This window comes from Bradyrhizobium sp. 149 (assembly GCF_023073915.1).
In the GTDB taxonomy this organism is placed as follows: domain Bacteria; phylum Pseudomonadota; class Alphaproteobacteria; order Rhizobiales; family Xanthobacteraceae; genus Bradyrhizobium.
The window spans coordinates 304,976-414,579 of record NZ_JADPKK010000020.1 but is presented as its reverse complement, the minus strand read 5'-3'; the positions used below and the strand labels follow the sequence as shown (position 1 = coordinate 414,579).

Genomic DNA, 109,604 nt, shown 5'->3' with positions numbered 1-109,604 from the left:
CAGGCTCTCCAATAAACCCTCCTCCGATCCGAAGAGCTGGTAAGCATTCAAGCCATAGTCGTTGAGTTCCCGAAGAACCCTTGCGCGCTCGGTGCTGGCGATTTCGAATTTGTAGATAATGTCCTGTTGAAACTCCTTCTTGGGATCAAACGGACGGCAGACGTTACTGTGTTCATAAAAATACGGTCCTGAATCGTTCCACATAGTGCAGATAGTGTACTGTGACCTCTGCGCGAAGTGGCGTTTCGGGCCTGATACGTATGGCCCACACACGCGGATCGCTGGTAAGTCACTTCCCCCAACTTTCATCCCACTCTTGTCGCGCTCGCGATAAGCAAAAATCGCGACACGGTCGGTGGATGTGTACGAGCGGAAAGCAAAGAACGCAGCAATGAACGGGGACATGCTCCAATCAAGCAGGGGCGATGGAAATCCGTGGTGGCGCAGGTGAGCCATATATGCGTAGTGCGGGAGCGACCCCATCGAGAAGCGAAGAGAAAATCTCTCATATTGCGTGCACGAATCTTCGATGACGGCGAAGTTGATTTCCTCGTCCTCAGTCCATCGTCGTCCCGAGTAGGCTTCGATTTCCGGTTTTACCCGAAGAATTAACCCGTAATGGTGAGCGACCAGGTCACTGTGACGGGATCGATCTAGTGTCGTATCCAAGGTCCATTCACTAGAGGCGTGACCTCTGAACAGAACTGATCCGTTCTCTTCACGCGCCTTCTCGGTCAGAGTCTTAGCTTGCGCTTTGAATCCTTCCCACGAAAGTTCATTTTCGCTCACGGGATGCTCCGGCATTCGGCGCTCTAGCCAACGTCAGCCGCAGGGCAAGCGCAAAGGACTGTTCCCCACGGCGCGATGACCTGCGCGATTGTTGCTCAGTTATGGTTAGGAGAAGCTGATTGACTGAAAGCTCGCGCCCAGATGCGCGAAAACGTGCTGGTTAGAAATGCGCACCCCATCACAAAGCTTACGATTGATCCTCCCAGGGTGACGTATTCCCAAAGCCATCCGGGCATACCAAATCGAGTAAATGATATCTTCAGACGTATGTCGTCCGACGCCTCAGCAAGCTCGGGTTCGTGTTCATTTATACTGACGCCTGTTTGATCGATCGAGGCAATCTTTTGTCGAGCGGCTTTGTCGAACCTGGGGCTGTCAGCGATTTCGTGCTTCACGCTCAGAATGGCGACGACTTCGGAAAGACCGGGATCTATGGTGGGGGCCCAGATAAGCTTCGTCGGCAAGCGTGCGCCCTTAGCGAGTAACTTAGCTTCCGACTTTCCATGAACGTTTAGCGCGAGATTGATGGGCCACGCTAAACGATCGATGGGCAACACCCTATCGGGCTTTGGCTTCTCTGCGATAGATTTTAGGCGCTCCTCCTGAGAAAGTCTTACAGTGACCTGAGCCGCCGAGCCATTTGCAATCCTTTCTGTATATTCGATCGCCAAATTGGTTCTTATGATCTTTAACGTCGGGTCCGGCTCGGCGGACGCTAGTTTGAGTGTGTGCACATCCGCAGGCTCGCTTTCCGAGTCGTTTATCTCGGACGAAGCATCAATCTTGCGAATAATCGTTTCCTTCAGTGGGTCCACAATCCAAAGGATGAGCAACACTGCGCTGGTGACTAGCGAGAACGCGGCTGCCAATTTTTCGATGGTTCTTAGGCCCATCTCTTGCGTCCCGGCGCATAAAAGGCTTGGTGATAAAGAAATAACAACCAAGGATAGCATGAGCCGAGAGTTACGGCAATCGCACGAGAATGTCCTCGCAAGCCTCTGCAAAGGCATTCCCGTCACCGGCCAGCGGCCGGTCGCTCGCAGCTGCGAAGCCGCTGATCGACGCAAGCGTAAAGACGGCGTTACGGGGTGTCTGCTTCTCGCGACTAGTGATCCACCGTTTGCCTCAGCGCCATCCCAGCGCCGGCGCGACGTGCGTGAGGATCGCCTCGATTGCGTGCGCGCAGTAATCCACGCCCAGCTGGTTCGGGATCGTCAGCAGCAGCGTATCGGCCTCCGCGATGGCCTGGTCCTGTCGGAGCTGCTCGATCAGCACATCCGGCTCGGCGGCATAGGAGCGGCCGAAGATCGCCCGGGTGCGCGGATCGATGAAGCCGATCTGGTCCTCGCCTCCGCGGTCGCCGCCAAAATAGGAGCGGTCGCGATCGTCGATCAGCGCGAAGATGCTGCGGCTGACGGACACGCGGGGCTCGCGGCGGTGGCCGGCCTCCTTCCACGCGGCACGATAGCTGCGGATCTGCGCGGCCTGCTGCACATGGAAGGCTTCGCCGGTCTCGTCATTCTTGAGCGTCGAGCTCTGCAGATGCATGCCGTGCTTGGCGGCCCAGACCGCCGTCGCGTTGGAGCCGGCGCCCCACCAGATCCGTTCGCGCAGGCCTTCCGAATGCGGCTCGAGCCGCAACAGCCCCGGCGGATTCGGGAACATCGGCTGCGGATTGGGTTCTGCAAACCCTTCGCCGCGCAAGACGTCGAGAAAGACCTCGGCATGCCGCCGGCCCATGTCGGCGTCGCTCTCGCCGTCGGCCGGTTGGTAGCCGAAATAGCGCCAGCCATCGATCACCTGCTCGGGCGAGCCACGGCTGATGCCGAGCTGCAGCCGCCCGCCCGCGATGAGATCGGCGGCACTAGCGTCCTCCGCCATGTAGAGCGGGTTCTCGTAGCGCATGTCGATCACGGCCGTGCCGATCTCGATCTTGCTGGTCCTGGCGCCGACGGCGGCGAGCAGCGGAAAGGGTGAAGCAAGCTGCCGCGCGAAATGATGCACGCGGAAATAGGCGCCATCCGCGCCGAGCTGTTCTGCCGCGACCGCAAGCTCGATGGATTGCAGCAGCGTATCCGCCGCCGAGCGGGTCTGCGATTGCGGCGAGGGCGTCCAGTGCCCGAAGGAGAGGAATCCGATTTTTTTCATTCAGGCAACATATGGCCGATCGGAAGCGTTTGCGAGACGCCGACCGAGGGAGAGATGGCGACAGGCGTGGACCCGTAAGCGCCTCCCGGAGGAAGCAGCCACCGGCCTGGACTGCTCGTGGAGTTTTCAGATTTCGCAGCGGCTCAAATTCAAAGCCTTGAGCAAGCCGCCGAAAGCCTTGAGCCGACACGGCTCGGTCGCGCTGGCGGCCTTTGCGCGCTGAACATCGGCGGTCCGCTTGGCAACGATTGGCTTTGGCTTCGGCTTGCGAGGTTTGGCGGCCGCGATCGTCTTCGGATCGGGCCGATGACGGACGATCGGTTCCGGCGCGGGCGAGCGGACATGGATGTCTGGCGGAGCACCGGGGTTTTCGACTGAAGCTGCCCCTGTCGGCATCGCGCTGCTCGCAGCGGCAACCGCAAAGCGATCGGTCTTGGCCGACGCGTCATACGAAGCAGAGATGTTTGCGCTCTGCTCGGCAGGCGGCTGAACGGTCGCAACGACGCGACGCGGCGGCGCGCTCAGTTCCATTGCAGACAGCACTCCGACGCTGAAGAGGATCAGGAGGCCCAACAACGCCATTCTCAGCATAGGACGCCTCCGGCCTAGGTCAGTGTCGCTCAAACTTCTCCGCAGCAATGAGGCGGCTTGTCGGCAGCTGCGCGAAGCGCGAGCAATCATTTGCCGACAGGGTTAACGTCGTTGATGTTCCTGCAGGTGCCGTAAACGCTCGCGCTCACGTGTGGGCAGACCGGCATCAGGTCACACAAGTCGGTCTGCGAAGCCTCAGCTGAACATCACGAGAGCGATCGTCATGTCTGCTATTTGGGGAAAGCCTGACGCCCCCTGACCGATTGGCCAACAGCAGCTTCTGATCCGTGGTTCGCGGGTGTCCCAACCTATGGAGCGCTCTTCAAACGGATGATGGTCAACACTGTATGGGCAATCGGCTTCATCTTCGTCGTGATATTTCTGGGGCTTACCGGTGAATACGCTGTAGTCGTTATCTGCGGTTTTTCTGTTGTGAACGGCGTGATGTCGTTTCTTTTTTTACGCCAGCGCCTGCGAATGCGTGATTGAGAGTAGCTCAAACGCATGCCGTCCCGCCGAATGCTACTTGGTGAAGAACCAGATCACCGGTGCGGCCGTTAAAAACAAGATGATCAGGATAAGCGCTAGGCGGCCCAACTTGGCCAACGCGCCAACTTCAGAGAACTTGCGGTTTGGCATCTTGTCGAGCCATCGCCGAAAGCGCGCCAAGTATGGCCCAGTTCCACTCAGATCCAACCATTCCAGCATTCTGAAAGACTGCCTGTGCCCCGTCTAGGAAGCATTAATACGACCAACAGGGCACATGCGTGGGTTTAGGAAAGGTCCGCTAGTGGGCCCGTTCGAGACGTGCCAGCCCGAGCTGACCACGTCCGCTTATCCGGTTAACCCTGAAGTCATCGCCTCACGGCCAAACCGACGCAATTGGCCCCTTGCTGAACCGCAAAGGCGAACTGGCCATGTCCGGTTTCGCGAGCGGAACGGACACCACGTACTTTGCGGCTATCGGGTTATGACTACGCCCCGTAGCGCGCATCCGCCGTCGCATTGATGCCGGCTGTGTTGACGAAGCCGTGACGCCTCAGGCGTAGGCGACCCAGCCACGGAAAGTGAAGCCGGCATAGAACACAGTCGGATCGGAGAAGCCGGCCTGCCGCAAAATTGCTTCGTCCTGCGCGGGGGTGAGAATTTCCAGATGGTTGGTGACGGCGTTCCGCGCGGCCGCCGCCTGATCCGGCTCGACGCCGGACGCGGCGAGGTACGCGGAGTACCGCGAGAGCCACAGCGGGCGTTCCTCTTCGCCATTCGGCGCGCTCAAATGCGCGACCACGAAAGGCGCGCGCGGCTTGAGCCGGCGGCGGATCTCCGAGGCGATACGGCGTCGCTCGGCGACATCGACGAAGTGCAGCGTCAACAGGCAGGTGGCGCCGTCGAACGGGCCTTCCGGAGCATCGTCGATGTAGCCTTGATGAAGGCGCGCGCGCGGCGCGAACGATCCCAGGGTTTGCCTCGCAAGACCCAGCATGGCCGCGGACGGGTCGACGCCGTCGAACCTCCAGCCCTGATGCGCTTGCGCGAAAGCCTTCAGCTCTAGGCCGCCGCCGGCTCCAAGGACGAGGATCCGTGCATCGTCACGCGCGCGCTCGGCCAGGAGGATCGCCGCCATGGACAGCATGGCATTATAGCCAGGCACGAACCGCGGCGGTCCTTCGGTGTATCTCGCCACCGCTTGCGGATCGGAAAACATGTTCTGAACGTCGGCCATGATGTCGTCCTTGCTGAATGGGCCGATCACGCCCCATGCGCGCTCATGCCCTGAAGCTTCCGGGAGCCGACGCGCTTGCGCAGATCGTCGCCCAGCATCGCCAGCGTCACCTCGCCAAAGCGCGACAGCAGCAGCGCCTGCGCATCGCCGAACGCCTGATCGAGCGCGGCATTGACGGCCTGCTCGACCAGGCAGCCCGGCGCCTCGGTCCTGTTTCCCATGGCCAGAAGCGACGGACTGCCGAGCGCGGCGTAGACGTCGCGCAGCGTCACCTTCGAAAGGTCGCAAGCCAGGGTCCAGCCGCCGCCGTGGCCCTTTTCGGAGCCGACGTAACCGAGGTCCCGAAGGCCCGCCATGATGCGCCGGATCACCACCGGGTTCGTAGCCATGGCCCTTGCCAGGGTCTCGGACGTGAACGGACCCGGCTGCTGCGCCATGTGCAGCAGGACGTGGAGCACGCCGGACAATCGACTGTCTCGTTTCATGTAACTTTATATGTTACATGATCGCATTCAAGTCAACCGATTTCGGCGCGAACCTTCCGATCTCACGCTTCGACCGGAAGCGAACTGCACGCCGGCAGGTCTGTGCAGAATCTCGTCGCAAAGCTCAGGCGGCTGACGACGATGCGAAACGGAACGTTCTATGGATGGCGCGTTGTCGCCGCGGCCTTTGGTCTCGCCGTTCTCGGCCTGGGGTTCGGCTTCTATGGGCCGCCGATCTTCCTGAGTGCCGTTCGCGAAGCTCACGGATGGTCGCTGGCCCTGGTATCGACGGCCGTCACCGTGCACTTCCTGGTGGGGTCGATCGTGACAGCCAATCTGCCGACGCTCTATCGGCGCTTCGGCATTCCGGCTGTGACGAAGGCCGGCGCGCTGTCGCTCGCCGTCGGCGTCCTTGGATGGGCAATAGCAGCGACGCCGTGGCAATTGTTCGGTGCGACGCTGTTGAGTGGTGCAGGCTGGGTGACGATGGGCGTGGCCGCGGTCAACGCCATCGTGTCGCCCTGGTTCGTCCGCCGTCGTCCCGCGGCACTCGCTATCGCCTATAACGGCGCAAATGTCGGGGGGATCATCTTTTCGCCGCTCTGGGCGGCGGCCATTGCGGTGCTTGGGTTTGCCGTTGCGGCAGCAGCCATCGGCCTGATCTTGATCGTGGTCGTATGGCTACTTGCGAGCACCGTGCTGTCGCGCACGCCGGAGCAGACCGGATCGATGCCGGACGGCGCCCTCGCCGCGGAGACTGTGTCGGCGAAGGCCGCACGACCGCTGCCGGGATCGTTACTCTGGCGCGACCGCAAATTCCTGACGCTAGCGGCCGGCATGAGCCTCGGGCTGTTTGCACAGATCGGCCTGACCGCCCACCTCTTCTCGCTGCTGCTGCCTGCGCTCGGCGCGCAATGGACCGGGCCGGTGGTGGGATTGATCGGCCTCATGGCGATCGCCGGCCGGACGCTGCTGGGCTGGCTCATGCCTGGAAGCATCGACCGTCGGCTGGTGGCCTGCGCCAGCTACGCCGTTCAAATCACCGGCTCGATCATCTTCATCGCCGCGGCTGGAACGAACGTTCCGCTGCTGATCCTCGGTGTTGTCCTGTTCGGCCTCGGGTTCGGCAACGGGACGTTCCTCCCGCCGCTGATTGCGCAGGTCGAATTCGCTCCGGAAGAGGTACCGCGTGTGGTCGCGCTGATCGTTGCGATGTCGCAAGGCGCCTATTCATTTGCGCCGGCGGTCTTTGGTTTGATCCGCGAATGGCTTCCGGCCGGCACGGGCGCCACGCCCGGCTTTTATGTTGCCGCAGCGCTGGTGCAGGGACTGGCGATCTGCGCATTTTGGGCGGGGCGCCAATCGCGCCGCCGAGCCGATGCGGCCTGATCAACCGCGCGATGGCCAATGCGTCCGATCATGCCATCCTGCGCCTGTTTTGCCCGACGGCGCAACGCCCTTCGGCAAACGCCTAAGCCATTGATCCCGCTCATGCCGGCTACTGTGCATGGGGTTGTTTTCGAGGTTTTTGTTTTGGATGGCACCAAAGCGTCAGGCGGAACCTGATCGCATCCCGATTGTGGCTACTTCATCACCCGCAGGCCCTTGGTCGTGAACCGCTGCGTCTTGTCGCCGGGACGAACCGGTCGCCGCGTGCCGGCGGCCTTGCCGGTGCCGGGTGGCTGGTGTGCGGGCACGAGTTGGTCGGGGCGGGAGCCGATCAGATCGGCGCGACCCATCTCTTTCAGCGCTTCGCGCAGCACCGGCCAATTGTCGGGGTCGTGATAGCGCAAAAACGCCTTGTGCAGCCGGCGCTGGCGCAGGCCCTTGATGGCCTCGACCTTGTCGCTGCCGCCGCGGCGCACGCCGCGCAGCGGGTTGACGCCGGTGTGGTACATCGCGGTGGCGGTCGCCATCGGCGAGGGCAGGAAGGTCTGTACCTGATCGGCGCGATAGCGGTTCTTCTTGAGCCAGAGCGCGAGGTTCATCATGTCCTCGTCGGTCGTGCCCGGATGCGCCGCGATGAAATACGGGATCAGATAGTATTTTTTGCCGGCCTGTTCGGCGGCGGCATCAAACATCCGCTTGAACTGGTTGTAGGCGCCGATGCCGGGCTTCATCATCTTGTCGAGCGGGCCGCGCTCGGTATGCTCGGGCGCGATCTTCAGATAGCCGCCGACGTGATGGGTGACGAGCTCCTTGATGTATTCGGGGCTCTCGACCGCGAGGTCGTAGCGCACGCCGGAGGCCACCATCACCTTCTTGATGCCCTTGGTCTCGCGCACCTTGCGATAGAGCCGGATCAGATCGTCATGCGAGGTGTTGAGGTTCGGACAGATCTCGGGGAAGACGCAGGACGGCCGCCGGCACGCCGCCTCGACCTTCGGGTCCTTGCACGCCATCCGGTACATGTTGGCGGTGGGACCGCCGATGTCGGAGATCACGCCGGTGAAGCCGGGCGTCTTGTCGCGGATCTTCTCGATCTCGCGCAGGATCGAGCCTTCCGAGCGGTTCTGGATGATGCGGCCCTCGTGCTCGGTGATCGAGCAGAAGGTGCAGCCGCCAAAGCAGCCGCGCATGATCGTCACCGAGAACTTGATCATGTCCCAGGCAGGAATTTTGGCGTCGCCATAGGACGGATGCGGCGCGCGCGCATACGGCAGATCGTAGACCGCATCCATCTCGTCGCTGGTCAGCGGGATCGGCGGCGGGTTGAGCCAGAGATCGCGATCGCCATGACGCTGCACCAGCGGCCGCGCATTGCCGGGATTGCTCTCCCGGTGCAGCACGCGTGAGGCGCGCGCATAGGCTTCCTTGTCCTGCTCGACCTGCTCCAGCGCCGGCAGCCGGATCACCGTCAGGCCTTTCGTCCGCGAAGCGCCCTCGTCGGCGGAGTCGAGATCGTCGGCGTGCAGCTCGACATAGTCGTCGGGCACGCGGCGGAACAGCGCGACACCCCTGATGTCGTCGAGCTCGCGCGGCGCCTCGCCGGCGGCAAGACGATTGGCCACCTCGACGACGGCGCGTTCGGCATTGCCGTAAAGCAAGAGGTCGGCCTTGGCGTCAGCCAGCACCGAGCGGCGCACCTTGTCGGACCAGTAGTCGTAATGCGCGATCCGGCGCAGCGAGGCCTCGATGCCGCCGAGCACGACGGGGACGCCCTTGAACGCCTCGCGGCAACGCTGTGCGTAGACGACGGTGCAGCGGTCCGGCCGCTTGCCGCCTTCGCCGCCCGCGGTATAGGCATCGTCATGGCGCAGCCGGCGGTCCGCCGTGTAGCGGTTCACCATGGAGTCCATGTTGCCGCCCGTGACGCCGAAGAACACTTTTGGCTTGCCGAGCGCCTTGAACGGCTCGGCCGAATGCCAGTCCGGCTGGGAGATGATGCCGACGCGAAAACCCTGCGCCTCCAGCAGGCGGCCGATGATGGCCATGCCAAAACTGGGATGGTCGACATAGGCATCGCCCGTCACCAGCACGATGTCGCAGGCGTCCCAGCCGAGCGCATCCATCTCGGCGCGGCTCATCGGGAGGAACGGCGCCGGCTTGCGCGGGCGCGCCTGCGCCATCAGGGGCTTTTCGGCGGCGATGATCTGGATGTCCATGGCGCTTACGCATAGGGCTCCGGGACGGCGAATACAACCGACCGGCACGTGAAAGATCTAGTTCCCGGCCTCGGCGGGTACGCGATCAGGTGTGATGCTGTCCACAGACCCGCCGGCTGCGCCGCTTCATCCTCTCCCCAGTTTGGAGGAGAGATGCATGTTTCTGGTCGATGCGCTGCTGATCCTGGCGATGCTGTTTTTCTGTTCCTGCCGATCACCGATCGCAGGACGGTAAGGTTGCGGCTCTGCATGCTCTGCGCGCTGCTGGCGCTGTTCTCGGTTTCCGTCACCCGCACCCACGTCGCACCGGTGCGGCTCGCGGGCATAAGCTCGATCCATTAAGCGCGCCGAAGCTGATCCACCATCTCGCGGCAGCTGATTCCTGGTGTCGGGGCGATCCGGCAACGCTAGTTCCGCGTTGACGCGCTGGATCACGCGCAGGAACCAACTGCCTTCGCGAGCATTCTGATGCAGGGTTGCGCCGGGCCCGGCCGGCGCGCGCTCGCGTCCGGGGCCTGACATTGCCTCGATGTTCGCCTGTGGCGGATGGGGGAGCCGTGAGTACAGTTATAGAGAAGTTGCTGCTCCGAAAGCAGAAGCTGGTTGAGCAGCTCGAGAAGGCGCCGTCGACCGAGGACCGCGACAAAATCGAGCACGAGCTCGAACAGATCAACACCGCATTGGATTTCCTGGACAGGCCCGGCACGAAAGGCGCGCGGTAGTAGCAGCGCTCACTCCATCTTCAACGCTTTTGCGTAAACCACGCCCGAATTGGTGACGTGCGTGGTCATCAGGCTTGCGAAGGCCGCGAACTCGCCGCCGGCGAACAGATCGAGCAGCTTGCGATGCTCGTCGAAGGACGTGCGGGTGCGCACGTCGATCGGCGAAGTCAAATTGGTGCGCAGTGCGGCGACGCGGCCCGAGACGAGCTGATAGGATTCGGCGAGATAGCGGTTGCCGCAATGGCTGAACAGCGCCTCGTGAAAGGCGGCGTCGGCGCGGCCATAGGCGATGTTATCCCTCGCCGTTATCGCCGGCTCCATCGCCGCGATCGCCTCGCTCATCGTCGTGATCGCACCGTCGCGATCATGGTGGAAGGCGAGCTCGGCGGCCTTGGGTTCGAGCGCGATCCTGAACGTGCAGAGCGCTGTGATGTCTTCCGCGCTTGGTGTAAAGACGAAACTGCCGACCTGCGGGCGGATCACGACGAGCCCCTGCGCCTGCAACTGGCCCATCGCCTCACGCACCGGCGTGCGGCTGACGCCGAAGGAGTTGGCCACCATCTCCTCGGAGATGGCGGCGCCGAGCGCGAACTCGCCGTCGATGATGGCCTGGCGCAGCCGCTGCATCACGCGCTGCGACAGCGATTTCGGTGGATCGAGCTTCAGCGATCGCATCGGCTCTCTCAGATCACCTTGCCGGGGTTGAGCAGATGATCGGGATCCAGCGCGGCCTTCAGCGTTCGCATCAGCGCGATCTCGGCCTCGCTGCGGGCATGACCCAGCCACTTCTTCTTCAGCGTGCCGATGCCATGCTCGGCGGAGACGCTGCCGCCCATCTCGCGCACGAGACCGTAGATGATCGTGTCCATCTCCTCCTTCGGCTGCTGCTCGACGGCAAGGCCGCTCACCCAGGAGACGAGATGCAGATTGCCGTCGCCGATATGGCCGTAATAGACGCTCTCGCATCCCTCGATGCCATCAGCGAGTGCGGCCTTGCAGCGCGTCGCGAACTCGTCCATCCGCGCCACGGCGAGGCCGATGTCGTACGAGATGTGCGGGCCCAGCACCTGGCCGAACTCGGCGCAGATGTCGCGCACGCGCCAGAAGCTTTGGGTCTGCGCCAGCGATTGCGCCACGGCGGCGTCGGCGAGCAGCCCGCGCTCCATCAGCTCTTCGAGCCAGCTCTGGAAGCGCGGTGCATCGAGGCTCTCGTCGGTGCCCTGGGCTTCGACCAGCACGTAGAGGCCGTGGCCGGCGGCGACCGGCGGCTTGACGCCGGCGCGTGTCGTGATCACGGCCCAATAGTCCGGCCACATCACCTCGAACGCCGATAGCAGCGGACCGAGCCCGCTGCGTGCGGCGCCGAGCAGCGCGATCACAGCGGCATAATCCTCGAGTGCGCAGAGCGCGGCCATGGTCGATCGCGGTTTTGGAAAAAGCCGGAGCACCACGCGGGTGATGATGCCGAGCGTGCCTTCCGAGCCGATGAACAGATGTTTCAGATCATAGCCGGCATTGTTCTTCATCAGCTTGTTGAGACTGGTGATGATGGTGCCGTCGGGCAGCACGACTTCGAGCCCGAGCACCAGCTCGCGTGTCATGCCGTAGCGGATCACGCGGTTGCCGCCGGCATTGGTCGAGAGGTTGCCGCCGATAGCGCAGGAGCCGCGTGAGCCGAGGTCGAGCGGAAAGAAGAAGCCGGCTTCGTCGGCGGCCTTCTGGATGGTCTCCAGCGGCGTGCCTGATTTCACCGTCATCGTCATCGACGCATGATCGATCTCCTCGATGCCGCTCATGCGCTCCAGCGAGATCGCAACCCAGCCCGCTTCAGGCGATGCGCCGCGGCACAGTCCGGTCAATCCGCCCTGCGGCACGAACGGCAGAAGGGCCTGCCGGCAGGTCAGAATCGCGTCCGCAACGCCTTGCGCGTCGACCGGGCGGATCACCGCGCGCGGCGTTTGCGGCAGGCTCGCGCTCCAGTCGTTGCAATTGCGTGCGGGCACGTCGGTGCCAACAAGAACGGCAGCCGCGCCGAGCCTGTCGCGCAAGGCGCCGAGCATCTGGTCGGGATGTTCATCGGGGGTCACCATGTCCATGCGAGACCTCCTCAAGATCGACCGTCCTGTCCTGTGGCGTGACGGCGGAAAGCATTTGCGTCTTTGTTGTATGTAAGGTACAAGACGAAAAGTAAAGCAAAAACAAGGCTTGGCCGAGCCCCTCAGGTCTTCCGAGAATCAGAGGCTTGGTCCGAGGCTGCAGCAATGGGTGGTGTGATGACGGAGGCAATTCGCGGGTTCTGGGTGGCGTCGGCAACGCCGCTTGCGCCCGATGGCAGCGTGGATTCCGCCAAGCTCGCCGGCCACGCCAAGCAGCTCTTCAGCAAGGGCGTCGACGGTGTCGTGCTGTTCGGCACCACCGGCGAGGGCACCTCGTTCAATGTCACCGAGCGCGTCGCCACCATCGAAGCCGTGCTCAAGGCCGGCGTCGCCGCGGAACGAATTGGAATCGGCGGCGGCTTCCCGGCCATCAGCGACGGCATCGCGCTGACGCGCGCCGTGCTCGGTCTTGGCCTGCGCCACGTGCTGTACTTGCCGCCTTACTTCGACCGCAGCGTCACGCCCGAAGGCATCGAGGATGCGTTTGCAGCGATCCTCGACGGCGTCGCCGACGATCGCCTGCGTGCCTACCTCTATCATATCCCGCAGATCTCGGGTGTTGCGATCCCGACCAGCGCCGCCGCGAACCTGCGCAAGCGCTACGGCAAGATGGTCGCTGGACTGAAAGACTCCAGCGGCGACTTCAAGCAGTTCCAGGCATTCCGTGCCGCCGCCCCCGAACTCGCCATCACCGTCGGCAACGAGGTTGACATCACCCGCGCGATCGCCGCCGGCGGCGCCGGCACCATCTGCGGCATGGCCAACATCGCGCCGGAGCTGGTCAAGGCAATGATCGACGGCAAGGATGTCGAAGCGCGCATGCAGGCCGCCGTCGACATCGTGGTGAAATCCCCATCCTTCCTCACGACGCTGAAAGCCATCCTCGCGGCGCAGACGGCCGATGCAAGCTGGCTGCGCGTGCGGCCGCCGCTCCGGGCCTTGTCCGACGGTACCGCGCTCAAGCGCAAGCTCGACGAGCTGACGGTTCCCGCTATCGCGTGAGATCGCGCAAAACCGCGGCGCGTTGCCGCGAATTCGCGCGCTGCGTGTCGCGCCGAGTGCAAAATCAATCGACGATTGCCGAATAGCGCGATCGGAGCCTAGAACCATTCAACACTAGAGCGATTCAAGTCCGCTTGCGGTTCTCTTCACGCACAGCGGCTGTTAGACGCGCGAGCTTCAATGCTGTGTCTGACCAGGAAGTGAATCGAACGTGCGTGTCTATCTGGATGGCCAGCGCATCAGCGGCCGTCGAACTCATGCCGGCAAGAGCCGTGCAGGTCTTCTCATTGGAGCAGCCGTGCTGCTCGCCGAGTGTCCCTCCAGCACCACGAGCGCGCAGGCGCAATCGGCACTGCCGCCGGTGACGGTGGAAGCGCCGGCGCAGCGGCCGAAAACGGCCCGGGCATCGGAATCGTCTCAACGCCGGACGCAAGCGGGCGTGCGTCAGCGCAGCCGCAATGCCACCCCCGCGGCTCCGACCCTATCGGAACGCGCCGCGGCCGATGCCGCCGCGCAACAAGCCGCAAAGCTCGGCTACCGCGCGATGCCGAGCGCGACGACGCTGCGCAGCGGCGCCTCTCCGCTCGACACCTCGCAGGCCGTCAATGTCGTGCCCGCGCAGGTGCTGAAGGACCAACTGCCGCGCAACATCGACGACGCGCTGATCAACGTCTCCGGCATCACCCAGACCAATACGCTCGCCGGCAGTCAGGACGCAGTCATCCGCCGCGGCTTCGGCGACAACCGCGACGGGTCGATCATGCGCAACGGCATGCCGCTGGTGCAGGGTCGCAGCTTCAATCCCGCAGTCGAAAGCGTCGAGGTGCTGAAGGGGCCGGCCTCGCTGCTCTACGGGATCATGGATCCCGGCGGCATCGTCAACACCATCAGCAAGCGGCCGGAGCTCTACCAGCACGGCTCGGTCACGCTGCTTGGCTCGACCTATGCGAACAGCCGCAGCGGCGCCGACGGCACGCTCGACATCACCGGTCCGATCGGCGACCAAGGCCTTGCCTATCGCTTCGTCGGTTATGGTGTCAGTGAGGACTATTGGCGCAATTTCGGCCGCCACAGGGAAATGCTGGTGAACCCGTCGCTGGCTTGGTACGGCGACACCACGACGCTCCAGCTCACCTACGAGCACCGCGAATTCATCTACCCGTTCGACCGCGGCACTGCCTTCGTCAAGGGCGCTCCGCTGGCGATCCCGAAGACGCGCCGGCTCGACGAGCCCTTCAATAACATGTGGGGCACCTCCGACCTGGTGCAGGCCTCGGTCGAGCAGAAGCTCGACGACAATTGGAAGGTCACGGCAGCCTACAGCTACAACACCGAGACGTTCAGTGCCAACCAGCTTCGCATCACCGGCGTCAACGCCACGACCGGCGTCGAGACCCGCAGCAATGACGGCACCCGCAACTCGCTGAGCAACGCCAGCTACGGCACCTCCTATCTGCAGGGTGACGTCTGGGTCGGCGGCTTCCGCAACGAGATCTTGTTCGGAGGCGAGGCGCTCTATCGCACGATCGACCGCCACGATTTGATCAGGCAGGCGACGGCGAGCTTCAATTTCTACAACCCGGTCTACGGGCTGGTCGTGCCGGGCACGACCGTTTCGCCAGTGGACAGCGAGCAGACCGACAAGCTCGGCACCCGCGGTTTCTTCGCCCAGGACACATTCCATCTGACCAACTGGCTGTCGGTGGTCGGGGGCGTACGCTGGATGGAATACGAACAGCTCGCGGGAAAAGGCCGGCTCAACTTCATCACAAACACCAATTTGGCGGGCGAGAAGGTGCTGCCGCTCGGCGGCGTCGTCTTCAAGCTGAACGATCAGCTCTCCTATTATGTGAGCTATACGCAGTCGCTGAAGCCGACCTCGGTCATCGCGGCGTTCACCACCGGCTTTGTCGTCGACTCCACCATCGCGCCCGAAGAAGGAACGCAATGGGAGACCGGTCTGAAGTTCGATGTCAACAAGCGGCTGTCGGGCACCCTGGCCGTCTACGACATCCAGAAGAAGAATGTGCTGGTGCTGGATGACATCGGCGGTGGCAAGTCGGCGGCGCGGGCCTCCGGCGCGGCCCGGTCGCGCGGCGTCGAATTGGACGTGACCGGCAAACTGACCGATCAATGGAGCCTGATCGGAAGTTATGGGTATACCGATGCCCGGCTGATCAACGATCCCGTTGTCGGCAACGCCAAGCTGCTGAACGCCGCCATGAACACGGCTTCGCTCTATCTCGTCTACGATTTCGGCGACGCACTCCCCGGCCGTCTGCGGCTCGGCGGCGGCGCGCACTACGTCGGTGACCGACCGGGCGACGCCGCCAACACGTTCTTCATGCCGGCCTATACCGTCGCCGACATCTTTGCGACCTTCGACACTAAAGTCGACAATTCGCCGGTGACCTATCAGCTCAACGTCAAGAACCTGTTCGACAAGGTCTATTATACGTCCACCACCGGAAACGCTTTAAACGTCGCGATCGGCGACGCGCGACGCTTTTCCTTGTCGGCAACGGTGAAGTTCTAGCCATGGCGCGCGGCGCGAGGAAGCCGAGTTGCAGGTCGTCCGCACCAAAAAGGCTGGCGCCGATGCGGGAGTCCTGGCGCACGTTCAAGGCCGCTCTGCTTCAGGTCCATTCCATCGCGGGCCTCGTGCTCGCGTTGCTGCTTGCTCTGATCGCATTGACCGGTGCGATCATGAGTTTTGAGGACGAGATCGTCGATCATCTCAACGCCGGCATTATGCAGATCGCGCCGCGAACGACGCCGGCACTGATGCCGGACGAAGTGGTCGCACGCCTGAAGGCGGCGCAGGACGTCGGCAAGGTCTCTGCCGTCACGCTGTCGAGCGATCCGTCCGCGGCGGTGCGCCTCCGCTTCGCTCGCGACGAGCAGGGCGCGCGAGCGTCCTCGCTCTATGTCGATCCCTATGACGCGCGCATGCTGAGCTCGCCGCGCGGCGAGGAGTTTTTCGCGACCGTGCGCCGGCTGCACCGCTGGCTGCTCATTCCCGGCGACGCCAAGGGCTTGGGACGCCAGATCACCGGCGTGGCCGCGCTCGGCCTGATCGTCATGCTGGTCTCGGGCCTCGTGCTGCGCTGGCCGCGGCGTGCAGGCAGCGTGAAGATGTGGTTGAAGCCGAATCTCGGGCTCAGTGGTCGCGGGCTGTACCGGTCGCTGCATGCGGTGATCGGCACCTGGGTCCTGCCGGTCTATCTGGTGATGACGCTGACGGGACTCTGGTACTCGTTCGACTGGTACAAGGACACTGCCGTCTGGCTGCTGTCGCGTCCGCAGGCCGCTACGGCGAAGATGCAGCCGAAAGCGCTACGCGCGCCGGGCCGTGCCGAGCAGGCCCAGCCGATCGGATTCGATCATGCATGGACGACGTTCCAGCGCGAGGAGGGCAGCCGTTTTTCCAAAGCCTTGCTGACCCTGCCGACCGGCCCGGGCACGGCGATACGGATCCGGTCGTGGGGGAAGGATTCCACGCTCGATACCACGCGCGACGAATTCCGTATCGACGCCGTTACCGGTCAGTTGATTTCTGCGGAACGCTACGCCGACAAGACGTTCGGCGAGAAGATCATCGCGAATTTGCTCGACATCCACCGTGGTGCGTTTCTGGGCTGGCCCGGCAAGCTGGCGTTCATGATTGCCGCCGCACTGATGCCGCTGTTCTCGGTCACCGGCATTTTGCTTTATCTGTCGCGCCGAAAGCTGCGGCGGCCGCTGCAGTCGCCGCTCGGGCAGCTTGTTCCGGGTGAGTGAGCTGCTGCCGAAAGGCTAGCCAAGACTTCGACAATCGTTCAAAAGCTCATGGCCGTTTTCGTAAGGTTCGTGCCATGAAGCTCCCGACCGTCACCCCCGCCGATATCCGCCGCGCGCTGCTGTTGCGCGAGGAGATCGCGCTGCTCGATCTCAGGCACGAGGCTGGATTCGCGACGGGACATCCGCTGTTCGCCGCCAATATGGCCGCCGACCGGATTGCGATCGAAGCCGAGGTCAGGCTGCCGCGCAAAAATGTGCCGATCGTGCTCTATGATGACGGCGAGGGACTGGTCGCGGCAGGTGCCGAGCGGCTCGCCGCGCTCGGCTATACCAACGTCCGCGCGCTCGATGGCGGGCTGAAGGCCTGGCGCGACGCGGGCTATCAGGTGTTCGAGGACGTCAACTCCTACTCCAAGGCCTTTGGCGAGCTGGTCGAATCGCGCCGGCACACGCCCTCGTTCAGTGCCGACGAGGTGGCAAAACTCATCGCGGACAAAGCCAACATCGCCATCCTCGACGTCCGTCGCTTCGACGAATATGCCACCATGAACATTCCGGGCTCGGTCAGCGTGCCCGGCGCGGAGCTGGTGCTGCGGGCGGGGCAGGCGGCACCGGATGCCGACACCACCATCATCGTCAATTGCGCCGGCCGCACCCGCTCCATCATCGGCACCCAATCGCTGATCAATGCCGGCGTGCCCAACAAGGTCCGGGCGCTGCGCAACGGCACCATCGGCTGGACGCTGGCACGGCACACGCTCGACCACGGTGCCGACCGGCGCGGTGCGATCGGGCCGTTCGAAGGCGGTCCGGCCAATGCGCGCGACGTCGCCTATCGCGCCGGTGTCCGCCATATCGGCGTGAGCGAGATGGCTGCGCTTCTCGCGCAGACCGATCGCACGCTCTATCGCTTCGACGTGCGCGACGCCGAGGAATATGCAGCCGGCCATCTCCCGGGCTTCCGCCACTATCCTGGCGGCCAGCTCGTCCAGGAAACCGATATGGCAGCGCCAGTGCGCGGCGCGCGCATTGTGCTGACCGACGACAACAGCGTCCGCGCCGACATGACGGCGTCCTGGCTGGCGCAGATGGGCTGGGAGGTCTATGTGCGCGAAGGCGGCTATGATTGCGCGCTCGACATCGGGCCGCCGCGCGTCCTGCCCAAGTCCGACCCGGCCCACCGCTACCGCCGCCCCTATGAGGGCACCGGCGTCGCCGAAGGCGCGATGCAGGCCTATCTCGACTGGGAATACGGCCTCGTCGAGCAATTGCGTCTTGACGGAACGCACGGGTTTTACGTCATCTGACGACCGCCCCGCCATCTTCTCCCCGTATCCGAACCCTATTGTGCCGCGCATCCCCCGCGGTCTATGAGCTGCGGCAAAGCTGTGACCACGGAGATTTCATGCCAGCCCCAGGCCAAAGCGCTGAGCGGAACGCGAAGGCGCTGCTGCTCGAAGGCGTCAACGACAGCGCCGTGGACCTGTTCGGAGCTGCGGGTTTCACCAATGTCGAACGGCTGACCAAGGCACTCGACGGCGAGGACCTGCGGCGCGCACTCAAGGGCGTGTCGCTGCTCGGCATCCGCTCGCGCACCCAGATCACCGATGAGGTGCTGAAGGCGGCCGACCAGCTTCTCGCCGTCGGCTGCTTCAGCGTCGGCACCAACCAGGTCGATCTGCTGGCGGCGCGCAAGCGCGGCATTCCGGTGTTCAACGCGCCGTTCTCCAACACGCGCAGCGTTGCCGAACTCGTGATCGGCGAGATCGTGATGCTGCTGCGGCGCATCTTCCCGCGCTCGGTATCGGCCCATGAGGGCGGCTGGGACAAGTCGGCGACCGGCAGCCGCGAGGTGCGCGGCCGCACCCTCGGCATCATCGGCTACGGCAATATCGGCTCGCAGCTCTCGACGCTGGCCGAAGCGATCGGCATGCGCGTGATCTATTTCGATCGCACCGACAAGCTGCGCCACGGCAACACCGAGCCGGTCGAGAAGCTGGAAGAGCTGCTGGCGCAGAGCGACGTCGTCAGCCTGCACGTGCCGGAGACGCCGGAGACCGCCGGGATGATCGGCGAGAAGGAGCTGCGGGCGATGAAGCCGGGCTCCCTCCTGATCAACAACAGCCGCGGCACCGTCGTCGATCTCGATGCGCTGGCGGGCGCCTTGCGCGACGGCCATCTTGCGGGTGCCGCCATCGACGTGTTTCCGGTCGAACCTTCCTCGAACTCCGATCGCTTCAAGAGCCCGGTGCAGGGCCTCGGCAATGTCATCCTAACCCCGCATATCGGCGGCTCGACCGAGGAGGCGCAGGAGCGCATCGGCGGCGAAGTGGCGCGCAAGCTCGTCGATTTTTTCATCACGGGATCGACCACGGGGGCGGTGAATTTTCCGGAGGTCCAGCTGCATCTGCGCCCCTCCGGCGCGCGCTTCGGCCACGTCCATCGCAACGTGCCGGGCATGCTGCGCCGGCTCAACGAGGTCTTCCTCCAGCGCGATATCAACATCGCCGCGCAATATCTGGAGACCTCCGGCGATCTCGGTTACGTCGTGCTCGACGCCGACCTCGGCGGTCAGGATTCAGGCGCGCTGCTGGAGCAGATCCGCAGCCTCGAGGGCACCGTCGGCGCGCGGCTGGTGTTCGAGCACTAGAGCTGTTGTTGACGGCCGGCCGGAGGTCGCCTTGAATGCGGCCTCCTGACGGATCGAACCACGACAGAAAAACCAGGGGGAACGATGGCGCAAATCCATGCGAAGCTGTGTGCGTTGCTGGTGGGCGCAGCGGGCGCGCTGGGCGTGAACTCCGCTTCTGCGGCGACGCTGGCCGAGGACGCGGATACCGTATGCAAGAGCCTCGTCGGCGGCGCTGACGCGGTGAAGATCGATTCGGCGACGTTGCTGGCGCCGTCGCCACTGGCCGTCGCCGAACGCGGCCCGACGCCGTCGGGGCGCGTCACGCCCGCCAATCCCGGCTTCTGCAAGGTGCTCGGCCATATCGATCCCACCGATCCCAAGGCGCCGCCGATCAAGTTTCAGGTCAATTTGCCCGTCGAATGGAACGGCCGCTCGCTGCAATATGGCGGCGGTGGATTCAACGGCGTGCTGATCACGGGCCTGGCGCTGCCGCCGGCCCATCCCTTCGACAAGCCGTCGCCGCTGGCGCGCGGCTTCGTCACCTACGGCACCGATTCCGGTCATGAGTCCAAGCCCGGCGAGCCGCCGCAATTGTTCGCGCTCAACGACGAAGCCTTCGAGAATTTCGCCCATCGCGCCTACAAGAAGGTGCGCGATGCCGCCGTCGCGCTGATGCAGCGCGCCTACGGCAAGACGCCGGAAAAGATGTACTTCATGGGCTCGTCCGAAGGCGGACGCGAAGGCCTCACCATGGCGCAGCGCTATCCCGACGATTTCGACGGCATCTTTGCGCGCGTGCCCGTCATCAACTGGGTTGGCTTGCAGCATGCCGGCACGCGCTCGGGTCTTGTGACCATGGGTGACGGCTGGATCAATCCGGCGCAGGTGAAGCTCGTGGGCGATGCGGTGCGGGCCGCTTGCGACAAGGCCGACGGCTCCGATGACGCGCTGGTGCAGGATCCCGTTTCCTGCAAGGCGGCGTTCAAGGCGGAGACGCTGCGTTGCGCGAGCGGCAAGTCCGGCGATCAGTGCCTCACGGACGCCCAGATCAAGGCGATCGACACGCTGCATGCGACCTACAAATTCCCGTTCCCGCTCGCCAACGGTCTCGACGATTATCCGGGCTGGGGCGTGTCGGGTGAAGACACACCGGCGGTTGGCCCGACCGGCGGCTGGGTCGCGTGGTGGCTCGGCACGGCGCCGCCCGCGCAGCCGCCTGCGCCCAATAACGGCATCGCCTGGATCTACGGCGCCGGGGGAATCCAATATGTGTTCGCGCGCGATCCCAAGCTCGACGTGACGACGTACAAGCCCGAAGAGCACAAGGCACGGTTGCTCGAGGTCTCCGGCTTGATGGACTCCACCGATCCCGACCTCAGCCGCTTCCGCGCCCGCGGCGGTCGGCTGATCATACTCGAACATATGGCGGACTACGCCCAGAGCCCCTATGCCGGCATCCGCTATTTCGAGAACGTCGAACGCAAGCTCGGCAAGACCGAGACGGCCGAATTCGCGCGGCTCTACACCGCGCCCGGCGTCGACCATGTCGGCTCCGGCGCGCCGGCCAATGTCGACATGCTGAGCGCACTGGTCGACTGGGTCGAAAAGGGCAAGGCGCCCGGCGACCTCGAAGTCGCCGAGCAGAAGGTCGAGGCGCCGTCGTTTGCGACGCTTCGCGCGCTGCCGCTGTGCCGGTGGCCAGCGTGGCCGCACTACAAGGCGGGACCGCTGACGGAGGCGTCGAGCTTCATGTGCGCGCCGTAGCGGGCGCGCCACGTCGGAGGAGCGTCACCTGGTGGCCATCGCCTGCGCGCCGCCGAGCAGCTGCGCGTTAAGCCGGCCGCCGGAGAACAGCATGTCGTCAAGCGCCTCGTCGATATCGGCGGAGATGACGGAGTTGCCGCCGTCCCGCGCGATGCTTCCTTGCGCCAGCCGCCGCATCAACTCCTTGATGAAGGCGCAACTCGTGCCCTCGCTGCGCCGGGCAGCCTCTGCGATGACCGCCTCGTCGAGCGGCAGTCCCTTGCCGTAGAGCCGGACCAGCTTGCCGCGACCGGCCTCATTGGGGAGAGGCACTTCGATGGCCTGGTCGATGCGGCCGGGGCGACCCGCGAGGGCGCCTTCGAGGTCCTCCGGCCGGTTGGTGGTCAGGACGAACAAGATGTCCGCGTCCTCCTTCAGCCCATCCATCTCGTTGAGCAGCTTGTTCAGCATGGATTCCTCGCATGGCCCCATGTCATCGCGGTCACGGGCGATGAGATCGACGTCCTCGATCACCACCATCGACGGCTGGAGCAGCCGTGCCAGGCTCATATAGGCGCCGAGAAGACCGATCTGCTCGGCCGTGATGATCAGCGTCGTATGTCCGGGCAAATGCGTTGCGAGATAGCGGATCGTGTGGGTCTTGCCGGTGCCCGGCGGCCCGTACAGCAAGATGCCTTTGCGTGTCGACTGACCCAGCCGGCGCAATTGGTCTCGGGTGTTGACGAAGGTCAGCACATTGCGATCGAGCAGCCGCAGGGTTTGCTCCGGCAGGATCACCTCGTCGCGCGCGACCTGCGGCAAGCGATGCACGGTGATGCCGCGCGAGCGGCCGCGATAATCGGAATCGGCATCGAGCGACAGGATCTTGCCGCGATAGGTCCGCGCAGCCTGTACGGCCTCTTCCAATTCAATGAAGCATTGCTGGACGAGAGCCGCACCTGCGGAACCTGATGGCACCAGGATCTCGATCCGAATTCCGGGCTCGCGACTGTATTCGCGGTGTCCGCAGAGCAAGACCGCATAGCGCAGATGATCCTGCTCACACAGCCATAGTCCGTTATCCAGACACTTGACCGGGCTCTTCTCGCCTATGTCGACGTCGGAATATTGCAGCGGGGCAATCGCGATCGCATAGCGGCCCTCCTTGAGGAGTCGTGAAATCGACAGCGTTTCGTAGCGCTGCTCCTCGTTCAGCCCGATCAACCGGATGGCCTTGCCGAAGAGGCGGTCGACCGCTGCCTGGAGATCGACCCGCATGTGGCCGGGAAATTGGCGGATCGTGGTCACGAGCTTGCTGCGCGCGGTGCTGGCAAGGTGCCAATCGAGAACGTCGCAAGCAAAGTCGAAATCTTCCTCTTGTTCGTTCGAAGGCCCATCCGCCGCACGCATGCATTCGCTGCACAGCCACACCGTGCGGTTGCCGATACGAACGTCGGTCTGTCCCTCAGGCTTGCCACAGAGTTCGCAAGGAGTCTTGATCGCCTCAAGGGTGACCTGCAGCCGGTGGCCGGCCAGGCCGATGGATTGTTGGGCAGATTTGAAAAGCGCTTCGGCGACGGATTGCGGGTAAGGCCCGCAAACCGCCTTTTCCTTCTGCTCGATCTGAGTGATCAGCGCGGTCGCTTCACGGTCTGATTTGCCGAAGACCTGACGAAGCAGATCCATCACGAATTGGTCCGGCGTATCGTCGTCATTATGGATTACGAGCTGGGTCGGCTGGTTCTCGCCACGCATACTGTTCATCACGAAAGGTCTCCGGGACAATCTATGATTGAATAGAACGGATAGGGAACATAAAATTGAGTGGCCGTCAAGCGTGGCGGCCGCGACAAATTGCGATTGCTGGGCGAGTCCTAATGCGCCGGCTCGCCGGCGGCCTTCACGCGGCGCGTCACCATAGCTTCGCCCTTTGACATTCCGATCCGCCCCAGCTAGTTATTTCGCATGCGAAATAAACCGGCCGGCGCGGGGCATCATCGGCTGATCTACCTGTTGAGCGTTGCGCAGCGGCGCTTGCAGCGCTGGATGGCGGCGCGGCCTTCGAGCGAGGTCTCGCCGGCGCAGGCAGGACTCCTGTTCATTCTCGGCAAGCAGGATGGGGTGCTGATGGGCGAGGCGGGCACAGCGCTCGATCTCGGACCGGCCGGCATTTCCGGCCTCGTCGATCGCACGGCAGCTGCAAAACTGATCGAGCGGCGGGCCGATCGCGAAGACGGGCGCGCCTGGCGCGTCTGGCTGACGCCGAAGGGCCGTGCAGCGCTCGCGCAGGCGAAGGCCAACGCGGCGCAGGTCAACGCGGCGTTGACGGACGGATTCACCAGCGCGGAGATCGATATCGTCGCACGCTGGCTGACGAGCATTCAGGACAAGTTTCCAAGAGAATCTTCAAGAGAACTTTCGACAGAGCTTTCAAAATATCCAGATCAACAGAGGAGAGACCCATGACCGAGCACGTCCGGATCAAGAACGACGGCGGAATCCTCACGCTCACGCTGGCGCGCCCCGACAAGAAGAACGCGCTGACGGATGCGATGTACGGCAAGCTCGCCGACACCATCGAATCGGCCGAGTTCGATCCGTCGGCCCGCGTGATCCTGATCCGCGGCGACGGCGACATGTTCACCGCCGGCAACGACGTCGGCGAATTCGCCGCGGTCGCAGCGGGCAAGTCGGACGGCAGCCGCAATGTCGTGCGCTTCATCCAGTCGCTGGCGCGCTGCACCCGGCCCATGGTTGCCGCGGTGCAGGGCCGCGCCGTCGGCGTCGGCACCACGATGCTGCTGCATTGCGACCTCGTCGTGCTCGCCGACAACGCGCAATTGTCGACGCCCTTCGTCAGCCTGGCACTGGTGCCGGAAGCAGCCTCCAGCCTGCTGATGCCGGCGCGCATCGGCTATGCGCGAGCCTACGAGATGTTCGCCCTGGGCGAGACGGTGCCGGCCAAATCCGCGCTGGAATGGGGTCTCGCCAACCGCGTGGTGCCGCTCGACAAGCTCGATGCCGAAGCGCTTGCGCTGGCGCAGCGTCTTGCCCGTCAGCCGGCCGGCGCGCTCACCGCCACCAAGAGGCTGATGCGCAATGGCGAGGCGCTGGTCGCGCAGATGAATGCCGAGGGCGAGCAGTTCGGACTGCGTCTGCGCACCGCCGAGGCGCGCGAGGCCTTCACCGCTTTCGCCGAGCGCCGTCCGCCGGATTTCACCAGGGTTGCATGATGTCCGCGCTTGCACCTGGGTTGTTGGCCCGTGAACTCGCCGCAATTCGACTTAAACCTTAACGAAACATTGGCATGTCGCGGGGCAAGGTGGCGCTCGAAAGAGCAGGCCCGACCCAGGCCCCGAGACCATGACAATGTTTAAGAAATCGGTAAGTTCGCTCCTCCTGACCTTGATGGCCCTGCTGGCCGCGGGTGCGCTGGCCTCTACGGCGATCCAGATGGTCGGGGCGTTCGGCCGCTACAGCGACAGTCTGGAGACCGCGCGGCTTGCCGCCGCCGACAAGGCGATCTTCCATGGCGTGCTGGCGCTGCGCAACAATCGCGGCGATGCGCAGAGCGCGATCCTCGGCGAGGACGATCCGCGAGCGAAACTCGAGGCGGCGGAGAAGGCCGAGCAGGGCGGCTATGACGCCATCGGCGCTGCGCTCGCGACCGTCGATTTCGCCCGCCGCGACGAACTCGCGAGCACGCTGAAGCAGGGCTGGAGCAACGCCGCGCCCCAGTTTCAGCTGTTCTACGACGAGGCCAAGCGTCCGCGCGCCGAGCGCAAGATCGAGCGGACCAATTCCTGGTACGATGCCGTCACCAAAGTCATCGACACGGCGAACCTCGCCTCCATTGCGGTGTCGAACCGCGCCTGGACGGACGATCCCTACATCGCACGCATGATCCAGGTCCGCCGCTTCGCCTGGCAGGTGCGCGACCGTTATGGGATCCATTGCTCCTCGCTTCGCTCGAACATCAACAGCAGCAAGCCGCTCGACGACGCGCAGAAGCGGTCAGTGGCGCAATGGGATGGCACGATCGTCTCCGGCTGGGCGGGCATGGCCGATTTGCTGGCTGCGCCCGACGTGGCGCCAGAGCTGGTGACGGCAGCGACGGACGCGAAGGCCAAGACCGACGGTGCGCTCAAGCGGATCGGCGACCTCACCAAGAATTTCGACGGCAGCGGCAAGCCCGCGATGCCCGCCTCGGAATGGAACACGCTGTGTCAGTCACCCTTCGCGTCCATCGTCGCGGTGGCGAACAAGGCGCTCGACCAGTCGATCGCGCGGGCGGAGACGGTGCAGGCCAAGGCGCTCACCAATCTCGTCGTGCAGTCCCTTGCATTCCTGCTCGCGCTGGCCGTGACGCTGACTGGCGTGTACGTGGTGCGCAACCGCCTCATGCGCCCGGTGCGCGCCATTCTGGATGCCATCGCCAAGATCAGCGCCCGCGACTACGCGACGCCCGTTCCGCAATCCAGATATCTCGACGAATTCGGCACCATGGCGGCCGCGCTCGAAAGCCTGCGCGAGAGCGCGGCGACCGCGGAACGCCTGGGTAAGGACCGCGAATCGCAGCAGGCGCTCCAGCTCGCCCGCTCCGGCACCGTCGATGCGGCTTGCCGCAGCTTCGACGACACCGTGCAAGCCGTCATTCACAGCGTTGCCGCGTCGACGAAGGAGCTCGATGCCACCGCGACCGACGTGCGCTCGCTGGTTTCGGAATCGAGCAGCCAGACCGCGGCGGTCGCCTCCTCCGCCGAGCAGGCCACCAACAATCTCGAGACAATCGCGGCCGCGACCGAGGAACTCTCCGCGTCCGTCGGTGAGATCTCCGCGCAGGTGCAGGCCAGCGCCCGCGACGCCCGCGAAGCCGTGTCGCAGGTCGCGCAGACCAATGCGACGGTCGAGATCCTCGATCAGACCGCAGGCCGCATCGGTGAGGTCGTGAAGATGATTCACGCCATCGCCGGCCAGACCAATCTGCTAGCGCTGAACGCCACAATCGAGGCGGCGCGGGCCGGGGAGGCGGGCCGCGGCTTTGCCGTCGTCGCCGGCGAGGTCAAGAGCCTTGCGGCGCAGACCGCAAACGCAACGGAAGAGATCTCGCGACAGGTCGCGGAGATCCAGGGCGCGACGGGTCAGGCCGTTGCCGCCATCCGCTCGATCGGCGGCGCCATCAGCGGCATCGACGAGAAGATGACCGCGATTGCCGCGGCCGTCGAGGAGCAGCGCGCCGCGACCACCGAGATCTCGCGGAACTTCCAGCAGGCCGCGCAAGGCACCCGCGAGGTGACCGATACCATCGGCGGCGTCGCCAGACTCAACCAGCAGACTGGCAGCGCCGGCACGGTGCTGACCGAATCGGTCAAGAAAATGTCGACCGACGCAGATCGTCTCCGCGTCGCGGTCGAGGGCTTCTTGGGCGCGGTGAAGACCGCATAGCTTCGACAATCCTCCATCTCCACGTCGCGCAATCAGCATTGCCGCCGATGCGCGCGGCAGGTACATCTATGCCGCTGCGCGGGCGCCGCGGCAGATGCAAGAGATGTCAGGGATGGAGAGTTCGATGCCGGTCACGCCACACCACAAGGCCCAGCGCCCTTATCGCGGCGTGTTCCCGGTCGCACCCACCGTTTTCGACGAGCGCGGCGAGCTCGACCTCGAGGGCCAGCGCCGCTGCATCGATTTCATGATCGATGCCGGCTCGAACGGTCTGTGCATTCTCGCCAATTTTTCCGAGCAGTTCGTGCTCACGGATGCCGAGCGCGAGACCGTGATGCATGCGGTGCTGGAGCATGTCGCGGGCCGCGTTCCCGTGATCGTCACCACCACGCATTTCAGCTCGGCCGTCTGCGCCGCGCGCAGCCAGCAGGCCGAGGCGGCGGGTGCCGCCATGGTGATGGTGATGCCGCCCTATCACGGTGCAACCTTCCGCGTGCCCGAGAAAGGCGTCGTCGAGTTCTTCAAGGTGCTGTCGGGCGCGATCAAGATTCCGATCATGATCCAGGATGCGCCCGTCGCCGGCACGCCGCTGTCGGTCGAGTTGCTTGCCCGACTGGCGCGCGACTTCGCCAACATCCGCTATTTCAAGATCGAGGTGCCGGGCGCCGCGTCGAAGCTGCGCAGCCTGATCGAGGCCGGTGGCAGCGATATCGAGGGGCCCTGGGACGGCGAGGAGGCGATCACGTTGCTCGCCGATCTCGATGCCGGCGCCACCGGCGCGATGACCGGCGGCGGCTATCCCGACGGCATCCGCCAGATCGTCGATCCCTATTTCGCCGGCAAGCGCGAAGAGGCGAAAGCCGCCTACGAACGCTGGCTGCCGCTGATCAACTACGAAAACCGCCAATGCGGTCTGATCGCCTGCAAGGCGATGATGCAGGCCGGCGGCGTGATCAAGTCGGACACGGTGCGGCATCCGCTCCAGCCGTTACATCCGGCGACGCGGGCAGGGCTGCTGGAGTTGGCGAAGGAGCGGGATGCAATGGCATTGCGGTGGGGGAAGTAGCCTCCGCCGTCGTCCCGGACAAGCGCGCCCTAGCCTGATCCCGCCAGCTTCCATCGGGCTGAAGGCGTCGAATTAACGCGGTTCGGGCGGTTTCCCGCAACCCGTCGTTGACATATTGTACGCTCGCCAACCAGGCCCGCGGAGCATCTCAAGACATCGCGCAACAACTCTTCATTACGCCGCTATTCCGAGCCAGGCTGGAGTGAGCCGACGAAACAGGGAGGCAGTGCCATGACGATGAGGCCGGATCCCACCTTTCACGCATCGCCCAGGCTTGCGATGGAAGCACCCGCGGAGAACTTTGCCTACACGTTGCTGCTCAGTCCGGACTTCTCGAAACCGGATGCTCTCGCGGTCATCGACGTCAAGCCGGGATCGCCGACCTACAGCCAAATCGTCCACACCGTGACGATGCCCAACAAGGGCGATGAGTTTCATCACTTCGGCTGGAATGCCTGCTCCTCCGCCTTGTCGCCGCTCGCCGGACATGCCTTCATCGAGCGGCGCTATCTCATCATCCCCGGGATACGATCGTCGCGGATCTACATCATCGATACCAAGCCGGATCCGACCAAGGCCAAAATCCACAAGATCATCGAGCCTGAGGAAGTCTTCAAAAAGACCGGCTACTCGCGGCCGCATACCATCCATTGCGGGCCGGACGGCATCTATGTGAGCACGTTGGGCGGCGGCGGCAAGGACGGCACCAACGGACCTCCAGGCGTCTTCATCATGGATTGCGAGACGTTCGAGGTCCTTGGACGGTGGGAGATCGACCGCGGTCCGCAGACGCTGCACTATGATTTCTGGTGGAACCTGCCGCGCGACTACATGGTGACGAGTGAATGGGCGTTGCCGCCGCAGTTCGAGAACGGGATCGTTCCGGAAGATCTGCTGGCGAACAAATATGGACATCGCCTCCACTTCTGGGATCTCCGCGCCCGTCGTAACGTGCAGACCATCGACCTCGGCGCCAATCATCAGATGGCGCTGGAGGTGCGGCCGGCGCACGATCCGGTTCGCGAATACGGCTTCGTGGGCGTTGTTGTCGACACCACGAATCTCGAAGCCTCGATCTGGACCTGGTGGCGCGAAGGCGGAAAATTCCACGTGGAGAAGACGGCGACGATCCCGCCCGAACCCGCGCCAAAGGAGAAGCTGCCGCCGCTGCTCCAGGGCTTTGGCGCGGTGCCGCCGCTGGTGACCGACATCGACCTGTCGATGGATGACCGGTTTCTCTATGTCTCATGCTGGGGCACAGGTGAAATGCGCCAGTACGACGTGAGCGATCCGCGAAAGCCGAAGCTTGCGGGCTCGGTTCACGTCGGCGGCATCGCGCGCCGCACCCCCCATCCGAACGGCAAGGCGTTTGCGGCCGGCCCACAGATGGTCGAGATCAGCCGCGACGGCAGGCGCGTGTACTGGACCAATTCGCTCTATTCCACCTGGGATGACCAGTTCTATCCCGATGGCGTTCCGGGTGTGGAAGTCATGGCCAATGTCGGTCCCAACGGCGGCCTCGAGCTCGACAAGAACTACTTCGTGAGCTTCCCCGACGGATATCGTGCGCACCAGATCAGGCTGGAGGGCGGCGATTGTTCGACGGACTCGTTTTGTTACCCGTCGGCCTAGATTGGGCACACGCGAGCCTCGGCTGGCTGTGGGTCGCTCTCGTTGCGAGCGGCCTCTATCACGGGGTCAATCCGGGAATGGGCTGGCCGCTCGCCGTTTCGGCCGGGCTCATGGACAAGAGCCCGCGCGCGCTCTTTCGCGCGTTGTGGGCGCTGGCGGCCGGGCATCTCCTGGCAACACTTCTCGTGCTGCTGCCATTCGCGTTCCTGCTCGTGCTGGCCGAGTGGCAGCGTCCGATCCAGCTCGGCGCTAGCCTTCTTGTCATTGGCTTCGGCGTCTATCGGCTGGTCGAGCGGCGCCATCCGCGCACGCTGGCACGAATTCCGCCAACGCAATTGGCGCTCTGGTCATTTGCCGTCGCCATTGCCCACGGCGCCGCCTTGATGCTTGTGCCGATCTATCTCGGGCTCTGCCAGGCCTTCGAACTCGATGCCGGCCACGAGGCCGCTGGCGCGCTGATCAAGGCAAGTCTCGGGATGGCGGTGCTGGTGTCTTTGGTGCACGTTGCCGCCATGGTCAGCGCCGGCGGATGTCTGGCTTGGCTGGTCTACCGCCATCTGGGATTGAAATTCGTCTCTCGAAGCTGGTTCAATCTGGATGTCATCTGGGCGACCAGCCTCGTTCTGGTCGGCGTTGTGGCGCTCGCCTTCAATCTCGCGAGCTGGCACTGACGCTTGACTGCGTCAAAGCCCACTCGCCGATGATGCGGAAGCGAGCCTTGGCGTCATCCTGCCTGAACAGCGTGACGCGATCGATCGCCAGCGCATCAAGCCCGAGCGCAGCAAACCTTGCCCGCAGCATCTCCAAGATCGGCCCGCGCCGCTCCGCGTCCAGCCGGCCCGTCAGCGTCATGTGGAAGCGGAATTCCTCCATCACGTAAGGGTAGCCCCAGCGGTCGAGATAGTCGCGTTGCCGTTCGCTCAGCTTCTCCGGCTTGCGCCGCGCACGGTCTTCCGCGCTCAGCGGCGCGCGGAAGGAATCGAAGTCGCGCGTGCAATCGGCGGCGAGCTCTTGAAGGGCACCGACCGGCTCAGCCGGAATGATCGCGATGAAGCCGCTGATGGCATCGACGACCGGGCGGATCACCGGGATCGTCCGCGCCTTGCCTGCGAATGCCACGCAGGCCGCCAAAAGCTCCGCTTCGGTCTTGCCCGGTGCGAGCGCCATCGGCGCCTTCAGCGTGGCGTGAAAGCCGTATTTGCGGGGATCGGCGGTGACGTCGCGCCAGTCCGGCGCGAGGCGCGAGGCGTCGGCGGGAAACGGCAGCTCGTTGCCGCTAGAGGCATCGTAACCGAGCAGCTCCGCGCCGAAGCGGGAGAGAGCGCTGTCGCTGCCTGCGGCAAAATAGATCGCATAGCGGGGGGAGCCTGTCATCGTCCGAGCATAGCGGGTTTATGCCGCGACGACAGCTTCGCGCGGGGTAGCTGCCATTCCAAGCAACCGTGTCGCGTCGGTGAGATGCACGAGCTTGCCGCCTGATATCACGGCGATCAACCGCGGCCGCAGCGGCACGCTGTCGTCGACCAGCAGAATGTCCGCGCGCCGTCCTTCCGCGAGCACGCCGCGATCGGCAAGGCCGGTCGCGCGGGCGGGCGCGGCGGAGACCAGGTTCCAGGCTTCGGTCAGCGGCAGCACGCCATCGGCGGCGAGGCGGAACGCGGCGAGCAGCTGCGCGGGATAGTAATAGTCCGATGCCAGCACGGAGCAGAGCCCCTTGGCGATCATGTCGGATGCTTTGGTCCAGCCGGTGTGGCTGCCGCCGCGCACGACGTTCGGCGCGCCGTAGACGATGGCGTCACCGTGGCTTGCCGCCTCCCGCGCCGTCTCCTCGTTGACCGGAAACTCCGCGATCGCCACGCCCATGGCGCGAAAGCCCTGGCGCATCGCCGGCGTCGCATCGTCATGCGAGAGCATCCGCACCTCGGCGGCGCGGGCAGTCGCGGCCAGCCGCGACACGGAAGCTGGCACATCCGCAGCGCGGGACATGATATGTCCGACCAGCCCGTCGAACGCCTCGCTCGACAGGCCGGTGCGCTCCACCATGCGGTTGCGCTTGCGGGGCTTGGCCATGTCCCCAACCGTGCCGTCCATGTGGTCGTTGAAGGCGAACAGGTCGACGCGGCCCTCGCTGAGCCACCGGGTAATCTCGGCTTCGGCGTCGAGATTGTAGGTCTCGTGGCGCAGGTGAAAGCGGGTATCGGCCGCGAATTGCGGGCGCTGCCGTTCGATCGCCTCCATCAGGCCGCGGGCATTGTCGGCATTGCGCAAGCCCGGCTCCCACGAACAGGTCGTGGCGTGAAAGACCGTGGTGATGCCGTTGCTGATGGCCTGGCGATCGCTGTCGGCGAGCGCGACGTCGATCGGAAAGTCGACCCCGGCGCGCGGCATCATCTGCCGCTCGAAGGCATCGCCGTGCAGGTCGACGATGCCAGGCAGCACCAGCAGGTCGCGCGCGTCGAGCGCAAGCCGCGCCCGGCCACGAGACGCATCGACCTCGACGATGTCCTGTCCGGACAGGGCGAGCGAAGTCTCGACCAGATCGGAGCCGATCAGGGTCCGGCCGCCCTCAAGGAAAATGTCTGTCACGCGACCGCGCTTCGTTTGCTGCCAAGAGGACTGTTGAGAGAACTTGCCCGTGCTTCGTATGTCGAGAGAAAATCTTCAATCCCGAGCTTGCGGAAATCGGGCAATGCTGCTCGCAATTTGTCGTGATCCCAATCCCACCAGGCGAGGCTGGCGAGCCGTCCGGCGATTTCTTCCGAAAAGCGGCGGCGCACGATGCGCGCCGGATTGCCGGCGACGATGGTGTAGGCCGGCACGTCCTTGGTGACGATGGCGCCGGCGGCGATCACCGCGCCGGTGCCGATGTTGCGGCCCGGCAGCACGACCGCGCCATGGCCGATCCAGACGTCATGGCCGATCTGGACGTGATGCTGGCGCCGCCAGTCGAAGAATTCCGTGTCGTCGCCTTCGCCTTCGAAGTAGGCGCTCGAACGATAGGTGAAGTGCGCCTGCGTGGCGCGGTGCATCGGGTGATTGCCCGGGTTGATCCGCGTCATCGCCGCGATCGAGCAGAATTTTCCGATGGTGGTGTAGGTGATCTGGGCGTCGTTCACGACATAGGAGTAATCGCCCATCGTCACGTCGTGCAGGATCGTGCGTGCGCCGACCTCGGTGTAGGCGCCGAGTTTGGTCTCGTGCAGCTTGGCCGAGGGATCGACGGTCGGCTGGACCGAAAGAGCTTTGGCGGCCATGTTGCATCCGAACGGGGGGCGGGCGTTTCTCTTCGAGCGGCTTGATGACACTGTCATGACGACGCGATGACAGGGGATGAAGTTTGTAGGATCGCCGCACCGCAACGCGCATGTCACACAAGTGTCAAGCGCCGGCGTTAGCGGTGGGTCCCAGCTACTCTGGAGCCCTGCATGCTGGTGGTTGAAGGTCTGACGTGTCGCTTCGGCGTGAAAGCCGCGGTGGACGACGCTTCGTTTCAAGTTTCTCCCGGCGGCTTCGCCGGTGTGATTGGACGGTCCGGCGCCGGCAAGTCGACCCTGCTGCGGACCATCAACCGCCTCGCGACCCCTTCGCAGGGCCGCATTCTGTTCGACGGCGTCGACGTCACGGCGCTGCGCGGCAAGGAGCTGCGGCAGTGGCGGGCGCGCTCCGCGATGATCTTCCAGCAATTCAACCTGGTCGGCAGGCTCGACGTGCTCACCAATGTGCTGATGGGACGGCTCGCCACGATGCCGACCTGGCGCTCGCTGTCGCAGACCTGGCCCGAGCAGGACAAGGCGCTGGCGATGTCCGCGCTCGAGCAGTTCGACATCGCTTCGCTCGCGGCCCAGCGTGCCGATCAGCTCTCCGGCGGCCAGCAGCAGCGCGTGGCGATCGCCCGCGCGCTGGTGCAGCAGCCCGACATCATCCTCGCCGACGAGCCGATCGCCTCGCTCGATCCTCGCAACACCAAGATCGTGATGGATGCGCTACTGCGCATCAACAAGCATTTCGGCATCACCGTGCTCTGCAATCTGCATTCGCTCGACCTGGCGCGCAGTTATTGCGACCGCCTGATCGGCATGGCGCAGGGTCGCGTGGTGTTCGACGGCGCGCCGGCTGAGTTGACCGACCACGTTGCGCGCGAGCTGTACGATCTCGAAGCCGCCGAAATCATGGGCGGCATGCCTGCACGCGTGCCAGCGGGCATTCCGGCACTTGGAACGGCGGCCGCCGCCTGAGCTGCGCCGTATCAATAGTCACCCGTTTTGCGTCAACCGACCTCAACCGATGAAGAGAGTATCATGATCACTCGTAGATTGATTCTTGCCGGCGCCGCCGCGCTCGCGTTCACGAATTCAGCCTCCGCCGAGGACTGGAAAGCCAAATATTCCGAGCTGACCTTCGCGGTCATTCCGGCGGAAAACGCCTCGGGCGTTACCGAGCGCTGGGCGCCGTTCATGAGCTACCTCTCCAAGGAATTGGGCGTGAAGGTCACGCTGCGCATCGCCAACGACTACGCGGCTGTGATCGAAGGCCAGCGTGCCGGCAACATTCATATCGCGAGCTATGGCTCGGCGTCGTTCGCCCGCGCCCGCCTGACCGGCGTCAAGACCGACGCCTTCGCCAACGACATCAACGCGGACGGCTCGACCGGCTACTACTCGGTGTTCTTCGTCAAGGCGAACAGCCCGTACAAGAGCGTCGATCAGCTCAAGGGCAAGAACCTCGGCCTGGTCGACCCGAACTCGACCTCCGGCAACAACGTGCCGCGCTTCGAGCTCGACAAGATGGGCATCACGGACGCCGACACCTATTTCAGCAAGGTCGTCTTCACCGGCAGCCATGAGAACGCGATCCTGGCGCTGGCGCAGGGCACGGTCGACGTCGCCGCCAACCAGTGGACCAGCGACGACGATTCGACGCTGGCGCAGATGCTCACAAAGGGCATGCTGAAGAATGCGGACGGCTCGGCGATGAAGAAGGACGATTTCCGCATCATCCACAAGTCGGCGCCGATTATCAACGGCCCCTATGCCTACAATTCTGATCTGCCGGAAGAGGCCAAGACCGCGATCGCGAAGGCGTTCTTCGACGCGCCGGCCAAGGACAAGGCGGCTTTCGATCGTCTCCAGGACGGCCAGAAGAAGGGTTTTCATCCCGCGACCACCAAGGATTGGGATGGCACGATCGAGCTGATCAAGTTCGTCGATGCACTGCGTAAGAAGAAGGCGTCCTGAATTTTGGGACGATGCACTGGAGCCGGGTCGATGGACCCGGCTCTTTCTCTTTTGAGCGAACATTCGCCCTGATCAGATGACCATCGCGGTTTCGATCCTCCCCGAGCAGCAGCTCGCCGTGCTCAACGCCGCCTATCGCCAGGCGGTCGCGCGCAGGCGATTGCGGCTCCTGTTCGGATTCGTGGTCTTCGCCGCTGCACTGCTTCTCGCCGCGGTTGGCGCGGAAGTGAATTTGCCGACGCTGTTCGCCCATTTCGGCAACTTCGTGAGCTATTTCGACCGCATCCTCACACTCGACGACGGCCAGCGGGTCTGGACCGATGTCGGCGAGTGGCTGTGGGGCTGGCACAAATGGCTGAGGATGCTGGGCGAGACCGTGCTGATCTCCTATGTCGGCACGCTGATCGGGGCGACTTTTGCGTTTGGCCTCAACTTCTTCGCGGCTGAAAACACCTCGCCTGCGCCCTGGCTGCGCTTCCTGGTCCGGCGCCTGCTCGAATTCGCCCGCACCGTGCCCGGCATCGTGTTTGCGCTGATCTTCGTGATCGCCTTCGGGCTCGGACCGATGGCGGGCGTGCTGGCGATTGCGATTCACTCCACCGGCGCGCTCGGAAAGCTGTTCTCGGAGATCGTCGAAAACGCCGACATGAAGCCGGTCGAAGGCGTCCGCTCGACCGGCGCGAGCTGGCTCTCCTGCATGCGCTTCGCCATCCTGCCGCAGGTCACGGCGGGCTACGCCAGCTATGCGCTGCTGCGTTTCGAGATCAACGTCCGCGAGGCCTCCGTGATGGGCTTTGTCGGTGCCGGCGGCATCGGCCAGGAGCTCGTCGTCGCCATCCGCAAATTCTATTATTCGGACGTCAGCGCGATCCTGCTCACCATCATCGTCACGGTCTTCATCATCGACATCAGCACCGGCTGGCTGCGCGGCCGGCTGTTCGGCAGGGAGGCGCGGACGTGACGAGGCCGCAGGAGATCGACACCGCAGCGCTTCGCGCGCGCTATCCCGGCGTGTTCGACCGGCCGGCCTCGGCGCGGCTTGCGATGCCGGCGATGATCGTCGCCGCCTTCGCGATCGTGGTCTACGGCCTCGTCGATCTCGATTTCTCGCCGGCGCGGCTGTTCGCCGGCCTCAGCCAGCTCGGCTGGATCAGCCTGATGATGATCCCGCCGGATCCCGGCTCGTCGCTGCCGATCTATCTGAAGGCTCTGGGAGAGACCCTGTCGATCGCGGTGCTCGGCACGACGCTGGCCGCGGTGTTCGCGCTGCCGGTCAGTCTTCTTGCCGCGCGTAACGTCGTGCCGTCAAAGCTCCTGCGCTTTCCGGTGCGACGCTTGCTGGATTCGATCCGCGGCGTCGACACGCTGATCTGGGCGCTGGTGTGGATCAACGTGGTCGGGCTCGGCCCGTTCGCCGGCGTGCTCGCCATTGCGGTGTCAGATTTCGGCGCCTTCGGAAAGCTGTTCTCGGAGGCGATCGAGGGCGCCGACCAGAAGCAGGTCGAGGGCATCCGCGCCTCCGGCGGCAGTGCGCTGCACGAGATCCGCTTCGGCCTGCTGCCGCAGGTCCTGCCCGTGATCGCCGGTCAGGTGCTCTATTTCATCGAGTCGAACACGCGCTCGGCGACCATCATCGGCATCGTCGGTGCGGGCGGCATCGGCCTCCAGCTCGCCGAGCAGATTCGCGTGCTGGAATGGCAGAAGGTGTCGTTCCTGATCCTGATGATCCTGGTCGCGGTCGCCGCGATCGATTTCGTCTCGGGAAAACTCCGCTTCGCCATCATCGGCCGGAGGCCAGTGGCGTAGCTCTTCTTCCCTTCTACGACTCCACCAGAAACTCCACCCGCTCCGCCGCAAATCGCGAATGCTTGGTGACCAGCGGCTTGCCGTCGAGGCCGTGGTCGGTCGCGTCGACCACAAGAATTGGCCGTCCCAGCGCCAGATCGAGCCGTGCGGCGTCGCTCGCGTCGACGATGCCGGCGGTGATCCGGGTGGCGCCGCGGCGATAGTCGCGGACGCCGTAATGCTCGAGCAGTTTCGTCATGGAGCGCGTCGCCGCGAATACAGCACCCGCGCCGGGAAATGATTCCGCTGACAGCCAGGTAGTGGAGACGCAGATCGGCGTGCGGTCGGCGAGCCGCATCGCCTCGATCCGTATCAGCGGTGCACCGGTCTTGAGACCGAGTTCCCGCGCCAGTTCGCGGGTCGCGACATCATCGGATGCTTCGATCAAACGGCCATGCGGCTCTCGGCCGTCCGCGCCGACGATCTCGGAGAACCGGGTCCGCGAGCGCAGCGGATAGGCGAGCTTTTGCGCCTCGACATAGGTTCCGCTGCCGCGTTCGGCCCGCACGATGCCGCGCTCCGCAAGCGCGGCCAGCGCGCGCCGCACGGTGTGGCGGTTCACGCGATAGGTTTCGGCGATCTCCATCTCGCCCGGCAGCTTGTCGCCCGCCGCAAAGCGGCCGTCGGCGATGCCGCGCTCGATGCCGTCGGCAACGAGGCGCCACAACGCGACGCCGGAGGAGGCTGTGTCCTGCATGCTCATGTGGCCGGGAAGCTACTCCGGAAATCACGCCTTTGTCACGAAACAGTCATGGCGCTCCCGTATCAAGTTGTCTAGTATCATAGACAACTTGGATTCGGCAAGTTCTGTGGAAAGTTCGGTGGATTTGGTGAAACAGCACAACAATCAGCAAGCCCAGCGCAAGGCCGCAATGGCCGTGCTGGCGCACGCGGAGGCGGGCGAGATCGCCGCTCGCCTCCGCGCTCTCGCCCTGCCGCCGCATCAGGATCTGCGCGCGCCGGAAAACGGCCTCGTCATGCTGCGCGGCCGGGTCGGCGGCGACGGTGCGCCGTTCAACCTCGGCGAAGCCACGGTGTCGCGCGCCGCGGTCAGGCTTGCGAGCGGCGAGGTCGGTTTCGGTTACACGCTCGGTCGCGACGGCGAGAAGGCGCGGCTGATCGCGCTGTGCGACGCGCTGGTGCAGTCCAGCGATTTCGGCGGCGCGGTGGAGCGGGAAATTATCGCGCCGTTGCGTGAGCAGCTTATGGTCAGGCGCAAGCAGGCGGCGGCCGAGACCGCCGCGACGAAGGTTGATTTCTACACCATGGTGCGCGGTGAGGGGTGAGATCATGACCACGATTGCGGAACTGCCGCCGGGGTTCGCCGACAAGATGCTGTCGGCGCAATCGACCTTTCGTTCGGTCATGGACGCGATGGCGCGGCCGGGGTCGGTCCAGCGCATCGTGCCGACATCAGGAGCGCCTCATACGATGGTGCGCGGCACGGCCGCGATCGCGCTGACGCTGTTCGATCACGACACGCCGCTCTGGCTCGATGCGCGCATGTCTGAAAGTTCCGACGTCGTGAAATGGCTGAAATCCCACACCGGCGCGCCGGTGGTGCAGGATTCCTCGATCGCAAGCTTCGCGCTGATCGGCGACGGCGGGGCGCTGCCTTCGCTCGAGCGCTTCGCGCTCGGCACCAGCGAATATCCGGATCGGTCGACCACGTTGATCCTTCAGGTCGACAGCCTGGACGCAGGCCGCGGCTTCGAGCTGCGCGGCCCCGGCATCGACGGTGTCGCAACGCTGCAGGCGTCGATCAAGCCGTTCGACCTGTTCGATCGCCTGCGCGTCAATGAAACGCTGTTTCCGCGCGGCATCGATGTGGTGCTGGTCGCCGATGATGCCGTGGCTGCGATCCCGCGCACCACGCGCGTCGTGAACAAGGGAAGCTAGCCGCATGTATGTCGCAGTCAAAGGCGGTGAACGCGCCATCGAGAACGCCCATCGCCTGCTCGCACATGCGCGGCGCGGCGACCAAAGCGTTCCGGAAATTTCCCTCGACCAGATCTCGGAGCAGCTTGGCCTCGCCGTGGACCGCGTCATGAGCGAAGGCTCGCTCTATGACCGCGAGCTCGCGGCGCTCGCAATCAAGCAGGCGCGCGGCGATTTGATCGAGGCGATCTTCCTGGTCCGCGCCTTCCGCGCTACGCTGCCGCGCTTCGGCGCGAGCGAGCCGGTCGAGACCGGTGCGATGCGGGTGCAGCGGCGGGTGTCCTCGACATTCAAGGACATTCCCGGCGGCCAGATCCTCGGCCCGACTTTCGACTATACCCACCGCCTGCTCGATCCCTCGCTCGCCGTAGGCCTTGTGCCCGAAGCGCCGGCGACGGCCGAAGCATCGACGGCGCCCACGCCGCGCGTGACGGATATTCTCGGCCGCGACGGCCTGATCGAATCCTCGCCGCAGGCCGAAGAGGGCGCCAGCGTCGGCGATCTCACCCGCGAGCCGCTGAACTTTCCTGCGGACCGCGACCTGCGCTTGCAGAATCTCGCGCGCGGCGACGAAGGTTTTCTGCTGGCGATGGGCTATTCCACCCAGCGCGGCTATGGCCGCAACCATCCCTTCGCCGGGGAGATTCGCTTCGGCGAGGTCGAGGTCGAATTTTTGGCGGAAGACGCCGGCTTCGCCGTTCCGCTCGGCTCGATCGAGCTCACCGAATGTCAGATGGTCAATCAGTTCAAGGGCTCCGCGACGGAAGCGCCATGCTTCACCCGCGGCTATGGCCTCGCCTTCGGCCAGAGCGAACGCAAGACCATGTCGATGGCGCTGGTCGACCGTGCGTTGCGCGCGCGCGAGCTCGGCGAAGAGGCACTCGCCCCGGCGCAAGATGAAGAATTCGTGATGTCGCATTCGGACAACGTCCAGGCGACCGGCTTCGTCGAGCATCTCAAGCTGCCCCATTATGTCGACTTCCAGTCCGAGCTCGGTCTGTTGCGCAAGCTGCGCCAGGAATTTTCTGAAGCATCTGCCGAGGCCAATGCGCCCGACGGCATGAAGGAGGCCGCGGAATGAACGCGCCCGCCTACAATTTCGCCTATCTCGACGAGCAGACCAAGCGGATGATCCGCCGCGCGATCCTCAAGGCGATCGCGATCCCCGGCTATCAGGTGCCGTTCGCCAGCCGCGAGATGCCGATGCCCTATGGCTGGGGCACCGGCGGCGTCCAGGTGACCGCCGCGATCCTCGGGCCCGAGGACGTGCTGAAAGTGATCGACCAGGGCTCCGACGACACCACCAATGCGATCTCGATCCGGAAGTTCTTTGCCAAGACCGCGGGCGTCGCCACGACGACGGCGACGGAAGATGCAACGGTGGTCCAGACCCGTCACCGCATTCCGGAGACGGAGCTGCACGAGAACCAGGTGCTGGTCTATCAGGTGCCGATCCCGGAGCCTTTACGTTTCCTCGAGCCGCGCGAGACCGAGACGCGGCGCATGCATGCGCTCGCCGAATACGGCCTGATGCATGTCAAGCTCTACGAGGACATTGCCCGCTTCGGCCACATCGCGACCGCCTACGCCTATCCGGTGAAGGTGAACGCGCGCTACGTGATGGACCCATCGCCGACGCCGAAATTCGACAACCCCAAGATGGACAATTGCCCAGCGTTGCAACTGTTCGGCGCCGGCCGCGAGAAGCGCATCTATGCGATCCCGCCCTATACGCAAGTTGTGTCGCTCGACTTCGAGGACCACCCGTTCGAGCCCTATCGCTTCGACGCGCCTTGCGCGCTGTGCGCTGCGGAAAATTCCTATCTCGACGAGATCGTGACCGACGACAAGGGCGGGCGCATGTTCGTCTGCTCCGACACCGATTATTGCGAGGGCCGCCAAGCCGCCGGCCATCACGGCAGCCTCAGCGCCGCGCCGTACAAGGAGAAGGCGGGCTCACATGGTTGATCAAGACTTGATCGAGAACGACGAGCCGCTGCTGGTCGCAAAATCTCTCAGCAAGTCCTATGGCCGTATCGCCGCGTGCCGCGACGTGTCCTTTGCGCTCTATCCCGGCGAGGTGCTGGCGATCGTCGGCGAATCCGGCTCGGGCAAGTCGACGCTGCTCCAGCTGCTGTCGGGTCAGCTCGCGGCCAGCGGCGGGCAAGTGTCTTACCGGATGCGCGACGGCGTCACCCGCGACTTTGCTACGCTGGGCGAAGCCGAGCGGCGCTTCCTGTTCCGGACCGATTGGGGTTTTGTCCATCAGGATCCCGCGCAGGGCCTGCGCATGGCGGTCTCGGCCGGCGCCAATGTCGGTGAACGGCTGATGGCGGTGGGGTGGAATCATTACGGCCGTATCCGCGATACCGCGTCGGACTGGCTGACCCGCGTCGAGATCGACATCGCCCGCATCGACGACGCGCCGCGCACCTATTCCGGCGGCATGCGCCAGCGGCTCCAGATCGCCCGCAACCTCGTCACCGAGCCGCGGCTGGTGTTCATGGACGAGCCGACCGGCGGCCTCGACGTCTCCGTGCAGGCCCGTCTGCTTGACCTCGTGCGCAGCCTCGTTGCCGAGCTGCACCTGGCCGTCATCATTGTCACCCATGACCTGGCAGTGGCGCGCCTGCTGTCGCACCGCGTCATGGTGATGAAGGGCGGCCGCGTCATCGAGACCGGCCTCACCGACCAGGTGCTCGACGACCCCCGCGAGCCCTACACCCAGCTCCTCGTCTCCTCGATTCTGCCGCCATGAGTGATCCAATGACCGCCATGATCGACGTCACCGATGCCAGCAAGACCTTCACGATGCACCTGCAGGGCGGCATCGAGTTGCCTGTCGTCAGCGGCGTGACGTTCCAGGTCGATCCCGGCGAATGCGTCGTGCTGTCCGGCCCATCGGGCGCCGGCAAATCCTCGATCCTGAAGATGATTTTCGGCAATTATCGCTGCGACTCCGGACGCATCGGCATCCGTCATTGCGGTGCATCGGTCGATCTTGCCATCGCCGAGCCGCGCCAGGTCCTCAACATCCGCCGCGCAACCATCGGCTATGTCAGCCAGTTCCTGCGCGCGGTGCCGCGCGTCGCGACCGTGGACGTGGTCGCCGAGCCGCTGATCGTCAACGGCCTCGCGCGCGCGGAGGCGCAAGCCCGTGCGGGCGAATTGCTGCATCGGCTCAATATCCCCGAGCGGCTCTGGCGGCTTCCGCCCGCGACCTTCTCCGGCGGCGAGCAGCAGCGCGTCAACATCGCGCGCGGCTTCATCTCGGACCTGCCTATCCTGCTGCTCGACGAGCCCACCGCCTCGCTCGACGCCACCAACCGCGCCGTCGTGGTCGAGCTGGTCGCCGAAAAGAAGCGCCAGGGCGTCGCCATGGTCGCCATTGTCCATGACGACGAAATCCGTCATCTGATTGCCGACCGCGTCGTCGACGTCACCAGCTTCGCTGCCGCGGCCTGAAGGAAATGGACATGAACGCCAAGTCGAAGGTAACCGTGATCGCCAACGCCAGGATCGTGCTGGCGGACCGGGTGATCGAGCAGGGCTGGCTCGCTCTCGCGGATGGACGTATTGTCGAGATCGGTGAGGGCAGGGCGCCCGCGGGGGCAGAGGATGCCGGCGGCGATCTGGTCATGCCCGGCCTGATCGAGCTCCACACCGACCACCTCGAGGCGCATTACGTGCCGCGGCCAAAAGTGTTCTGGAATCCGGTCGCTGCCGTCGTCTCCTATGACGGTCAGCTCGCGACATCGGGCATCACCACGGTGTTCGACTCGCTCCGGGTCTGGCGCGAGGACGGCGCCGAGGAAGTCGACGGACGCGCCGGCACGCTCGCCGCCGCGATCACGACCGCGCGCGAGGCCAAATTGCTGCGTGCCGATCACTTCCTGCATCTGCGCTGCGAAATCCCGATGCCGAGCGTGGTCGAGGAGGCCAGGGAGCTGATCGATCGTCCCGACGTGCGGCTGATGTCGCTGATGGACCACACCCCCGGCCAGCGCCAGTTCCGCGACGAAGTCAAGCTGCGTGACTATTATCGCGGCAAGGGTGGCGGCAAGACCGATGCCGAGCTCGACGAGCTGTTCGCGAAGCGCTTCGAATATCAGAAGCTTTATGCCGCGACCAACATGCGTGAGATCGTGGCGCTGGCGCATGAGTACAAGATTCCCCTCGCGAGCCACGATGACACCACGGATGAAAACGTCGTTGACGCCGTCCGCGATGGCGTTTCGGTGGCGGAGTTCCCGACCACGCTGGAGGCCGCGCGCGGCCTGCACGAGGCCGGCATCGACATCCTGATGGGCGCTCCGAACGTCGTGCGCGGCGGCTCGCATTCCGGCAACATCGCCGCGGTCGATCTCGCCCGCGAGGGCCTGCTCGACATCCTGTCGTCGGACTACATTCCCTCAAGCCTTCTGATGGCGGCATTGCATTTGCCGGAGCATGTGCCCGCCATCAGTCTTGCGGCGGCGATCCGCACGGTGACGAAGGCGCCCGCCGAGGCGGTCGGCCTGTCCGACCGGGGTGAGATTGCCGTCGGCAAGCGCGCCGATCTGATCCGCGTGCATCTTGCGGGCAGCGTTCCCGCGGTCCGCAGCGTCTGGCGCGAAGGAAATCGTGTCGCATGAGCGAAACCGTCACAGTGGCGGAAGATAAGACGGGTGCGATCGGGCCCGGACGGCTGGTGCTCGTGGTCGGCCCCAGCGGCGCCGGCAAGGACACGCTGCTGCGGCTGGCGCGGGCCGCGTGCATCGAGGATCACGACATCGTCTTCCCGCGCCGTGTCGTGACGCGCGAATCCTCCGCCGACGAAGACAATATTGCGGTGAGCTCTGACGAATTCCGGCGCGCGCGCGATCACGGGGATTTCGCCGTGCAATGGGAAGCGCATGGGCATTCCTACGCACTGCCGCTCGGCCTCAATGACGATATTCGTGCCGGGCGCACCGTCGTGGCCAATGTGTCGCGCACGGTGATCGGCGCGCTACGCCAGACCTATGCAAATGTCGTGGTGGTCGCGATCACTGCGCCGCCGGATGTGCTGGCGCAGCGGCTTGCCGCTCGCGCCCGGCACAGTGACGGCAATCTCGCGGAACGGCTGACGCGCAGCGTCGACGACGTATCGGCGCAGGCCGATGTCACCATTCTCAACGCCGGCAGCGCGGAATATCACGGCCGCCAGCTTCTGCGCGTCATCAGGAATCAAGGCTGGCACGAATAGCCCGCACAACAAGGAGAGTGGAATGTCGGTGATCGAAACGGTCGAGCAGCTGGAGGCCATCTACGGCGTCACCAACGACGCCTCGACCGTGAAAGTCGCCGACAATGTTACCCCGCTCTATCGCGTCTTCATCGAGAAGGCCCCGTTCGCCGCGCTCGCGACCATCGGACCCGAGGGCATCGACTGCTCGCCGCGCGGCGATCTCCCGGGCTTCGTCCGCATTCATGACCCGAAGACGCTGATGCTGCCGGATCGCCGCGGCAACAACCGGGTCGATTCCTTGCGCAACATCGTGCGCGATCCCCGCGTCGCGCTGATGTTCCTGATTCCCGGCTCCGGCACCGCGATCCGGGTCAATGGTCGCGCGCATCTCTCGGTCGATCCGGAGTTGCTCGCTTCCTTCAAGGTCGACGGCAAGGCGCCGCGCAGCGTCATGGTGATGAATGTCGACGAAATCTACTTCCAGTGCGCCCGCGCGATCGTGCGCTCCGATCTCTGGAATCCCGACAAGCGCATCGACCCCAAGACGTTGCCGACGCCCGGCCAGATCCTCGCCGAGATGAGCGAGAACAAGGTCGGCGGCGCAGAGTACGATCGCGCCTGGCCCGAGCGGGCTGCTGCGACGATGTGGTGAGTTCGTTCTTCCTCTCTCCCCTTGTGGGAGAGGGTGGCTCGCCGCAAAGCGGCGCGACGGGTGAGGGGTCTCTATCCGAGCACACATCGCGGAGTCGGTATGGGCAGATAGAGGCCCCTCATCCGGCGCTTCGCGCCACCTTCTCCCACAAGGGGAGAAGGGAAGACGCAATCCTCTCTTCTCAATTAAACGCCATCCCGCCGCTGAGCGCGATCGTCTGTCCAGTCATGTAGGCGTTGTCGACCAAAAGCATCACCGCCTTCGCCACTTCTTCCGCCGTGCCGAAGCGGCCAAGCGGGATGCGGCTGACGAGCTGCGGCTGGCCGCTCATCATGTCGGTCTCGATCAGCGACGGCGCCACCGCGTTGACGGTGATGCCTTCCTTCACAAGGCGCGCCGCATAGCCGCGCGTCAGGCCCTCCAGGCCGGCCTTGGACGCGTTGTAGTGCGGTCCGATCGAGCCGGCGCCGCGCGCCGCACCGGAGGAGATATTGACGATGCGACCCCACTTCTTCGCGCGCATCGTCGGAAGAACGGCCTGGGTGCACAGGAAGACGGATTTCAGGTTGACCAGGATGGTGCGGTCGAAATCGTCTTCGGTCAGATCGTCGATGCCACGAGTGATGGCGATGCCGGCATTGTTGACGAGGATGTCAATGGGGCCGAGCTCGTTCGTGACTCGTTCAATCATGCCGGCCACGGCTTCGCGACGCGACACGTCGGCAGCGATGGCGATGGCGCGGCCGCCGCGCTTGCCGATCTCATCCGCCAGTTGCTCGGCCTGCCCGACCCGCTCACGGCAGTTGATCGCCACGGCCGCGCCGGCTGCGGCCAGCGCGCGGCAGACTGCAGCGCCGATTCCGCGCGAGCCGCCGGTGACGAGTGCCGTGCGTCCCTTCAGACCATCCGTCATGACTGGATCTCCCTGTCATTTGTTGACTACGGAGCGGACAGTACCACGGCCGGACGGGCACCGGCGTTGAACTCATCGCGAGATGAATTCGTTTGCCTGCGCTCGCGCCCGGAGAAGTGCCGATGCGCGCTAATGGCAAATATGGATAACCATTTCATTGACCAATCGCGTCAATCGCTCGATATTTGCTGCATCGAAACTGCTCGTCGAGCCGAAGCCGCGATATGAGAGCCGATCACCAGCGCAATAACGACGACATGCATGCGTGCATGACGCGGCGCTGCTTCTTAGCGGCCACCGGCGCCTGTTGTTGCTGCTGACCGCCGCCTCACAGCACCTCACAGCAAATCCCAAGACAGGAACGCCGAGATCCCGGCGAACGAGCAGTCATGTCCCAACCCCAGTCGAACGCCTACATCATCGAGATCCACGACCGCGCCGCCGGCATCGTCACGAGGGATCAGCGCGGCTTCCGTTTCTTCTCCTCCGAGCGCCTGTTCGACAGTCTCGAAGGTCGCCAATTCCGCTCGGCGCGCGAGGCCGAGCGCGCTGCCCGTGCCGTGTTCTCCGAACGGAGCCGGCGCGCGAACTGATCAACTCCGCCGGCGTGCCCTGGTGCGTGCCGCCTTCTTCGCGGCGACGGAGCGGGCCTTGGCGCCCTTGGTGCGGCTCGCCTTGCGCGCGGCGGCGGAACGCGACGCTGCGGTTCGCCGGCTCGCGGCACGCTTGCCCTGCTTCGATAGTGCGCTGCGCGACGCGGTCGAGCGCGGCTCCTTCTTCAAAACCTCCTCGACGGCCCGCGACACGCGCGGCCGGCGCTTCGGGGTGCGCTTGCCCTGACCGACCTCATAGGCATATTTGGCGCTGCGTTGCGTCGCCTTCTTGGCGCGTCCTTTTCGCGGCGGCGGGAGATCGACGCCCGCGCGGCGTGCCTCGGACAGACCGATGGCGATGGCCTGCTTCGTCGAGCGCGCGCCATGCTTGCCTTTGCGGATCTTGTCGATCTCGTCCTTGACGAATTCGCCGGCCTGCGTGCTTGCCGATTTACCGGCACGCTTGTCTTGTCTGGCTTTGCGAATGACTTCCTGTCTTGGCATAGGTCGAGTTCCCTCTGGAATTCACAGGGACGTCTGACCGCAACGCGCAAGCTGGACGATTGATCCGATCAGTTCCTTAGCGCCGCGAGCAGCTCATCGGGGCGCTCGGCCATGATCATGTGGCCGGCGCCCGGCACCACGACGGTCTTCGCATGCGTGATGGCCGCCGCGAGCGCCTTGCCCGCCTTCACCGGAGTCATCATGTCTCGTTCGCCGAGGATGAGAGTCGTGGGAACCGTCACGCTCGCGGCCGCTTGAAGTGCATTCGCGTAGGCATTGCAGGCCGACAGATCCTGGAACAGCACGCCCGGCTCGCAAGACTTCAGCACCGCCTGTGCGCCGCCGTGCATCCACAGGCCCGGTGCGAGGCTGCCACCGAGCTCGGCGTTGAAGCCGAGGCCCCAGATCGAGACCATGTCGAGGGCGTCCTGGCCGTTGGACTCGGCCGCCTTCAGCAGATCCGGGCCGACGGTCATGGTCGCGGCCGTCCCGATCAGGCTCAGTGCGGAGACTTTCTCGGGATGCCGTGCCGCCGTCTCGAGCGAGATCAGCGATCCCATGGAATGGCCGATCAGATGCGCTTTCGGTGTTCCGGCCGCGTCGAGCAGGGCCGCCGTCCAGTCGGCCATCTCGGCGATGCTGCCAAGCGAAGGTCCGGCCGAGCGGCCGTGACCGGGCATATCCGGCGCGAGCACGGCAAAGCCGTGATGGGCGAACCAGCGCGTGTGCAGCGCCCAGGTCGAATGGTCGAAGCCGGCGCCATGGAGGAAGACGACCGCAGGCAGGGATCTGTCGAAGTCGCGGCCGCCGGTTGCGACAAACACATCAGTGCCGTTGACGGAGAGCTTCATGGTGTCAGACCTTTTGCGAGACGCGCAGCGCTTGAGTGAGGTCGTCGATGATGTCGCTTGCGGCCTCGATGCCGACCGACAGCCGCACCAGCTCTTCGCCGATGCCGGAGGCCTTGAGCTGCTCGGCGTCCATCTGCTGGTGCGTGGTCGAAGCGGGGTGGATCACCAGCGTCTTGGCGTCGCCGACATTGGCAAGATGGCTGATCATGCGCAGCGATTCGATGAACTTGCGGCCCGCGGGCCGGCCGCCCTTGATGCCGAAGGAGACGATCGAGCCGGCGCCGCGCGGCAGCAATTGCTTTGCGAGCTGGTAGTCCGTGTGGTCCTCGAGCGAGGGATGCAGCACCCAATCCACGGCCTTGTTGGCCTTCAGAGCTTCCAGCACGAGATGGGTGTTCTGGATGTGGCGGTCCATGCGCACGCCGAGCGTCTCGACGCCCTGCAGGAGCTGGAACGCGTTGGTCGGCGACAGGCAGGCGCCGAAATCGCGCAGGCCTTCGGTGCGCGCGCGCATGATGAAGGCCGCAGTGCCGAACTGCTCGTCGAAGACGATGCCGTGATAGCCGCCATAGGGCTCGGTCAGCACGCCGAACTTTCCGGATGAACGCCAATCAAAACGGCCGCCGTCGACGATGGCGCCGCCGATCGCGATACCGTGGCCGCCGATCCATTTGGTCGCCGAATGCATGACGATGTCGGCCCCGAACTCGATCGGACGGCTGAGATAGGGCGTGGCAAAGGTGTTGTCGATCAGCAGCGGAATCTTCGCACCATGCGCAATGGCAGCGACCTTCGGAATGTCCAGCACCTCGAGCCCGGGATTGCCGATGGTCTCGCCGATCACCAGTTTCGTGTTCGGCTTGATCGCTGACCGGAACGCGTCGAGATCCCTAGGCTTGACGAAGCTGGTGGTGATGCCGAAGCGCGGCAGCGTGTGCGCCAGCAGGTTGATGGTGCCGCCATAGAGCGAGCTCGATGCCACGATATGGTCGCCGGCGTTGAGCAGCGTGGCGATGGCCAGATGCAGCGCGGCCATGCCGCTCGCGGTGCAGATCGCGCCGACGCCGCCCTCCAGCGCCGCAAGCCGCTCCTCCAGCACGCCGGTGGTCGGATTGGAGATGCGCGTATAGATGTGGCCGGCGCGCTCCAGATTGAACAGCGCGGCGGCGTGATCGGAATCCTGGAACACGTAGGACGTGGTCTGGTAGATCGGCACCGCGCGGGCGCCGGTCGCGGGATCCGGACGCTGGCCCGCATGCAGGCTCAGGGTTTCGAAGGCAGGCGGTTTTGGCGCGGGCATGCGTGGCCTCGTTGGTCGGTCGGCGGAGGCGCTCTTGTGCCACAAATGGCGGGGAACGTCAGCCCATTGACGGGCCGGCCTAGCCCCGGATCGCCTGCTCGATCGCGCGCGCCTCCCGCAGCAAGATCTCCGCCACCTCCTGTTCGCGCCGCGGGCCGAGCCTCGTGCGAACGGCGGAGACGGTGATCGCAGCGGCAGGGCGGCCGTCCGGCGTCTTGATCCAGGTCGAGATCGATTTCGTGCCCTGCACCAGGCCGATCTCCCGCATGTTGTATCCCCGCCGTCTCGCGGCGGTGACCTGGCCCAGCACCGTCGCAGCGTCGGTCCGGTAGGCCTCCAGTCTCTTCTCGTTGGCGGCGACGATTTTTCGCGCGTCCTGCGCCGGCATCGCGGCGAGGATGGCGACGCCTGCGCTGGAGACGCCGAGCGGCCGGCGCGCGCCGACCTCGATCGACAGGACCTGGATCGGATAGATTCCGATCCTGCGATCGACGCACAGTGTGTCGTTGCCGGTCCGCACCGTCAGGAACAGCGTGTCGCCGATCTCGGTCGAGGCGCGTTGCAGCGACGGATTGGCGGCGATCAGCAGCCGCGACGGCCGGGCCCGTGCGAGCGCGAGCTCGGGCACCTGATTGCCGATCGCGTAGCGGCCGGTTCGGTCGTGCCGTTCGACGATGCCTTCCTCGATCAGCACGTGGACGATGCGATGCACGGTCGGACGGGTGAGGCCGGTCGCCCGCACCACTTCGGCCAGCGGCACGCCGTCTTCGCGGCCTGCGGCGAGAATGCGCAGCACGGCGAGCGCACGCCGGATTGCCTGCGCGCCTTGTCGCGGTTCGGGCATGCGGCGGGCGGATTTCGCGAGATTCGTCTTGTCCATACTATGGACAAGAACGCCACAATTCACTCGACAGGTAAAGCGCGCATCTGGAGATTGCGCTCCGATCGAGATGCCGTAAGCAGTGTCTGTGGCGCCCGACCTCGAATTCGAAGACTTGGAAGCGCCGCCGGGAGGTTAACATGAGATTAATCTGGATTGCCATAGCTGCCGCAGCGGCGATGTTGACGGGACCGGCGTCGGGCCAGCAATGGCCGTCGCGCAACGTCAAGCTGATCGTGCCCTATCCGGCCGGCGGCAATGTCGACAGCGCCGCGCGCATCATCGCCGACAAGCTCCAGGAAAAGCTCGGGCAGCCCTTCATCATCGAGAACAAGGCGGGTGCCGGCGGCATGATCGCGGGCGAGGCCTTCGCGAAATCCGCGCCCGACGGCTACACGCTGTTCGTTGGCGCCAACGGGCCGGTGCTGTTCGCGACCGAGATCAACAAGCGCGACGCCTACAGCTGGAAGAAGGACTTCCTGCCGATCACGACGATCTCGATGACGCCGTTGGTGCTCGAGGTGCATCCGTCGGTGCAGGCGACGAATTTCAAGGAATTCATCGACCTTGCCAAGCGCGAGCCGGGCAAGCTGACGATGGCATCCCCGGGTCCCGGCACGACCAACCATCTGCTCAGCGAGCTGATGCAGTCCAGCCTCGACTTGCAATGGGTCACGGCGCACTATCGGGGCAATGCGCCTGCGGTCAACGATCTGCTCGGCGGGCAGGTGCAGTTCGCGTTCGACCAGCTCACGGTCAGCCTGCAGCACATCAAGGCCGGCCTGTTTCGGGCGCTGGCCGTCACCAGCCCGCACCGGCTGAAGTCGCTGCCCGACGTGCCGACCTTCACTGAGCTCGGCTACAAGGACTTTGACGGCCAGACCTTCACCGGCCTGTTCGCACCGGCAGGCACGCCGGCGCCTGTGATCGACAAGCTGCACGAAGCGCTGACCGCGATCCTGAAGGACCCTGTCGTGGTCGACAAGTTCGAGAAGCTCGGCGGCGAAGCCGTCGCGATGACGCCGGACGAATTCAAGGCCTATCTCGAGCGCGAGGACGCCAAATGGATTCCGATCGTGCGCAAGGCCAACATCAAGGCGGATTGATCGATGCGGATCGACCCCACCGAGCTCGGCGCCGAGCGCATCTACCGGCTGATGACGGGCATCGTGGTGCCGCGTCCGATCGCCTGGGTGACGAGCCTGTCGCGCTCGGGCGTGCTCAACCTCGCACCGTTCAGCGCCTTCACCTTCGTCTCGCAGAAGCCGCCGATGCTGGCCATCAGCGTCGGCCGCAAGGGCGCAGACTACAAGGACACCGCGCACAACATCCTCGACACCGAGGAATACGTCATCCACATCGCCGATACCCCGCTGATGCAGGCCGTGCATGACAGCTCCGTCGAGCATCCTCCTGAAATCAGCGAGGTCGCGGAGCTTGGCCTGGAGACGCATCCGAGCGAGCGCATCAAGGTGCCCCGGCTTGGCGTTGCACCCGTCGCGATGGAATGCCGTTTCCGGCAGTGCCTCGAATTCGGCGACGCCCGCAGCCGGCTGATCGTCGGCGAGGTCGTGATGTTCCACATCCGCGACGGCCTCGTGAACGACGGCAAGGTCGAAACCGCGGCGCTCGATCCGATCGCGCGCATCGGCGGACCGCGTTACGCCCGGCTCGGCGAGATCGTGACGCTGCGCGGCGTGTTCCAGACTCCCAAATCGCCCGAGTGAGCGTGCCGCCCCGCGCGCACCTCAACACCATTGGAGAACGACAATGCGACTGGTGAGCTATCTCGTGGACGGAGAGCCGCACTACGGTGCCGCCATTGAAGGCGGTGTCGTCGATCTGACCAGGCGGATCGGCCGCGACTTCTCCGACGTGAGGGCGCTGATCGCGGCCAATGCGCTGGCCGACGCGCAGGAAGCCATCGCCGGACAAAAGCCGAACTATGCGCTCGACGATCTCGTGCTGCTGCCGCCGGTGCTGGCACCGGAAAAGCTCTGGTGCATCGGCGTCAACTACGCCGAGCGCAACGCGGAGTATAAAGACAGCTCCGACCTGCCCAAATATCCCAGCCTGTTCGTGCGCAGCATGTCCTCGATGACAGGCTCCGGTCAGCCGCTGGAGAAACCCAAGGTATCGGATCAGCTCGACTACGAGGGCGAGCTCGTCATCGTGATCGGCCAGGGCGGCCGCCACATTCCGCGCGAAAAGGCCTGGGAGCACATCTTCGGCATGACGCTCTGCAACGAGGGCACGATCCGCGACTGGCTGCGCCACGGCAAGTTCAACGTCACGCAAGGCAAGAATTTCGACCGCTCCGGCAGCATCGGCCCGTGGATCGTCACCGCGGACGAACTCGACCCGCGCGGGCCTCATGACATCATCACGCGCGTCAACGGCGAGGTGCGGCAGCAGGACACGACCGAGCGGCTGATGTTCCCGTTCGACTTCCTGATCTCCTACCTCTCCACCTTCGCGACCCTCAAGCCCGGCGACATGATCGTGACGGGCACGCCGACCGGAGCGGGCGCCCGCTTTGACCCGCCGCGCTGGCTGAAAGTCGGCGATGTCGTCGAGGTCGAATCCAGCCGCATCGGCGTGCTCCGCAACACCGTCGCGGCGGAGAGTTAAGCCATGCTGGATGCCGCCACGATCGAACGCCTTGCCGCGCGCCTCGACGAGGCCGAGCGCACCAAGACGCTGATCACGATGTTCTCGAAGGACTATCCCGAGTTCAGCATCGAGGATGCCTATGCCGTTCAGCGCGCCTGGACCAAACTTCAGCTCGGCCGCGGCCGGGTCATCAAGGGTCACAAGATCGGCCTGACCTCGAAGGCGATGCAGAATGCGGTCGGCATTTCCGAGCCTGACTACGGTGTGCTGTTCGCCGACATGTTCTATGCCGATGCCACTCCGATTCCGTTCGACCGTTTTCATGCGCCGCGGATCGAGGTCGAACTCGCCTTCGTGCTGAAGGCGCCGCTGCGCGGGCCCGATTGCACCATCTTCGACGTGCTCAACGCCACCGACTACGTGACCCCCGCGCTGGAGATCCTGGAGACGCGCATGCACCGCGTCGATCCCGAGACCAGCAAGGCGCGAAAAGTCATGGACACGATCTCGGATAATGCGGCGAACGCCGCGCTGGTGCTCGGCGGCCGGCCGTTCCGCCCGATGGATGCGGACATGCGCTGGATTGGCGCGCTGTTGTTCCGCAATGGCGAGGTCGAGGAGACCGGGCTTGCCGCCGGCGTGCTCAATCATCCCGCCAATGGCATCGCCTGGCTCGCCAACCGCCTCGCGCCGCATGACGAGCATCTCGCCGCCGGCGAAATCGTGCTGGCGGGATCGTTCACGCGGCCGGTCGACATCCGCCGCGGCGACACGTTCCACGCCGATTACGGCGCCTTCGGCTCGGTGTCGTGCCAGTTCGTCTGAACCAACAATAAAGAGGGAGCGCACCATGACTGGTCAAACGCGGCGCAAAAGCATCCATATCGGCGGCTTCAAGCATGCCAATCCGATCCCGAACGCCTGCCGCATCGGCAATCTCGTAATGTCGGGCGTCATCCTCGGCCGCGATGGCGCGGGCGTGATGCCCGAGAGTCTCGACGCCCAATGCGCCAACATGTTCGCGCACATGAAGGCGACAGTGGAAGCTGCCGGCGGCACCACGGACGACATCATCAAGATGACGGTGTGGCTGAAGGACCGTACCCAGCGCGGTCCGGTCAACGTCGAGTGGCTAAAAATGTTTCCGGACGAGCATTCGCGCCCGGCGCGCCACGCGCTGCCGATGGACAACATGGACGGCGGCGCGCTGGTGCAGTGCGACTTCACTGCCGTGATCGACTGAGGGAGCCTGCCGCATGCCGACCTATCTGCCGTTCGATCCGAATCCGCGCCGCCCGGGCAAGGCGCCGCCGCCCAAAACCGTCGACAGCCAGTTTCACGTGCTGGGGCCCGCGGACAAATATCCCGAGCGTCCCGGCGCTGCCTACCGGATGCCGACTGCGACCTGGGAAGCGGCGCTGCGCGTGCACAAGACGCTCGGCATCGAGCGCGGCATCATCGTGCAGACCACGACCTACGGCGCCGATCATGCCGTCGTGCTCGACGGCCTCGCCGCGATGGGCCCGAACTATCGCGGCTGCGCCAACGCACTGGTGTTCGCCGAGGCGAACGACGCTTATCTCGCCAAGCTGCATGATGCCGGTGTCCGCGGCGCGCGCTTCAGCTTCCGCCAGGAGCTCGGCGCGGTGCTATCCGACGCCGATTTCGCCCGCGCCATTGCACGCATCCGCGAGCTCGGCTGGTACGTCAAGATCCAGCCGGAGAAGGACGGCATCGTCTCCAGCGTCGCAAAGTACGAGAATCTCGACGTGCCCGTGCTGATCGACCACATGGCGCGGCCCGATCCGGAAGCCGGCAACAACGATCCGAATCTGCGCAAGATGCTCGAGCTGCTCGCCAAGGGCAATTTCTGGGTGATGCTGTCGCTCGGCGAGAAGACCTCGAAGCTTGGGCCGCCCTACGACGACGTGATCCCGATCGCGCGGGCCTATATCGAGGCAGCTATCGACCGCTGCGTCTGGGCCAGCGACTGGCCGCATCCGGTCTCCGTCAAGCAACCGCCCAACGATGCCGACCTGCTCGAGCTGATGTACCGCTACGCGCCCGACCAGGCGGAGTTGGAGAAGGTTTTGGTGCACAATCCGGCGAAGCTGTTCGGCTTTCCGGATTAGGGCCACCTGTCATTGCGAGGAGCGAAGCGACGAAGCAATCCAGACTTGCTTCCGCAGAATGGATTGCTTCGCTTCGCTCGCAATGACGGGCGCGCGGTGCTAAGTCGGTCGCGTTAGATCCTGCCCGCTCACCCCGCCAGCCGGTCCCGCACCTCGGCCGCGATCTCGAACGAGCGCAGCCGCGCGGCGTGGTCGTAGATCTGTCCCGTCGTCATCAATTCGTCCGCGCCGGTATCGGCGATCAGCGCCTTCAGTTTTTGTTCGACAACTTCAGGCGAGCCGACCGCGGAGCAGGACAGCGACTGGCCGACCATCGCCTTTTCCGCCGGCGACCACAGCGCGTCCATGTCGTCGACCGGCGGCGGCAGCGGGCCGGGCGTGCCGCGGCGCAGATTGATGAACTGCTGCTGCAGCGAGGAGAACATGCGCTGCGCGTCCTCATTGCTGTCGGCAGCGAACACATTGACGCCGACCATCGCATAGGGCTTGTCGAGCTGCGCCGACGGCTCGAAGCGCGCGCGATATTCCCGCAGCGCCCGCATCATCATTTGCGGCGCGAAATGTGATGCGAACGCAAACGGCAGGCCGAGCATGCCTGCGAGCTGCGCGCCAAAGGTGCTGGATCCCAGGATCCACAGCGGCACCTTGGTGCCCATGCCGGGCACGGCGCGGATCGCCTGATTCGGTTGCACATCGCCGAGCAGCGCCTGCAACTCCAGCACGTCCTGCGGAAAATTCTCCGAACTCGTGGCGAGATCGCGCCGCAGCGCCCGTGCGGTGAACTGGTCGGTGCCCGGCGCGCGGCCGAGCCCGAGATCGATCCGCCCGGGATAGAGCGAGGCCAGCGTGCCGAACTGCTCGGCGATCACCAGCGGCGAATGGTTCGGCAGCATGATTCCGCCGGAGCCGACCCGGATCGTCCTGGTGCCGCCCGCGATATGCCCGATCACCACCGACGTCGCCGCGCTCGCGATGCCCGTCATGTTGTGATGCTCGGCCAGCCAGAACCGCTTGTAGCCGCAGCCCTCGGCATGCTGCGCGAGATCGAGCGAATTGCGAAACGCCTGCGCCGCATCGCCGCCTTGGCGGATGGGCGCGAGGTCGAGCAGGGAGAAGGGGATCATGTGTGGCACCGGCGTGAAGGATCTGCGCGTCTGGAACATCACATGTAGTGTCAGCGCGTCGGATGGGTAGAGCACTTGCGAAACCGTCATGGTTCGTCATCGCGCAAGGCGCGCCAGGTTTCGCTTCCGCTCGGTCCATCCTGCGAAGCTGTTCGAGCGCCCAAAACTCCGTTCACAACACCGTCATTGCGACCCGTTGCGCCCCTCGGCCCAACTGGGCGTCTGGCGCGTGTTGTTGTACGCTCGCTGGAGCCATTGGATGCTCGCCAGGAGGAACCGACATGACCAAGGTCGTACTCAATCGCCGCAATTTCCTCGTCGCCGGCAGCTCCGTTCTGGCAACCGGGCTTTTGGCAACCGGCGTTCCCGGGCTGCTGTTGCCTGCCGGTGCGAACGGCCTCGCACCAACCGATTCGATGTCGGGCGGGGCGAACAACTACCGCAAGGGCGCGGCGATCGTGGAGCGGATCGGAAAGGGGGGCTTCTGGATGAGCGGCACCGTGCGCCGCGCCGGCGACGGGGCGCCACTCGCCGGGCAGCGCATCCAGATCTGGGCGCACACCACCGAAGGGCAGGAGCACGAGCCGCAGAGCCATGGCGCCACGCTCACCGACAAGGACGGCAAGTTCCGGCTCGAGATGCCGCAGATCATTCCGATCTTCGGCCAGCCGCATGGCCATCTCGCCTATGACAGCGGCGAATTCAAAACCGTCTTCCTGCGGCCGGTGATGCGGAGCGCCAAGGAAACCAGCCTCGAGGCGCACTTCGTCCTTCAGCCGGCCTGATCGCATTGCCAATCAAGGGGTGGCAATCGGCCCGGGCGAGCCTGATCTGGGTCGCCCTTGCCTTGGCCATCGGCGTGCCGATCGCGCTCGCTGCCGGAAGCGAGCAGCTCGCATGGCGCGGCCCGGTCTACATCCTCGCCGGCTTCGCCGGGATCATTGCGCTCGGACTCGTGCTCGTTCAGCCCCTGCTGATCGGCGGCTATTTGCCGGGATTGTCGAGCTATCGTGGACGGCGTGCCCATCACTGGATCGGCGGTGCGCTTGCCCTGATGGTCGTGATCCACGTCGCCGGCCTCTGGATCACCAGCCCGCCCGACATGATCGACGCCCTGACCTATACGTCACCGACGCCGTTCTCCCCGTTCGGCGTGACCGCCATGTGGGCCATCTTCACCGTCGCGCTCCTGGCGCTGTTACGCCGGCGATTGGGATTGCGACTGCGCACCTGGCGCATCGTCCATATTCCCCTCGCGATCGTCATCGTCGCAGGCAGCGTGGCCCATTGCCTGCTGATCGAGGGGACGATGGAGACGATCTCGAAGGTCGCGCTTTGCGCAGCTGTCCTCGCGGTGACCGTCAAGGTCATGGTTGACCTCTGGCGAAAGCGGACGCTGCGCGGTGGCAGCATTGCGCGGCAGTAGCGTAGGGTGGGCAAAGGCGCGTAGTGCCGCGCCCAGCATCGATCCATTTAATAATGGTTGGTGGGCACGGTTCGCTTGGCCCTTGCGAGCTGCGCGGAAGCATGATGGGTTTCGCAAGTGCTCTACCCATCCTACGGAACTTGCGCAGACCGCCTTGTTGTCGTCAGCACCAATGTCTGCTCCGCTTGCCGCGGAAGGCGGTGAAGATTATCCTCGAGCAATGGCCGTCAGTGTCCCCGACCTGAAAGCATTCCTGCTCGCCACGCCGTTCTTCGGCGGTATCCCGGATCAAAGTCTCGACCTCCTGATTTCGATGCTGGTCGAGTGCCGATTTGATGCCGGAGCAACCGTCGTGACGGAGGGCGAGCCCGGACGCTCGCTGTTCATCGTCAAATCCGGGCGCCTGGCGGTGAGCAAACGGGCAAATGCGGGGAGCGTGATCCCGATTTCCGTTCTGGAGCCCGGCGATTTCTTCGGCGAGATGACGCTGATCGAAATGCAGAATCGCTCTGCCACGGTGATCGCGGAGAGTCCGACGGTGCTCTACGAATTGACGGCCCAGAAGCTCTACGCCTGCTACAAGGCCGATATCCACGCCTATGTGATCGTCCTGCAAAACATCAATCGCGAACTCTGCCGACGGCTGCGTCGTGCCGATGATCGCTTCACCGCGCAGCAGGTGGAGGACGAGAATTGATAATGCGTAGCCCGTAGGATGGGTAGGGCACTTGCAAAACCCATCATGTTTCGTCAGCGAGAAATGGCTCGATAGGCTTCGCTTCCGCCTACCCTCTTCGAGCTAGGGGGACAAGTCGCTCTACCCATCCCACGAGCTACCCGAAAAAGCAGCCGTGGGAGTCTTCCTGAACGACGTCAAAGAATTCTTCAATCGATGCCGCTTCCAAATGCGGCTGATAGCCGTGCCATTTCAGATCAGCTCGGTACCAATACAACTTCCAGCTTTTCTTGCTCTTGTTGTAGGTCGCTTTTGCGATCGGATGTTCGAGCATCTTGGCTTGCTCGCGCCAATGGGGTCGGACTTCGTATATCTCGACGCTCTGACCGGCGACGCGGAATGCCAGGTCGACCTTGGCCCGGAGATGTGCCGGCGGTCGCCGCTTCTCCACGAATTCAGCGGCCAGCTTTTCGCAACGCTTCTTTTCAAATTGTGAGAGTGTCATGGGCGATTGGCACCGAAGGCTACCTTGTGGTCGCATGCTTGCTGCGCTTCGAATTTTGATGGTGATGATGAGGATACGCGGTGCTTTGACAAGCGGGTCACGGTCTTGAACCGGGATTGAGACGTATCGCGGCGGTTTAGTTCCGCGTATCGTCCTTGATCCGACCCGTCGGGCAAAACACCTGGCTACACCAGTATGCTGCTGTGCGGTTCTTCCTGCGTGTGCTTTCGCGCAGCGGACCGCGGGTGCCAGCCGGCACCCGGTCTTCCCTGCGCTCTCTTCACCGAGGAGGGCTACGGAAAAGCAAAACTCGGGCGTTTGATGCCGCGAGAATGCTGCTTCGTGCGTGATTTGACCGAGGGAATGGTGCTGCCAGACAGGATTGAACTGTCGACCTCTCCATTACCAAGGGAATGATTTAGTTTGGATTTTTGTAGCAAATACAAGTAGTTGTTCTAAAAAATTCGAGTTCGGGGTGGCGATGGGGGTGGCAACTCGATTGATTTTTGGCGATTTGACAATTATCTTTGCCGTTGCATGAACGACATTGTCGGTTGCGTTGTATAAAAATACAACCAAATTCTTGAGGCGGCTATGGCAATAGAGCGAATGAAAGATAAGCCCCACGGGAAGGCCCGTAAGCTGCCATGGCGCTACCGCGATCGCGCTAACAGCCTCACGCGTTATTTCAAAACTAGAAAGGAAGCAGAGGAATTTCAGGAAGAGAACAACAGCCGGAAGCGACGTACCGGGTTGGGTCTTCCTACAACTATGGCAGACCTAAAGAGGTACACGGTCAGAGATATCATTCGCAGCTACATGCATTGCGGAAATCTGATTACGGAAGACGATGAAATCTACGAGGATGAAGACGAGCTGTTCGAGATTGGAAGACGCGGCGGACTCGCTCTTAATGTGCTCCTAACTCTTCAGAAGTTTTCGGCTCGCGATATATGCTCGCTCTCTCTCCACGATTTCAATGCTGTCGTTGCCGAGCAGTATCGCGACGATCGATTGAGGGAAACGGTAAAGCCTCCCGGGAGTCGCGGTGAACCAAAGCCTATTAGCCCTAGAACGGTGCGTTGGGAGATCAGCAGGATACAACTAGCGTGGAAGATGGCCAGGAAGTGGCCGGGTCTCAGCCATTTAGAAAACCCGTGGGAGGGTATGAGAGTTAAAGGTTCAACAGGAGGACGGCGAGAGCGCTCCCTAGAGGAAGGAGAGCTAGAAAGGCTTACAGGCGCCTGTGAGGGCTGCCTAGGTCTCAACCGATACTATGTCTCGCTAGCTATCCATCTAGCCGTTGAGACTGGACTAAGACGACAGGAGGTAATGAACCTCGCCTGGGAAGATATAGACGCCAAGAAGCGTCGTATCAAAATACGAAAGAGCAAAACGGATAGTGTGACGGGGAGTAAGGGAGCTGAAATAGTCCTGCCGGCGCAGGCTGAATTTCTGTTGCTCCAGCTTGCGCTGTCATTGAACCATGACGGAAGTCTTCCGGGACCGGAGAGGGTAAGAGTAACGAAGCCGGGGAAACTACCGAAGGGCAGGATATTCCCGATGACGGGAGAGGCTTTTACACAAGCGTTTGGCGACGTTGTGAGGAGAGCAAAGATCGAGGATCTGACTTTCCATGATCTTCGCAGGACGGCAAATACTAACTTCATCCAAGCCGGATTGAGCTTAGAAGAACGCAACATCATGCTGAGACATGCCGACAAGAGCATGAATGCCGTCTATCAGGGTCGGAATGTTCTTCTGAAGCAAATACAGGATAAACTGGATCGCTATCAGTTAGGAATGACGTTGGCAGAAGCCGAGCGCAGGGAAGACGAAAAGCAGAAGGAGTTTGAGGGCTACTGCGAGGACGGACTACGGGCAGGATTGGAGAGGGAGGAAGCGATCGAGGAAGCCAAGGCAAAGATGTTCCGGATGCATCCTGAAGAGGAGGAGCTTAAAGATTTCGTTGCTTCGCTACCATCAAGACAAGCCCGCCTAGCTGAGGAAGAAGCGTAAGCAGAAGAAGACGCAGCATAGCGAAGTCGTCAGCGGATGGATGGAAGCGATCCTGACTCATCCAGGTAATCAGCTTTGCAGCAGAAGCTATCTGAGGGTCGGCAGTGGAGGAGACCTGCGCACGGGCTTCCCTGAGGCTTTCTATTGCTTGCTGTTCTTCCTTCTCCAACTGCCTGCATTTGTCTCCGCGTTTGAGACATTCGGAAGCACGCGAAGCGGAAAGAATATCTAAGCGGCGTTGGGCATCTGCTACGGCTGGCGTTATCCGCTCTGCCCTAACAGTATTTGCTTCAGAGAGATTGAAACTAGCAAACCCTAGGCTGTTGGTAAGAGCGAAGACAAACAGCACCGGCCACACAATACACGCGACAGCGAAGCTTCCGCGTTGACGGCATACCCACAAAGCTTTTGCCTGGGAGAGGAGAAAGAACATCACCGCTTCCGCGATGAATCCTAGCGAAGACAACAGAACCTTGTCGGGTAACGAGCTGCCTCGACTCCAGGCGAACCAAGCGTTGATGCCTAATCCGACTGCTCCGAGGCTGTAGGCGAGGATCACCAAGGCGTAGTTAGTCTTGGGTATTGATTTGGGGTCTACAGTCTCTTCGGGCAGAGCTGCCCTAGGAGGGACGTAAGGCGTTAATCCCCTAGTTTCGTAGCCTTCCGCTGGCTCATTCTTTTGTAGTGTGAGTATTGGTGCCTGAGGCACTAGTATCTTGTCTCGATACTCTTGTTCTTGCCTTCTTCGAGAGGCTTGCTTTTCCCGTCTAGTAGTTCTCATTGAATTTCCTTTCATGGTCCACAGCAGAAAACCCCAGCCGAGTGGACTGAGGTTTTCGGTAGTAGACCTGAAGGGGTTTGGCTTAGATCAGGAAGTAGACTTTATAGTCTACCGCAATTATTAAATATATAGTACATAAAATAATGCACTAAGTCAAATAGGATGACTTGTATAAGCAAGCCTAGGAATACGAAATAGGAAATTTTTCTGCGATTTTATTGAGGTGTAATTTATTGCTGATTGAAGGCCCCGTACACCCCCGTATCGGTCTTCGGCAATCCTTTTTCATCGGTAGGCTAGAATATTATTCCAAAAACAGCAAAACTAGAGTCTTTCCACCTACATCATCGGCCTTGAAGTCTTTCTTTCCATGAGTAACCTAGTTCACGTTATTCATATAGGAGAATGATGATGGCTATTAAAGAAAGACAATTACCAAAAGACATCAACAGCATGACGCTGGAAGAAATCTCGGCCTATCTTCAAGACCGGAAGGAGCAAGAGACCAGAGAGCGCCATCAGAAAGCGATAAAGGCGAAGGCAGAGTTAGAAGCTTATTGTCAGGAGAAGTACGGTCTTTCTCTGGCGCAGGTCTACACGGCTTCCGACAAGCCTCCTTCCGAAAGGAAGCAATACAAGCATCCCGAGACTGGAGAGATTTGGGCATACTCTGGACGGGGCAAGGTTGCGGCATGGGCCAAGGGACCTGATGGGAAGCCCAATCCAGACTACGAAGTGACGAACGTGCGCGATCTTGGGCTCGTCGCGAGCCAGCGCAGCTAAACAACTAGAGAAGGGTTTGCGGCTGCAAGCCCTCTTCTTTTGTCCAGGCCTGTCCAAAACTTAAGAGTTATGGACGACCCAAATCACCCTGAAATCTCACTGCAATTTTTGTCCATATATCGAGTCCAAAACTCCCGAAGGAAACGGCCATGACTGTTTACGGATATGCCCGCGTATCGACGGACGGGCAGACACTCGACACACAGCGCGCCAAGCTCACAGCGGAGGGCGTAGAAAGGATATTCGCGGAGAAGGAGAGCGGAGCGAAGACCGATCGGAAAGCGCTTCAGGCGGCTCTGAAGGCGCTGAAGCCGGGAGACCTGCTGTTAGTGACCCGGCTCGATAGGCTGGCACGGTCAACCCTAGACCTGCTCAACAGCTTGGACGCGATCAGCAAGGCCGGAGCGGGCTTCAGGTCATTGGCCGATACCTGGGCTGATACGACTACGCCGCATGGCAAGCTGATGATTACGATCCTTGGAGGGCTAGCCGAATTCGAGCGCAGCTTGATCCTAGCGAGAACGGGAGAAGGCAGGGCAAGGGCAATGGCCAGAGGGGTGAAGTTTGGCAGGAAGCCAAAGCTAAGCCCGTTTCAAATCGAAGAGGCGAAGCGGAGACGGGAAGCAGGGGAGAGCCAGACCAATATCGCTCGGAGCTACAACGTTAGCCATCAGACAATCGGTCGGCTGTAATCATCATCTATCGCTTGGCGCGTTTCATTTCCTCCGCAATCTTCATCGTCTCGACACTAACCGAGGTAACTTTTTTAAGGAGGTCAATCACCTCAACCTTATAAGTCGAGAATTGATACCGGTCGAACCTTTCGCGTATGGTTTCGTCCGTTTCCGATTTTTCCTTATATTGATCAAGAACCCAGTCGATGGCACACCGATTCCCTATTCTATAGGACCAAGCGGCGTCCGGCACGCCCGTTAAAGCGGTCTTACCATCAAGGTATATGATTCCGGCATCTTTATCCGTTCTGAGAATAGCTGTTTTTGAATTCGTATGTGCGGCTGCGCGCAGCGCAAATGGCTTAACATCTCGATAGCCGATGTGCAGCTTCATTAGCTTCTCCCCCCATTCCGCCCACTCGCGAAAGCCGGAGTAAAGTGGGATTCGCGGAAATTCTCGTTTAAGGTTTAAAGCATACTTCTCTCGATAGATGGGATCGTGCAACACGGCGTAGACATAGTGGAAGATCGCCTCCTTATCGATCTTCGGATGCCCGTTTTCATTTGCATAGTGTTTGACAAACTCCGCTTTTCCCCAGTCCGTCAGATTGACTTCATCGCCTCGATACAGAGGCACGATCTTAGTTCCTGCCGCCGCTGCGCTCAAGAAATTCAGGTCAATTAGGCCGTTGCTTGCAAGTACCGAGAATGGTTTTTCGGTCGCATCGCCAATGAAGCAAAGGAACACGTTGTCTTTGCGGGCGGTCAACTCGTCGGTCGAGCCGCGTTCATCGACAAACAGTTCAGAGTTGTAGAAATATTTTTGGACAAACGGTCGATAGCTGTAAGGCGCAATCCGTGCCGCGCTGAACGCTTCTTTCCGCTGGCTCTCGCCCCTCCGCTTTAAATTGCGGGATAGCTTGATCGATGGCTCTTCGGGAAATCCATTCGAGAGATAACTCTTATATACCTTAATGAAGTAGGCCATCTTCTCCTGGAGAAGGTCTTTCGAAAAATCCGTGACCCAGTCATCGCGATTGGTCGAGATACCCAACGTGTACAGCTTGAAAAGAGCGCGTTCTTGCGAACGATTGCTGGCATATTTTGTCTCGTGGGAAATGAAAGGCAGCAACTCACCAAAATCAGTGTTGGCTAAGTTGATCCAGTCGCCAACCGGCGTAGGCTTCACCCGATCGAACTCTATTGTCTCGAACTTCGTACTTTCAAGATAAGAGAGTTTTTCCTCTGCCGTCGCTTTCTGCGGCAGCCGAGCATAAGATATCTGGCGATCCTTTGTTTTCGACCGCTTTATTAGAAAACTGATGGCAACGCCGGTCTGTATGCCGAACACGTTGTGTGTCGTGCCAGACAGGCTTGGATCATCCCGGACGTCGCCACCAAGATCGAGAACATATATATCATTGAACTCGCTCAGGACCGTCTTGCGGAACCCATCATACGTTCGCTTGTCTAAAAACCCGCGGTTTGAAATGAATGCGATAATTCCGTTGTCGTCTATTCTATCAGATGCCCACCTGAAGAAACGCGCATACATGTCGTAAAGCTTAGTCTTCTGAGCATTTGATTGGTTGATGTAGGTAGCTCTTATCCTATCATCAATTATCGGATATTCTCGATTCTTGTTGTTGTCGTTTTCATTAAGCTGATTTGCATTGTAAGGTGGATTGCCGATTACGACGCTTATCTTCTTCTTATTTTGGCTCTTAATACGCTCAACGTTCTCCTCGCTGACACCGCCAAACAGGTCGATTTGCTGACCGCGCTGCGCTCTTAGCGCGGTAGTATTATCAAGCGTATCCACAAAGCACAGGTTGGGAAATTCCTCGTAAGCTCCAGCTATTGCTGCATAGCTAGCTTCTATGTTCAGGTTGGCAACGTAGTAGGGCAGGATGGCCACTTCGTTCGCATGCAACTCTTCTAAATATTTGTACCGCAGCTTGTTCGGCTGGCCGCGGAAATGCTCTATCAACTCGGTTATGAACGTGCCCGTTCCTGCCGCGGGATCTAAGATCTCAACGTTCTTCTCTATTAGAGATTTTCCAAAATGCTTATGACAAAGCCAGTCAGTGCTCGCGATCATGAACTTCACGATCTCATTAGGCGTGTAAACGACGCCAAGGCGATCGGCCGCTTTCTTGTTATATACCTTGTAGAAGTTCTCGTAGATGGTCTTTAAAAACGTCTGCTTCTCAACGTGATTTGCAACCAGCGCAGCTGCACTTTTGATCGCCGCGTAGTAAGATTTAAGCGACGACATCGTATCGTACTTAACTTTACCTTTGAAAAAGGTGTTTTCTAGATCGTAAAGTTCTCGGGCTACGTTGTTCTGTCGATGAAAATCAGAATTATCGAAGACCTGGCTAAAGATTTCTTCCGTGAGGATGTGCTGAATGAGCATTTCCCTCACGTCTGCAGGCGACACCTTTGGATTGATAGTATCTTGCGCGTGTCGAAGAAACTTTTCGGACGCCCTCTTGAACTGCGGATTGGCTTGCTCAGAGGTTTCGATCATGCGCCGCAGTTCGTTGAGAACAGCTGGAAGGTCGACTTTAAACTGCTCAACCGCGCGCCGAAAATCAGCAATTTCAGCTCGTTCATATGCGAAGAAGGCTTCGAGCAGCTTAGCCAGCTCGGCCGGGTCGTCTATGCGGCAACGCGAAACGCGCTTCCTGTTCTGTATTAGAACTGCTTCGCGCGTATCCTCGAATATGATGTTGTCCTGCGGGTAGCCCCTGCGGAATTTTTTCGCTATCTCTTCGTCTAAATCATCTTCTTCGTCTTTAGCTTCCCAGTAGCCGAAGGGCACTCGCAATTCAAATAGAAGCGCGCCATCAACATATCGCCGATCAGTCGTGTCGGCCAAACGATATTGCGGAATGAAGACTAGCTCCTTTGTCTTCCCTATTTCCTTCAAGAGCGTCTTAAAAGCTTCGCTAACGATGGACTCGCGAGCCTCTCCCGACACGCGTCGGAGGTCAGACAGTTCATTGAGATAGCGTCGGATATGTTGCTCAACCATAGCGTTGCTTATGCTACATAAATTGCGCTCCTACTATCCGAATCAACCTTCGTCCACAGGCAGGTTCTAGCGGTTATAGCGGGCTTAGGTTCTCGGGCTGATCGCGTGCGCGTTCAAGCGCACGATTTCGTTCGGTATCGAAGCTCCGGAGGCTAAATTGATATTTCAAGTTGCTCGCCGTTTGCGTTGTTAATGATCTCAAGGACCGTGGTTATTTCTAAAGCCTCATCAAGCATGGTCCCCTTATCATCGAAAACATAGATGAATTTGACTTTACATCTCATGGCGTCTCCTGAATGGAGCCCACTTACCTCGCGCTCATGAAAACGCCTCAACCACTGTTCGTCGGAAATTTTTGCGAACAGAGGAGACTTGCCTCTCATAAACTGCCACTTCGATTGGCCGGTCATATCCGGTCTTCGTATTGTCAATATGATTTCACCCTCGCTTTGCTTCTCGGTTGTTGTGACCTCGCGTGCAGCAACCTCTGGAGGGTCCCAAGTTTGGTTCAGGTCTACCTCGTGCTCGGTCCTCCCTGGGGCATCCAAGAGCAGCTTATCCTTCGGACCTAGCAGCCGCTTCGCGTTTTGTATTTGCCCCAAGGCGGCAAGCAGCCTTGCCTCTTGGATCGGAGTGTAGTCGCCTAAATGTCTAAGGTTGCTTGTAGCGGCGATGCCTCGAAGTTCATCTCTCAACTCCACCGCGCCGACCGTAGCTGAACTCTGATCTTTGTCTAAATATCTAATGGCGGCATACTTGGCTTCGACCAAAGCAGGACCAATAGCCTTCTTGTACTCACCCTCGCGCAGACCTTGATCATCGATCCGTTTGAGAAGGCTGCTTAAAATTACACGGAGCGATCCAGCCTCGACGTTTTCCAGAACCAGCTGAGGCTGCAATTTAGCATCTATTGAATCTGTGATGACCTCGTCGAGCTGTTCGAAGCCGTGAATAAGCTCACTTGCCGTATCAAATATGCGCGTAGGATTCCGCGCGGCTTTTTCGAAATCTATTCGGAAGGAAAAATCCGTCTCAAAGGTCATTGTTGATCAACTTCCAAGAAGCCTTCATCCCGCTTAGGAGGCGAAGAGCCACGCTCCGGCCGGCGTCAGAAAGACGACGCAACCGTGCAGCCTGATGGATCGTTTCGGCCATACATCTCTCGTTCAGTTGATAAAAATGTAGACCTCAACCTAAGTGAGTCGCGCTTCGAGTCCATAGCCGAAGTAGTCCGGGTAGACCCGGTAGAGGTAGTGGGAAGTACTCGCGGGAGGGCGGACCTATCACTGTTATGTGCGGGGAATTTGTCTTCTTATAAGACGAAGAAGATTAGATGAGGCTGCAACAGTTTATACTTAGTCTTTCTACTACTATTGCTGCAATGTACGGTACATATTACTTGACAAAGTAAGTATAAATCTATATAATATTAGTATTGTCAACAACTTATAGGATCTATTAGATGCGTGAGAACGACGCAGACATTGATGGCCAAATTTCCCCAAGCCTACAGAAAAGAATCAACAAGCTCATAGAGGACGAGGCCGAACAGCGGCAGCACACTTGGAGCTACTATCAGAAAATCAAGAAAGAAGACCCGGACCGATACTGGCGAAGTAAGACACAACAACAAATGGTCTCAGACGCTAGCGCTCTCGGAGAAGCTTTTCAGGACGGCAGTTTCAATGACTGAATTCAACAACATTGAAGCGCCTAAGCCAGCGGTGACTTATTGGAAATACGAGGAGCCAACAGCAGCGTATCCGCCGGGCTATTATCAAAACATAGGTGAAGAGTACCGAAACTTCATAATCATGAGAGAAGGCGAACACCTACTCTATACGATCAAGACAAAAGAAAACGGAAAGCCCCCTATCCCATTGCGAAGCAGCTTCACCAACAAAGTGAAAGCCATGGAATGCATCGACAAATTCCTTGAACAAGAAGCGAGTAATAGGGCGGCCGCAGAGAACAAGGAAAAGAATGAAAATTGAAATAACTCATTTCCTCGATGAGGACGGGTCAGCCCTTGTATCTGTTCCTCTCACTAACTCCGACACAAACGTCATCCTGTACGAGAGCGACTTCAATTCGCTTTATGAAACAGGTCTAGACCCGAGGTGGCGTCTAAGCATGGGCCAAATAATCGAGCGAGGGAGAGACAGGGTATCGGTAGCGCGGCTAGTAGCTGACGCAAAGAAAGGAGACAAAATCCAATACCTCGACAGAAACCCATGCAATCTAAAACGAGACAACCTCGTAACTGCCGAAGGCAATAGCAATCGAACGCGATGGAGAAGCTAGAACTTAGCAACCGCGCCCATCGATTTCTCAAAGAAAAAGTAGAACTCAGACACATTCATCAGCTTCCGTCCTGGGAAGCCTAGATTCTCTGCGAGTAGGTCCAACTACCTCTACCCGCTCTACCTATTCTCCCGAATTCAATTTCAACCTAAAGGACATACAATGACTACATACGACCCCAACACGATGCCGTTTTCTGGCGTCAACGCCCACGATCGTGGAGACCTGGCTATGCGAAAGCTTCAGCTTGAAGCTCGGGACACGGTGATTAACGGCACGCCGACTATTACGACATGGCAACCCACGGCTATCGATCTATCTGATCGCAATGCCCGTACGAATAGTAGAGAGCCGGTCAAGGTAGACCCTCAAACCAATCCGGCACGTGGTTTTGTGAAGCATCCCGACATGCCCACGCCAGCGAACCTCAAGGACATCAAAGTCAATCTGTAATGGCTGTATTCGACAAAGGTAGATTTGGCGACAGGCTCAAACAAAAGCCCGCGCCTAGACCGAAGCCGGGACTAGCGAGCGATGAGCGAAGGAAAGATTGGGAGGACGGATTTCTAGTCGGCTATCAGTCTGCCCTTGATCGATACATCTCGATTAAGAAGTAAAAGAAACAATGGAACACAAACACATACTTGATCAGGTCTACGAATACGTAGGACGATTTATCTACTATCCAAGCGAGCATGCTAGAATTCTCCATGTCGCCTGGATTGCTCACACCCACTTAGTGAACTCATTCAATGCAACGCCTAGATTGGCGATCCTCTCGCCAGAAAAGCGATCAGGGAAGACGCGACTTCTAGAGATAACGAAGTTGCTAGTTCAAAATCCAGTAGCGATGGTTAGCCCTAGTCCGGCATCCCTGTACAGCCTAATTGAGGCTGAGAAAATTCCTCCGACCTTCCTCATAGACGAAATCGGTCGCCTATTTGAGAGGAAAGAAATTTCTGATTTCCTCTCAATCGTTGAAGCCGGATTTCAACCCGGACAGACTGTCCGTAGAGTAAGTTTAGAAAACGGTCGGACCGTCGAAGAGTACAAAACCTATGCTCCCATTTTGATGGCTGGAATAGACAACAACAGGATGCAAGACACCATTGAAGACAGATCAGTGATTGTCAGGATGAAACGAAACGTCGGACCACGCTTGAAGTATCGTCCTAGCAAGCATGCGGCAGAAGGGTTGGAGCTACGGAGTAAGCTAGCAGAATGGGCTAAGGCTGTTTCGGATAAATCGAAAGAGATTGAACCTATCATGCCTGACGAACTCAACGACAGAGAGCAAGACAAGTTTGAACCGCTATTTGTCGTCGGCATTCTGGCTGATCAATCTAAGCCCGTTACCGATGTTACTGCCGATACGGATGTTACGGCTATTCCAGGGTGGTTAGACAAGATAAGAAATGCTGCCCTAGCTCTCTCCAATGAAGACAGAGAAACGGAAACGGAAAACAACAGCACAATCCTATTGAGAGATGCATACAAGATTTTTGGTGAAGCTCTCGATATCAAAACGTCGGAGCTATTAGACGGATTGCATCGTATCGAGGAAAGTCCGTGGTCTACCTACAACTACGGTAAGCCGATGGACGGAAGAGGATTGGCTAAGCTCTTAAAGCCCTATCGGATTGCGCCGACAACGATCAGGTTCGGAACAGGTACTGACAAGGGATATCATCGATCGGATTTTGAAGATGCTTGGAAGCGCTACCTAGGGATACCCTCTAAAACCAGCGTAACAATCGTGACAATGGTAACACCCGTAACGCTGGCTCCGTCTTCTCTCAGGATCAACGTCAACGGTAAGGACGAAATACTAGCCCTCTAAGCCTTTCCGTGTTCCGAGGCTTAGGACCTAGCCGGGATAGCAATCGCCGTCCCGGCTTTGCTTTGTCCGAAGCGCGTTCTGATTTACCGAAATTATGAGGACTAGAAACGAAAAACCCTCACGCCTTCGGAACGGCAGTGAGGGGCAGAAATGGCGAAGATGAACACAGAAGTATTCGTTTGCGAAAATGAACGCAGCGAACTTACGGGGTGGCAACGGGGGTGGCAGTGATTGCTTGGAAAAGCCAGCGACTCTAACAAAGGTTGCACGATCAATGTCTGCAACAAAACGCTAAGCCATTGATTGCTATCAGAGAAATGGTGCTGCCAGACAGGATTGAACTGTCGACCTCTCCATTACCAATGGAGTGCTCTACCACTGAGCTACGGCAGCATGTGCTGGGATCGAGAATCGGCCGCGACGAGGGGCCTACCAAGCGGGCCGATATCTGCCACAAGCCCCCCTCCTGTGCAAGCTTGCAGGTCCCGTCAAAACGATAAAATCGGGTCGATATCGGGGCCAGAATGCTTGTTTTGGCTCGGAAGGGCCCCCTTTCCGCCGATTCGGTTCCGATATCCCCGCCCAACTGGCCAGTTGCCCGATGCGCCGGATTCGATCCATTTCGATTTTCGCACGATCGGATCGCCCGGGCCTCTTGAGCTGCCTTATTCCGTGGGCATGGTAACGCCGATTGCTGTAATGGACCCCGATGGCAGACGAGACCGACAAGAGCACGAAGCAGGACTCGAGACAGGCGAGGTCGCCCCGCGACGACCGGCTAAAATCGGCGCTGCGCGAAAATTTGAAGCGGCGGAAGGTGCAGGCGCGCGAACGCGCCGCAATCACCGACCCCTCGCAGAATGAAGATGATTGCCTAGATGAGGGGACCGCCGGCAAGGTCGACAGCAAGACCGACAGCTAGAATCCGGCGATTAGATTTTTTTGGAGTGCATGGACGTGACAATGGGGCAGGACGAATCGCAACGAACCGAACGTGACGCGCTGATGTCGCGGTTCACCCGCCCCGAGCAGACCTTTCCGACGCTGACACCCGACGAAATCGAGCGTATCAGGCGTTTCGGCGAGATCCGGCTCTATGCCGACGGCGACATCCTGTTCGAGACCGGCAAGCCGGGGCCCGGCATGTTCGTCGTGCTGAAGGGCCATGTCGCCATCACCCAGCGCGACGGGCTTGGCAATGTGACTCCGCTGATCGAGCAGGGGCCGGGGCAATTCCTGGCCGAACTGAGCCAGCTCTCGGGACGGCCGGCGCTGGTGGACGGCCGCGCCGAAGGCGACGTCGAGACGCTGCTGTTGCCGCCGGAGCGGCTGCGCGCGCTGCTGGTCGCCGAGGCCGAGCTCGGCGAGCGCATCATGCGCGCGCTGATCCTGCGCCGGGTCAACCTGCTCCAGGGCGGTGTCGGCGGCGTCGTGCTGATCGGTCCGTCGCATTCCTCAGGTGTGGTGCGGTTGCAGGGCTTCCTCACCCGCAACGGCCAGCCGCATCATCTGCTCGATCCCGAGCGCGACCGCGACGCCGCCGATGTCATCGCGCGTTACTCGCCCAAGCCGGAGGACTGGCCGCTGGTCGTCACCCCCGATGGTGGGGTGCTGCGCAATCCCGGCGAAACCGAGCTTGCGCGCGCGATCGGCATGATCGGCGGTCCGCGCAACGACCGCATCTACGACGTCGCGATCGTCGGCTCCGGGCCGGCCGGGCTCGCCACGGCCGTGTATGCCGCGTCCGAAGGCCTCTCGGTCGCCGTGCTTGACACCCGCGCCTTCGGCGGCCAGGCCGGTGCCAGCGCGCGCATAGAAAACTATCTCGGCTTTCCGACCGGAATTTCCGGCATGGCGCTGACCGCGCGCGCCTTCAACCAGGCGCAAAAGTTCGGCGCGGAGATCATGATCCCGGTGACGGTGAAGTCGCTCGACTGCACGCGCAAGGACGGCGCGTTTTCGGTGGCGCTTGACGGCTGCGACCCGCTGCATTCGCGCGCGGTGGTGGTCGCAAGCGGCGCGCGCTATCGCCGGCCCGAGATCGAGAACCTGGACAAGTTCGAAGGCCGCGGCGTCTGGTACTGGGCGTCCCCGGTCGAGGCGAAGCTGTGCGCCGGCGAGGAAGTGGCGCTGGTCGGCGCCGGCAATTCGGCGGGGCAGGCGGCCGTGTTCCTGTCGGGGCACGCCAAGAAAGTGCTGATGATCATTCGCGGCGGCGGTCTTGGCGCCAGCATGTCGCGCTATCTCATCGAGCGCATCGAAGCGACGCCGAACATCGAATTGATGTTCAACACCGAGATCACGGCGCTTGAAGGCGACGAGGCCTCGCTGCTGCGGCGCATCCGCTGGAAGAGCCGGCTCTCGAGCGACGAGGATTTTGCCGACATCCGCAATCTCTTCCTGTTCGTCGGAGCCGATCCCGCCACCAATTGGCTCGACGGCTGCGGCGTGACGCTCGATCGCGCCGGCTTCGTCGTGACAGGCGCACAGTCCGAGCAGAACCAGGGCCGGCTGGTGGCGCCGCTGGAGACCTCCGTGCCCGGCGTCTACGCCGTCGGCGACGTCCGTTCCGGCTCGGTCAAGCGCGTCGGCGGCGCCATCGGCGAGGGCGCGCAGGTCGTGGCCTCCTTGCACGGCTTCCTCGGCGACGCCGCAAAGCCGGCGCTTTAGTCAAGTAGAACACAAGCAGATGGCAAGGCGAATGTGACTTGCCATCCTGCGGTCTGATGCGGGACTATCTCCTCATCCTGAGGAGCGCGCATCGCGTGCCTCCTCACCATGAGGATCGACAAGAAAACGCTTAACGGGAGGAACTAAATGGCTGAACTCGTCGTGCTCTACAAGACGCCCAAGGATGCTGCCGCCTTCGACAAGCATTATACCGAGACCCACATCCCGCTGGCGAAGAAACTTCCCGGCTTGAAGAAGTACGCCGTCAGCACGGGCGCCGTCGGCTCCCCCGCAGGACCGTCCGGAATCCATCTCGTCGCCATCCTCACCTTCAACAGCGTGGCCGACATTCAGGCCGCCTTCGGCAGCGAAGCAGGCAAGGCGGCGGCGGGCGACGTGCCGAAATTCGCCAGTGGCGGCGCCGACCTGCTGATCTTCGACACCAAGGAAGTCTGAGGCCGCATCGCATCGGCCCGCCGAACGCGGGCCGATATTGCGACGCTCGATTCAACTTTCGTCGAAGCCTGCTGTCGTTTGTGACAGCGCTGCAAAAAATTCAGCCATGCGTTTGTCGATTCGCACGACGATGCATGGCTGCGCGCGCATGTGCGGCGCCAGTGCATGTGGCAATTCGATGAGGTCCGTAATATTTGTCTTTCCGAACTCAATGCGCAGAGTAGGAGAGATGCCATGGTTCTCGGGTTGAGCTTGCCCGCCTTCACGTTGGTCCATGTCATCATCAGCCTGATCGGCATCGCCGCAGGTCTCGTCGTGATGTTCGGCCTGCTCGGCTCGAAATCGATGCCGGGCCTCACCGCGATCTTCCTGCTGTTCACGATCCTCACCAGCGCCACCGGCTTCCTGTTTCCGTTCAAGGAGCTGCTGCCGTCGCATATCATTGGCATCATCTCGCTGGTGCTGCTCGCGATCGCCTGCATCGCCCTTTACGGCATGAAGCTCGCCGGCGTCTGGCGTCCGGTCTACATCGTGACCGCGATGATCTCGCTCTATTTCAACGTCTTCGTGCTGGTGATCCAGTCGTTCCTGAAGGTGCCGGCGCTCGCCGCGCTCGCACCCGCCGTGGCGCCGGCACCACCCTCGGGCCCGGTGTTCGCTGTGGTGCAGGGCCTCGTGCTGGTGTTCTTCGTGGTGCTCACCATCGGTGCCTGGCGCCGCTACAAGCCGATGGCGTTTGCCTGATCGTTCAAGGAGCCTAACAATGCCTACCATCACCACCAAAGACGGCGTCGAGATCTTCTACAAGGACTGGGGTTCGGGCCAGCCGATCGTGTTCAGCCATGGCTGGCCGCTGTCATCAGACGATTGGGACACGCAGATGTTGTTCTTCGTCACCCACGGCTACCGCGTCATCGCCCACGACCGTCGCGGCCACGGCCGCTCGTCGCAGGTCGCCGACGGCCACGACATGGATCACTATGCCGATGATCTCGCGGCCGTGACCGCCCATCTCGACCTCAAGAACGCGATTCACGTGGGCCACTCCACCGGCGGCGGCGAAGTCGTGCGCTACATCGCGCGCCACGGCGAGAGCCGGGTGGCGAAGGCTGCAATCCTCTCGGCGGTGCCGCCGCTGATGGTGCAGACCGCGGCAAATCCCGGCGGCCTGCCGAAGAGCGTGTTCGACGGTCTCCAGGCGCAACTCGCCGCCAGCCGCACGCAATTCTACCGCGATCTCGCCGCCGGCCCGTTCTACGGTTACAACCGTCCCGGCGCAAAGCCGTCGGAAGCGGTGATCCAGAACTGGTGGCGCCAGGGCATGATGGGCGGCGCGAAAGCCCATTACGACGGCGTCGTCGCGTTCTCGCAAACCGACTTCACCGAGGATTTGAAGAAGATCACCGTGCCGGTGCTGGTGATGCACGGCGACGACGACCAGATCGTGCCCTACGCAGATTCCGCGCCGCTATCGGCCAAGCTATTGAAGAACGGCACGTTGAAGACCTACAAGGGCTTTCCGCACGGCATGCCGACGACGCACGCCGAGGCCATCAACGCGGATCTGCTGGCGTTCTTCAAGGGGTGAGCGGCCTCACGCCAATATCGCCCTGATCGCAGCGAAGGTGCGCTTGACGAAAGCTTCCGGCTTCTCCCGCGCCCCTTCGCCGATCCAGCTCTCGCCGCCGACGCGCATGGCGCCGGTGGCGATCATGGCGACGAGCCGCGCCTTCAGCCGGTCCGATTTGTTTCTGGCGCGGTGGGCGAGCCCTTCGGCCAGCGCCCGCTCGAGCTTCTCGTATTTGAGTTGGTCGCGTGCCCGAAGCGCGGGATTGTCGCGCTTGAGCCGCGACATTGCCGCAGCCTCCGCCGGATCGATCCGCTTGAGCGCCGCCGCGATCGCGTTCTCCGCCGCGGTCAGCATGGTTTCGCCCGCAGGTCGCGCCACGACCTCCGCGACCAGCGCGGCGGCGGCACCTTCCTGCCAGGCCGCGACCACGTCCTCTTTCGAGGCGAAATAATGGAAGAAGCTGCGTCGCGACACGTCCGCCGCGGCCGCGATGTCGTCGATGGTCGTGGCCTCGAAGCCGCGCTCCAGGAACAGCGCCATCGCTCCGCGGGTCAACCGCTCGCGGGTCTCTTGCAATTTACGCTGGCGCAGGCCGGCGCCATCAGGGGATTTTGCTCCTGCCGGCAATGGCTTGGCGCGCCTGTTGACCGATTTCCCGGCGACCTTCGAAAGCTTCAAATCATTTCACCACTTGCAAAGTTGCACCCAGTGCACATTTAGCTCGGTCGCGGGCCTTTTCCCAGCCCGATGGAGCTATGGCATGACCGACTGGACCACGGCAGACATCCCCTCTCTCAGCGGCAAGACCGCCATCGTGACGGGGGCGACCGGCGGCCTCGGCTACGAGACGGCGATGGCGCTGGCGGGCGCCGGTGCCATTGTCATACTCACGGGGCGCAATGACGCAAAGGGCCTGCGCGCGATCGAGGGCATTTGCGAGCGCTTTCCCGGTGCGCTGATCGCCTACGAGCATCTCGACCTCGCCAGCCTCCCGTCCGTGGCCGATTTTGCCAGGCGCTTCGCCGCCGGCAACGAGCAGCTCGACCTGCTCGTCAACAATGCCGGCGTGATGGCGCTGCCGAAGCGGCAGCAGACGGCGGATGGTTTCGAGATGCAGCTCGGCACCAACTATCTCGGCCATTATGCGCTGACGGCGCGGTTGTTGCCGCAGCTTCGCCGGGCGAAGGCGGCGCGCGTCGTCAATCTCTCGAGCCTCGCGCACCGCTCCGGTGCGATCAATTTCGACGATCTGCAAGGCAAGCATTCCTATCGTCCGTGGCGGGCCTATTGCCAGTCCAAGCTGGCGATGCTGATGTTTTCGCTGGAGTTGCAGCGCCGCAGCCTCGCCGCCGGCTGGGGCCTGACGAGCCTTGCCGCACATCCCGGCTACGCGCGGACCGATCTCATTCCGAACGGGCCGGGCATCACGAGCTTGCAGTCGCGTGTGAGCCGGTGGCTACAGCCTTTCATCAGCCAGTCTGCCGCGGAAGGCGCGTTGCCGACCTTGTTGGCCGCGACCTCGCCGGCAGCGGAGCCCGGCGGCTATTACGGTCCGAACTGGTTCTACGAATTGAAGGGGCCACCGAGGCCGGCGAAGATCATGCCGCAGGCAAGAGATTTCGCCTCGGCCGCCATGCTGTGGGACGTCTCGGCGACGTTGACCGGTGTATCCTTCGACGAGATCGCGGCCGCCGCATGAGCCGCGAGCGTATTGGGGACGTCCCGATGCAGATCATCATCTTCGGCGCGACCGGCATGGTCGGGCAGGGCGCTTTGCGTGAGTGCCTGATCGATGCCGGCATCGACCGCGTGGTTGCGATCGGCCGCAGCCCGACCGGTGTGCGCAACGCCAGGCTCACGGAGATCATACATGGCGATTTCACGGACTACTCAGTGATCGAAGCGCAGCTCACCGGCTTCGACGCCTGCTTCTTCTGCCTCGGCGTCTCCTCGATCGGCATGAGCGAGGAGCGCTACCGTCATGTCACCTACGACCTCACGCTCGCGGCGGCGGCCACGCTCGCCCGGCTCAATCCGCAGATGACATTCGTCTATGTCACGGGCGCCGGCACCGATTCCACCGAGCAGGGTTCGCGGATGTGGGCGCGGATCAAGGGCAAGACCGAGAACGATCTGCTCAAGCTGCCGTTCAGGACGGCCTACATGTTCCGGCCCGGTGCGATCCAACCCCTTCACGGTGCCCGCTCCAAGACGGCGTGGGTGCAGGCCGTGTATGCAGCAACCTGGCCACTCTGGTCGGTACTGCGCCGACTCTCGCCGCGGCTCGTCACCTCGACCGAGCAGATGGGCCGCGCCATGATCCGGGTGGCCCGGGAGGGATATCCGCGGAAGGTGCTGGAGATGGAGGATATCAATAGCCTCTAATCCGGTGGAGCGTTAGTTCTAGGGAAATTTCGGCGCCCGCGCGCGTTGTGCCCTGTCCGCCCGAAGGAGAAGCGCCGTCGATGTCTCCCCCGCTCAAACTGATCGCACTCGACGCCGACGACCTCGCCGTGATCTCGGCCCACGTCCAGGACGCCCGCGTGCAGCCCTCGGACATCGTCTGGCGGCAAAGCGAAAAGCGGCTGGTGATCGGCATGAGCCGGTTGGACTGGGAGCAGACGCTGGACGGCGAGGCCGAGCCGCGCAGGCTGGTGGCTGCGCTGCGTTTCGACCGGGTGCTTGCCTGCAAGTCGCGCAACGTCGACCTCGCCGCGCCGGACACAATTCTGGACCTTGTCGGCATCGAATTCCACGGCCAGGACGCCCCCGGCGGCAGCACGCTGCTCCTGTTTGCCCAAGGCGGCGCCATCCGGCTCGAAGTCGAATGCCTGGAGTGCGAGCTGACTGATCTGGGGGCGGATGAGCTGGGGACCGGGTTGGAGGTTGAAGGGGAGGGGTAAGGTGGCATGCCAGGGCCACACATTCCGCCGTCGTCCCGGCGAACGGCAGGACGACGCGGGAGGGGAACGGCCCGGCCCAAGGGTTGACGCAGCTTCCCCGCCGCGCCATTGAGCATGGGCCCGGTGAGCCAAACCGCGCCCCCAAAAACCAGTTAGAAGCCAAGATGCCCGTTCGTCTCGACCGCAGCAGCGCCGATTTTGACCAGCGATTCGTGGCCTTCCTGGCCGCCAAGCGCGAGGCGTCGGCCGATGTCGAGACCGCCGTGCGTGCCATCGTCGACGACGTCGCGAAGCGGGGCGATGCCGCGCTGCTCGAGGCCACGGCAAAGTTCGACCGGTTGACGCTGGATGCATCTGGCCTGCGCGTTACCGCCGCCGAGATCGAGGCCGCGGTGAAAGCCTGCGATGCCGCGACGCTGGATGCGCTCAAGCTCGCGCGCGACCGCATCGAGACCTATCACCGGCGCCAACTGCCGAAGGACGAGCGCTTCACCGATCCGCTCGGCGTCGAGCTCGGCTGGCGCTACACCGCGATCGAATCGGCCGGCCTCTACGTGCCCGGCGGCACCGCGGCCTATCCGTCCTCGGTGCTGATGAATGCGGTGCCGGCCAGGGTCGCCGGCGTGGCGCGTCTCGTCATGGTGGTGCCCTCGCCCGACGGCAAGCTCAACCCGCTGGTGCTGGCGGCAGCAAAGCTCGGCGGCGTCACCGAAATCTATCGCGTCGGCGGCGCGCAGGCGGTGGCCGCGCTCGCGCATGGCACCGCGACGATCGCCCCGGTCGCCAAGATCGTCGGACCCGGCAACGCCTATGTCGCCGCGGCAAAGCGGCTGGTGTTCGGCAAGGTCGGCATCGACATGATCGCCGGCCCTTCCGAGGTGCTGGTCATCGCCGACGACACCGGCAATGCCGACTGGATTGCCGCCGACCTGCTGGCCCAGGCCGAGCACGATTCCAGCGCACAGTCGATCCTGATTACCGATTCCGCGCGCCTTGCCGCCGATGTCGAAAAGGCCGTCGAGGCGCAGTTGAAGACGCTGCCGCGCGCTCCGATCGCCAGCGCCTCGTGGGCCGATTTCGGCGCCATCATCATCGTGAAGAACCTCAACGAATCCATTCCGCTCGCGGATGCGATTGCCGCCGAGCATCTCGAGATCATGACGCAGGATCCCGACGCGCTCGCCGCAAAGATCCGCAACGCCGGGGCCGTGTTTCTCGGGCCGCATACGCCGGAAGCGATCGGCGACTATGTCGGCGGCTCCAACCACGTGTTGCCGACGGCGCGCTCGGCACGGTTCTCCTCGGGCCTCTCGGTGCACGATTTCCTCAAGCGCACCTCGATCCTCAAATGCGGCCCGGATCAGCTGCGTGCGCTGGGTCCGGCCGCGATGATTCTCGGCAAGGCGGAGGGGCTAGATGCCCATTCGCGTTCGATTGGATTGCGCCTCAACCTGTCATGACCCAGCCGCCCGAACAGGACGACTCGACCAATCGCATCGTCGGCGTCACGCTCGACGAGGACTCGATCGGCCGTTCCGGGCCCGACATCGAGCATGAGCGCGCGATCGCGATCTACGATCTGATCGAGCAGAATTTGTTCGCGCCGGAGGGCGCCGACGGGAAGGGCCCGTTCACGCTGCATATCGGCATCACCGGCAGCCGTCTGATGTTCGACATCCGCCGTGAGGACGGTACGCCCGTGGTCGCGCATCTGCTGTCGCTGACGCCGTTCCGGCGGATCGTGAAGGACTATTTCATGATCTGCGACAGCTACTACCAGGCGATCCGCACCGCGACCCCGGACAAGATCGAGGCCATCGACATGGGCCGCCGCGGCATTCATGACGAGGGATCGCGTACGCTGCAGGAGCGGCTGAAGGGCAAGGTGCGGGTCGATTTCGAGACCTCGCGCCGGCTGTTCACGCTCATTACCGTTCTGCACTGGAAGGGTTAAGCGCGATGGCGGGTCCGCCACGCGCACGCGATCCGCAATCGGTGCTGTTCGCCTGCGCCATGAACAGCGTGCGCTCGCCGATGGCCGAGAGCCTGCTGCGGCACATGTTTCCGCAAGGCCTCTACGTGAAGTCGGCCGGCGCCAGGCGCGGCGAGCTCGATCCGTTCGCGGTGTCCGTGATGGCGGAGCTCGGCCAGGACATCGCCAGCCACAAGCCGCAGACCTTCGAGGAGCTGGAGGACTGGGAAGGGCTGAATTTCGACCTCATCATCACGCTGTCGCCGGAGGCGCACCACAAGGCGCTGGAGCTGACCCGCACGCTCGCCGCCGACGTCGAGTATTGGCCGACGCTTGATCCCACCACCATGGAAGGCAGCCGCGACCAGAAATTGGCTGCCTATCGCGACGTCTGCGACCAGCTCCTGCTGCGCATCCGTCGGCGGTTTTCGAAGGCGGGCGCAGCGAGCGGGTAGCATGCGGCGCCCGTAACACCCGCGTCACAGGCTGCGGGCACACGCATCCTGTACCCGTCGAATCGGTAAAGTCAGGGTTCCCGGGTTGTGAAATCAGCCCCCGTCCGATAGGTTCCGCGCGCAATTCACCCCCTGCTTCATTCCCCAAATCACCTGATGCTCGGCCGCCCCAAATTCGTTCTCGCCTCCGGTTCGCCGCGGCGCCTGTCGCTGCTCAACCAGGCCGGCATCGAGCCGGACGCGCTCCGGCCGGCCGACGTCGACGAGACGCCGAAGCGGGGCGAGCTTCCGCGCGCCTGCGCCAACCGGCTCGCGCGGGCCAAGGCCGATGCGGCGCTCAAATCGGTGCAGCTGGACGACGAGCTGCGCGGCGCCTTCATCCTCGCCGCCGACACGGTGGTGGCGGTCGGCCGCCGCATCCTGCCCAAGGCCAACCTCGTCGACGAGGCCGCGCAGTGCCTGCGGCTGCTGTCCGGCCGCAATCACCGCGTCTACACCGCGATCACCCTGGTGACGCCGCGCGAGGCCTTCCGCCAGCGCCTGGTCGAGACCCGGGTCCGCTTCAAGCGCCTCTCGGAGGACGACATCCAGGCCTATATCGGCTCCGGCGAATGGCGCGGCAAAGCCGGCGGCTACGCGGTGCAGGGCATCGCCGGGTCGTTCGTGGTCAAGATGGTGGGGTCCTACACCAATGTGGTTGGCCTGCCGCTCTACGAGACCACCACGCTGCTCGGCGGCGAAGGTTTCCCGATCCGCTTCGGCTGGCTCAACGCCACCGCCGTGTGAGCCGAAAAGCCGCTCCTGCAAAAATCGCGAAAACAACCCCATGCACAGTAGAATTGCCCCGCGGGAATCTGGCCGCGACGCCTGCGCTTCCGCCGGAGGAACCCCTTTGGCGACAGGCTCTTGAACTCACTCACCTCGTGTAAGCAGCGCACCTTATGGACGACCAGGTGAAAAAGCCCGCAAGCCCCCTCAAAACCTGCCCGATCTGCGGCAAGCCGCAGTCCGAGGCCACCCGCCCGTTCTGCTCCTCGCGCTGCCGCGACGTCGATCTGAACCGCTGGCTGAAAGGCTCCTACGTCATCCCCGGCCGCGATGACGAGGCAGATGGAGAAGAATAACCCTTTTGCGTCAATTATTTAAATTCTCAAGCCGTCGCCGCGCGCCGTTCCTCCCGAGCCCCGCTCCGCTTTGTGCACAGCTGCGCCGCACCCCGCGAAGCCATCGGCGAAGCGTGGGTGGACAGGCAGCCTTCGGCCCACTATAAACCGCCCGCTCGATGGGCTTTGGCCCCTCTTTGGAGCACGCCCAGGTAGCTCAGTTGGTAGAGCATGCGACTGAAAATCGCAGTGTCGGTGGTTCGATTCCGCCCCTGGGCACCATTTTCGCTCTCCACGGGCAACATCTTCCCCGGCGCCAAGCCTTGACCAGCCGGCTCGCGCAGCAATCCGTTCCGGAACCAGATCGCATCCGCCCATCCTGGCACTCTGCTTGCTCAGTCAGCACCAAAGTCTGGCCTTGGCAGAGAGGCCGTTTCAGGTTGAGGCAAGCGATGCAAGACATGTCCCGTTCTGGTGCTGCCGGCGAACTCCGGCTCGATGCGTTGGTCGCCGATTTGTGGTGGCGCGTTCGGCTCATGAACACCGACATTCTCGAGGAAGAGGCCAGAGCAGGGGTGTTTGACGTGCTTCAGCCGGCATATCCGCTTCTTGCGCTTAATCTTCGCGCGCGACGCGACAATTTGGTCTCGACGATCGGCGTCCTCGAGCAGCGTGCGAGATCACGGTCGGAAGCGGCTTGAGGGCGGTCTTCGGCTACACCGGAAACGTCAGCGACTTCGCCAGCCTGACCAGATCGACCTGGCGCTGGCAGCTCGTCTTTTCGAGGACGTGAACGAGGTGGCTCTTCACGGTGCTGAGGGCAACGCGGAGCGAGGCAGACATCGCGCCTCGTATGGTGTCCGCGGCAGATGAGCTCGAGGATGCGAATCTCGGCCGGCGTCAGGTTATAGAGCTGGTTGAGCGCATCGCGGGCAATCGCGGCGGCCCGGCAGTCGACGTCACGAACAACGCGGCAGCGGCGCTCTGGATCAGACCGGATCGCGTGTGGCTCGGTGGCCGACATGACGCGCGTCCCGTGCCTCAACTTTTTCAAGCGCAGTTCCAGCTCCTGCGGCGTCTGGCTAAAGTTGCAGGTCGACTGTTTCACATTTGGTTGCAAAAATCTGTGGCACAACTTCGGTTCGCCGTGTTAGCATTCCCTTTGGGAATGGAATTGATCGTCTCCCGTAATTGGAAGGACCTGGTCATGACGTTGTCACGCTTTGTTGCCCGTCCCGCCGTCGCCATCCCGTCGATTGCGGTGTTGCTGTGCGGCCTGAGTGGCACGGCAATGTCGCAACCGACACCCGCCGACACCCAGCTTCCCGGCGTCACCGTCGAAGCGCCGAAGCAGATGACGAGACCTCACAAGCCGGTGCATCGTACGGTCGCCCGCAGCAACAGGTCCGTCACAATCTCCTCGACGCCGGCAACGGCTGAGCCGACGTCGGACGTCGTGAAGCTTGCCAAGCTCGCCGCCACCACGAACAACTGCGTCGGCGGCTGCCAGTCGAGCTTCAAGTCGGGCGACAAACCCTGGGTTGGTTGCAGCGCTACCGGCGGCGTGTACTCGGCAACGTGCCGCAATGTCGGCAACTACAAGAGCTACGACGAGTGCAAGGAGGCCGGGCGCATCACCGGCTGGCGATCGGGCGAGACCTCGGCGTATTGCAGCAGCGTGGCGTTGTCGGCGGGCTGGCGCTGAATTAGCAGGGCTGCTCGCGCAGGAGATGCCGCCCGCGGGGCGCAGCCGAAACATGCGAGATCATGACGGTCGCGGCGTGGCCTCTCGTCCGATTGGACGATGCACGATCGCCAACGCATCGACGAGCATCGCGTGAGCGACGACACATATTATCCCGTTCGGTCAATCTAGCTTTGCGTCAGGTGGCTCGCGGAGTCGAACCAGGCCGGTTCGGCTCCGCTTCGCGTCATGTATCGTCTGCGTGTGGCGCTTGTGCCCATTCGCGATTGTGAGGCTTGAGCACGAGCCACGTCCGCGCTCTCATGCTATCGCTGCCTCGCAACTTCCGCGAGGACATCCATGCTGCCCCTTCCCGCCGACATCTTCACCGAGCCCGCGGACGTCTCGCCCGACGGCCTTGCCAATCTCGGTCCGCTCCGCCGTCTCGCCGGCGTCTGGCAGGCCGACAAGGGGGTCGACATCAATCCGAAGGCGGAGGGCCCGGAGCGGCGGACCTTCATCGAGTGCATCCGGATGGACCCGATCGACCCGCAGGCCAATGGGCCGCAGCTGCTCTACGGGCTGCGCTACCACATCCACATCAACACGCCCGAGGAAGACATCACCTTCCACGACCAGGTCGGCTATTGGTTGTGGGAGCCCGCGACCGGACTGATCATGCAGACGCTGGCGATCCCGCGCGGGCAGGTGCTGCTCGCCTCGGGGAAGGCCGGGCCGGACGACAAAACGGTCTCCGTCACCGCCAAGCGCGGCGACACCGCTTACGGGATCTGCTCGACTGATTTTCTGGAACGAGCCTTCCGTACCGATGCTTACCGCTGCGACATCACCTTCAACGATGACGGAAGTTGGACCTATCTGATCCAGACCGAGTTGTTCGTGCGCGGCGCGCCGTTCAACCATCGCGACACCAACACGCTAAAACTCGTCGCACCGCCAAAGCTCAATCCCCTCGCGGTGATCGTGAACGATCGCGCCACGCGGAATGAGAAGGGCAATGAGCCGGCAGCCTGAGCGCGGCCCGGAGATACGCATGAAGCCTTACGTCATCTGTCTGATGCATTCGAGTCTGGACGGCCGCACCCACCCCAGCCGCTGGCGTCCGGAGGGCGCGGGCACCGACTGGTTCGAGAAGGTCCATGACGAACTCGGCGGCGATGCCTGGGTGATCGGCCGCGTCACCGGCTCGGAGTTCGCCAAGGGCAAGCCCTATCCTACGACGGCGGACGTGAAATTTCCGCGCGAAAACTGGTTCGCGCGGCGCGACGCAAAAACCTATGGCGTCGTGCTCGATGCGCAGGGCAAAATCGGCTGGGGCCGCTCCGATATCGGCGGCGATCCGATCGTCGTGGTGCTGACCGAGGGCGTCTCCGATTCGCATCTCGCCGGGCTCCGCGGTGAGGGCGTATCCTATATCTTTGCCGGCAAATCCGAGACCGATCTCGCGCTGACGCTGGACATTCTCAACCGCGAGCTCGGCGTGAAGCGCTTGCTGCTGGAGGGCGGCGGCGTCGCAAACGGCGCGTTCCTGCGTGCCGGCCTCATCGACGAATTCGATCTGATCCTCAGCCCTGCGATCGATGGCGCCAAGGGCGCGCCCTTCGTGTTCGACTCCACGGACGCCGACGCCGACCAGCGTGCGCCGCTGACAGCGATGACGCTGGAGAGCACGCGGGATCTCGGCGGAGGTGTCCTGCTGCTGCGCTATCTCATCCAAAACGATCCGCAGGCCGTGGGCAAGTAACAGCACCGAGATGTCGGCAACATCAGAGCATATCGTCATCGTCGGTGCCGGCGCGGCCGGCCTGATGGCCGGGCGCGAGCTGGCGCGCGCGGGCAGGACAGTGACGATCCTGGAGGCGCGCGAGCGCTGCGGCGGCCGCATCCATCCGCTATCTATCTCGCAGTTCGGCTACCCCGCCGACGGCGGCGCCGAATTCGTCCACGGCGAGGCGCCGGTCACGCGCGCGCTGCTGCGCGAAGCCGGACTGTCCCTTCAGGAGATCGAAGGCGAGCGGTGGAGCTTTGACGGCGCACACATCGTGCGCGAGGATCGCCACGATCCGCAACAGGCTGAGCTGCAAGCCGTGCTTCGGCAATTGAACGAGGACCTCACTGTCGCCGATTTTCTGCGCCGGCATTTTGCCGAAGATGAATACGCGTGGTTGCGCCACTCGATCGAGCGGATGGTCGAGGGCTACGATGCGGCCGACCCCGAGCGCGCCTCGACGCTGGCGCTGCGCGAGGAATGGATGGCTTGCGGGCACTCTCCGCAGGCGCGGATCAAGGGCGGCTATGGTGCGATGATCGAGTTCCTGGCGGCCGAGTGCCGCAGGTATGGCGTTGCAGTCTATCTCCGCTGCGCAGTGTCGGCGATCGAGGAGGCCGGTGGCACGCTGGTCGTCCGCTGTGCCGGCGGCGACGTACATGGATGCGATCGCGTGATCCTCACTGTTCCATTGCCGTTGCTGCGCGAGATCGCCCTCCCGGAGAGCGCACGCGCGAAGGCCGCGTGTGCCGACGACATCGGCTTCGGTAACGTGATAAAGATCCTGCTGCGTTTCACCCGGCCGTGGTGGCGCGAGCGCAAGCAAGAGCTCGCGGACATGAGCTTCCTTTTGTCCGACCAGACCATCCCGGTGTGGTGGACGCAACATCCGGACCGGCACCCCGTGCTGACCGGATGGTTCGGCGGGCCGCGCACGGCAGCGCTGTCGCAGCTCGGCCCGCAAGCGCTGATCGATGCCGGGCTCGATTCGCTTGCTACCGTCTTCAGCCTGTCGCGCGAGGACCTCGCGCGTGAGCTCGTCGCGGCCGTTGCGACCAACTGGGCGCATGATCCCTTCGCCCGCGGCGCCTATTCGTGGGCGACGCCGCGGACGCGCGGGGCGCAAACGATCCTCGCGCGCGCCGATGGTCCGGTGCTGTTCTCCGGCGAGGCGCTTTATCGCGGAGCCGACATGGGCACGGTCGAGGCGGCGCTGGCGAGCGGTCAGCAGACGGCGGGGATGATCTTGCAGGGATAGCTGAGAGGCAAGAAAAAGGCCCGCATTCCGCGGGCCTTTCATCTTACCAGCGGCCGCCGCCGAAGCCGAATGTCACGCTGGGACCGCCGCCGCCGTAATATCCGTAGGGTCCGCCGCCGTAATAGCCGTGGTGCCGCGGGTAATAGCCGTAGCTCCGGTAATGCGGACGATGAAAGCCGTGATGGTGGTGAGGACGCCAGTGATGGCGATGGCCATGATGGTGGTGCCTGTGCTGCGCGCTGATATCGGTCGACTGGCCGGCTGGCGCGTTGTGTTTCGCGCTTGAATTATTGGCCGCGTTCGCCGCCGATCCGCCGGCAAGCGCCGCAGCACCGACGGCCATCGCGACAAAGAGATATTTCATGTCATCACTCCAGTTGAATGTCGTGTGACAACACATGGGCATTCGGCGCGTTCCGGCCAGTGCGGGCGTCGAAACGACGCAGTTTCATCGCCGTCGGTTTCGTGCGTCTCGTGAGATCTATTGTCGCACAACCGGCGTTGATCGCAACTCTGCCATCACTCTGCCGCGAATGACGCAATCACGTCATCGGTGGTGATCATGCGCGCGAATTCGCCGTTGAGGTTCGACAGCGTCATCGCATGGATCTCCTCGGCCGAGGTTTGGTGCCCTCATGACGAATGTGGAAGATCAGCGCGCCGCTCGTTCTGAACGCCTTCAGGAGATCGGCAATGCGCGCCACCGCATCCGGGTTGTTGCGCCGCTTGCCGGCCGCCTCCCATTCGTCGAACGCGCGCTGGACGTCGACGACGATGAGGGCAGGGAGGGGGTGAGGCATGAGGAGCGGCTTTCAGACTTGCTTGCTGCACCGATTATGCGAGGCGATAGTGACAACACGTAATGTCAATCTTCCCTCGTTCGCGACGGCATTCCGGGCCACGCGCGCTCACCCTCACGGATGCGGATCGGGGAAACCGTGGCGTTCGGAGAGTGCGGCAAGGATTGCGTCCTTGTCGGCAATGAGCGCGCGGCCCTGATGGCTGCCGGTCTGGTGCGGCGAGGCCGCTCCAACCGCCAGCACGAGCAGCGGCAGCGACTGGTTCTGCTCGCCGACCAGTGCGATCACGGCCTGCCGCGGGCGTGGCCACGCGATGCGCTCAACGTCGAGCTTCTCGGCGAGCTGCGGAAACGAGACCAGCACGCCCTCGATGAGCGCGCAATGCCAGCAATAGAAATGGCGGCCCGGATAGGCCGGGTCCCCGAATCCAGGACGCAGCAGAAACAGGCGGTCGCGCATCATGGGCTGCTCCGAAACATGGCCGCGATCATACACAATGATTGATGTCCGGGGCCGGCTTCCGCCGGGATGGGGATGCCGCTACTTGAACGGATCCTGGATCGACGGCGCCGACTGCCTGATACGACGCACGCTCACGGGCGTGCCGTCGGAAACGAACAGCAGTTCGTAGCGGCGGCCCTCGCTGTCGGTGGCGGAGCAGGTGACATCGGTCACCTTCCTGGCGGCGAAATTGCCGGTCTGGCGGCAGAGGCCGGTGGAGGTCTGCTCGGCCGGCACCGGCAGCCCGTCGACCTTGGGGCGGTCCTTGGAGTTGAGCAGCATGCGGTCGATCGGCAGCTCATAGGAATTGTCGTCGGCGCGCTTGCCGTTCTCGCCGGAGAACGACACGACATGATTGTCATCGGAGGGATCGTCGACGGCGACCGCGAAATTGACCCGGCCCCTGTCGCCATGGGCGTAGGCCACCGTCTTGCAGGCGAAGGTACGGCCGGCGACCTTCAGCGTCTTGCAATGGCCGGACATCAGCGCCAGCAGGTCGACAAATGCGTTTGGCTGCCCCGGCGGATTATTGACGGGAATCGGCCCGGAAGGCTCGGCAAAACAAGGGCTTACCGAGAAAGTGAGGGCCGCAATGAGAATTGGTCGGCAGAGGCGCATCGAAAGGCTCACATGCCAGGGAACCGCGGAAAAGTTCCTGCCGATAACCATCGAACCGCAAATTGGTTGCGGTCCCGTTTGTTCTGCCGAATCCGACTGGAATACCACCCGTGCCACCCCAACGGCGATTCGCCCATATCGCCCGACCCATTCCCGGCGGGCACTTGCCGTCAGGCTGGTGTTTTTTTCGTGGCGGAGCTAGCCCATCGCGGCCTGCCAGCGCGTATCGCGCAAGGATGGACGGCGGTGCAGGCGGGCATCGAGCAGGGCGCGGGCGCGGGGCAGCTCGCCGCTGCGCATCAGCGCGACGATAAAGGTGTCCTCGATCAACTCGCGCTGGGCGTGGCTGCCACCGACGCGCACGACCTCGCCGAGAACGGGCGCGAGCAATTGCACGCATGCCGCGTAATCCTCGTCAGCAAAGGCTGCCAGCGCGCGGCAGACCGCCGGCACGACGGGACCGGCCGGCAGCTTGCCATCGCCGAGCCGCTGCTCGATCACGGCAAGACGCGTGGCGAGCGCCTCGCGATTTTGCGTCGCTGCGGCGAACAGCGCCATGTGGACGTCGGCAAAGGGCAGGCTTGACTTCGGAAACAGCTTTTGCGCGGCGGCGTCGCCTTCGATCCAGAGCGCTCTCGGCACCGCGTGGCCGTAAGCCGACAGACGCCAGAGCAGCGAGGCGGCGTCGGTGATGACGTTCAGCGGCGGCGCCTGTGTGGCCTTTGGCTGCAGCACGTCGGCATAGATCGCAAGCGCCCGCGCGGCATCGCCATGCTCCAGCGCGCCGAGCGCCTGATGCCACCGGATGTGGCCGTGCAAAATTCCGGCGCGCTCGTAGCAGGGGATCCAGTCATCGACGAGCTGGTCGGCTGCCTCGATCGAACCGTCCTCGAACATCGCATGCAGCACGGCGTGCGCGGCGTGGGCGTTGTGCCGGCGCAGGTCGAAGCCACGCTCGGTGACGCCGCGGCCGCGACTGACGTCGCCGTTCTCGGTCATGGCCCAGCCGTACATGGTGAGGAACCACCAATCCTCGCCATAGTGATGCGCGAGGTGCTCGCACAGCTCTTGCCGCGCGCGGTCGTGATCGGCCATGCCGGAGAACGCGAACAGGCCGAACGCGCCGAGCGGCAGCGACAGCACCAATGCATCGCGCGGCCACGCCTCGACGTGCTTCAGCGTCGCCGCGATCGCCTCGGGCAGCCGGCCTTCGATTGCGAGCGACAGCGTCTCGACATGCGAACGCTCGCGCTCCATGCCGCGTTTCGCCACGATCTCGCGCGCGCGTGCCGCCTTGCTTCGCGCGAGATCGCCCTGTTGATAGAAGGCGTGCACGCGGGCGCGGGCGATATGGGGAAGCGCGAAGTCCGGATCGATCGCAATCGCGCGCTCCAGCGTTTCCGCCGTGCCGGTCCAGCCCGCGAGCATGAGGTCGATCCCCTCGCGATAAGCAAATGCCGCCTCGGGCGAAGAGGTGGACAGCGGCAGGCCGTAGCGATCTTCGAGAGCCATGGTTGTCTCGTATCAAGCCGTCCGCGCGCGGCGGCCTTCGATCGGATAGGCGGGGTCGTTGTAGCCCGGCGTCGAGGGATGACCCGGCACGACCAGTCTGTCGATCAGCGCCTCGTCCTCCGCGGTGAAGCGATAGTCGAGCGCGCGGACATAACCGTCCCATTGCTCCTCGGTGCGCGGGCCGGCGACGATCGAGGAGACAAAGGCGGAGTTCAGCACCCAGGCGACCGCGAACTGGCCGGCGGTGATGCCCTTTTTCTCGGCGTGGGCCTTGATCTCCTGCGCGAGCTGCAGTGATTCCGGCCGCCATTCGGTCTGCATCATGCGGGTGTCGTTGCGGCCCGCGCGCGTCTCCTTGTCAGGAGTTGCGTCGGGTTTGTACTTGCCTGTCAGCACGCCGCGCGCCAGCGGGCTGTAGGGCACGATGCCGAGGCCATAATAGGAGCAGGCCGGGAAGTGCTCGACCTCGGGCATGCGGTTCATGGCGTTGTAATAGGGCTGACTCACCGCGGGCCGGTCGATCCCGAGCCGGTCGCAGATGTTGCAGATTTCGGCGACGCGCCAGGCGCGGTAGTTCGAGACGCCGAAATAGCGCACCTTGCCCGCGCGGATCAGGTCACCCATCGCGCGCACCGTCTCCTCCAGCGGCGTCGCGTGGTCTTCCTTGTGCAGATAATAGATGTCGATGTGATCAGTGCCGAGCCGCTTCAGGCTTTCGTCGGCGGCCTGCAACACCCAGCGCCGCGACAGGCCGACACGGTTGGGATCCTCGCCCCCACCATTGTTCATGGGATTGGCGAGTTTTGTCGCGAGCACCCAGGCGTGACGGTTGCCGGCGATGGCGCGGCCGACGACCTCTTCGGATGCACCCTTCGAATAGGCATCCGCCGTGTCGATGAAATTGATGCCGGCCTCGCGTGCTTTCGCGATGATGCGCTTTGAGGCAGCTTCATCGGTCGGCCCGCCGAACATCATGGTGCCCAGACAGATCGGCGAAACTTTCAGACCAGTGCGGCCGAGCTGGCGATATTGCATGAGCTGGCTCCTCAGTGCTTCATTGGCCCTAGCATAGCCAGCTACCCCCGTCATTGCGAGCGCAGCGAGGCAATCCAGTGATGCGTCCGCGGAAAGAGTCTGGATTGCTTTTCTGCGCTCGTAATGAATGCGTGGAGCCTACGCCGGGCCCTTCAAAATCTTGAACACGCCATTGGCCATCACCACGCAGCGGTCATCCACGCTGACCTCGGTGCTCATGAAGACGAGGCTGCGCGTCGAGCGCACCACGCGCGGGCGGGAGATCAGGATGTCGCCGATCTGGCCGGCCTCGACGAAATGGGTGTCGAGCTGCACGGTCGCCATGAACTCCTTGCCGGAGACGTAGCGGGCGGTCATGCCGCAGGTACGGTCCGCGAACGTCATCATCACGCCGCCCTGGACCATGCCGCGGCGATTGTGGTGCTTGTCCTCGGTCGCGAGTGCGAATTCGTAGTGGCCGTCGACCTTGCGCTCCCACAATGGGCCGATCAGGTGCATGAAGCCCGTGGTCTCCAGGATGGTCCAGCCATCTGCTTTCAGCTTCGCGGCGGTCTTGTTGGTCATGTCGTCCATTTCCTGCGCGGGTCTTGCGATCTCATTTCATCGGGGCCGGACGTGGTGTAGTCAAGCAGCATGAGACCGTTCGACGATGCCACACGGCGGAATATCGCGGCTGCCTGCGCGGCCTTCACACGGCTGCCGCAGGATGAAGCGCCGGCGGCGTTGAAGCGTGCCGCGGTGGTCGTTGCGCTCACCGCGGCCAGCGAGGGCGATGACACGGCGTTGCTGCTCACGCTGCGCGCATCGCATCTGCGCGCTCATCGCGGCCAATGGGCCTTGCCGGGCGGACGCTGCGATGCCGGCGAGACGCCGGTCGAGGCGGCGCTGCGCGAGTTCGACGAGGAGCTTGGCCTGCGCCTCACCAGCGCGGAGGTGCTCGGTACGCTCGACGATTATCCGACCCGCTCCGGCTATCTGATCACCCCGGTCGTGGTCTGGGCCGCCGATGGTGCGGCGATCAAACCCAACCCGGACGAGGTCGCCTCCGTGCATCGCATCGCGCTTGCGACGGTCGAGCGCGCCGACGCCTTCGATTTCGTCGCGATCCCCGAGAGCACGCGCCGTGTGATCCGCTTCCATCATCAGTCGAGCCTGATCCACGCACCGACGGCGGCGCTGATCTACCAGTTCCGCGAAGTGCTGGCGGGACGGCACACCCGCGTCACCGAGCTGGAACAGCCGGTATTCGCCTGGAAGTGACGCAGGAGACAAAAAGAGAGGTAAACGGCGCGTTAACGTGACAGTTACCGGATGCCTGCTAAGAGGGCAGCATGCATCGATCGATTCGAAATGCCGTGAGGCTGGTTCCACTCGCGTTCGTCCTGCTCGTGCCTGCCGCGCGCGGTGGCGAATCCGACGCGCTGCCGCCGGCCGTCAGCAACGCCAAAGCCCAACTGTTGTCGCAGTTCTTTGCGCAAAGCGCGGGGGCATCGCCGGCCGTGCTCGAATATCGCCGCAAGCTGCAGGAATATCAGGCCGCGCGCGCGGCGTTCGACGAGGAGGCCGGCGCCTATTGGAGCCAGATTTCCGAGAAGCGTCGCGGCCGCAACGCGAAGCGGCGCAGCGGCCAGCAGATCACGTTGGAAGACTACGTGCTTGAGCATCCGCCGCTCTATAACGGGCCGAAGCGGCCGGTGAACCCGGAGCCGGAGGAAACCCCGGATCGCCCGACCAAAAAGCCGATACCGGTGGTCGCCGATCTCTTGCGCGCGGCGCAGGAACTCTACCAGTTCACGCCGCAGCGGCCGTCCAGCGAAGTCGAATTCAAGCGCGTCTATGCGCGCTACGCGCTGGCCTCGGGGCTGACGCGCGAGCAGGCGGTGCGGGTCTATGCGTTCGAGACCGGCGGCACCGGCAGTTACGACGTGCAAGCGGGGATCGAGCATGGCGGCAAGCGCGCCATTTCGACCGCGATGGGCTACAACCAGCTGCTGACCACCAACAGCGTCGAGCTGCTGGCCGAGCAGGGCCATGAATTCATCCGCGCGCTCTCTGACAAGGTCGCGCGGACCTCAGGCCCGGCGCGCCAGTCGCTCGAGCATAAGCTCACTATTCTGAAGAAGATGGTGGCGCATGCCAAGTCGGTGCCCGACACGTGGTCGGAGCACGAGAAGATCGGCAACACCGCGCAGGGCTGGGCCATGCATGCCATGGTGCTCGACATCGATATCGGGCCGATGCTGCAGACCCACAAGCTGCTCACCTCGGTGCTGTTCGCGCGCGCCAAGGGCTATAGCCGCCCGCTCAGCGCGGCCGAGCTCGAGATGATGAATCTCACCGGCGATGGCACCGGCCTCGACATGGTGACGATGCCGCAGGCGATGCGCGAGCAGGTGCCGACCTCGAACTTCTTCCAGCGCGGCGGTTACGAGCGCAACCCGGTCGCGATCCGGCACAACACGGTGGCGAAGCTGCTGGCGGTGACGGATACGCGGATGGACAGCAACAGCAACAATGCCGGCGCGCGGGAGCTGGCGGGGGCGTTTTGAAAGGTGTCTCTTCACCTCGCCCCGCTTGCGGGGAGAGGTCGGAATTCAAGCGTAGCTTGAATTCCGGGTGAGGGAGACTCTCCGCGAGTCCAGCTCTCACCGCAATTGCGGACGCAGCCCCTCACCCCAACTCTCTCCCCGTAAGAACGGGGGCGAGGGAGCGTACCGTCGCCGCGACCTCGGCCTACTGATCCGACCCGAACTTGAACTTGCCGTCGCCTTCCAGATACGGGCCGCTGCGCATGTAGAGCTGGCCGTTGTGGCCGATGAAGAACAGCGTGCCCTTCGGCACCTTCTTGGCACCCTTGAGCAGCTCGCCTGCATTGTTGGTGCCCATCTTGTAGGAAAAGGTCTTGCCGTCCTTGTCATAGGCATAGCCGGTGTCGGGCTTGAGCTCCCAAGGCGTTGCAGCGGTCTGCGCCAATGCGGGTGCAGCGAACGCGCCGAGCACGGCTGTTACCAAAAATGTCTTTGTTGAAAATGCCATCACCCTATCCTCCCCATTGAGGCGTTTGGCTTGAACAAATCACGAACGATGTCTCCAGGTCAATTTGCGAAAGCGCCGCAGCGCATCACGTCTTGCCCAGCAGTTTGTGATTTTCCCTTCGCCCCTCCGCGACTATGTTCCGCTTTCCGTCTAGAACGCAATTCGACAAAAATATGGGTGTGGGGATGATTCGGATGAGCCATGTCATTAAAGTTTGTGGGACTGCCGCGCTGCTGCTGACCGTGCTGGCGCCGGCGGTACGGGCCGATGATTACCAGCTCAGCCACAACCAGCGAATTTCGTGCAGCCGTGGCCTCGCCCCGGGCAAGCTGAACACCGCGACCTGCAAGTCCTACACCTACCTCTTCAACACCAAGACCTCGGAATATTTCCGCTGTCAGGTCTCGCTGGCGCTGACCCGCGACAACAAGGAAGTCATCAACGTCCAGACTGACGGCGGCTGCACCAAGAAGCCGCGCATTTTCGAGACCGACGGCCATTACGATTTCGACGCCACCGAGACCGAGCCGCCGAACACCAATTCGTTCTTTGGCCCTGGCGGCTACTCGGTCTGGGCCGCCGACGTCAGCGCACAGAAGGTGCGCGGCTGCATCATCATCTCCTCCGGCCTCGGCTCCGACATCTCCAAGTGCCTGGACATGACGTTCCAGTGAGGGTTCGCCAGTGAGGGCTTGCCAGTGACGGTGCGCTCCCTTCCCCGCTTGCGGGGGAGGGGTGGGGAGAGGGTTTATCCGCAATGGGACAATCCCCTGGACGAGAAAGCCCTCACCCGGCGCTTCGCGCCGACCTCTCTCGCAAGCGGGCGAGGTTGCACCGGGCCTGCCGCGTGGGTGAAGTGATCCTCACGTAAGCCTGCCTGGCTGCGCCACCTCGCCGCACCCACCGGGTTCCCCAAAAATCGAGCCAGGACAGCCATTTACCGCACCCCTGTTTTGACTTTTGGACGGGTTGACCCGGTCGCCTCATCCGGCCAATTTCCCGGCCGGTTTGGGGAGTGAAAAAATCATGAAACGGACGATTTTCGGCGTGGCCGCGGCTCTTGCTCTGGCGGCGTCGGCACCTTGCGCGCAGGCGCAATCCTTCATCAACGTGCTGACCGGCGGCACCTCCGGCGTCTACTATCCGCTCGGGGTCGCGATCGGGAAGATCTACGGCGACAAGATTCCGAACGTGAAGACGCAGGTGCAGGCCACCAAGGCGTCGGTCGAGAACCTGATCCTGCTGCAGCAGGGCCGCGGCGAGCTGGCGTTCACGCTGGGCGACTCGCTCAAGGCCGCTTGGGACGGCGAGGAGGAGGCGGGCTTCAAGACCAAGCTCGACAAGCTGCGCACGATCGGCGCGATCTATCCGAACTACATTCAGATCGTCGCGACCGCCGAGAGCGGCATCAAGACGCTGGCGGACCTCAAGGGCAAGAGCCTGTCGGTCGGCGCGCCGAAATCGGGCACGGAGCTGAATTCGCGCGCGATCCTGGCCGCGGCCGGCATGAGCTATAAGGATCTCGGCAAGGTCGAGTATCTGCCGTTTGCCGAATCCGTCGATCTCATGAAAAACCGGCAGCTCGGCGCGACGCTGCAATCAGCCGGCCTCGGTGTGGCCTCGCTGAAGGATCTCTCGACCTCGAGCCCGATCACGGTGGTGTCGGTGCCGAAGGAGACCGTCGAGAAGATCGGCCTGCCCTTCGTGGCGGCGACCATTCCCGCCAACACCTACACCGGGCAGGACAAGGACGTGCCGACCGCGGCCGTGATCAACTATCTAGTCACCAGCTCGGCGGTGTCGGACGATCTCGCCTACCAGATGACAAAACTGGTCTACGAGTCGCTGCCCGAGCTCGCCAACGCGCATGCGGCCGGCAAGGAGATCAAGCTCGAGACGGCGGCCAGTGGCAGCCCGGTTCCGCTGCATCCCGGCGCGATCCGCTATTACAAGGAAAAAGGGCTGATCAAGTAATTCTCCGCTGTCATTCCGGGGCGCCCGCAGGGCGAACCCGGAATATTGTGATTCCGGGTTCGATGCTGCGCATCGCCCCGGAATCACGGAGAGAACGCAAATGCCCGGGTCAAGCCCGGGCATGACGCATTCGGGGCGCAGCGCGAATGCTGAAGACGGATCAGGGCGCGGGGAAATATCGATGTCGCAGGCAGAGGCCACTGAGGCCCCCATCAAGGTCGAGTTCGACAATTTCGAGCACGGATTTCCGGAAGGATTTGGCCCGGGCTGGTGGGGCACACTCGCCTACTGGATCGGCATCGCCTTCGCGACCTTCCAGCTTTACGTCGCAGCCTTCAACTATCTGCCGAGCCAGGTGGTGCGCGGCGTCCATGTCGGCTTTCTCATTCTGCTCACCTTCGGCCTGATCGGCAACTTCACCGCCAAGAGCGATTTCGGCCGTGCGCTCGGCTGGCTGATCGGCGGCGCCGGCTTTCTTTGCGGGCTGTATCAATGGATCTTCTATGCGGATTTGATCGCACGCGACGGCGATCCGACCCGCCTCGATCTCGTGGTCGGCACGCTGCTCGCAGTCCTGATCTTCGAGGGCACGCGGCGGCTGATGGGCGCGGCGCTCCCGCTGATGTGCGGCGCCTGTCTCGTCTATTGGTTCTTCGGGCAATATCTGCCGTCGCCGCTCAACCATCGCGGCTATGATTTCGACCAGATCGTCACCCATCTGTCGTTCGGCACCGAGGGTTTTTACGGCGTGCCGATCTACGTCTCGGCGACCTACATCTTCCTGTTCATCCTGTTCGGCTCGTTCCTGGAGCGCGCCGGCATGATCCAGCTCTTTACAGATGTTTCGCTCGGCCTGTTCGGCCGCACCCGCGGGGGACCTGCCAAGGTCGCGGTGTTCGCCTCGGGCATGATGGGTACGATCTCCGGCTCCGGCGTGGCCAACGTCGTCACCGTCGGCCAGTTCACGATTCCGCTGATGATCAGGTTCGGCTATCGCCGCGCGTTCGCGGCCGGCGTCGAGGCGACGGCCTCGATGGGCGGGCAGATCATGCCGCCGGTGATGGGTGCGGTCGCCTTCATCATGGCGGAGACGCTCGGCGTCCAATATTCGGAGATCGTGAAAGCGGCGGCGATTCCCGCGATGCTCTATTTCGCCTCCGCGTTCTGGATGGTGCATCTGGAAGCCGGCAAGCACGGCCTCACCGGCATGAAGCGCTCGGAGATTCCCAGCGCCTGGAAGGCGCTGGTGACGCGCTGGTATCTCGTGCTGCCGCTCGCGGCGCTGGTCTACATGCTGTTCGAAGGCTTTACGCCGCTTTACGCCGGCAGCATGGGCCTCGCGCTGACGGTGGCGCTGATCCTGGGCGCCAGCATCACGGCTGGCGCGCCCTCGACGGTGATTCGCAGCATCTTCTGGATCGGGCTCGCGCTCGTCGTCGCCGCGCTCTCGCGTGACGGCCTTCAGATCGTGCCGGTCGCGGGCGTCGTCGTCGCGTTGATCGTGATCACTGCGTTCGTGCGCGGCGGATTCTCCGCCCTGCGCGCCTGCCGCGATGCATTGGCTGAAAGCGCGAAATCCGCCATCACCGTCGGCATGGCCTGCGCCATCGTCGGTGTCATCATCGGCATGATGTCGCAGACCGGCGTCGGCACCATCTTCGGCGGCTGGGTGATCGGGCTCGGCGAAAAGAGCCTGTTCCTGGCGCTGATCATGACCATGCTGCTGTCGATCCTGCTCGGCACCGGCATCCCGACCATCCCGACCTACATCATCACCGCGGCGCTCGCGGCGCCCGCGCTGGCGAAACTCGGCGTTCCCCTGATCGCGAGCCACATGTTCGCGTTCTATTACGGCATCATGGCCGACCTCTCGCCGCCGGTGGCGCTGGCGGCGTTAGCCGCAGCACCGATCGCGAAGGAGAATCCGGACAAGATCGGCTGGGAGGCGATGCGTATCGCGCTCGCCGGCTATGTCATCCCCTTCATCTTCGTCTATTCGCCGGCACTGATGCTGCAGGCCGGCGACCCCATGGCGGCCAAGCTCGGCTTCTACGGCGCGGTGGCGTTGGCGACCTTCAAGGCGCTGGTGGCGATCGCGTTGTTCGGCATGGTCGCGATCGGCTTCCTGTTCACGCGCCTGACATTTCTCGAACGTGTGGTCGCGCTTGGTGCCGCGCTCTGCCTGCTCGGCGACTTCCCGTTCAGCGACACCGTGGGCTTCCTGCTCTCCGCGGCGATCGTGCTGTGGCAGTGGCGGCAGCGTCCGCCGGCGTCGGTCGAGGCGGTGTGAGCCTCTGCTTCGCGACAGCCTCAGGCGTGAAGGCGCTGGCGCTGTCCGCCTTCACGCTGGTGTGGACGCATTCGATCGCGAAGGTCGACTGGCAGGAAGACTGGCGCGTCACCCCCGCCGGGCTCGAACTGGTGCAGGCGCGGGTGAAGGGCACCGGCCCCGGCATGGAGCCGCCGCCCGAGGCGCGGCTCGTCGACGGATGGTTTCAATGGAGGCCTGCGCGCGCCCCGATGCCGGAGGTGGTGCTGGGCAATTCCGGCGCGACTGGCGAATGGCGGCTTTGCCATGAAGGTAAGTGCCAGACGTTGTCGGAGATTGTCGGTCATCCCATTGGTGCTAACGTCACGACGATGAGCATCTGCGAAGAACAAGAGAAATAAGGGAGACACTGATGGATCGCCTCAAGGGCAAGATTGCGATGGTGGTGGGTGCCGGCTCGATCGGGCCGGGCTGGGGTAACGGCAAGGCCACTGCGGTCACCTTTGCGCGCGAGGGCGCGCAGGTGTTTTGTGTCGACCGTAACGGCGCGGCGGCCGAGGAGACCGCGAAGATCATCACGGATGAGGGCGGCAAGGCGACCGCCTTCACGGCCGACGTTTCGCGACCGGCCGAGGTCGAGGCGATGGTCGCGGCGTGCCTGAAGGCCTACAGGCGCATCGACGTGCTCGACAACAACGTCGGCATCGCCGAGATGGGCAGCGTGGTCGAGGTCACCGAGGAGAGCTGGGACCGCGTCTTCAGCGTCAATCTCAAGAGCGCCTATTTCGCCATGAAGCATGTCATTCCGGTGATGGTGAAACAGGGCGGCGGCTCCATCATCAACATCTCCTCGATCGCCTCGATCCGCCACATGGGCATCTCCTACGTCACCTACGGCACCTCGAAGGCGGCGATGAACCAGATGACGCGGACCACCGCGATCGAGTTCGCGCGCCACCATGTGCGCGTCAACGCGATCCTGCCCGGTCTGATGAAGACGCCGATGGTCGAGCATTCCGCCGGCCTCGCCGCTAGCTACGCCAAGGGCGACGTCGAGGCGATGTGGCGCGCGCGCGATGCACAGGTGCCGATGGGCCACATGGGCGACGCCTTCGACGTCGCCAACGCCGCGCTGTTCCTGGCCTCGGACGAGTCGAAATATGTGACGGGCATTGAGCTCGTGGTGGACGGCGGGATCACCTGCAAGGCGGGGGCGTAGGCGCCGCTCCATATTCCGCCGTCGTCCCGGCTTGCGCCAGGACGACCGCCGAGCGGGCTACCGCGCCAGCGCCAGAATCCCGCCGGCAAGCGAATGCCACGCCGCGGTTTCGCTGATCGGCCAGTTCAGCACCTTCACCGCCAGCATCGCGAGCGTGCCGTAGATGTAGACCGGATGTACCCGGCCTTCGGTGCGCCGGTCGCGCACCATGGCGACCACGAGCAGCAGCGAGGCGACCGCTGCGGGCGCGATGGTGACGGGTACCGGCGGCGGCCCGGGCGGTCCCGGAGGCGCGAGGAAGGTGAGAAACCAGCGCGCGATCGCGGCGTCGAGGATCGAAACGGCGGCGAGCAGCATCAGGCGTTTGTGAATCGCGGGCTTTCGCGTGTTCATGATCGCGAGCACGAATACCACTGCGAAGAACGCGATCCCGCTCATCGGCACGATCGAGAAGGCGATGCCGGCCTCTTGCTGTCCGAGCGCGGCGGAATGCTGCATCACATGCACGGAGGCGAGGAAGCCGAAGATCGTCATCGCGGTGGCGAGCGAGACGCCGGCGATGCCGAGCGCGCGGTGATTGACCACGCGGCCCGAGGCGGCGAGCCAAGTCTGGATCACAAAATAGAGAGACCAGGTGAAGAACAAGAGACCGTGGAAATGAATCACAGGGCTTGTGGACAACGTCCGTTGCGCAAGCGGCACAAAATAGGTCGGTGCGAAGCCGAGAAAAGCGGTGGCCGCGCAGGCCAGTGCCATGTGGAGATAAAAATATCGTGCGGGCGACGCATCTCGCGCGCGCACACGACGGTCGTCGATCAAAGTCGTCATGAGGGGTGAGTCTGGAGAGGCGGGATTTGGTTCAATCCCTAGCCACCTGTGCAGGGCGCTTGTTGGGGGACGACGAGATCTAACCCCCCGCGCTCAATTCCGCGCGATCGAGCTCTTCCTCGATCCGATGAAATGCATCATCGCCGATCACTTCCCTGGCGCGAAGGTCGAGGATCGATTCGCGCGCGGCCCCAATGCCCCGGCGGCGCAGCGGATCGGCCGGCAATTCGCCGTTGGCGATGCCGCCGTTCGGGTCGTCGTCCGCCTGCATCAGGATGGCGCGATATTCGAGCCGCAGGATTTCGGCTTCCTCGGATGGATCGTCCTCGATTGCGTCGAGCGCGGCGCGATAGGCGACGGCGCGGGCGCGCGCGACCTCGACCCCGACCGGATCGTCGTCCTTGAGGTCGAACGCCAGGATCAGCGGTCGCAACGTCAGGCCCTGCACGACCAGCGTGCCGAGCACGACCGCAAACGCCGAGAAGACGATGAAATCGCGGTAGGGAAAGTTTTCCGGCAGGGCGAAAGCGGTGGCGAGCGTGACGAGGCCGCGCATGCCGCACCAGGAGATGATGAGGCCGCCCTTGGGCGAGGCGACCTGCTTCGGATCCTTCGGGTGATAGACCCCGTGCGCGACGAGCGCGCGCAGCGTCGTGCGGTAGAATGTGATCCAGGCCAGCCGCACCAGGACCACAGTGAGCAGAATCGAGGCCGCGGCCAAGCAATATTCCCAGCGCACGTCCGCATCGAGCCGGGTCCAGATCGGCCGCATCTGCATGCCGATCAGCATGAAGGCGAGCACGTTGAGCACGAACACCATCGTCTCCCACACGGCATAGGACGGCACCCGCAGCCGGGCCGGCATGCGCGCCCCCGCCGTGCGCGCCATGGCGATGGCGTAGACGACGATGGTGAGAATGCCGGAGAGGCCGAGATGCTCGGCGGCGATCCAGACCATGAAGGTGGTGGCGAACTGCACGATGATCGAACTGGGTGCTTCCGTGACGCGCTGTATCAGCAGCGGGATGATGCGGGCGGCGAGAAGCCCGGCGATCACGCTGCCGACCAGCGCCAGCGCCATGGTCGGCGCGACCTGGCTCCAGGTCAGATGCTCGGTGGCGATTGCTCCGACCGCGATGCGGTAGATCAAGAGCGCAGTCGCGTCATTGAGCAGGCTCTCGCCTTCCAGGACCTTCACCATCCGATAGGGCAGCTTCACCTGGCTCAGGATAGCGACCGCGGCGGCCGCATCCGGCGGTGCCACGATGGCGCCGAGCGCGACCGCGGCGGCCCAGGGCATGTCCGGCATCAGCCTGTGCGCGACGTAGGCCACGGCGACCGTGGTCAGGCCGACGGCGGCGACGACCAGGGTCGAGACCGGAACCCAATTCTTGCGGAGATCGCGCAGCGAGGTGTCGAAGGCGGCATCGAGCAGGACCGGTGCGACAAAGAGGGCCAATGCCAGGTCGGGCTCCAGCGTCCAGGACGGGCTCGACGGCACAAAGGCGATCAGCGCGCCACCGATCGCGAGAAAGGTCGGGTAGGGGACCTTGATCCGCCGCGCCAGCGCCGATAATGCAACGGCGCCGAGCAAAAGCACGATGATCCATTCGAATGTCGACACGTTGATCCCCGAAACCGATTTGAGCGGCGCCACAAGCTAGCACCAATCCGGCCGTATGATGGATAGTGCGGCCCCAAGGCAAGACCTTGTCCCAAGACCTTGACCCAAGACCTCGACCCAAGACCTCGACCCAAGACCTCGACCCAAGACCTCGACCCAAGATCTCGACCCAAGATCTCGACCCAAGACTTAGCGCAAGATTCAACCCAAGACTGAAGCACTCCAAGACTGAACCCAAAGACTTTCCGGCTGTGACGGGCATGCGGTTTCTCATTCAATGGTCCGGCGCCGGGTTGCTCTTTGCGCTCTCGGTCGCCGCGGCTCATGCCGCGACGGGTGGCGAACCGGCCGCAGTCCCGCAGGTCGACGTCGCGCCGTGTCTTGCGGCTGCCGCAGCCGATGATATCGACAAGGCCGCCACGGCCTGTGCCGCCGTGATCGACAACGAGAAGACGGCGAAGGGCGATTTGATCAAAGCGCTGATCGCGCGCGGCGGGCTCTATGCGCGGCACGATCAGGTCGACCGCGCGATCGCCGACGACAGCCGCGCTCTTCTGCTCGATTCCGGCCTCGCCGATATCTTCAACGCGCGCGGTGAGCTCTGGCTGAGGAAGGGCGACAAGCCCAAGGCGGTGCAGGATTTCGGCGCGGCATTGAAGGTCGATCCGAACCATGAGGCAGCCAAGGCCAATCACAAGGCGATGGCGCGCGAGATCGAGCGGATCGGCGCGCAGATGGCGGTCGCAGGCAAGCCCAGCTTCAGTTGCAAGGGTGCGCGCCGCCCTGTCGAGAAGGCGATCTGCGCCAACCGCGAGCTCGCTGATCTGGACCGCGAGGTCTTTGCGTCCAATACCCGTGTGCTCCGCGTGGCCCGCAATGCGGGCGAAGCCAAGGCGCTTCAGCGCGAGCAGGATGATTTCATCGCCCGCCGCAATGCCGGGTTCGGCCGGCCGGGGTACGATTTGAAAAAGGCGATGCAGGAGCGCTTGCTGCGGCTGAACGGGGTGGACGGGTATTGAGGCCAGGAAGGCGCTGGCCGACGACGAAACCGCGCTGCGGCTCGATCCCGGCAACGACGGTACGGCCAGCGGCCGCCGCACTGTGATCGCCGAGATCGCGAAATTCGAGGTCGAGAAGGTGATTTGCGCCGACCGCGCAGCTGGGCGTGCTCGACCGGGCTATGATCTGAGGAAGGTCATGCAGGAGCGGCTGCAGCGGCTGAATGCGATCGATAGCTGAGAGCACCGTTCTTTCAGCTTGAACCGCGGCCCGTTCCCGGGAAAATACCCCTCAAACAAGGCCGGTGCTTGATCCCTGTCATGGCGGGACGTTTGTCCTGCCACAAGGTCGAGGCCACGCGAATAAAGGGAACGGGAGCGCGGGAATGAACGTCCGAGGAAACGTCGACGGAAAGAGCCTCTATCACGAGCTCTATGCGCGCTCGCTGGCTAACCCTGAGGGCTTTTGGGCCGAGGCGGCCAAGGAGATCGACTGGATCGAGCCGCCGAAAAAGATCTTCGACCCCTCGCAGGGCGTCTACGGCCGCTGGTTCAGCGGCGGCGTCGTCAACACCTGCTACAATGCGATCGACCGCCACGTCGAACGCGGCCGCGCCGGCCAGATCGCGTTGATCCATGATTCGCCGCTGACGGGCAGCGTCACCAAATTCACCTACGCCGAACTGCTGACCGAAGTGCAGGCGCTTGCCGCCATCATGCACGATTTTGGTGTCGCCAAGGGCGATCGCGTCATCCTCTATATGCCGATGGTGCCGGAGGCCGTCGTCGCGATGCTGGCCTGCGCGCGCATCGGCGCGGTGCACTCCGTCGTGTTCGGCGGCTTTGCCGCGAAAGAGCTCGCCACCCGCATCGACGATGCGCAGCCAAAGTTGATCCTGTCGGCGAGCTGCGGCATCGAGCCTGGCCGCATCGTGCAGTACAAGCCGCTGCTCGACGAGGCGATCAGGCTTGCGGGCTCAAAGCCGAAGGCCTGCATCGTGCTGCAACGTCCGCAGCTTATCTGCGCCCTCACGCCCGGCCGCGACTATGACTGGGCGGGCCTGCGCCGCAAGGCGATGAACGACGGCAAGAAGGCGCCGTGCGTGCCCGTCGCTGCCACCGATCCGCTCTACATCCTCTATACGTCAGGCACGACCGGCATCCCCAAGGGCGTCGTGCGTGACAATGGCGGCCATCTGGTCGCGGTGAAATGGTCCATGTTCAACCTCTATGGCGTCAAGCCGGGCGAGGTCTGGTGGTGCGGCTCGGATATCGGCTGGGTGGTCGGCCACAGCTACATCGTCTACGGCCCGCTGCTGCACGGCGCGACCTCGATCATGTATGAGGGCAAGCCGATCGGCACGCCTGATGCCGGCGCGTTCTGGCGCGTGATCAGCGAGCACAAGGCGGTCGCCTTCTTCACCGCGCCGACCGCGTTCCGCGCGATCCGGAAAGAAGATCCGGAGGGAAAATTCATCCGGCAATACGACCTCTCGGTGTTCCGCACCCTGTTCCTCGCCGGCGAGCGCGCCGATCCGCCGACGGTGGAATGGGCGGAGCAGCAGCTGAAGGTGCCTGTCATCGACCATTGGTGGCAGACCGAGACCGGCTGGTGCATCGCCGGCAATCCGGTTGGCTTAGGCAAGTTGCCGGTGAAGCACGGCTCGCCGACGGTGCCGATGCCGGGCTATCAGGTCGATGTGGTCGACGAAGCGGCAAAGCCGGTTGGCCCCAACGCCATGGGCTCGATCGTCATCAAGCTGCCGATGCCGCCGGGCTGCCTGCCGACGCTGTGGAATCAGGACGAACGTTTCAAGGAAGCCTACCTCACCGAATTCCCCGGCTACTACAAAACATCGGATGCCGGCTACAAGGACGAGGACGGCTATATCTTCGTCATGGGCCGCACCGACGACATCATCAACGTCGCCGGCCATCGGCTCTCCACCGGCGGCATGGAGGAGATCCTGGCTTCGCATCCCGATGTCGCCGAATGCGCCGTGCTCGGCGTCAAGGACGCGATCAAGGGCGAGGTGCCCTGCGGCTTCCTGGTGCTCAAGGCGGGCGTGAAGCGGGCGCCCGCCGAGATCGAGAAAGAGATCGTCGCGCTGGTGCGCGACAAGCTCGGTGCCGTTGCCGCGTTCAAGCTCGCCATCACCGTCGGCCGCCTGCCCAAGACGCGCTCCGGAAAGATCTTGCGCGGCACCATCAAGAAGATCGCCGACGGCGAGACCTGGACCATGCCCGCGACGATCGAGGATCCCAAGGTGCTCGACGAGATCGGGGAGGCGCTGAAGGGGAGGGTGTGAGATTTGCTCTCGGGGCGTAGCGATTGAGGCGCGACGCCGCTGCTCCAAACCCGCTGTCATCGCCTGCGCAGGCAGGCGATCCACTACGCCGCGGCCGGAGTTGTGTGACGCAATGAGCGTTGCGGTGTACTGGATTCCCCGCTTTCGCGGGGAATGACATCGAGCCGGGAACAGCGTCCAGGGACTTACATTCTCCTCATTCCGCGCTAAACAGGGCGGGCCGATAGGGGACCTCGTATGCCACTCGCCGCTGGGCCGCGCCTGCTTGCAGCTGTGCTGCTCGCGATCATTCTCTCCGCCTGCTCCGCGCGCTACCAGACGCCGGTGGCGATGGGCGGCGACGATGACGACGCGGTCTGCCAGAGCCGTGGCTATGCGGTCGGCTCGCCCGAATACGTGGCCTGCCGCAAGGACCGCGACGTCCAGCGCAGCGCCGCGACCACCCGCGCCGACCGCCGCCAGCGCGATCTCGGCGAATACATGCTGAACCATCCGGACCGGCCGTAAGCGGCGCGCGCTGTTTCTGCAATGTTGTTGCGGCGAAGGCCGGAATCCGTACCGCGGAATCCATCGGTCGCGGACCGTAGGCGTAAGCGCGCTGCTTCTCGACAGAGGAGAAGCACAAACAAAAACGCGGCGGGTTGCCCGCCGCGTTCGCATTCGATGATTAACGGAGAGCGAAGGATTACTCCTCCTCCTGGTCCTGCTTCTTGCCGCCGAGCGTCTTCAGCTTGGCGAACACGGCATCGACGTTGAGGTCGTCGCTGGACCTCTCCGCGGGCTCGTATTCGTCCTTCTTGGTGGTTTCGGAGGCCGGCAGCAGGGTGGCGCCACCATAGGCTGCGTCGATCGGCTTTTCCTTGGCCGCGCGCGCGACCTCGAAATCGAGCTCGATCTGCGAGCAGAGGCCGAGGGTGACGGGATCAATCGGCGTCAGCTGGGAGGTGTTCCAGTGGGTGCGATCGCGGACACTGGCGATCGTGCTCTTGGTCGTGCCGACCAGGCGCATGATCTGGGCGTCCTTGAGCTCGGCATGGTTGCGTAGCAGCCAGAGGATGGCGCTGGGGCGCTCGTGGCGGCGCGAGACGGGGGTGTAGCGCGGGCCCTTGCGCTTCGGCTGCGGCGGCAGCACCACCTTGCTCTCCTGGAGGCGAAGCCGGTAGTCCGGGTTGTTCTCGCCCTTCTCGATCTCCTCGCGGGTCAGCTGGCCATTGGAGAGGGGATCCATGCCCTTGATGCCCTGGGCGGCGTCGCCATCGGCGATCGCGCGCACCTCGAGGGGGTGCATTTTGGTGAAATCGGCGACCTGATCGAAGGTCAGCGCGGTGTTGTCGAGCAGCCAGACGGCGGTCGCCTTGGGCATCAGAGGTGCGTTGCTCATGGCAAATCTCCTTTGTGCTTCGCCCACCCCTTTGGAGGCGAAACCGGTGGTCATCAGCGATGACTGGGAATTCGCGCTATATAAGCCCGGAGGGGGTAGCCACGCAATGGTTCTGCTATAGATAGTGCCTTGACAGCGCCCGAAAGGGGGCCCAATTCCCTCTGAAGTCCCTGTAAGACCGTACCCAAGCCCTAATCATTCATCGACCGCTTCCCGCCCATTTGGCGAGGTGATTCGGTCCCGAGATCGCCCAATGCCAGCCAAACCAGACCTCAAGATCGTGCTTTGTTCTCCCCGCGGCTTCTGCGCCGGGGTGGTCCGGGCGATCGACACCGTGGAACGGGCGCTCGATAAATACGGCGCCCCCGTCTATGTTCGCCACGAGATTGTGCACAATAAATACGTCGTCGACGGGTTGAAGAAGAAGGGCGCGATCTTCGTCGAGGAACTCGCCGAGATCCCGGAAAACACCACCGCGCCGGTGGTGTTCTCGGCCCATGGCGTGCCGAAATCGGTTCCGGCCGACGCCACGTCCCGCAATTTGTTCTCGCTGGATGCGACCTGCCCGCTGGTGACCAAGGTGCACCGCGAAGCGGCGATCCACTTCAAGCGCGGCCGCGAGATCTTCCTGATCGGCCATTCCCATCACCCCGAGGTGGTTGGCACGCTCGGGCAGCTCCCGACCGGCGCCGTGACCCTGATCGAGACCGCCGAGGACGCCAAGACCATCGCCCCGAAGGATCCGAACAACCTCGCCTTCGTGACCCAGACCACACTGTCGATCGACGACACCGCGGAGATCGTGGCGCTTCTGAAGGAGCGCTTCCCGAACATCAACGGGCCGCACAAGGAAGACATCTGCTACGCCACCACCAACCGCCAGCTCGCGGTGAAGAAGGTGGCGCCGGTGGTCGACGCCCTGATCGTGGTCGGTGCGCCGAACTCGTCGAACTCGCAACGCCTGCGCGAAGTCGCCGAACGCGAGGGCTGCCCGATCGCCGTGCTGGCGCAGCGCGCCACCGAAATCGACTGGAAGCGGTTCGAGAACATCACCAGCCTTGGCATCACCGCGGGCGCCTCGGCGCCGGAAGTGATCGTCGAGGAGATCATGGACGCGTTCGCCGAGCGCTTCACGCTGCATGTGGAGACGGTCTCTGCCGCGGAAGAGAACGAGTTTTTCCCGCTGCCGCGCCAGGTGCGTCCCGAAGCCGCCGCCGAGTAGACCTTCATGGCGGTCTACACCGACGTTGCCGCCGACGAGCTTGCGGATTTCCTGAGCGGATATGATCTCGGCGAATTGCTCTCCTACAAGGGCATCGCCGAGGGCGTCGAGAATTCAAACTTCCTGCTGCACACCACCAAGGGCTCGTTCATCCTCACGCTCTATGAGAAGCGCGTGGCGAAGAACGATCTGCCGTTCTTCCTCGCGCTGATGACGCATCTCGCCGAGCACGGCATCAACTGCCCGCTGCCGGTGAAGGGACGAGACGGCGAGGCGCTGCGCGAGCTGTCGGGCCGGCCGGCCGCGATCATCACCTTTCTCGAAGGCGTCTGGCCGCGCAAGCCGAACGCCGCCCATTGCGCGGGTGTCGGCGGGGCGCTGGCGAAGATGCATCTGGCCGGCGCCAATTTCGCGATCAAGCGTGCGAATGCGCTGTCGGTCTCGGGCTGGCGGCCGCTATTCGATGCTGCCTCGAGTCGGGCCGACGAGGTGCAGCCGGGCCTGCGCGCGTTCCTGGCCGCCGAGCTCGACTACCTCGAGAGCGGGGTCTGGCCGAAGCATTTGCCCGAAGGAGTGATCCACGCCGACCTCTTCAACGACAACGTCTTCTTCCTCGGCGACCAGCTCTCCGGGATCATCGACTTCACCTTCGCCTGCAACGACTGGCTCGCCTATGACGTTGCGATCTGCCTCAACGCCTGGTGCTTCGAGCCGGATCATTCCTTCAACGTCACCAAGGCGCGCGCCTTCCTCAATGCTTATGGCCGCGTGCGAAAATTGTCCGAGGCGGAAGAGGCCGCTCTGCCGCTGCTCGCGCGCGGCGCCGCGATCCGCTTCCTGCTGACGCGGTTGGTCGATTGGCTCAACGTTCCGCCCGGCGCGCTGGTTCGGCCGAAGGATCCGCTGGAATATGTCCGCAAGCTGCGCTTCCACCAGAGCGTTTCCACCGTGGGCGACTACGGGCTGACGCCGTCAGGACTGGTCGCGTGAGCGAGCGTCCCAACGTCACGATCTATACCGACGGCGCGTGCTCGGGAAACCCCGGGCCCGGAGGCTGGGGCGCGATCCTGAAGTTTGGCACTACGGAAAAGGAGCTGAACGGCGGCCAGCCGCACACCACCAACAACCAGATGGAGTTGATGGCGGCGATCTCCGCTTTGGAGGCGCTGAAGAAGCCGTGCACCGTCGATCTCTACACCGACAGCCAATATGTGCGGCAGGGCATCACCGGCTGGATTCACGGCTGGAAGCGCAACGGCTGGCGCACCGCCGACAAGAAGCCGGTCAAGAACGTCGAGCTATGGCAGCGCCTCGATGCCGCGCTGAAGGCACATGACGTGCGCTGGCACTGGGTCAAGGGCCACGCAGGGCATCCCGAGAACGAACGCGCCGATCAGCTCGCGCGCGACGGGATCGTGAAGGCGCGGTTGCAGCAGAGGGTGGCGGAGTAGATCTCTCCACGCGTCGTGGCCGGGCTTGATCCGGCCACGCACTCTTGCCGCGCGTGATCAAGAACGCGAATGCCCGGGACAAGCCCGGGCATGACGTCACTCTTGGGTACAAGGCGCGTCTAAACGCTTACAGCTGCCCCAGCAGCGTATCGCCGCCGGACACCTCGACCTTGCCGGGCATCGCCTCGAGGTTCAGCTTCTTGACCACGCCGTCCTCGACCAGCATCGAATAGCGCTTGGAGCGGATGCCGAGACCGTTGCCGGAGGCGTCGAGCTCCATGCCGATCGCCTTGGTGAAGTCGGCATTGCCGTCGGCGAGGAAGATGGCCTCGTCGCGCTGGTCGGTGTCGCGCTTCCACGCGTTCATGACGAAGGCGTCGTTGACGGAGACGATGGCGATGGTGTCGACGCCCTTGTCCTTCAGGGCGTAGGCATTGAGGAAGATGCTCGGCAGATGCATCTTGTGGCAGGTGCCGGTATAGGCGCCGGGCACTGCGAACAGCGCCACTTTCTTGCCCTTGAAGATATCGTCGGTGGTCTTCACCTGCGGGCCTTCGGGCGTCATCACGCGGAATTTCGCCTCGGGCAGCTTGTCGCCAGTCTGGATCGCCATCGTCAGTCTCCCTGAAAATCGGTCCCGCTTTTTAGACCGTGCGGCGGCCCTGCACAATGTTGCCGGTGGGGGAGGCGGCGAGGGACACGGCCCTTCACCGTTATGTCATCAGCCGGCAAAACCGCCGCCGTCGAGGAAGGCCTGTTCCTCCTCGGTGGTATCGCGGTCGAGGAGGCGGTTGCGGTGGGGAAAGCGGCCGAACCGCCGGATGATGTCGGCGTGCTCCCGCGCGTATTTCAAATTCTCGGCATTGTCGGTGTTCTGAAACAGCGCGACGCAATGCAGCTGATCGGCCAGGTGTTCGGAATGCATGAAGGGCAAATAGAGGAATTCGAGCAGGACCGGATCGATCCTTTGATCTGCACCCCGCGCAATAGCGCGGCGGGCGACGTCCCGCGCCAGCGCGTCGCTGGCAAAGGCCTGCGATGTGCCGCGAAACATGTTGCGCGCAAACTGGTCGAGCACGATGACGAGCGCGAGTGCGCCCTCGTCGCTGTCTTCCCAAGAGGCCAGTTCGCCGGCAGTTGCCCTCTTCCATAGCAGAAGAAAGCGGCGCCTGACCTCCGCGTCGAAAGCGTCGCTGTGCCTGTACCAGCGCTCGCGACCGGCCGCGCGCCAGAAGGCGAGAATGCCGGCCGGCGTGATGTCGCCGAATTCAGTCATGAACCAGCGGTGCGCCTTATGCCGCCTCCGCCTTCTTCTCGTCGCGAAGCTGCCGGCGCAGGATCTTGCCGACATTGGTCTTCGGCAGGTCGGTGCGGAATTCGATGTGCTTGGGCACCTTGTAGCCCGTCAGCTGCTCCTGGCAGAACTTGACCAGGGCCTCCGCCGTGAGGTTCGGGTCCTTCTTGACCACGAACGCCTTCACCGCCTCTCCCGACTTGGAATCGGGGATGCCGATGACGGCGCATTCGAGCACCCCCGGGTTGCTCGCGATCACTTCCTCGATCTCGTTCGGATAGACGTTGAAGCCGGAGACCAGGATCATGTCCTTCTTGC

Annotated in this window: 116 protein-coding genes, 2 tRNA genes and 1 pseudogene (2 of these 119 running past the window's edge); 78 read left to right on the top strand and 41 right to left on the bottom strand. The window is 63.1% G+C overall.

The features are described from left to right. From IVA88_RS17075 to IVA88_RS17050, 6 genes are all read right to left on the bottom strand, one after another. On the bottom strand, positions 1-789 hold the 5' portion of the coding sequence (locus IVA88_RS17075) for an FRG domain-containing protein (RefSeq protein WP_247498386.1). The gene continues 27 nt to the left of window position 1, outside the view; 789 of the gene's 816 nt are visible here — the first part of the coding sequence; the start codon lies at positions 787-789; its stop codon lies off the left edge, out of view. Between the two features lie 95 nt (positions 790-884). Then, positions 885-1,682: a hypothetical protein gene (locus tag IVA88_RS17070; RefSeq protein WP_247498385.1), complete on the bottom strand. Its 798-nt coding sequence runs from the start codon at positions 1,680-1,682 to the stop codon at positions 885-887. Positions 1,683-1,914: 232 nt separating this feature from the next. Continuing rightward, positions 1,915-2,937: an LLM class flavin-dependent oxidoreductase gene (locus IVA88_RS17065; RefSeq protein WP_247498384.1), complete on the bottom strand. Its 1,023-nt coding sequence runs from the start codon at positions 2,935-2,937 to the stop codon at positions 1,915-1,917. Positions 2,938-3,063: 126 nt separating this feature from the next. Continuing rightward, positions 3,064-3,618, bottom strand: coding sequence for a hypothetical protein (locus tag IVA88_RS17060; RefSeq protein WP_247498383.1), 555 nt, complete (start codon positions 3,616-3,618; stop codon positions 3,064-3,066). A gap of 949 nt (positions 3,619-4,567) precedes the next feature. Continuing rightward, positions 4,568-5,251, bottom strand: coding sequence for a class I SAM-dependent methyltransferase (locus IVA88_RS17055; protein WP_247498382.1), 684 nt, complete (start codon positions 5,249-5,251; stop codon positions 4,568-4,570). A 26-nt stretch (positions 5,252-5,277) separates the two neighbouring features. Further along, positions 5,278-5,736 (bottom strand): Rrf2 family transcriptional regulator, encoded by a 459-nt coding sequence (locus IVA88_RS17050; RefSeq protein ID WP_247498381.1) that lies wholly within the window; start codon positions 5,734-5,736, stop codon positions 5,278-5,280. 141 nt (positions 5,737-5,877) lie between these two features. On the opposite strand from IVA88_RS17050, the gene IVA88_RS17045 reads away from it, so the two are divergent. After that, on the top strand, positions 5,878-7,125 hold the full coding sequence (locus IVA88_RS17045; RefSeq protein ID WP_247498380.1) for an MFS transporter: 1,248 nt from the start codon (positions 5,878-5,880) through the stop codon (positions 7,123-7,125). 194 nt (positions 7,126-7,319) lie between these two features. Here IVA88_RS17045 and IVA88_RS17040 read toward each other — a convergent pair whose 3' ends face one another. Continuing rightward, positions 7,320-9,341, bottom strand: a complete 2,022-nt coding sequence (locus IVA88_RS17040; protein WP_247498379.1) for a YgiQ family radical SAM protein — start codon at positions 9,339-9,341, stop codon at positions 7,320-7,322. Between the two features lie 153 nt (positions 9,342-9,494). On the opposite strand from IVA88_RS17040, the gene IVA88_RS17035 reads away from it, so the two are divergent. Both IVA88_RS17035 and IVA88_RS17030 read left to right on the top strand, forming a co-directional pair. After that, a complete protein-coding gene (locus tag IVA88_RS17035) occupies positions 9,495-9,683 on the top strand; it encodes a hypothetical protein (RefSeq protein WP_247498378.1) in 189 nt (62 codons plus the stop codon). Positions 9,684-9,898: 215 nt separating this feature from the next. Beyond that, positions 9,899-10,063: a hypothetical protein gene (locus tag IVA88_RS17030; RefSeq protein WP_247498377.1), complete on the top strand. Its 165-nt coding sequence runs from the start codon at positions 9,899-9,901 to the stop codon at positions 10,061-10,063. Between the two features lie 9 nt (positions 10,064-10,072). On the opposite strand, the gene IVA88_RS17025 is transcribed toward IVA88_RS17030, so the two are convergent. Together IVA88_RS17025 and IVA88_RS17020 are read right to left on the bottom strand one after the other, a co-directional pair. Then, positions 10,073-10,738, bottom strand: a complete 666-nt coding sequence (locus tag IVA88_RS17025) for a GntR family transcriptional regulator (RefSeq protein WP_247498376.1) — start codon at positions 10,736-10,738, stop codon at positions 10,073-10,075. 8 nt (positions 10,739-10,746) lie between these two features. Beyond that, complete coding sequence (locus IVA88_RS17020; protein WP_247498375.1) at positions 10,747-12,159, bottom strand: FAD-binding oxidoreductase; 1,413 nt, start codon at positions 12,157-12,159, stop codon at positions 10,747-10,749. A gap of 177 nt (positions 12,160-12,336) precedes the next feature. Between IVA88_RS17020 and IVA88_RS17015 the strand changes: the two genes are divergently transcribed. The 6 genes from IVA88_RS17015 to IVA88_RS16990 all read left to right on the top strand — a co-directional run bounded on the left by IVA88_RS17015 (position 12,337) and on the right by IVA88_RS16990 (position 21,397). Beyond that, positions 12,337-13,221 carry a dihydrodipicolinate synthase family protein gene (locus IVA88_RS17015; RefSeq protein WP_247498374.1) on the top strand — a complete coding sequence of 295 codons (885 nt, stop codon included), beginning with the start codon at positions 12,337-12,339 and terminating at the stop codon, positions 13,219-13,221. Between the two features lie 211 nt (positions 13,222-13,432). Further along, positions 13,433-15,757, top strand: coding sequence for a TonB-dependent siderophore receptor (locus IVA88_RS17010; protein ID WP_247498373.1), 2,325 nt, complete (start codon positions 13,433-13,435; stop codon positions 15,755-15,757). A gap of 62 nt (positions 15,758-15,819) precedes the next feature. Beyond that, positions 15,820-17,001: a PepSY-associated TM helix domain-containing protein gene (locus IVA88_RS17005; RefSeq protein ID WP_247498372.1), complete on the top strand. Its 1,182-nt coding sequence runs from the start codon at positions 15,820-15,822 to the stop codon at positions 16,999-17,001. A gap of 74 nt (positions 17,002-17,075) precedes the next feature. Continuing rightward, positions 17,076-18,308: a rhodanese-like domain-containing protein gene (locus IVA88_RS17000; protein ID WP_247498371.1), complete on the top strand. Its 1,233-nt coding sequence runs from the start codon at positions 17,076-17,078 to the stop codon at positions 18,306-18,308. A gap of 98 nt (positions 18,309-18,406) precedes the next feature. Next, positions 18,407-19,651, top strand: coding sequence for a phosphoglycerate dehydrogenase (gene serA / locus IVA88_RS16995; protein ID WP_247498370.1), 1,245 nt, complete (start codon positions 18,407-18,409; stop codon positions 19,649-19,651). 84 nt (positions 19,652-19,735) lie between these two features. Further along, positions 19,736-21,397 carry a tannase/feruloyl esterase family alpha/beta hydrolase gene (locus IVA88_RS16990; RefSeq protein WP_247498369.1) on the top strand — a complete coding sequence of 554 codons (1,662 nt, stop codon included), beginning with the start codon at positions 19,736-19,738 and terminating at the stop codon, positions 21,395-21,397. A gap of 24 nt (positions 21,398-21,421) precedes the next feature. Here the strand turns inward: IVA88_RS16990 and IVA88_RS16985 are convergent, their stop codons facing one another. Then, complete coding sequence (locus IVA88_RS16985) at positions 21,422-23,140, bottom strand: ATP-dependent Clp protease adaptor ClpS (protein ID WP_247498368.1); 1,719 nt, start codon at positions 23,138-23,140, stop codon at positions 21,422-21,424. A 201-nt stretch (positions 23,141-23,341) separates the two neighbouring features. Here IVA88_RS16985 and IVA88_RS16980 point away from each other — a divergent pair, with 201 nt between their 5' ends. From IVA88_RS16980 to IVA88_RS16955, 6 genes are all read left to right on the top strand, one after another. Next, positions 23,342-23,842, top strand: a complete 501-nt coding sequence (locus tag IVA88_RS16980) for a MarR family winged helix-turn-helix transcriptional regulator (RefSeq protein WP_247498367.1) — start codon at positions 23,342-23,344, stop codon at positions 23,840-23,842. Beyond that, positions 23,839-24,609 carry an enoyl-CoA hydratase gene (locus IVA88_RS16975; RefSeq protein WP_247498366.1) on the top strand — a complete coding sequence of 257 codons (771 nt, stop codon included), beginning with the start codon at positions 23,839-23,841 and terminating at the stop codon, positions 24,607-24,609. The genes IVA88_RS16980 and IVA88_RS16975 overlap by 4 nt, the downstream gene beginning before the upstream one ends. A 130-nt stretch (positions 24,610-24,739) precedes the next feature. Beyond that, complete coding sequence (locus IVA88_RS16970) at positions 24,740-26,821, top strand: methyl-accepting chemotaxis protein (protein WP_247498365.1); 2,082 nt, start codon at positions 24,740-24,742, stop codon at positions 26,819-26,821. A gap of 124 nt (positions 26,822-26,945) precedes the next feature. Beyond that, positions 26,946-27,887, top strand: coding sequence for a dihydrodipicolinate synthase family protein (locus IVA88_RS16965; RefSeq protein ID WP_247498364.1), 942 nt, complete (start codon positions 26,946-26,948; stop codon positions 27,885-27,887). A 231-nt stretch (positions 27,888-28,118) separates the two neighbouring features. Next, a complete protein-coding gene (locus tag IVA88_RS16960; protein WP_247498363.1) occupies positions 28,119-29,519 on the top strand; it encodes a selenium-binding family protein in 1,401 nt (466 codons plus the stop codon). A gap of 77 nt (positions 29,520-29,596) precedes the next feature. Then, on the top strand, positions 29,597-30,190 hold the full coding sequence (locus IVA88_RS16955; RefSeq protein WP_247498436.1) for a hypothetical protein: 594 nt from the start codon (positions 29,597-29,599) through the stop codon (positions 30,188-30,190). Here the strand turns inward: IVA88_RS16955 and IVA88_RS16950 are convergent. The 3 genes from IVA88_RS16950 to IVA88_RS16940 are packed head-to-tail and all read right to left on the bottom strand — an operon-like array spanning position 30,168 to position 32,773. Continuing rightward, complete coding sequence (locus tag IVA88_RS16950; RefSeq protein WP_247498362.1) at positions 30,168-30,893, bottom strand: DUF1045 domain-containing protein; 726 nt, start codon at positions 30,891-30,893, stop codon at positions 30,168-30,170. The genes IVA88_RS16955 and IVA88_RS16950 overlap by 23 nt on opposite strands. 18 nt (positions 30,894-30,911) lie before the next feature. Beyond that, a complete protein-coding gene (locus IVA88_RS16945) occupies positions 30,912-32,105 on the bottom strand; it encodes an alpha-D-ribose 1-methylphosphonate 5-triphosphate diphosphatase (protein ID WP_247498361.1) in 1,194 nt (397 codons plus the stop codon). After that, entirely contained in the window at positions 32,102-32,773 is a 672-nt protein-coding gene (locus tag IVA88_RS16940; RefSeq protein WP_247498360.1) for a chloramphenicol acetyltransferase, read from the bottom strand. The genes IVA88_RS16945 and IVA88_RS16940 overlap by 4 nt, the downstream gene beginning before the upstream one ends. A 171-nt stretch (positions 32,774-32,944) precedes the next feature. Here IVA88_RS16940 and phnC point away from each other — a divergent pair, with 171 nt between their 5' ends. From phnC to phnE (IVA88_RS16920), 4 genes are all read left to right on the top strand, one after another. Further along, on the top strand, positions 32,945-33,754 hold the full coding sequence (phnC, locus tag IVA88_RS16935) for a phosphonate ABC transporter ATP-binding protein (protein ID WP_247498359.1): 810 nt from the start codon (positions 32,945-32,947) through the stop codon (positions 33,752-33,754). Positions 33,755-33,817: 63 nt separating this feature from the next. Beyond that, on the top strand, positions 33,818-34,753 hold the full coding sequence (gene phnD / locus IVA88_RS16930; RefSeq protein ID WP_247498358.1) for a phosphonate ABC transporter substrate-binding protein: 936 nt from the start codon (positions 33,818-33,820) through the stop codon (positions 34,751-34,753). Between the two features lie 76 nt (positions 34,754-34,829). Further along, positions 34,830-35,714, top strand: a complete 885-nt coding sequence (phnE, locus tag IVA88_RS16925) for a phosphonate ABC transporter, permease protein PhnE (RefSeq protein ID WP_247498357.1) — start codon at positions 34,830-34,832, stop codon at positions 35,712-35,714. Beyond that, positions 35,711-36,559, top strand: a complete 849-nt coding sequence (gene phnE / locus IVA88_RS16920; RefSeq protein WP_247498356.1) for a phosphonate ABC transporter, permease protein PhnE — start codon at positions 35,711-35,713, stop codon at positions 36,557-36,559. Before phnE (IVA88_RS16925) ends, phnE (IVA88_RS16920) begins: the two co-directional genes overlap by 4 nt. Positions 36,560-36,572: 13 nt before the next feature. Here phnE (IVA88_RS16920) and phnF read toward each other — a convergent pair whose 3' ends face one another. Then, positions 36,573-37,301, bottom strand: coding sequence for a phosphonate metabolism transcriptional regulator PhnF (gene phnF / locus IVA88_RS16915; protein WP_247498355.1), 729 nt, complete (start codon positions 37,299-37,301; stop codon positions 36,573-36,575). Positions 37,302-37,419: 118 nt separating this feature from the next. On the opposite strand from phnF, the gene phnG reads away from it, so the two are divergent. The 9 genes from phnG to IVA88_RS16870 are packed head-to-tail and all read left to right on the top strand — an operon-like array spanning position 37,420 to position 44,397. Further along, on the top strand, positions 37,420-37,884 hold the full coding sequence (gene phnG, locus IVA88_RS16910; RefSeq protein ID WP_247498435.1) for a phosphonate C-P lyase system protein PhnG: 465 nt from the start codon (positions 37,420-37,422) through the stop codon (positions 37,882-37,884). 4 nt (positions 37,885-37,888) lie between these two features. Then, positions 37,889-38,497, top strand: a complete 609-nt coding sequence (gene phnH / locus IVA88_RS16905) for a phosphonate C-P lyase system protein PhnH (RefSeq protein WP_247498354.1) — start codon at positions 37,889-37,891, stop codon at positions 38,495-38,497. Between the two features lie 4 nt (positions 38,498-38,501). Further along, positions 38,502-39,617 carry a carbon-phosphorus lyase complex subunit PhnI gene (locus tag IVA88_RS16900; protein ID WP_247498353.1) on the top strand — a complete coding sequence of 372 codons (1,116 nt, stop codon included), beginning with the start codon at positions 38,502-38,504 and terminating at the stop codon, positions 39,615-39,617. Further along, the gene (locus IVA88_RS16895; protein ID WP_247498352.1) at positions 39,614-40,504 is read left to right on the top strand and encodes an alpha-D-ribose 1-methylphosphonate 5-phosphate C-P-lyase PhnJ; all 891 of its coding nucleotides are present in this window, start codon (positions 39,614-39,616) and stop codon (positions 40,502-40,504) included. The genes IVA88_RS16900 and IVA88_RS16895 overlap by 4 nt, the downstream gene beginning before the upstream one ends. Beyond that, positions 40,497-41,294, top strand: a complete 798-nt coding sequence (phnK, locus tag IVA88_RS16890) for a phosphonate C-P lyase system protein PhnK (protein WP_247498351.1) — start codon at positions 40,497-40,499, stop codon at positions 41,292-41,294. Before IVA88_RS16895 ends, phnK begins: the two co-directional genes overlap by 8 nt. A gap of 8 nt (positions 41,295-41,302) precedes the next feature. Beyond that, on the top strand, positions 41,303-42,001 hold the full coding sequence (gene phnL / locus IVA88_RS16885; protein WP_247498350.1) for a phosphonate C-P lyase system protein PhnL: 699 nt from the start codon (positions 41,303-41,305) through the stop codon (positions 41,999-42,001). 11 nt (positions 42,002-42,012) lie between these two features. Further along, a complete protein-coding gene (locus IVA88_RS16880; RefSeq protein WP_247498349.1) occupies positions 42,013-43,170 on the top strand; it encodes an alpha-D-ribose 1-methylphosphonate 5-triphosphate diphosphatase in 1,158 nt (385 codons plus the stop codon). Continuing rightward, positions 43,167-43,763, top strand: a complete 597-nt coding sequence (phnN, locus tag IVA88_RS16875; protein ID WP_247498348.1) for a phosphonate metabolism protein/1,5-bisphosphokinase (PRPP-forming) PhnN — start codon at positions 43,167-43,169, stop codon at positions 43,761-43,763. Before IVA88_RS16880 ends, phnN begins: the two co-directional genes overlap by 4 nt. Positions 43,764-43,785: 22 nt before the next feature. Next, positions 43,786-44,397: a pyridoxamine 5'-phosphate oxidase family protein gene (locus IVA88_RS16870; RefSeq protein WP_247498347.1), complete on the top strand. Its 612-nt coding sequence runs from the start codon at positions 43,786-43,788 to the stop codon at positions 44,395-44,397. A gap of 181 nt (positions 44,398-44,578) precedes the next feature. Here the strand turns inward: IVA88_RS16870 and IVA88_RS16865 are convergent, their stop codons facing one another. Continuing rightward, a complete protein-coding gene (locus tag IVA88_RS16865) occupies positions 44,579-45,310 on the bottom strand; it encodes an SDR family NAD(P)-dependent oxidoreductase (RefSeq protein ID WP_247498346.1) in 732 nt (243 codons plus the stop codon). A gap of 389 nt (positions 45,311-45,699) precedes the next feature. Here IVA88_RS16865 and IVA88_RS16860 point away from each other — a divergent pair, with 389 nt between their 5' ends. Continuing rightward, positions 45,700-45,903 (top strand): hypothetical protein, encoded by a 204-nt coding sequence (locus IVA88_RS16860; protein ID WP_247498345.1) that lies wholly within the window; start codon positions 45,700-45,702, stop codon positions 45,901-45,903. Here the strand turns inward: IVA88_RS16860 and IVA88_RS16855 are convergent, their stop codons facing one another. The 4 genes from IVA88_RS16855 to IVA88_RS16840 form a co-directional block, all read right to left on the bottom strand. After that, a complete protein-coding gene (locus IVA88_RS16855; protein WP_247498344.1) occupies positions 45,904-46,407 on the bottom strand; it encodes a DUF6496 domain-containing protein in 504 nt (167 codons plus the stop codon). 68 nt (positions 46,408-46,475) lie between these two features. Continuing rightward, positions 46,476-47,258, bottom strand: a complete 783-nt coding sequence (locus tag IVA88_RS16850) for an alpha/beta hydrolase (protein WP_247498343.1) — start codon at positions 47,256-47,258, stop codon at positions 46,476-46,478. Positions 47,259-47,262: 4 nt separating this feature from the next. Further along, positions 47,263-48,558, bottom strand: a complete 1,296-nt coding sequence (locus IVA88_RS16845) for an O-acetylhomoserine aminocarboxypropyltransferase (protein ID WP_247498342.1) — start codon at positions 48,556-48,558, stop codon at positions 47,263-47,265. Positions 48,559-48,637: 79 nt separating this feature from the next. After that, positions 48,638-49,438, bottom strand: coding sequence for an IclR family transcriptional regulator (locus IVA88_RS16840; protein ID WP_247498341.1), 801 nt, complete (start codon positions 49,436-49,438; stop codon positions 48,638-48,640). 140 nt (positions 49,439-49,578) lie between these two features. On the opposite strand from IVA88_RS16840, the gene IVA88_RS16835 reads away from it, so the two are divergent. From IVA88_RS16835 to IVA88_RS16810, 6 genes are read left to right on the top strand one after another with little or no spacing between them, the layout of a single operon-like run. Further along, on the top strand, positions 49,579-50,544 hold the full coding sequence (locus tag IVA88_RS16835; RefSeq protein ID WP_247498340.1) for a tripartite tricarboxylate transporter substrate binding protein: 966 nt from the start codon (positions 49,579-49,581) through the stop codon (positions 50,542-50,544). A 3-nt stretch (positions 50,545-50,547) separates the two neighbouring features. After that, the gene (locus IVA88_RS16830; protein WP_247498339.1) at positions 50,548-51,165 is read left to right on the top strand and encodes a flavin reductase family protein; all 618 of its coding nucleotides are present in this window, start codon (positions 50,548-50,550) and stop codon (positions 51,163-51,165) included. A gap of 43 nt (positions 51,166-51,208) precedes the next feature. Beyond that, the gene (locus tag IVA88_RS16825) at positions 51,209-52,069 is read left to right on the top strand and encodes a fumarylacetoacetate hydrolase family protein (RefSeq protein ID WP_247498338.1); all 861 of its coding nucleotides are present in this window, start codon (positions 51,209-51,211) and stop codon (positions 52,067-52,069) included. A gap of 3 nt (positions 52,070-52,072) precedes the next feature. Continuing rightward, on the top strand, positions 52,073-52,876 hold the full coding sequence (gene hpaH, locus IVA88_RS16820; protein WP_247498337.1) for a 2-oxo-hept-4-ene-1,7-dioate hydratase: 804 nt from the start codon (positions 52,073-52,075) through the stop codon (positions 52,874-52,876). 25 nt (positions 52,877-52,901) lie between these two features. Then, complete coding sequence (locus IVA88_RS16815) at positions 52,902-53,294, top strand: RidA family protein (RefSeq protein ID WP_247498336.1); 393 nt, start codon at positions 52,902-52,904, stop codon at positions 53,292-53,294. Positions 53,295-53,307: 13 nt separating this feature from the next. Then, a complete protein-coding gene (locus IVA88_RS16810) occupies positions 53,308-54,183 on the top strand; it encodes an amidohydrolase family protein (protein ID WP_247498335.1) in 876 nt (291 codons plus the stop codon). Positions 54,184-54,311: 128 nt separating this feature from the next. Here the strand turns inward: IVA88_RS16810 and IVA88_RS16805 are convergent, their stop codons facing one another. After that, entirely contained in the window at positions 54,312-55,307 is a 996-nt protein-coding gene (locus tag IVA88_RS16805) for an LLM class flavin-dependent oxidoreductase (protein WP_247498434.1), read from the bottom strand. Positions 55,308-55,588: 281 nt separating this feature from the next. Between IVA88_RS16805 and IVA88_RS16800 the strand changes: the two genes are divergently transcribed. The 3 genes from IVA88_RS16800 (at position 55,589) to IVA88_RS16790 (ending at position 57,430) form a co-directional block, all read left to right on the top strand. Then, complete coding sequence (locus IVA88_RS16800; RefSeq protein ID WP_247498334.1) at positions 55,589-56,092, top strand: Twin-arginine translocation pathway signal; 504 nt, start codon at positions 55,589-55,591, stop codon at positions 56,090-56,092. Between the two features lie 11 nt (positions 56,093-56,103). Further along, on the top strand, positions 56,104-56,733 hold the full coding sequence (locus tag IVA88_RS16795; protein ID WP_247498433.1) for a ferric reductase-like transmembrane domain-containing protein: 630 nt from the start codon (positions 56,104-56,106) through the stop codon (positions 56,731-56,733). A 220-nt stretch (positions 56,734-56,953) separates the two neighbouring features. Then, the gene (locus IVA88_RS16790) at positions 56,954-57,430 is read left to right on the top strand and encodes a cyclic nucleotide-binding domain-containing protein (RefSeq protein WP_247498432.1); all 477 of its coding nucleotides are present in this window, start codon (positions 56,954-56,956) and stop codon (positions 57,428-57,430) included. A gap of 136 nt (positions 57,431-57,566) precedes the next feature. Here IVA88_RS16790 and IVA88_RS16785 read toward each other — a convergent pair whose 3' ends face one another. After that, positions 57,567-57,914: a DUF3024 domain-containing protein gene (locus IVA88_RS16785; RefSeq protein ID WP_247498333.1), complete on the bottom strand. Its 348-nt coding sequence runs from the start codon at positions 57,912-57,914 to the stop codon at positions 57,567-57,569. Between the two features lie 609 nt (positions 57,915-58,523). Here IVA88_RS16785 and IVA88_RS16780 point away from each other — a divergent pair. Then, positions 58,524-59,933 (top strand): site-specific integrase, encoded by a 1,410-nt coding sequence (locus IVA88_RS16780; RefSeq protein WP_247498332.1) that lies wholly within the window; start codon positions 58,524-58,526, stop codon positions 59,931-59,933. On the opposite strand, the gene IVA88_RS16775 is transcribed toward IVA88_RS16780, so the two are convergent. Further along, positions 59,872-60,495, bottom strand: a complete 624-nt coding sequence (locus IVA88_RS16775; RefSeq protein ID WP_247498331.1) for a hypothetical protein — start codon at positions 60,493-60,495, stop codon at positions 59,872-59,874. The genes IVA88_RS16780 and IVA88_RS16775 overlap by 62 nt on opposite strands. A gap of 630 nt (positions 60,496-61,125) precedes the next feature. Here IVA88_RS16775 and IVA88_RS16770 point away from each other — a divergent pair. Both IVA88_RS16770 and IVA88_RS16765 read left to right on the top strand, forming a co-directional pair. Then, positions 61,126-61,497, top strand: coding sequence for a hypothetical protein (locus tag IVA88_RS16770; protein ID WP_247498330.1), 372 nt, complete (start codon positions 61,126-61,128; stop codon positions 61,495-61,497). A 149-nt stretch (positions 61,498-61,646) separates the two neighbouring features. Beyond that, positions 61,647-62,189: a recombinase family protein gene (locus tag IVA88_RS16765; RefSeq protein ID WP_247498329.1), complete on the top strand. Its 543-nt coding sequence runs from the start codon at positions 61,647-61,649 to the stop codon at positions 62,187-62,189. Between the two features lie 7 nt (positions 62,190-62,196). Here the strand turns inward: IVA88_RS16765 and IVA88_RS16760 are convergent, their stop codons facing one another. Beyond that, entirely contained in the window at positions 62,197-65,211 is a 3,015-nt protein-coding gene (locus tag IVA88_RS16760; RefSeq protein WP_247498328.1) for a type ISP restriction/modification enzyme, read from the bottom strand. Between the two features lie 152 nt (positions 65,212-65,363). Beyond that, positions 65,364-66,254 (bottom strand): hypothetical protein, encoded by an 891-nt coding sequence (locus IVA88_RS16755; RefSeq protein ID WP_247498327.1) that lies wholly within the window; start codon positions 66,252-66,254, stop codon positions 65,364-65,366. Positions 66,255-66,673: 419 nt separating this feature from the next. Between IVA88_RS16755 and IVA88_RS16750 the strand changes: the two genes are divergently transcribed. The 4 genes from IVA88_RS16750 to IVA88_RS16735 all read left to right on the top strand — a co-directional run bounded on the left by IVA88_RS16750 (position 66,674) and on the right by IVA88_RS16735 (position 69,355). Continuing rightward, positions 66,674-66,904: a hypothetical protein gene (locus IVA88_RS16750; RefSeq protein ID WP_247498326.1), complete on the top strand. Its 231-nt coding sequence runs from the start codon at positions 66,674-66,676 to the stop codon at positions 66,902-66,904. Next, on the top strand, positions 66,897-67,205 hold the full coding sequence (locus IVA88_RS16745; protein ID WP_247498325.1) for a hypothetical protein: 309 nt from the start codon (positions 66,897-66,899) through the stop codon (positions 67,203-67,205). Before IVA88_RS16750 ends, IVA88_RS16745 begins: the two co-directional genes overlap by 8 nt. A gap of 472 nt (positions 67,206-67,677) precedes the next feature. Beyond that, positions 67,678-67,968, top strand: a complete 291-nt coding sequence (locus IVA88_RS16740) for a hypothetical protein (protein WP_247498324.1) — start codon at positions 67,678-67,680, stop codon at positions 67,966-67,968. A gap of 172 nt (positions 67,969-68,140) precedes the next feature. Beyond that, positions 68,141-69,355, top strand: a complete 1,215-nt coding sequence (locus tag IVA88_RS16735) for a DUF3631 domain-containing protein (protein WP_247498323.1) — start codon at positions 68,141-68,143, stop codon at positions 69,353-69,355. A gap of 318 nt (positions 69,356-69,673) precedes the next feature. Here IVA88_RS16735 and IVA88_RS16730 read toward each other — a convergent pair. Continuing rightward, positions 69,674-69,748: transfer RNA gene (locus IVA88_RS16730), tRNA-Thr, on the bottom strand. A gap of 316 nt (positions 69,749-70,064) precedes the next feature. Between IVA88_RS16730 and IVA88_RS16725 the strand changes: the two genes are divergently transcribed. The 5 genes from IVA88_RS16725 (at position 70,065) to IVA88_RS16705 (ending at position 74,069) form a co-directional block, all read left to right on the top strand. Beyond that, complete coding sequence (locus tag IVA88_RS16725; protein ID WP_247498322.1) at positions 70,065-70,277, top strand: hypothetical protein; 213 nt, start codon at positions 70,065-70,067, stop codon at positions 70,275-70,277. Positions 70,278-70,318: 41 nt separating this feature from the next. Next, positions 70,319-72,025 (top strand): FAD-dependent oxidoreductase, encoded by a 1,707-nt coding sequence (locus tag IVA88_RS16720; protein WP_247498321.1) that lies wholly within the window; start codon positions 70,319-70,321, stop codon positions 72,023-72,025. 147 nt (positions 72,026-72,172) lie between these two features. Next, entirely contained in the window at positions 72,173-72,481 is a 309-nt protein-coding gene (locus IVA88_RS16715) for an EthD family reductase (protein ID WP_247498320.1), read from the top strand. A gap of 234 nt (positions 72,482-72,715) precedes the next feature. Beyond that, positions 72,716-73,225: a hypothetical protein gene (locus IVA88_RS16710; RefSeq protein WP_247498319.1), complete on the top strand. Its 510-nt coding sequence runs from the start codon at positions 72,716-72,718 to the stop codon at positions 73,223-73,225. A gap of 19 nt (positions 73,226-73,244) precedes the next feature. Next, positions 73,245-74,069: an alpha/beta hydrolase gene (locus IVA88_RS16705; RefSeq protein ID WP_247498318.1), complete on the top strand. Its 825-nt coding sequence runs from the start codon at positions 73,245-73,247 to the stop codon at positions 74,067-74,069. Between the two features lie 6 nt (positions 74,070-74,075). Here IVA88_RS16705 and IVA88_RS16700 read toward each other — a convergent pair whose 3' ends face one another. Next, on the bottom strand, positions 74,076-74,729 hold the full coding sequence (locus tag IVA88_RS16700) for a TetR/AcrR family transcriptional regulator (protein ID WP_247498317.1): 654 nt from the start codon (positions 74,727-74,729) through the stop codon (positions 74,076-74,078). An 82-nt stretch (positions 74,730-74,811) separates the two neighbouring features. Between IVA88_RS16700 and IVA88_RS16695 the strand changes: the two genes are divergently transcribed. From IVA88_RS16695 to IVA88_RS16650, 10 genes are all read left to right on the top strand, one after another. Beyond that, a complete protein-coding gene (locus IVA88_RS16695; protein WP_247498316.1) occupies positions 74,812-75,750 on the top strand; it encodes an SDR family oxidoreductase in 939 nt (312 codons plus the stop codon). 26 nt (positions 75,751-75,776) lie between these two features. After that, positions 75,777-76,436 (top strand): NAD(P)H-binding protein, encoded by a 660-nt coding sequence (locus IVA88_RS16690; protein ID WP_247498315.1) that lies wholly within the window; start codon positions 75,777-75,779, stop codon positions 76,434-76,436. An 80-nt stretch (positions 76,437-76,516) separates the two neighbouring features. Beyond that, entirely contained in the window at positions 76,517-76,954 is a 438-nt protein-coding gene (locus tag IVA88_RS16685) for a DUF2948 family protein (RefSeq protein ID WP_247498314.1), read from the top strand. Positions 76,955-77,118: 164 nt separating this feature from the next. Continuing rightward, positions 77,119-78,414 carry a histidinol dehydrogenase gene (gene hisD, locus IVA88_RS16680; protein ID WP_247498313.1) on the top strand — a complete coding sequence of 432 codons (1,296 nt, stop codon included), beginning with the start codon at positions 77,119-77,121 and terminating at the stop codon, positions 78,412-78,414. Beyond that, on the top strand, positions 78,411-78,908 hold the full coding sequence (locus IVA88_RS16675; protein WP_018453111.1) for a UPF0262 family protein: 498 nt from the start codon (positions 78,411-78,413) through the stop codon (positions 78,906-78,908). The genes hisD and IVA88_RS16675 overlap by 4 nt, the downstream gene beginning before the upstream one ends. Before the next feature lie 5 nt (positions 78,909-78,913). Continuing rightward, entirely contained in the window at positions 78,914-79,381 is a 468-nt protein-coding gene (locus IVA88_RS16670) for a low molecular weight phosphatase family protein (RefSeq protein WP_247498312.1), read from the top strand. A gap of 156 nt (positions 79,382-79,537) precedes the next feature. Next, a complete protein-coding gene (locus tag IVA88_RS16665) occupies positions 79,538-80,167 on the top strand; it encodes a Maf-like protein (RefSeq protein WP_094893028.1) in 630 nt (209 codons plus the stop codon). Between the two features lie 155 nt (positions 80,168-80,322). After that, the gene (gene yacG, locus IVA88_RS16660) at positions 80,323-80,505 is read left to right on the top strand and encodes a DNA gyrase inhibitor YacG (protein WP_007597555.1); all 183 of its coding nucleotides are present in this window, start codon (positions 80,323-80,325) and stop codon (positions 80,503-80,505) included. 185 nt (positions 80,506-80,690) lie between these two features. Further along, positions 80,691-80,766: transfer RNA gene (locus tag IVA88_RS16655), tRNA-Phe, on the top strand. 179 nt (positions 80,767-80,945) lie between these two features. Then, entirely contained in the window at positions 80,946-81,185 is a 240-nt protein-coding gene (locus tag IVA88_RS16650) for a hypothetical protein (protein ID WP_247498311.1), read from the top strand. Positions 81,186-81,198: 13 nt separating this feature from the next. Here IVA88_RS16650 and IVA88_RS32435 read toward each other — a convergent pair whose 3' ends face one another. Then, the gene (locus IVA88_RS32435) at positions 81,199-81,327 is read right to left on the bottom strand and encodes a hypothetical protein (protein ID WP_256466801.1); all 129 of its coding nucleotides are present in this window, start codon (positions 81,325-81,327) and stop codon (positions 81,199-81,201) included. A 10-nt stretch (positions 81,328-81,337) separates the two neighbouring features. Between IVA88_RS32435 and IVA88_RS16645 the strand changes: the two genes are divergently transcribed. The 4 genes from IVA88_RS16645 (at position 81,338) to IVA88_RS16630 (ending at position 85,215) form a co-directional block, all read left to right on the top strand. Then, positions 81,338-82,189 carry a hypothetical protein gene (locus IVA88_RS16645; RefSeq protein ID WP_247498310.1) on the top strand — a complete coding sequence of 284 codons (852 nt, stop codon included), beginning with the start codon at positions 81,338-81,340 and terminating at the stop codon, positions 82,187-82,189. Between the two features lie 339 nt (positions 82,190-82,528). Then, positions 82,529-83,203, top strand: a complete 675-nt coding sequence (locus IVA88_RS16640; RefSeq protein WP_247498309.1) for a heme-binding beta-barrel domain-containing protein — start codon at positions 82,529-82,531, stop codon at positions 83,201-83,203. Positions 83,204-83,222: 19 nt separating this feature from the next. Further along, positions 83,223-83,933, top strand: coding sequence for a dihydrofolate reductase family protein (locus IVA88_RS16635; RefSeq protein ID WP_247498308.1), 711 nt, complete (start codon positions 83,223-83,225; stop codon positions 83,931-83,933). A gap of 10 nt (positions 83,934-83,943) precedes the next feature. Next, complete coding sequence (locus IVA88_RS16630) at positions 83,944-85,215, top strand: NAD(P)/FAD-dependent oxidoreductase (RefSeq protein ID WP_247498307.1); 1,272 nt, start codon at positions 83,944-83,946, stop codon at positions 85,213-85,215. A gap of 43 nt (positions 85,216-85,258) precedes the next feature. On the opposite strand, the gene IVA88_RS16625 is transcribed toward IVA88_RS16630, so the two are convergent. The 7 genes from IVA88_RS16625 to IVA88_RS16595 form a co-directional block, all read right to left on the bottom strand. Continuing rightward, positions 85,259-85,579 (bottom strand): hypothetical protein, encoded by a 321-nt coding sequence (locus tag IVA88_RS16625; RefSeq protein ID WP_247498306.1) that lies wholly within the window; start codon positions 85,577-85,579, stop codon positions 85,259-85,261. A gap of 232 nt (positions 85,580-85,811) precedes the next feature. Then, positions 85,812-86,015: an isochorismatase family protein gene (locus tag IVA88_RS16620; RefSeq protein WP_247498305.1), complete on the bottom strand. Its 204-nt coding sequence runs from the start codon at positions 86,013-86,015 to the stop codon at positions 85,812-85,814. Positions 86,016-86,129: 114 nt separating this feature from the next. Further along, positions 86,130-86,477 carry a DUF3088 domain-containing protein gene (locus tag IVA88_RS16615; RefSeq protein ID WP_247498304.1) on the bottom strand — a complete coding sequence of 116 codons (348 nt, stop codon included), beginning with the start codon at positions 86,475-86,477 and terminating at the stop codon, positions 86,130-86,132. A 78-nt stretch (positions 86,478-86,555) separates the two neighbouring features. Beyond that, positions 86,556-87,134, bottom strand: a complete 579-nt coding sequence (locus tag IVA88_RS16610) for a hypothetical protein (protein WP_247498303.1) — start codon at positions 87,132-87,134, stop codon at positions 86,556-86,558. A gap of 198 nt (positions 87,135-87,332) precedes the next feature. Then, the gene (locus IVA88_RS16605) at positions 87,333-88,646 is read right to left on the bottom strand and encodes a tetratricopeptide repeat protein (RefSeq protein ID WP_247498302.1); all 1,314 of its coding nucleotides are present in this window, start codon (positions 88,644-88,646) and stop codon (positions 87,333-87,335) included. A gap of 12 nt (positions 88,647-88,658) precedes the next feature. Further along, positions 88,659-89,681, bottom strand: coding sequence for an aldo/keto reductase (locus tag IVA88_RS16600; RefSeq protein WP_247498301.1), 1,023 nt, complete (start codon positions 89,679-89,681; stop codon positions 88,659-88,661). Positions 89,682-89,819: 138 nt separating this feature from the next. Then, positions 89,820-90,245 (bottom strand): PaaI family thioesterase, encoded by a 426-nt coding sequence (locus IVA88_RS16595; RefSeq protein WP_247498300.1) that lies wholly within the window; start codon positions 90,243-90,245, stop codon positions 89,820-89,822. Between the two features lie 69 nt (positions 90,246-90,314). Between IVA88_RS16595 and IVA88_RS16590 the strand changes: the two genes are divergently transcribed. Then, positions 90,315-90,941, top strand: a complete 627-nt coding sequence (locus IVA88_RS16590; protein ID WP_247498299.1) for a CoA pyrophosphatase — start codon at positions 90,315-90,317, stop codon at positions 90,939-90,941. Between the two features lie 71 nt (positions 90,942-91,012). After that, complete coding sequence (locus IVA88_RS16585; protein WP_247498298.1) at positions 91,013-92,230, top strand: hypothetical protein; 1,218 nt, start codon at positions 91,013-91,015, stop codon at positions 92,228-92,230. 184 nt (positions 92,231-92,414) lie between these two features. Here the strand turns inward: IVA88_RS16585 and IVA88_RS16580 are convergent, their stop codons facing one another. Beyond that, a complete protein-coding gene (locus tag IVA88_RS16580; RefSeq protein WP_106941092.1) occupies positions 92,415-92,717 on the bottom strand; it encodes a hypothetical protein in 303 nt (100 codons plus the stop codon). 194 nt (positions 92,718-92,911) lie between these two features. Between IVA88_RS16580 and IVA88_RS16575 the strand changes: the two genes are divergently transcribed. The 5 genes from IVA88_RS16575 (at position 92,912) to IVA88_RS16555 (ending at position 98,179) form a co-directional block, all read left to right on the top strand. Further along, positions 92,912-93,391, top strand: coding sequence for a hypothetical protein (locus IVA88_RS16575; RefSeq protein ID WP_247498297.1), 480 nt, complete (start codon positions 92,912-92,914; stop codon positions 93,389-93,391). Between the two features lie 352 nt (positions 93,392-93,743). Beyond that, positions 93,744-94,691 carry a TAXI family TRAP transporter solute-binding subunit gene (locus IVA88_RS16570; RefSeq protein ID WP_247498296.1) on the top strand — a complete coding sequence of 316 codons (948 nt, stop codon included), beginning with the start codon at positions 93,744-93,746 and terminating at the stop codon, positions 94,689-94,691. Positions 94,692-94,872: 181 nt separating this feature from the next. After that, a complete protein-coding gene (locus tag IVA88_RS16565; RefSeq protein ID WP_247498295.1) occupies positions 94,873-96,981 on the top strand; it encodes a TRAP transporter permease in 2,109 nt (702 codons plus the stop codon). Beyond that, the gene (locus tag IVA88_RS16560; protein WP_247498294.1) at positions 96,942-97,361 is read left to right on the top strand and encodes a DUF1850 domain-containing protein; all 420 of its coding nucleotides are present in this window, start codon (positions 96,942-96,944) and stop codon (positions 97,359-97,361) included. Before IVA88_RS16565 ends, IVA88_RS16560 begins: the two co-directional genes overlap by 40 nt. An 11-nt stretch (positions 97,362-97,372) precedes the next feature. After that, positions 97,373-98,179: a glucose 1-dehydrogenase gene (locus tag IVA88_RS16555; RefSeq protein WP_247498293.1), complete on the top strand. Its 807-nt coding sequence runs from the start codon at positions 97,373-97,375 to the stop codon at positions 98,177-98,179. A 57-nt stretch (positions 98,180-98,236) separates the two neighbouring features. On the opposite strand, the gene IVA88_RS16550 is transcribed toward IVA88_RS16555, so the two are convergent. Both IVA88_RS16550 and IVA88_RS16545 read right to left on the bottom strand, forming a co-directional pair. After that, positions 98,237-99,007 carry a hypothetical protein gene (locus tag IVA88_RS16550; protein ID WP_247498292.1) on the bottom strand — a complete coding sequence of 257 codons (771 nt, stop codon included), beginning with the start codon at positions 99,005-99,007 and terminating at the stop codon, positions 98,237-98,239. A 79-nt stretch (positions 99,008-99,086) separates the two neighbouring features. Then, complete coding sequence (locus IVA88_RS16545) at positions 99,087-100,664, bottom strand: sodium:proton antiporter (RefSeq protein ID WP_247498291.1); 1,578 nt, start codon at positions 100,662-100,664, stop codon at positions 99,087-99,089. Between the two features lie 227 nt (positions 100,665-100,891). Here IVA88_RS16545 and IVA88_RS16540 point away from each other — a divergent pair, with 227 nt between their 5' ends. From IVA88_RS16540 to IVA88_RS16525, 4 genes and pseudogenes are all read left to right on the top strand, one after another. After that, the gene (locus IVA88_RS16540; protein ID WP_247498290.1) at positions 100,892-101,650 is read left to right on the top strand and encodes a hypothetical protein; all 759 of its coding nucleotides are present in this window, start codon (positions 100,892-100,894) and stop codon (positions 101,648-101,650) included. Next, positions 101,649-101,870 (top strand): annotated as a pseudogene (locus IVA88_RS16535) (hypothetical protein); the annotation flags it as partial. The gene IVA88_RS16540 and the pseudogene IVA88_RS16535, both read left to right, overlap by 2 nt. A gap of 145 nt (positions 101,871-102,015) precedes the next feature. After that, positions 102,016-103,938: a propionyl-CoA synthetase gene (locus IVA88_RS16530; RefSeq protein WP_247498289.1), complete on the top strand. Its 1,923-nt coding sequence runs from the start codon at positions 102,016-102,018 to the stop codon at positions 103,936-103,938. Between the two features lie 237 nt (positions 103,939-104,175). Continuing rightward, positions 104,176-104,445: a hypothetical protein gene (locus tag IVA88_RS16525; protein WP_247498288.1), complete on the top strand. Its 270-nt coding sequence runs from the start codon at positions 104,176-104,178 to the stop codon at positions 104,443-104,445. A 178-nt stretch (positions 104,446-104,623) separates the two neighbouring features. Here IVA88_RS16525 and IVA88_RS16520 read toward each other — a convergent pair whose 3' ends face one another. Then, the gene (locus IVA88_RS16520; RefSeq protein ID WP_027565675.1) at positions 104,624-105,319 is read right to left on the bottom strand and encodes a cell cycle transcriptional regulator TrcR; all 696 of its coding nucleotides are present in this window, start codon (positions 105,317-105,319) and stop codon (positions 104,624-104,626) included. Between the two features lie 253 nt (positions 105,320-105,572). Here IVA88_RS16520 and ispH point away from each other — a divergent pair, with 253 nt between their 5' ends. Genes ispH through rnhA form a run of 3 tightly spaced genes read left to right on the top strand, consistent with a single transcriptional unit; the run spans position 105,573 to position 107,992 of the window. After that, on the top strand, positions 105,573-106,541 hold the full coding sequence (gene ispH / locus IVA88_RS16515) for a 4-hydroxy-3-methylbut-2-enyl diphosphate reductase (protein WP_247498287.1): 969 nt from the start codon (positions 105,573-105,575) through the stop codon (positions 106,539-106,541). A gap of 6 nt (positions 106,542-106,547) precedes the next feature. After that, positions 106,548-107,531 carry a homoserine kinase gene (locus IVA88_RS16510; protein ID WP_247498286.1) on the top strand — a complete coding sequence of 328 codons (984 nt, stop codon included), beginning with the start codon at positions 106,548-106,550 and terminating at the stop codon, positions 107,529-107,531. Next, positions 107,528-107,992 (top strand): ribonuclease HI, encoded by a 465-nt coding sequence (gene rnhA / locus IVA88_RS16505; protein WP_247498285.1) that lies wholly within the window; start codon positions 107,528-107,530, stop codon positions 107,990-107,992. Before IVA88_RS16510 ends, rnhA begins: the two co-directional genes overlap by 4 nt. A gap of 127 nt (positions 107,993-108,119) precedes the next feature. Here the strand turns inward: rnhA and IVA88_RS16500 are convergent, their stop codons facing one another. From IVA88_RS16500 to IVA88_RS16490, 3 genes are all read right to left on the bottom strand, one after another. Then, on the bottom strand, positions 108,120-108,605 hold the full coding sequence (locus tag IVA88_RS16500; RefSeq protein WP_247498284.1) for a peroxiredoxin: 486 nt from the start codon (positions 108,603-108,605) through the stop codon (positions 108,120-108,122). Positions 108,606-108,713: 108 nt separating this feature from the next. Next, the gene (locus IVA88_RS16495; protein ID WP_247498283.1) at positions 108,714-109,268 is read right to left on the bottom strand and encodes a DUF924 family protein; all 555 of its coding nucleotides are present in this window, start codon (positions 109,266-109,268) and stop codon (positions 108,714-108,716) included. A 16-nt stretch (positions 109,269-109,284) separates the two neighbouring features. Continuing rightward, positions 109,285-109,604 carry the 3' portion of a long-chain fatty acid--CoA ligase gene (locus tag IVA88_RS16490; protein ID WP_247498282.1) on the bottom strand. The gene runs 1,366 nt beyond the window's last position, so 320 of the gene's 1,686 nt are visible here — the last part of the coding sequence; the start codon falls outside the window, past its right edge — the gene reads right to left on this strand; it ends in the stop codon at positions 109,285-109,287.

What these genes read in the sequence shown, in the direction of transcription:
- IVA88_RS17070 (WP_247498385.1), bottom strand. Translation starts at nt 1,682, where the DNA reads ATGGGCCTAAGAACCATCGAAAAATTGGCAGCCGCGTTCTCGCTAGTC.
- IVA88_RS17065 (WP_247498384.1), bottom strand. Translation starts at nt 2,937, where the DNA reads ATGAAAAAAATCGGATTCCTCTCCTTCGGGCACTGGACGCCCTCGCCG.
- IVA88_RS17060 (WP_247498383.1), bottom strand. Translation starts at nt 3,618, where the DNA reads ATGATTGCTCGCGCTTCGCGCAGCTGCCGACAAGCCGCCTCATTGCTG.
- IVA88_RS17055 (WP_247498382.1), bottom strand. Translation starts at nt 5,251, where the DNA reads ATGGCCGACGTTCAGAACATGTTTTCCGATCCGCAAGCGGTGGCGAGA.
- IVA88_RS17050 (WP_247498381.1), bottom strand. Translation starts at nt 5,736, where the DNA reads ATGAAACGAGACAGTCGATTGTCCGGCGTGCTCCACGTCCTGCTGCAC.
- IVA88_RS17045 (WP_247498380.1), top strand. Translation starts at nt 5,878, where the DNA reads ATGCGAAACGGAACGTTCTATGGATGGCGCGTTGTCGCCGCGGCCTTT.
- IVA88_RS17040 (WP_247498379.1), bottom strand. Translation starts at nt 9,341, where the DNA reads ATGGACATCCAGATCATCGCCGCCGAAAAGCCCCTGATGGCGCAGGCG.
- IVA88_RS17035 (WP_247498378.1), top strand. Translation starts at nt 9,495, where the DNA reads ATGCATGTTTCTGGTCGATGCGCTGCTGATCCTGGCGATGCTGTTTTT.
- IVA88_RS17025 (WP_247498376.1), bottom strand. Translation starts at nt 10,738, where the DNA reads ATGCGATCGCTGAAGCTCGATCCACCGAAATCGCTGTCGCAGCGCGTG.
- IVA88_RS17020 (WP_247498375.1), bottom strand. Translation starts at nt 12,159, where the DNA reads ATGGACATGGTGACCCCCGATGAACATCCCGACCAGATGCTCGGCGCC.
- IVA88_RS17015 (WP_247498374.1), top strand. Translation starts at nt 12,337, where the DNA reads ATGACGGAGGCAATTCGCGGGTTCTGGGTGGCGTCGGCAACGCCGCTT.
- IVA88_RS17005 (WP_247498372.1), top strand. Translation starts at nt 15,820, where the DNA reads ATGCGGGAGTCCTGGCGCACGTTCAAGGCCGCTCTGCTTCAGGTCCAT.
- IVA88_RS17000 (WP_247498371.1), top strand. Translation starts at nt 17,076, where the DNA reads ATGAAGCTCCCGACCGTCACCCCCGCCGATATCCGCCGCGCGCTGCTG.
- serA (WP_247498370.1), top strand. Translation starts at nt 18,407, where the DNA reads ATGCCAGCCCCAGGCCAAAGCGCTGAGCGGAACGCGAAGGCGCTGCTG.
- IVA88_RS16990 (WP_247498369.1), top strand. Translation starts at nt 19,736, where the DNA reads ATGGCGCAAATCCATGCGAAGCTGTGTGCGTTGCTGGTGGGCGCAGCG.
- IVA88_RS16985 (WP_247498368.1), bottom strand. Translation starts at nt 23,140, where the DNA reads ATGAACAGTATGCGTGGCGAGAACCAGCCGACCCAGCTCGTAATCCAT.
- IVA88_RS16980 (WP_247498367.1), top strand. Translation starts at nt 23,342, where the DNA reads ATGCGAAATAAACCGGCCGGCGCGGGGCATCATCGGCTGATCTACCTG.
- IVA88_RS16975 (WP_247498366.1), top strand. Translation starts at nt 23,839, where the DNA reads ATGACCGAGCACGTCCGGATCAAGAACGACGGCGGAATCCTCACGCTC.
- IVA88_RS16970 (WP_247498365.1), top strand. Translation starts at nt 24,740, where the DNA reads ATGACAATGTTTAAGAAATCGGTAAGTTCGCTCCTCCTGACCTTGATG.
- IVA88_RS16965 (WP_247498364.1), top strand. Translation starts at nt 26,946, where the DNA reads ATGCCGGTCACGCCACACCACAAGGCCCAGCGCCCTTATCGCGGCGTG.
- IVA88_RS16960 (WP_247498363.1), top strand. Translation starts at nt 28,119, where the DNA reads ATGACGATGAGGCCGGATCCCACCTTTCACGCATCGCCCAGGCTTGCG.
- IVA88_RS16955 (WP_247498436.1), top strand. Translation starts at nt 29,597, where the DNA reads ATGGGCTGGCCGCTCGCCGTTTCGGCCGGGCTCATGGACAAGAGCCCG.
- IVA88_RS16950 (WP_247498362.1), bottom strand. Translation starts at nt 30,893, where the DNA reads ATGACAGGCTCCCCCCGCTATGCGATCTATTTTGCCGCAGGCAGCGAC.
- IVA88_RS16940 (WP_247498360.1), bottom strand. Translation starts at nt 32,773, where the DNA reads ATGGCCGCCAAAGCTCTTTCGGTCCAGCCGACCGTCGATCCCTCGGCC.
- phnC (WP_247498359.1), top strand. Translation starts at nt 32,945, where the DNA reads ATGCTGGTGGTTGAAGGTCTGACGTGTCGCTTCGGCGTGAAAGCCGCG.
- phnD (WP_247498358.1), top strand. Translation starts at nt 33,818, where the DNA reads ATGATCACTCGTAGATTGATTCTTGCCGGCGCCGCCGCGCTCGCGTTC.
- phnE (WP_247498357.1), top strand. Translation starts at nt 34,830, where the DNA reads ATGACCATCGCGGTTTCGATCCTCCCCGAGCAGCAGCTCGCCGTGCTC.
- phnF (WP_247498355.1), bottom strand. Translation starts at nt 37,301, where the DNA reads ATGAGCATGCAGGACACAGCCTCCTCCGGCGTCGCGTTGTGGCGCCTC.
- phnH (WP_247498354.1), top strand. Translation starts at nt 37,889, where the DNA reads ATGACCACGATTGCGGAACTGCCGCCGGGGTTCGCCGACAAGATGCTG.
- IVA88_RS16900 (WP_247498353.1), top strand. Translation starts at nt 38,502, where the DNA reads ATGTATGTCGCAGTCAAAGGCGGTGAACGCGCCATCGAGAACGCCCAT.
- IVA88_RS16895 (WP_247498352.1), top strand. Translation starts at nt 39,614, where the DNA reads ATGAACGCGCCCGCCTACAATTTCGCCTATCTCGACGAGCAGACCAAG.
- phnK (WP_247498351.1), top strand. Translation starts at nt 40,497, where the DNA reads ATGGTTGATCAAGACTTGATCGAGAACGACGAGCCGCTGCTGGTCGCA.
- phnL (WP_247498350.1), top strand. Translation starts at nt 41,303, where the DNA reads ATGACCGCCATGATCGACGTCACCGATGCCAGCAAGACCTTCACGATG.
- IVA88_RS16880 (WP_247498349.1), top strand. Translation starts at nt 42,013, where the DNA reads ATGAACGCCAAGTCGAAGGTAACCGTGATCGCCAACGCCAGGATCGTG.
- phnN (WP_247498348.1), top strand. Translation starts at nt 43,167, where the DNA reads ATGAGCGAAACCGTCACAGTGGCGGAAGATAAGACGGGTGCGATCGGG.
- IVA88_RS16870 (WP_247498347.1), top strand. Translation starts at nt 43,786, where the DNA reads ATGTCGGTGATCGAAACGGTCGAGCAGCTGGAGGCCATCTACGGCGTC.
- IVA88_RS16865 (WP_247498346.1), bottom strand. Translation starts at nt 45,310, where the DNA reads ATGACGGATGGTCTGAAGGGACGCACGGCACTCGTCACCGGCGGCTCG.
- IVA88_RS16860 (WP_247498345.1), top strand. Translation starts at nt 45,700, where the DNA reads ATGTCCCAACCCCAGTCGAACGCCTACATCATCGAGATCCACGACCGC.
- IVA88_RS16855 (WP_247498344.1), bottom strand. Translation starts at nt 46,407, where the DNA reads ATGCCAAGACAGGAAGTCATTCGCAAAGCCAGACAAGACAAGCGTGCC.
- IVA88_RS16850 (WP_247498343.1), bottom strand. Translation starts at nt 47,258, where the DNA reads ATGAAGCTCTCCGTCAACGGCACTGATGTGTTTGTCGCAACCGGCGGC.
- IVA88_RS16845 (WP_247498342.1), bottom strand. Translation starts at nt 48,558, where the DNA reads ATGCCCGCGCCAAAACCGCCTGCCTTCGAAACCCTGAGCCTGCATGCG.
- IVA88_RS16840 (WP_247498341.1), bottom strand. Translation starts at nt 49,438, where the DNA reads ATGGACAAGACGAATCTCGCGAAATCCGCCCGCCGCATGCCCGAACCG.
- IVA88_RS16835 (WP_247498340.1), top strand. Translation starts at nt 49,579, where the DNA reads ATGAGATTAATCTGGATTGCCATAGCTGCCGCAGCGGCGATGTTGACG.
- IVA88_RS16830 (WP_247498339.1), top strand. Translation starts at nt 50,548, where the DNA reads ATGCGGATCGACCCCACCGAGCTCGGCGCCGAGCGCATCTACCGGCTG.
- IVA88_RS16825 (WP_247498338.1), top strand. Translation starts at nt 51,209, where the DNA reads ATGCGACTGGTGAGCTATCTCGTGGACGGAGAGCCGCACTACGGTGCC.
- hpaH (WP_247498337.1), top strand. Translation starts at nt 52,073, where the DNA reads ATGCTGGATGCCGCCACGATCGAACGCCTTGCCGCGCGCCTCGACGAG.
- IVA88_RS16815 (WP_247498336.1), top strand. Translation starts at nt 52,902, where the DNA reads ATGACTGGTCAAACGCGGCGCAAAAGCATCCATATCGGCGGCTTCAAG.
- IVA88_RS16810 (WP_247498335.1), top strand. Translation starts at nt 53,308, where the DNA reads ATGCCGACCTATCTGCCGTTCGATCCGAATCCGCGCCGCCCGGGCAAG.
- IVA88_RS16805 (WP_247498434.1), bottom strand. Translation starts at nt 55,307, where the DNA reads ATGATCCCCTTCTCCCTGCTCGACCTCGCGCCCATCCGCCAAGGCGGC.
- IVA88_RS16800 (WP_247498334.1), top strand. Translation starts at nt 55,589, where the DNA reads ATGACCAAGGTCGTACTCAATCGCCGCAATTTCCTCGTCGCCGGCAGC.
- IVA88_RS16790 (WP_247498432.1), top strand. Translation starts at nt 56,954, where the DNA reads ATGGCCGTCAGTGTCCCCGACCTGAAAGCATTCCTGCTCGCCACGCCG.
- IVA88_RS16785 (WP_247498333.1), bottom strand. Translation starts at nt 57,914, where the DNA reads ATGACACTCTCACAATTTGAAAAGAAGCGTTGCGAAAAGCTGGCCGCT.
- IVA88_RS16780 (WP_247498332.1), top strand. Translation starts at nt 58,524, where the DNA reads ATGAAAGATAAGCCCCACGGGAAGGCCCGTAAGCTGCCATGGCGCTAC.
- IVA88_RS16770 (WP_247498330.1), top strand. Translation starts at nt 61,126, where the DNA reads ATGGCTATTAAAGAAAGACAATTACCAAAAGACATCAACAGCATGACG.
- IVA88_RS16765 (WP_247498329.1), top strand. Translation starts at nt 61,647, where the DNA reads ATGACTGTTTACGGATATGCCCGCGTATCGACGGACGGGCAGACACTC.
- IVA88_RS16760 (WP_247498328.1), bottom strand. Translation starts at nt 65,211, where the DNA reads ATGGTTGAGCAACATATCCGACGCTATCTCAATGAACTGTCTGACCTC.
- IVA88_RS16755 (WP_247498327.1), bottom strand. Translation starts at nt 66,254, where the DNA reads ATGACCTTTGAGACGGATTTTTCCTTCCGAATAGATTTCGAAAAAGCC.
- IVA88_RS16750 (WP_247498326.1), top strand. Translation starts at nt 66,674, where the DNA reads ATGCGTGAGAACGACGCAGACATTGATGGCCAAATTTCCCCAAGCCTA.
- IVA88_RS16745 (WP_247498325.1), top strand. Translation starts at nt 66,897, where the DNA reads ATGACTGAATTCAACAACATTGAAGCGCCTAAGCCAGCGGTGACTTAT.
- IVA88_RS16740 (WP_247498324.1), top strand. Translation starts at nt 67,678, where the DNA reads ATGACTACATACGACCCCAACACGATGCCGTTTTCTGGCGTCAACGCC.
- IVA88_RS16735 (WP_247498323.1), top strand. Translation starts at nt 68,141, where the DNA reads ATGGAACACAAACACATACTTGATCAGGTCTACGAATACGTAGGACGA.
- IVA88_RS16725 (WP_247498322.1), top strand. Translation starts at nt 70,065, where the DNA reads ATGGCAGACGAGACCGACAAGAGCACGAAGCAGGACTCGAGACAGGCG.
- IVA88_RS16720 (WP_247498321.1), top strand. Translation starts at nt 70,319, where the DNA reads ATGGGGCAGGACGAATCGCAACGAACCGAACGTGACGCGCTGATGTCG.
- IVA88_RS16715 (WP_247498320.1), top strand. Translation starts at nt 72,173, where the DNA reads ATGGCTGAACTCGTCGTGCTCTACAAGACGCCCAAGGATGCTGCCGCC.
- IVA88_RS16710 (WP_247498319.1), top strand. Translation starts at nt 72,716, where the DNA reads ATGGTTCTCGGGTTGAGCTTGCCCGCCTTCACGTTGGTCCATGTCATC.
- IVA88_RS16705 (WP_247498318.1), top strand. Translation starts at nt 73,245, where the DNA reads ATGCCTACCATCACCACCAAAGACGGCGTCGAGATCTTCTACAAGGAC.
- IVA88_RS16695 (WP_247498316.1), top strand. Translation starts at nt 74,812, where the DNA reads ATGACCGACTGGACCACGGCAGACATCCCCTCTCTCAGCGGCAAGACC.
- IVA88_RS16690 (WP_247498315.1), top strand. Translation starts at nt 75,777, where the DNA reads ATGCAGATCATCATCTTCGGCGCGACCGGCATGGTCGGGCAGGGCGCT.
- IVA88_RS16685 (WP_247498314.1), top strand. Translation starts at nt 76,517, where the DNA reads ATGTCTCCCCCGCTCAAACTGATCGCACTCGACGCCGACGACCTCGCC.
- hisD (WP_247498313.1), top strand. Translation starts at nt 77,119, where the DNA reads ATGCCCGTTCGTCTCGACCGCAGCAGCGCCGATTTTGACCAGCGATTC.
- IVA88_RS16675 (WP_018453111.1), top strand. Translation starts at nt 78,411, where the DNA reads ATGACCCAGCCGCCCGAACAGGACGACTCGACCAATCGCATCGTCGGC.
- IVA88_RS16670 (WP_247498312.1), top strand. Translation starts at nt 78,914, where the DNA reads ATGGCGGGTCCGCCACGCGCACGCGATCCGCAATCGGTGCTGTTCGCC.
- IVA88_RS16665 (WP_094893028.1), top strand. Translation starts at nt 79,538, where the DNA reads ATGCTCGGCCGCCCCAAATTCGTTCTCGCCTCCGGTTCGCCGCGGCGC.
- yacG (WP_007597555.1), top strand. Translation starts at nt 80,323, where the DNA reads ATGGACGACCAGGTGAAAAAGCCCGCAAGCCCCCTCAAAACCTGCCCG.
- IVA88_RS16650 (WP_247498311.1), top strand. Translation starts at nt 80,946, where the DNA reads ATGTCCCGTTCTGGTGCTGCCGGCGAACTCCGGCTCGATGCGTTGGTC.
- IVA88_RS32435 (WP_256466801.1), bottom strand. Translation starts at nt 81,327, where the DNA reads ATGTCTGCCTCGCTCCGCGTTGCCCTCAGCACCGTGAAGAGCCACCTC.
- IVA88_RS16645 (WP_247498310.1), top strand. Translation starts at nt 81,338, where the DNA reads ATGGTGTCCGCGGCAGATGAGCTCGAGGATGCGAATCTCGGCCGGCGT.
- IVA88_RS16640 (WP_247498309.1), top strand. Translation starts at nt 82,529, where the DNA reads ATGCTGCCCCTTCCCGCCGACATCTTCACCGAGCCCGCGGACGTCTCG.
- IVA88_RS16635 (WP_247498308.1), top strand. Translation starts at nt 83,223, where the DNA reads ATGAAGCCTTACGTCATCTGTCTGATGCATTCGAGTCTGGACGGCCGC.
- IVA88_RS16630 (WP_247498307.1), top strand. Translation starts at nt 83,944, where the DNA reads ATGTCGGCAACATCAGAGCATATCGTCATCGTCGGTGCCGGCGCGGCC.
- IVA88_RS16625 (WP_247498306.1), bottom strand. Translation starts at nt 85,579, where the DNA reads ATGAAATATCTCTTTGTCGCGATGGCCGTCGGTGCTGCGGCGCTTGCC.
- IVA88_RS16620 (WP_247498305.1), bottom strand. Translation starts at nt 86,015, where the DNA reads ATGCCTCACCCCCTCCCTGCCCTCATCGTCGTCGACGTCCAGCGCGCG.
- IVA88_RS16615 (WP_247498304.1), bottom strand. Translation starts at nt 86,477, where the DNA reads ATGATGCGCGACCGCCTGTTTCTGCTGCGTCCTGGATTCGGGGACCCG.
- IVA88_RS16610 (WP_247498303.1), bottom strand. Translation starts at nt 87,134, where the DNA reads ATGCGCCTCTGCCGACCAATTCTCATTGCGGCCCTCACTTTCTCGGTA.
- IVA88_RS16605 (WP_247498302.1), bottom strand. Translation starts at nt 88,646, where the DNA reads ATGGCTCTCGAAGATCGCTACGGCCTGCCGCTGTCCACCTCTTCGCCC.
- IVA88_RS16600 (WP_247498301.1), bottom strand. Translation starts at nt 89,681, where the DNA reads ATGCAATATCGCCAGCTCGGCCGCACTGGTCTGAAAGTTTCGCCGATC.
- IVA88_RS16595 (WP_247498300.1), bottom strand. Translation starts at nt 90,245, where the DNA reads ATGACCAACAAGACCGCCGCGAAGCTGAAAGCAGATGGCTGGACCATC.
- IVA88_RS16590 (WP_247498299.1), top strand. Translation starts at nt 90,315, where the DNA reads ATGAGACCGTTCGACGATGCCACACGGCGGAATATCGCGGCTGCCTGC.
- IVA88_RS16585 (WP_247498298.1), top strand. Translation starts at nt 91,013, where the DNA reads ATGCATCGATCGATTCGAAATGCCGTGAGGCTGGTTCCACTCGCGTTC.
- IVA88_RS16580 (WP_106941092.1), bottom strand. Translation starts at nt 92,717, where the DNA reads ATGGCATTTTCAACAAAGACATTTTTGGTAACAGCCGTGCTCGGCGCG.
- IVA88_RS16575 (WP_247498297.1), top strand. Translation starts at nt 92,912, where the DNA reads ATGAGCCATGTCATTAAAGTTTGTGGGACTGCCGCGCTGCTGCTGACC.
- IVA88_RS16570 (WP_247498296.1), top strand. Translation starts at nt 93,744, where the DNA reads ATGAAACGGACGATTTTCGGCGTGGCCGCGGCTCTTGCTCTGGCGGCG.
- IVA88_RS16565 (WP_247498295.1), top strand. Translation starts at nt 94,873, where the DNA reads ATGTCGCAGGCAGAGGCCACTGAGGCCCCCATCAAGGTCGAGTTCGAC.
- IVA88_RS16555 (WP_247498293.1), top strand. Translation starts at nt 97,373, where the DNA reads ATGGATCGCCTCAAGGGCAAGATTGCGATGGTGGTGGGTGCCGGCTCG.
- IVA88_RS16550 (WP_247498292.1), bottom strand. Translation starts at nt 99,007, where the DNA reads ATGACGACTTTGATCGACGACCGTCGTGTGCGCGCGCGAGATGCGTCG.
- IVA88_RS16540 (WP_247498290.1), top strand. Translation starts at nt 100,892, where the DNA reads ATGCGGTTTCTCATTCAATGGTCCGGCGCCGGGTTGCTCTTTGCGCTC.
- IVA88_RS16530 (WP_247498289.1), top strand. Translation starts at nt 102,016, where the DNA reads ATGAACGTCCGAGGAAACGTCGACGGAAAGAGCCTCTATCACGAGCTC.
- IVA88_RS16525 (WP_247498288.1), top strand. Translation starts at nt 104,176, where the DNA reads ATGCCACTCGCCGCTGGGCCGCGCCTGCTTGCAGCTGTGCTGCTCGCG.
- IVA88_RS16520 (WP_027565675.1), bottom strand. Translation starts at nt 105,319, where the DNA reads ATGAGCAACGCACCTCTGATGCCCAAGGCGACCGCCGTCTGGCTGCTC.
- ispH (WP_247498287.1), top strand. Translation starts at nt 105,573, where the DNA reads ATGCCAGCCAAACCAGACCTCAAGATCGTGCTTTGTTCTCCCCGCGGC.
- IVA88_RS16510 (WP_247498286.1), top strand. Translation starts at nt 106,548, where the DNA reads ATGGCGGTCTACACCGACGTTGCCGCCGACGAGCTTGCGGATTTCCTG.
- IVA88_RS16500 (WP_247498284.1), bottom strand. Translation starts at nt 108,605, where the DNA reads ATGGCGATCCAGACTGGCGACAAGCTGCCCGAGGCGAAATTCCGCGTG.
- IVA88_RS16495 (WP_247498283.1), bottom strand. Translation starts at nt 109,268, where the DNA reads ATGACTGAATTCGGCGACATCACGCCGGCCGGCATTCTCGCCTTCTGG.